Source organism: Mucilaginibacter rubeus (genome assembly GCF_003286415.2).
In the GTDB taxonomy this organism is placed as follows: domain Bacteria; phylum Bacteroidota; class Bacteroidia; order Sphingobacteriales; family Sphingobacteriaceae; genus Mucilaginibacter; species Mucilaginibacter rubeus_A.
The window spans coordinates 3,517,959-3,633,301 of the sequence record NZ_CP043450.1 but is presented as its reverse complement, the minus strand read 5'-3'; the positions used below and the strand labels follow the sequence as shown (position 1 = coordinate 3,633,301).

Annotated in this window: 112 protein-coding genes (2 of these 112 cut by a window edge); 56 read left to right on the top strand and 56 right to left on the bottom strand. The window is 42.6% G+C overall.

Translation table 11 applies throughout. The features are described 5' to 3' along the window. Nucleotides 1-403, top strand: partial view of a hypothetical protein gene (locus DEO27_RS14295; RefSeq protein ID WP_112573670.1) — the 3' end only. 2,138 nt of this gene lie to the left of the window's left edge; the window shows 403 of its 2,541 coding nt (coding positions 2,139-2,541); the start codon falls outside the window, past its left edge; the stop codon is at nt 401-403. Nucleotides 404-606: 203 nt separating this feature from the next. Here the strand turns inward: DEO27_RS14295 and DEO27_RS14290 are convergent, their stop codons facing one another. The 3 genes from DEO27_RS14290 to DEO27_RS14280 all read right to left on the bottom strand — a co-directional run bounded on the left by DEO27_RS14290 (nt 607) and on the right by DEO27_RS14280 (nt 3,047). Then, entirely contained in the window at nt 607-1,356 is a 750-nt protein-coding gene (locus tag DEO27_RS14290) for a copper homeostasis protein CutC (protein WP_112573668.1), read from the bottom strand. A 114-nt stretch (nt 1,357-1,470) separates the two neighbouring features. After that, on the bottom strand, nt 1,471-2,481 hold the full coding sequence (locus DEO27_RS14285; protein ID WP_112573666.1) for a N(4)-(beta-N-acetylglucosaminyl)-L-asparaginase: 1,011 nt from the start codon (nt 2,479-2,481) through the stop codon (nt 1,471-1,473). A 125-nt stretch (nt 2,482-2,606) separates the two neighbouring features. After that, nucleotides 2,607-3,047, bottom strand: coding sequence for a DUF2007 domain-containing protein (locus DEO27_RS14280; RefSeq protein WP_112573664.1), 441 nt, complete (start codon nt 3,045-3,047; stop codon nt 2,607-2,609). A 54-nt stretch (nt 3,048-3,101) separates the two neighbouring features. On the opposite strand from DEO27_RS14280, the gene DEO27_RS14275 reads away from it, so the two are divergent. The 4 genes from DEO27_RS14275 to DEO27_RS14260 all read left to right on the top strand — a co-directional run bounded on the left by DEO27_RS14275 (nt 3,102) and on the right by DEO27_RS14260 (nt 5,588). Continuing rightward, the gene (locus tag DEO27_RS14275; RefSeq protein WP_112573662.1) at nt 3,102-4,049 is read left to right on the top strand and encodes a helix-turn-helix transcriptional regulator; all 948 of its coding nucleotides are present in this window, start codon (nt 3,102-3,104) and stop codon (nt 4,047-4,049) included. Between the two features lie 122 nt (nt 4,050-4,171). After that, entirely contained in the window at nt 4,172-4,627 is a 456-nt protein-coding gene (locus tag DEO27_RS14270; RefSeq protein WP_112573660.1) for an EVE domain-containing protein, read from the top strand. After that, nucleotides 4,615-5,037: an SRPBCC family protein gene (locus DEO27_RS14265; protein ID WP_112573658.1), complete on the top strand. Its 423-nt coding sequence runs from the start codon at nt 4,615-4,617 to the stop codon at nt 5,035-5,037. The genes DEO27_RS14270 and DEO27_RS14265 overlap by 13 nt, the downstream gene beginning before the upstream one ends. Nucleotides 5,038-5,120: 83 nt before the next feature. Beyond that, nucleotides 5,121-5,588, top strand: coding sequence for a GyrI-like domain-containing protein (locus DEO27_RS14260; RefSeq protein ID WP_223818251.1), 468 nt, complete (start codon nt 5,121-5,123; stop codon nt 5,586-5,588). A 128-nt stretch (nt 5,589-5,716) separates the two neighbouring features. Here the strand turns inward: DEO27_RS14260 and DEO27_RS14255 are convergent, their stop codons facing one another. Then, nucleotides 5,717-7,051 (bottom strand): dihydroorotase, encoded by a 1,335-nt coding sequence (locus tag DEO27_RS14255; RefSeq protein WP_112573654.1) that lies wholly within the window; start codon nt 7,049-7,051, stop codon nt 5,717-5,719. Nucleotides 7,052-7,154: 103 nt separating this feature from the next. After that, on the bottom strand, nt 7,155-7,571 hold the full coding sequence (locus DEO27_RS14250) for a winged helix-turn-helix transcriptional regulator (RefSeq protein WP_112573652.1): 417 nt from the start codon (nt 7,569-7,571) through the stop codon (nt 7,155-7,157). An 81-nt stretch (nt 7,572-7,652) separates the two neighbouring features. Here DEO27_RS14250 and DEO27_RS14245 point away from each other — a divergent pair, with 81 nt between their 5' ends. The 9 genes from DEO27_RS14245 to DEO27_RS14205 all read left to right on the top strand — a co-directional run bounded on the left by DEO27_RS14245 (nt 7,653) and on the right by DEO27_RS14205 (nt 18,131). Then, entirely contained in the window at nt 7,653-8,537 is an 885-nt protein-coding gene (locus tag DEO27_RS14245) for an NmrA family NAD(P)-binding protein (protein ID WP_112573650.1), read from the top strand. Nucleotides 8,538-8,805: 268 nt separating this feature from the next. Further along, nucleotides 8,806-10,158, top strand: coding sequence for a DEAD/DEAH box helicase (locus tag DEO27_RS14240; protein ID WP_112573647.1), 1,353 nt, complete (start codon nt 8,806-8,808; stop codon nt 10,156-10,158). A gap of 8 nt (nt 10,159-10,166) precedes the next feature. Beyond that, nucleotides 10,167-10,433: a hypothetical protein gene (locus tag DEO27_RS14235; RefSeq protein ID WP_112573645.1), complete on the top strand. Its 267-nt coding sequence runs from the start codon at nt 10,167-10,169 to the stop codon at nt 10,431-10,433. A gap of 8 nt (nt 10,434-10,441) precedes the next feature. Further along, nucleotides 10,442-10,774 (top strand): gliding motility protein GldC, encoded by a 333-nt coding sequence (gldC, locus tag DEO27_RS14230; protein WP_090524371.1) that lies wholly within the window; start codon nt 10,442-10,444, stop codon nt 10,772-10,774. A gap of 10 nt (nt 10,775-10,784) precedes the next feature. Beyond that, nucleotides 10,785-11,222: a hypothetical protein gene (locus tag DEO27_RS14225; RefSeq protein WP_112573643.1), complete on the top strand. Its 438-nt coding sequence runs from the start codon at nt 10,785-10,787 to the stop codon at nt 11,220-11,222. 87 nt (nt 11,223-11,309) lie between these two features. Continuing rightward, a complete protein-coding gene (locus DEO27_RS14220; protein ID WP_112573641.1) occupies nt 11,310-14,765 on the top strand; it encodes a response regulator in 3,456 nt (1,151 codons plus the stop codon). A 2-nt stretch (nt 14,766-14,767) separates the two neighbouring features. Further along, the gene (locus DEO27_RS14215) at nt 14,768-15,598 is read left to right on the top strand and encodes a CheR family methyltransferase (protein ID WP_190295416.1); all 831 of its coding nucleotides are present in this window, start codon (nt 14,768-14,770) and stop codon (nt 15,596-15,598) included. After that, entirely contained in the window at nt 15,588-16,175 is a 588-nt protein-coding gene (locus DEO27_RS14210) for a chemotaxis protein CheB (RefSeq protein ID WP_162996836.1), read from the top strand. Before DEO27_RS14215 ends, DEO27_RS14210 begins: the two co-directional genes overlap by 11 nt. A gap of 27 nt (nt 16,176-16,202) precedes the next feature. Beyond that, nucleotides 16,203-18,131 carry a response regulator gene (locus tag DEO27_RS14205; RefSeq protein ID WP_112573637.1) on the top strand — a complete coding sequence of 643 codons (1,929 nt, stop codon included), beginning with the start codon at nt 16,203-16,205 and terminating at the stop codon, nt 18,129-18,131. Here DEO27_RS14205 and DEO27_RS14200 read toward each other — a convergent pair. Next, nucleotides 18,128-18,613: a methylated-DNA--[protein]-cysteine S-methyltransferase gene (locus tag DEO27_RS14200; RefSeq protein WP_112573635.1), complete on the bottom strand. Its 486-nt coding sequence runs from the start codon at nt 18,611-18,613 to the stop codon at nt 18,128-18,130. The genes DEO27_RS14205 and DEO27_RS14200 overlap by 4 nt on opposite strands. Before the next feature lie 94 nt (nt 18,614-18,707). Here DEO27_RS14200 and DEO27_RS14195 point away from each other — a divergent pair, with 94 nt between their 5' ends. The 13 genes from DEO27_RS14195 (at nt 18,708) to DEO27_RS14135 (ending at nt 32,534) form a co-directional block, all read left to right on the top strand. After that, nucleotides 18,708-19,391: a heme exporter protein CcmB gene (locus tag DEO27_RS14195; protein WP_112573633.1), complete on the top strand. Its 684-nt coding sequence runs from the start codon at nt 18,708-18,710 to the stop codon at nt 19,389-19,391. Between the two features lie 198 nt (nt 19,392-19,589). Next, complete coding sequence (locus tag DEO27_RS14190; protein WP_112573631.1) at nt 19,590-20,831, top strand: hypothetical protein; 1,242 nt, start codon at nt 19,590-19,592, stop codon at nt 20,829-20,831. An 11-nt stretch (nt 20,832-20,842) separates the two neighbouring features. Beyond that, nucleotides 20,843-21,268 carry a ubiquinol-cytochrome c reductase iron-sulfur subunit gene (locus DEO27_RS14185; protein WP_112573629.1) on the top strand — a complete coding sequence of 142 codons (426 nt, stop codon included), beginning with the start codon at nt 20,843-20,845 and terminating at the stop codon, nt 21,266-21,268. Nucleotides 21,269-21,277: 9 nt separating this feature from the next. Then, nucleotides 21,278-22,354, top strand: coding sequence for an imelysin family protein (locus DEO27_RS14180; protein WP_112573627.1), 1,077 nt, complete (start codon nt 21,278-21,280; stop codon nt 22,352-22,354). A 7-nt stretch (nt 22,355-22,361) separates the two neighbouring features. Then, nucleotides 22,362-23,735, top strand: coding sequence for a di-heme oxidoredictase family protein (locus DEO27_RS14175; RefSeq protein ID WP_223818250.1), 1,374 nt, complete (start codon nt 22,362-22,364; stop codon nt 23,733-23,735). Between the two features lie 511 nt (nt 23,736-24,246). Then, the gene (locus DEO27_RS14170) at nt 24,247-25,431 is read left to right on the top strand and encodes a carboxypeptidase-like regulatory domain-containing protein (RefSeq protein WP_112573625.1); all 1,185 of its coding nucleotides are present in this window, start codon (nt 24,247-24,249) and stop codon (nt 25,429-25,431) included. Nucleotides 25,432-25,547: 116 nt separating this feature from the next. Then, a complete protein-coding gene (gene ccsA / locus DEO27_RS14165; protein ID WP_112573623.1) occupies nt 25,548-26,222 on the top strand; it encodes a cytochrome c biogenesis protein in 675 nt (224 codons plus the stop codon). A gap of 1 nt (nt 26,223) precedes the next feature. After that, nucleotides 26,224-26,433, top strand: a complete 210-nt coding sequence (locus DEO27_RS14160) for a CcmD family protein (RefSeq protein WP_112573621.1) — start codon at nt 26,224-26,226, stop codon at nt 26,431-26,433. Nucleotides 26,434-26,585: 152 nt separating this feature from the next. Continuing rightward, a complete protein-coding gene (locus tag DEO27_RS14155) occupies nt 26,586-28,022 on the top strand; it encodes a Glu/Leu/Phe/Val family dehydrogenase (RefSeq protein WP_112573619.1) in 1,437 nt (478 codons plus the stop codon). A gap of 194 nt (nt 28,023-28,216) precedes the next feature. Continuing rightward, nucleotides 28,217-28,669: a hypothetical protein gene (locus tag DEO27_RS14150; protein ID WP_146750068.1), complete on the top strand. Its 453-nt coding sequence runs from the start codon at nt 28,217-28,219 to the stop codon at nt 28,667-28,669. Between the two features lie 327 nt (nt 28,670-28,996). Further along, the gene (locus DEO27_RS14145) at nt 28,997-29,407 is read left to right on the top strand and encodes a cytochrome c maturation protein CcmE (RefSeq protein WP_112573615.1); all 411 of its coding nucleotides are present in this window, start codon (nt 28,997-28,999) and stop codon (nt 29,405-29,407) included. Between the two features lie 9 nt (nt 29,408-29,416). Continuing rightward, nucleotides 29,417-31,879: a cytochrome c biogenesis protein CcsA gene (gene ccsA, locus DEO27_RS14140; protein ID WP_112573613.1), complete on the top strand. Its 2,463-nt coding sequence runs from the start codon at nt 29,417-29,419 to the stop codon at nt 31,877-31,879. A 10-nt stretch (nt 31,880-31,889) separates the two neighbouring features. Further along, entirely contained in the window at nt 31,890-32,534 is a 645-nt protein-coding gene (locus DEO27_RS14135; RefSeq protein ID WP_223818249.1) for a phytanoyl-CoA dioxygenase family protein, read from the top strand. 58 nt (nt 32,535-32,592) lie between these two features. Here DEO27_RS14135 and DEO27_RS14130 read toward each other — a convergent pair whose 3' ends face one another. Together DEO27_RS14130 and DEO27_RS14125 are read right to left on the bottom strand one after the other, a co-directional pair. After that, entirely contained in the window at nt 32,593-33,300 is a 708-nt protein-coding gene (locus DEO27_RS14130) for a hypothetical protein (RefSeq protein WP_112573611.1), read from the bottom strand. Nucleotides 33,301-33,329: 29 nt separating this feature from the next. After that, nucleotides 33,330-34,250 (bottom strand): alpha/beta fold hydrolase, encoded by a 921-nt coding sequence (locus tag DEO27_RS14125; RefSeq protein WP_112573608.1) that lies wholly within the window; start codon nt 34,248-34,250, stop codon nt 33,330-33,332. 81 nt (nt 34,251-34,331) lie between these two features. Between DEO27_RS14125 and DEO27_RS14120 the strand changes: the two genes are divergently transcribed. The 6 genes from DEO27_RS14120 (at nt 34,332) to DEO27_RS14095 (ending at nt 38,031) form a co-directional block, all read left to right on the top strand. After that, on the top strand, nt 34,332-35,114 hold the full coding sequence (locus DEO27_RS14120; protein ID WP_112573606.1) for a Rossmann-like and DUF2520 domain-containing protein: 783 nt from the start codon (nt 34,332-34,334) through the stop codon (nt 35,112-35,114). A 19-nt stretch (nt 35,115-35,133) separates the two neighbouring features. Beyond that, nucleotides 35,134-35,466 (top strand): 2Fe-2S iron-sulfur cluster-binding protein, encoded by a 333-nt coding sequence (locus DEO27_RS14115; RefSeq protein WP_091211301.1) that lies wholly within the window; start codon nt 35,134-35,136, stop codon nt 35,464-35,466. Between the two features lie 90 nt (nt 35,467-35,556). After that, entirely contained in the window at nt 35,557-35,799 is a 243-nt protein-coding gene (iscX, locus tag DEO27_RS14110; protein WP_091171429.1) for a Fe-S cluster assembly protein IscX, read from the top strand. A gap of 97 nt (nt 35,800-35,896) precedes the next feature. Next, entirely contained in the window at nt 35,897-36,418 is a 522-nt protein-coding gene (locus tag DEO27_RS14105) for a KdsC family phosphatase (RefSeq protein WP_112573603.1), read from the top strand. Between the two features lie 159 nt (nt 36,419-36,577). Next, nucleotides 36,578-37,150 carry a Maf family protein gene (locus DEO27_RS14100; protein WP_112573601.1) on the top strand — a complete coding sequence of 191 codons (573 nt, stop codon included), beginning with the start codon at nt 36,578-36,580 and terminating at the stop codon, nt 37,148-37,150. A 206-nt stretch (nt 37,151-37,356) separates the two neighbouring features. Next, nucleotides 37,357-38,031: a DUF4136 domain-containing protein gene (locus DEO27_RS14095; protein WP_112573599.1), complete on the top strand. Its 675-nt coding sequence runs from the start codon at nt 37,357-37,359 to the stop codon at nt 38,029-38,031. A 174-nt stretch (nt 38,032-38,205) separates the two neighbouring features. Here DEO27_RS14095 and DEO27_RS14090 read toward each other — a convergent pair whose 3' ends face one another. From DEO27_RS14090 to DEO27_RS14080, 3 genes are all read right to left on the bottom strand, one after another. Then, nucleotides 38,206-38,406 (bottom strand): hypothetical protein, encoded by a 201-nt coding sequence (locus DEO27_RS14090; RefSeq protein ID WP_112573597.1) that lies wholly within the window; start codon nt 38,404-38,406, stop codon nt 38,206-38,208. Between the two features lie 17 nt (nt 38,407-38,423). Further along, nucleotides 38,424-44,798 carry a LamG-like jellyroll fold domain-containing protein gene (locus tag DEO27_RS14085; RefSeq protein WP_146750067.1) on the bottom strand — a complete coding sequence of 2,125 codons (6,375 nt, stop codon included), beginning with the start codon at nt 44,796-44,798 and terminating at the stop codon, nt 38,424-38,426. Nucleotides 44,799-45,241: 443 nt separating this feature from the next. After that, nucleotides 45,242-47,227 carry a M1 family metallopeptidase gene (locus DEO27_RS14080; RefSeq protein WP_112573593.1) on the bottom strand — a complete coding sequence of 662 codons (1,986 nt, stop codon included), beginning with the start codon at nt 47,225-47,227 and terminating at the stop codon, nt 45,242-45,244. A gap of 240 nt (nt 47,228-47,467) precedes the next feature. Here DEO27_RS14080 and DEO27_RS14075 point away from each other — a divergent pair, with 240 nt between their 5' ends. From DEO27_RS14075 to DEO27_RS14060, 4 genes are read left to right on the top strand one after another with little or no spacing between them, the layout of a single operon-like run. Next, a complete protein-coding gene (locus DEO27_RS14075) occupies nt 47,468-48,052 on the top strand; it encodes a carboxypeptidase-like regulatory domain-containing protein (protein WP_223818248.1) in 585 nt (194 codons plus the stop codon). An 18-nt stretch (nt 48,053-48,070) separates the two neighbouring features. Beyond that, nucleotides 48,071-48,823, top strand: a complete 753-nt coding sequence (locus DEO27_RS14070; protein WP_112573589.1) for a prolipoprotein diacylglyceryl transferase — start codon at nt 48,071-48,073, stop codon at nt 48,821-48,823. Beyond that, entirely contained in the window at nt 48,816-50,213 is a 1,398-nt protein-coding gene (locus DEO27_RS14065) for a radical SAM protein (RefSeq protein WP_112573587.1), read from the top strand. Before DEO27_RS14070 ends, DEO27_RS14065 begins: the two co-directional genes overlap by 8 nt. Next, nucleotides 50,213-50,527, top strand: coding sequence for a hypothetical protein (locus DEO27_RS14060; RefSeq protein WP_112573585.1), 315 nt, complete (start codon nt 50,213-50,215; stop codon nt 50,525-50,527). The genes DEO27_RS14065 and DEO27_RS14060 overlap by 1 nt, the downstream gene beginning before the upstream one ends. Here the strand turns inward: DEO27_RS14060 and DEO27_RS14055 are convergent. The 10 genes from DEO27_RS14055 to DEO27_RS14010 form a co-directional block, all read right to left on the bottom strand. Next, nucleotides 50,524-51,459, bottom strand: a complete 936-nt coding sequence (locus DEO27_RS14055) for an exopolyphosphatase (RefSeq protein WP_112573583.1) — start codon at nt 51,457-51,459, stop codon at nt 50,524-50,526. The two genes, DEO27_RS14060 and DEO27_RS14055, sit on opposite strands and share 4 nt — an antisense overlap. 94 nt (nt 51,460-51,553) lie before the next feature. Then, entirely contained in the window at nt 51,554-52,807 is a 1,254-nt protein-coding gene (locus DEO27_RS14050; protein WP_112573581.1) for an ABC transporter permease, read from the bottom strand. After that, entirely contained in the window at nt 52,800-53,720 is a 921-nt protein-coding gene (locus tag DEO27_RS14045; RefSeq protein ID WP_112573579.1) for an ABC transporter ATP-binding protein, read from the bottom strand. The genes DEO27_RS14050 and DEO27_RS14045 overlap by 8 nt, the downstream gene beginning before the upstream one ends. Before the next feature lie 54 nt (nt 53,721-53,774). Continuing rightward, the gene (locus DEO27_RS14040; protein WP_112573577.1) at nt 53,775-54,434 is read right to left on the bottom strand and encodes a hypothetical protein; all 660 of its coding nucleotides are present in this window, start codon (nt 54,432-54,434) and stop codon (nt 53,775-53,777) included. A gap of 137 nt (nt 54,435-54,571) precedes the next feature. Next, on the bottom strand, nt 54,572-55,714 hold the full coding sequence (locus DEO27_RS14035; protein WP_190295414.1) for an exo-alpha-sialidase: 1,143 nt from the start codon (nt 55,712-55,714) through the stop codon (nt 54,572-54,574). A 320-nt stretch (nt 55,715-56,034) separates the two neighbouring features. Further along, nucleotides 56,035-57,198: a molecular chaperone DnaJ gene (dnaJ, locus tag DEO27_RS14030; RefSeq protein WP_112573573.1), complete on the bottom strand. Its 1,164-nt coding sequence runs from the start codon at nt 57,196-57,198 to the stop codon at nt 56,035-56,037. 126 nt (nt 57,199-57,324) lie between these two features. Further along, a complete protein-coding gene (locus tag DEO27_RS14025) occupies nt 57,325-57,927 on the bottom strand; it encodes a nucleotide exchange factor GrpE (RefSeq protein WP_223818247.1) in 603 nt (200 codons plus the stop codon). Nucleotides 57,928-58,123: 196 nt separating this feature from the next. After that, complete coding sequence (locus tag DEO27_RS14020; protein WP_112573569.1) at nt 58,124-58,804, bottom strand: cell division ATP-binding protein FtsE; 681 nt, start codon at nt 58,802-58,804, stop codon at nt 58,124-58,126. A gap of 5 nt (nt 58,805-58,809) precedes the next feature. Continuing rightward, nucleotides 58,810-59,013, bottom strand: coding sequence for a fructose-6-phosphate aldolase (locus DEO27_RS14015; RefSeq protein ID WP_112573567.1), 204 nt, complete (start codon nt 59,011-59,013; stop codon nt 58,810-58,812). A gap of 119 nt (nt 59,014-59,132) precedes the next feature. After that, complete coding sequence (locus DEO27_RS14010; protein WP_112573565.1) at nt 59,133-60,158, bottom strand: acyl-CoA reductase; 1,026 nt, start codon at nt 60,156-60,158, stop codon at nt 59,133-59,135. Nucleotides 60,159-60,259: 101 nt separating this feature from the next. Between DEO27_RS14010 and DEO27_RS14005 the strand changes: the two genes are divergently transcribed. Both DEO27_RS14005 and DEO27_RS14000 read left to right on the top strand, forming a co-directional pair. Then, on the top strand, nt 60,260-60,613 hold the full coding sequence (locus DEO27_RS14005; RefSeq protein WP_091210659.1) for a 4Fe-4S dicluster domain-containing protein: 354 nt from the start codon (nt 60,260-60,262) through the stop codon (nt 60,611-60,613). Between the two features lie 196 nt (nt 60,614-60,809). Next, nucleotides 60,810-61,571: a C40 family peptidase gene (locus DEO27_RS14000; RefSeq protein ID WP_112573563.1), complete on the top strand. Its 762-nt coding sequence runs from the start codon at nt 60,810-60,812 to the stop codon at nt 61,569-61,571. Between the two features lie 12 nt (nt 61,572-61,583). On the opposite strand, the gene DEO27_RS13995 is transcribed toward DEO27_RS14000, so the two are convergent. From DEO27_RS13995 to DEO27_RS13940, 12 genes are all read right to left on the bottom strand, one after another. Continuing rightward, nucleotides 61,584-64,877 carry a T9SS type A sorting domain-containing protein gene (locus tag DEO27_RS13995; protein WP_112573561.1) on the bottom strand — a complete coding sequence of 1,098 codons (3,294 nt, stop codon included), beginning with the start codon at nt 64,875-64,877 and terminating at the stop codon, nt 61,584-61,586. A gap of 385 nt (nt 64,878-65,262) precedes the next feature. Beyond that, nucleotides 65,263-66,174, bottom strand: coding sequence for a WD40 repeat domain-containing protein (locus DEO27_RS13990; RefSeq protein ID WP_112573559.1), 912 nt, complete (start codon nt 66,172-66,174; stop codon nt 65,263-65,265). A 118-nt stretch (nt 66,175-66,292) separates the two neighbouring features. After that, nucleotides 66,293-66,880 carry a bifunctional phosphoribosyl-AMP cyclohydrolase/phosphoribosyl-ATP diphosphatase HisIE gene (hisIE, locus tag DEO27_RS13985; protein ID WP_112573557.1) on the bottom strand — a complete coding sequence of 196 codons (588 nt, stop codon included), beginning with the start codon at nt 66,878-66,880 and terminating at the stop codon, nt 66,293-66,295. Between the two features lie 211 nt (nt 66,881-67,091). Next, complete coding sequence (gene hisF, locus DEO27_RS13980; RefSeq protein ID WP_112573555.1) at nt 67,092-67,847, bottom strand: imidazole glycerol phosphate synthase subunit HisF; 756 nt, start codon at nt 67,845-67,847, stop codon at nt 67,092-67,094. A gap of 135 nt (nt 67,848-67,982) precedes the next feature. Further along, nucleotides 67,983-68,732, bottom strand: coding sequence for a HisA/HisF-related TIM barrel protein (locus DEO27_RS13975; RefSeq protein WP_112573553.1), 750 nt, complete (start codon nt 68,730-68,732; stop codon nt 67,983-67,985). Between the two features lie 5 nt (nt 68,733-68,737). Next, complete coding sequence (gene hisH, locus DEO27_RS13970) at nt 68,738-69,391, bottom strand: imidazole glycerol phosphate synthase subunit HisH (RefSeq protein ID WP_149301875.1); 654 nt, start codon at nt 69,389-69,391, stop codon at nt 68,738-68,740. Nucleotides 69,392-69,427: 36 nt separating this feature from the next. After that, nucleotides 69,428-70,570, bottom strand: coding sequence for a bifunctional histidinol-phosphatase/imidazoleglycerol-phosphate dehydratase HisB (hisB, locus tag DEO27_RS13965; RefSeq protein WP_112573549.1), 1,143 nt, complete (start codon nt 70,568-70,570; stop codon nt 69,428-69,430). A gap of 58 nt (nt 70,571-70,628) precedes the next feature. Continuing rightward, a complete protein-coding gene (hisC, locus tag DEO27_RS13960; RefSeq protein ID WP_112573547.1) occupies nt 70,629-71,675 on the bottom strand; it encodes a histidinol-phosphate transaminase in 1,047 nt (348 codons plus the stop codon). Between the two features lie 159 nt (nt 71,676-71,834). Then, on the bottom strand, nt 71,835-73,130 hold the full coding sequence (gene hisD, locus DEO27_RS13955) for a histidinol dehydrogenase (protein ID WP_112573995.1): 1,296 nt from the start codon (nt 73,128-73,130) through the stop codon (nt 71,835-71,837). An 81-nt stretch (nt 73,131-73,211) separates the two neighbouring features. After that, entirely contained in the window at nt 73,212-74,063 is an 852-nt protein-coding gene (gene hisG / locus DEO27_RS13950) for an ATP phosphoribosyltransferase (protein ID WP_112573545.1), read from the bottom strand. 514 nt (nt 74,064-74,577) lie between these two features. Beyond that, nucleotides 74,578-76,092, bottom strand: a complete 1,515-nt coding sequence (locus tag DEO27_RS13945; RefSeq protein WP_112573543.1) for a hypothetical protein — start codon at nt 76,090-76,092, stop codon at nt 74,578-74,580. A 171-nt stretch (nt 76,093-76,263) separates the two neighbouring features. Then, on the bottom strand, nt 76,264-76,797 hold the full coding sequence (locus tag DEO27_RS13940) for a D-glycero-alpha-D-manno-heptose-1,7-bisphosphate 7-phosphatase (RefSeq protein WP_223818246.1): 534 nt from the start codon (nt 76,795-76,797) through the stop codon (nt 76,264-76,266). A gap of 208 nt (nt 76,798-77,005) precedes the next feature. Here DEO27_RS13940 and DEO27_RS13935 point away from each other — a divergent pair, with 208 nt between their 5' ends. Beyond that, entirely contained in the window at nt 77,006-77,335 is a 330-nt protein-coding gene (locus tag DEO27_RS13935) for a YbjQ family protein (protein ID WP_112573541.1), read from the top strand. A gap of 69 nt (nt 77,336-77,404) precedes the next feature. Here the strand turns inward: DEO27_RS13935 and DEO27_RS13930 are convergent, their stop codons facing one another. The 4 genes from DEO27_RS13930 to DEO27_RS13915 all read right to left on the bottom strand — a co-directional run bounded on the left by DEO27_RS13930 (nt 77,405) and on the right by DEO27_RS13915 (nt 79,605). Next, nucleotides 77,405-78,265: a collagen-like protein gene (locus DEO27_RS13930; protein WP_112573538.1), complete on the bottom strand. Its 861-nt coding sequence runs from the start codon at nt 78,263-78,265 to the stop codon at nt 77,405-77,407. A 310-nt stretch (nt 78,266-78,575) separates the two neighbouring features. Continuing rightward, nucleotides 78,576-78,773, bottom strand: a complete 198-nt coding sequence (locus DEO27_RS13925) for a hypothetical protein (RefSeq protein WP_112574311.1) — start codon at nt 78,771-78,773, stop codon at nt 78,576-78,578. Between the two features lie 44 nt (nt 78,774-78,817). Beyond that, nucleotides 78,818-79,303, bottom strand: a complete 486-nt coding sequence (locus DEO27_RS13920) for a hypothetical protein (RefSeq protein ID WP_112574312.1) — start codon at nt 79,301-79,303, stop codon at nt 78,818-78,820. Between the two features lie 110 nt (nt 79,304-79,413). Continuing rightward, complete coding sequence (locus tag DEO27_RS13915; RefSeq protein ID WP_112574313.1) at nt 79,414-79,605, bottom strand: hypothetical protein; 192 nt, start codon at nt 79,603-79,605, stop codon at nt 79,414-79,416. Between the two features lie 358 nt (nt 79,606-79,963). Here DEO27_RS13915 and DEO27_RS13910 point away from each other — a divergent pair, with 358 nt between their 5' ends. From DEO27_RS13910 to DEO27_RS13895, 4 genes are all read left to right on the top strand, one after another. Further along, nucleotides 79,964-80,908 (top strand): hydroxypyruvate isomerase family protein, encoded by a 945-nt coding sequence (locus DEO27_RS13910; RefSeq protein ID WP_112574315.1) that lies wholly within the window; start codon nt 79,964-79,966, stop codon nt 80,906-80,908. Nucleotides 80,909-80,915: 7 nt separating this feature from the next. After that, nucleotides 80,916-82,067, top strand: coding sequence for a M28 family metallopeptidase (locus DEO27_RS13905; RefSeq protein ID WP_112574316.1), 1,152 nt, complete (start codon nt 80,916-80,918; stop codon nt 82,065-82,067). A 22-nt stretch (nt 82,068-82,089) separates the two neighbouring features. Next, complete coding sequence (locus tag DEO27_RS13900; RefSeq protein ID WP_112574317.1) at nt 82,090-82,641, top strand: GNAT family N-acetyltransferase; 552 nt, start codon at nt 82,090-82,092, stop codon at nt 82,639-82,641. 140 nt (nt 82,642-82,781) lie between these two features. Continuing rightward, nucleotides 82,782-82,997: a hypothetical protein gene (locus DEO27_RS13895; protein WP_112574318.1), complete on the top strand. Its 216-nt coding sequence runs from the start codon at nt 82,782-82,784 to the stop codon at nt 82,995-82,997. A 76-nt stretch (nt 82,998-83,073) separates the two neighbouring features. On the opposite strand, the gene DEO27_RS13890 is transcribed toward DEO27_RS13895, so the two are convergent. Further along, on the bottom strand, nt 83,074-83,733 hold the full coding sequence (locus DEO27_RS13890) for a YdeI/OmpD-associated family protein (protein ID WP_112574319.1): 660 nt from the start codon (nt 83,731-83,733) through the stop codon (nt 83,074-83,076). Between the two features lie 101 nt (nt 83,734-83,834). On the opposite strand from DEO27_RS13890, the gene DEO27_RS13885 reads away from it, so the two are divergent. After that, nucleotides 83,835-84,512, top strand: a complete 678-nt coding sequence (locus tag DEO27_RS13885; protein WP_112574320.1) for a GNAT family N-acetyltransferase — start codon at nt 83,835-83,837, stop codon at nt 84,510-84,512. A 121-nt stretch (nt 84,513-84,633) separates the two neighbouring features. On the opposite strand, the gene DEO27_RS13880 is transcribed toward DEO27_RS13885, so the two are convergent. Together DEO27_RS13880 and DEO27_RS13875 are read right to left on the bottom strand one after the other, a co-directional pair. Beyond that, entirely contained in the window at nt 84,634-85,164 is a 531-nt protein-coding gene (locus DEO27_RS13880; protein ID WP_112574321.1) for an RNA methyltransferase, read from the bottom strand. A gap of 115 nt (nt 85,165-85,279) precedes the next feature. Continuing rightward, the gene (locus tag DEO27_RS13875; RefSeq protein WP_112574322.1) at nt 85,280-86,446 is read right to left on the bottom strand and encodes a galactokinase; all 1,167 of its coding nucleotides are present in this window, start codon (nt 86,444-86,446) and stop codon (nt 85,280-85,282) included. Between the two features lie 149 nt (nt 86,447-86,595). Between DEO27_RS13875 and DEO27_RS13870 the strand changes: the two genes are divergently transcribed. Then, a complete protein-coding gene (locus DEO27_RS13870) occupies nt 86,596-86,886 on the top strand; it encodes a YciI family protein (RefSeq protein WP_112574323.1) in 291 nt (96 codons plus the stop codon). A gap of 201 nt (nt 86,887-87,087) precedes the next feature. On the opposite strand, the gene DEO27_RS13865 is transcribed toward DEO27_RS13870, so the two are convergent. The 7 genes from DEO27_RS13865 to DEO27_RS13835 form a co-directional block, all read right to left on the bottom strand. Continuing rightward, nucleotides 87,088-87,486, bottom strand: a complete 399-nt coding sequence (locus DEO27_RS13865; RefSeq protein ID WP_112574324.1) for a hypothetical protein — start codon at nt 87,484-87,486, stop codon at nt 87,088-87,090. Between the two features lie 103 nt (nt 87,487-87,589). Continuing rightward, on the bottom strand, nt 87,590-88,453 hold the full coding sequence (locus DEO27_RS13860; protein WP_112574325.1) for an aldo/keto reductase: 864 nt from the start codon (nt 88,451-88,453) through the stop codon (nt 87,590-87,592). Between the two features lie 100 nt (nt 88,454-88,553). After that, on the bottom strand, nt 88,554-88,958 hold the full coding sequence (locus DEO27_RS13855) for a DUF1761 domain-containing protein (RefSeq protein WP_112574326.1): 405 nt from the start codon (nt 88,956-88,958) through the stop codon (nt 88,554-88,556). Nucleotides 88,959-89,138: 180 nt separating this feature from the next. Then, complete coding sequence (locus tag DEO27_RS13850; RefSeq protein ID WP_112574327.1) at nt 89,139-91,862, bottom strand: carboxypeptidase regulatory-like domain-containing protein; 2,724 nt, start codon at nt 91,860-91,862, stop codon at nt 89,139-89,141. 160 nt (nt 91,863-92,022) lie between these two features. Then, nucleotides 92,023-92,985, bottom strand: a complete 963-nt coding sequence (locus DEO27_RS13845; RefSeq protein WP_112574328.1) for a hypothetical protein — start codon at nt 92,983-92,985, stop codon at nt 92,023-92,025. Between the two features lie 51 nt (nt 92,986-93,036). After that, nucleotides 93,037-93,381, bottom strand: coding sequence for a hypothetical protein (locus DEO27_RS13840; RefSeq protein WP_146750090.1), 345 nt, complete (start codon nt 93,379-93,381; stop codon nt 93,037-93,039). Continuing rightward, nucleotides 93,345-94,016, bottom strand: a complete 672-nt coding sequence (locus DEO27_RS13835; RefSeq protein WP_112574330.1) for a hypothetical protein — start codon at nt 94,014-94,016, stop codon at nt 93,345-93,347. The genes DEO27_RS13840 and DEO27_RS13835 overlap by 37 nt, the downstream gene beginning before the upstream one ends. 87 nt (nt 94,017-94,103) lie before the next feature. On the opposite strand from DEO27_RS13835, the gene DEO27_RS13830 reads away from it, so the two are divergent. Then, the gene (locus DEO27_RS13830; protein WP_112574331.1) at nt 94,104-94,571 is read left to right on the top strand and encodes a CYTH domain-containing protein; all 468 of its coding nucleotides are present in this window, start codon (nt 94,104-94,106) and stop codon (nt 94,569-94,571) included. Between the two features lie 7 nt (nt 94,572-94,578). On the opposite strand, the gene DEO27_RS13825 is transcribed toward DEO27_RS13830, so the two are convergent. Beyond that, nucleotides 94,579-94,872 carry a DUF3892 domain-containing protein gene (locus DEO27_RS13825; RefSeq protein ID WP_112574332.1) on the bottom strand — a complete coding sequence of 98 codons (294 nt, stop codon included), beginning with the start codon at nt 94,870-94,872 and terminating at the stop codon, nt 94,579-94,581. A 278-nt stretch (nt 94,873-95,150) separates the two neighbouring features. Here DEO27_RS13825 and DEO27_RS13820 point away from each other — a divergent pair, with 278 nt between their 5' ends. Further along, a complete protein-coding gene (locus DEO27_RS13820) occupies nt 95,151-95,489 on the top strand; it encodes an ArsR/SmtB family transcription factor (protein ID WP_112574333.1) in 339 nt (112 codons plus the stop codon). Beyond that, entirely contained in the window at nt 95,486-95,908 is a 423-nt protein-coding gene (locus tag DEO27_RS13815) for an SRPBCC domain-containing protein (RefSeq protein WP_112574334.1), read from the top strand. The genes DEO27_RS13820 and DEO27_RS13815 overlap by 4 nt, the downstream gene beginning before the upstream one ends. A gap of 136 nt (nt 95,909-96,044) precedes the next feature. Here DEO27_RS13815 and DEO27_RS13810 read toward each other — a convergent pair whose 3' ends face one another. The 3 genes from DEO27_RS13810 to DEO27_RS13800 all read right to left on the bottom strand — a co-directional run bounded on the left by DEO27_RS13810 (nt 96,045) and on the right by DEO27_RS13800 (nt 103,024). Then, nucleotides 96,045-97,523, bottom strand: coding sequence for a glutamate synthase subunit beta (locus DEO27_RS13810; RefSeq protein ID WP_112574335.1), 1,479 nt, complete (start codon nt 97,521-97,523; stop codon nt 96,045-96,047). A gap of 3 nt (nt 97,524-97,526) precedes the next feature. Then, complete coding sequence (gene gltB / locus DEO27_RS13805; protein ID WP_112574336.1) at nt 97,527-102,044, bottom strand: glutamate synthase large subunit; 4,518 nt, start codon at nt 102,042-102,044, stop codon at nt 97,527-97,529. A 698-nt stretch (nt 102,045-102,742) separates the two neighbouring features. Then, nucleotides 102,743-103,024, bottom strand: a complete 282-nt coding sequence (locus DEO27_RS13800) for a pyrimidine/purine nucleoside phosphorylase (protein ID WP_112574337.1) — start codon at nt 103,022-103,024, stop codon at nt 102,743-102,745. A 164-nt stretch (nt 103,025-103,188) separates the two neighbouring features. On the opposite strand from DEO27_RS13800, the gene DEO27_RS13795 reads away from it, so the two are divergent. Beyond that, a complete protein-coding gene (locus tag DEO27_RS13795) occupies nt 103,189-103,755 on the top strand; it encodes a DUF6252 family protein (protein ID WP_146750091.1) in 567 nt (188 codons plus the stop codon). Nucleotides 103,756-103,821: 66 nt separating this feature from the next. Here the strand turns inward: DEO27_RS13795 and DEO27_RS31430 are convergent, their stop codons facing one another. Continuing rightward, complete coding sequence (locus tag DEO27_RS31430; protein WP_190295413.1) at nt 103,822-104,280, bottom strand: hypothetical protein; 459 nt, start codon at nt 104,278-104,280, stop codon at nt 103,822-103,824. 210 nt (nt 104,281-104,490) lie between these two features. On the opposite strand from DEO27_RS31430, the gene DEO27_RS13785 reads away from it, so the two are divergent. Continuing rightward, nucleotides 104,491-105,042 (top strand): sugar O-acetyltransferase, encoded by a 552-nt coding sequence (locus DEO27_RS13785; protein ID WP_112574404.1) that lies wholly within the window; start codon nt 104,491-104,493, stop codon nt 105,040-105,042. Nucleotides 105,043-105,053: 11 nt separating this feature from the next. On the opposite strand, the gene DEO27_RS13780 is transcribed toward DEO27_RS13785, so the two are convergent. Further along, nucleotides 105,054-105,824, bottom strand: coding sequence for an oxygenase MpaB family protein (locus DEO27_RS13780; protein ID WP_112574339.1), 771 nt, complete (start codon nt 105,822-105,824; stop codon nt 105,054-105,056). Nucleotide 105,825: 1 nt separating this feature from the next. Beyond that, nucleotides 105,826-106,224, bottom strand: coding sequence for a DUF2809 domain-containing protein (locus DEO27_RS13775; protein ID WP_112574340.1), 399 nt, complete (start codon nt 106,222-106,224; stop codon nt 105,826-105,828). A 198-nt stretch (nt 106,225-106,422) separates the two neighbouring features. On the opposite strand from DEO27_RS13775, the gene DEO27_RS13770 reads away from it, so the two are divergent. The 5 genes from DEO27_RS13770 to DEO27_RS31865 all read left to right on the top strand — a co-directional run bounded on the left by DEO27_RS13770 (nt 106,423) and on the right by DEO27_RS31865 (nt 112,890). Then, nucleotides 106,423-106,986 carry a KilA-N domain-containing protein gene (locus tag DEO27_RS13770; protein WP_112574341.1) on the top strand — a complete coding sequence of 188 codons (564 nt, stop codon included), beginning with the start codon at nt 106,423-106,425 and terminating at the stop codon, nt 106,984-106,986. Nucleotides 106,987-107,218: 232 nt separating this feature from the next. Further along, nucleotides 107,219-109,153: an LTA synthase family protein gene (locus tag DEO27_RS13765; RefSeq protein WP_112574342.1), complete on the top strand. Its 1,935-nt coding sequence runs from the start codon at nt 107,219-107,221 to the stop codon at nt 109,151-109,153. A 153-nt stretch (nt 109,154-109,306) separates the two neighbouring features. Then, nucleotides 109,307-111,883 carry a DNA mismatch repair protein MutS gene (gene mutS / locus DEO27_RS13760; protein ID WP_190295412.1) on the top strand — a complete coding sequence of 859 codons (2,577 nt, stop codon included), beginning with the start codon at nt 109,307-109,309 and terminating at the stop codon, nt 111,881-111,883. A gap of 266 nt (nt 111,884-112,149) precedes the next feature. Then, nucleotides 112,150-112,716: a C40 family peptidase gene (locus DEO27_RS13755; protein WP_112574344.1), complete on the top strand. Its 567-nt coding sequence runs from the start codon at nt 112,150-112,152 to the stop codon at nt 112,714-112,716. Between the two features lie 45 nt (nt 112,717-112,761). Next, nucleotides 112,762-112,890, top strand: coding sequence for a hypothetical protein (locus DEO27_RS31865; RefSeq protein WP_262714169.1), 129 nt, complete (start codon nt 112,762-112,764; stop codon nt 112,888-112,890). On the opposite strand, the gene DEO27_RS13750 is transcribed toward DEO27_RS31865, so the two are convergent. Beyond that, nucleotides 112,877-114,787: a DUF3857 domain-containing protein gene (locus tag DEO27_RS13750; RefSeq protein WP_112574345.1), complete on the bottom strand. Its 1,911-nt coding sequence runs from the start codon at nt 114,785-114,787 to the stop codon at nt 112,877-112,879. The genes DEO27_RS31865 and DEO27_RS13750 overlap by 14 nt on opposite strands. Next, a protein-coding gene (locus tag DEO27_RS13745; protein WP_112574346.1) for a DUF3857 domain-containing protein crosses the window boundary here: on the bottom strand, nt 114,787-115,343 show its 3' portion. The gene runs 1,417 nt beyond the window's last position; 557 of the gene's 1,974 nt are visible here — the last part of the coding sequence; its start codon lies beyond the right edge, outside the window; the stop codon is at nt 114,787-114,789. Before DEO27_RS13745 ends, DEO27_RS13750 begins: the two co-directional genes overlap by 1 nt.

The following is a 115,343-nucleotide window of genomic DNA, read 5'->3' as shown; positions in this document are numbered from 1 at the left end:
ACCGGGTGTAACTTCGGTTGCTAAAGTTGATATTTCCAGACGCTATACGCCGGACCCATCGCGCCCGCATCATCAGGATGAAGAGCGAACACTGATTGTGTCTGTTGCGCCATATTCATGGTATAATAGTATTCTGCGAGGCCGGGAGTTTGCAAATATTTTTAGCCCTAAATCACTCGCCATGGTGGCCGCCGACCTGGTTGAACAAAACCGCTCGCGACATCCCGATATTGGGCTTTCTGCCCGGATCTATTCTGAAACGGCATTGTTCCTTACGTTTAGCGTGCCGTTAACCGATGCGTTGGTTAGGGAGATTGCTGAGCATGCTCAGGTAACTTTTGCCGAGCGGGCGTCGCATTTCAGGGCAGATGATCCTCCTGTGCCGTTGCCAGATCTTATGTAACTACGGATTACTGTTACATCGGACTTTTTTGTTTCTGTCGTCAATGCGGGTATAGCTAATTGACGTAGTTACGCTCTTATTGCGAATAGCCTGTTAATAGTTTATGTATTAACAGGCTATTATAACAACATCTGGTTGGAACTTTTGTATCCTGCTTTGGGCAACGTTTGCTGCCGGAAAATATAAGAGGTGTTGTTTTTTCTTTAGCCGTTCGCCAGTCTTATCAATTCCTTAACCCGGTCAACGCCTGTTACATCAATACTGTATTCATCGCCTGCTTCGGCGCTCATCATAATATGATCGTTGTGGAATTTCATTTTGCTGGGCACTTTGATCCGGGCAGACGAATGAACTTCTTTTGCCCCGGTAAAATGGATCAGATCGGCCACATTGGCTTCACTTACACCGCTGCCCGGCATGATGCTGATCCGGTCTCCGGCTTGTTCAACAAGTCGGTTTAAGTTGCTTGCACCTTCAATAGCTGTACTTTTACCGCCCGATGTCAGGACACGTTCACAGCCCATTTCAATAATCTCTTCAAGGGCTTTATGCTGATCAGCGCACATATCAAAAGCACGATGAAAGGTTACGCCAAGTCCCCATTGACGGGCAAGGCGTACCATTTCGGTGCAGCGTTCTATATCTATGGCGCCATCTTCATTAAGTATACCGATCACAATGCCGTCGCATCCGGCATCAATACAATACCTGATGTCGGCCATCATGAGCTGATACTCCATATCATTGTACAAAAAATCACCTCCACGGGGGCGAATAAGCACATACAACTTAATATGGAGCAGGCTACGGGCCATTAATATGGTACCGTGCGATGGGGTGGTGCCACCTTCCTTTAAATTTTCACAAAGTTCAACACGTACAGCGCCTCCCTCCTGGGCCGCCAGGGCCGATGTAACCGAATTAGCACAAACTTCGAGCGATACGGGTTGCATGTTCTTTTTTCTTTTAGTTCACTGTTTAGTTCATAGTCGATAGATCATGGTTCATAGCAAAATCTATTCTTTATAATTATTTCAACTATGAACCATTAACCATGATCTATGAACTTATTTATAATAACTCTTTCCTGGTATTAACAGGTCTTGTTGTTGTGCATTGCAAACGGCGTATGAAAAACCGCTTTGTATGGCATAAGCACCATATTCGCCTTTTTTATTGATAGCTAAAAAGCCCACCTGGATTTTCTTAGCTATTTCTGGTTTTTTGCGGATAATGCGGTTTACAGCTTCTTTGCAGGCATCTTCAGGTGATAAGCCCTGACGCATTAGTTCGACAACCAAAAAGCTGCCCACATTACGGATCACTTCTTCACCAACCCCGGTTGATGTAGCGCCACCAACTTCATTATCTACATATAAACCCGCACCAATGATAGGGCTGTCACCAACGCGGCCATGTAGTTTAAAGGCCATGCCACTGGTAGTACAACCTCCGGATATATTGCCTTTTGCATCAATAGCCAGCATGCCAATGGTATCGTGGTTGTATTTATTGCCAGGCTTGCCGCCGTTTTCGATATTCATTACGGGGCTGTATTGGGCCTTTTTAAGCCATTCTTTCCAGATCTTTTCAGATTCAGGAGTTAAAAGTTTTTCTTTTTTCATGCCCTGTTCAACGGCAAACTGGGTTGCACCTTCGCCAACCAGCATTACGTGAGGGGTTTTTTCCATCACCAATCGGGCTACCGAAATTGGGTGGGCGATATCTTCCATGGCAGCTACCGAGCCACAGTTCCCGAATTCGTCCATAATACAGGAGTCGAGGGTAACGTGTCCGTCACGGTCTGGTAAACCGGTGCGGCCTACCGTGTGGTTGGTGATGTCTTCGGCTTCTGGGATGCGTGCTCCGGCTTCAATGGCGTCAAGGGCGCGGCCTCCTGTTGATAATACTTTCCATGCCCCTTTATTGGCAATGATACCAAAATCCCAGGTGGAGATAACGATAGGATAACCGCCCTCGGGCTTGGATATGACAGTTTTTGCTATAGCAGATTGAGAAAGCGCTGCAAGTGAAGCACCTGCAGCCGATAATTTGATGAACTTACGGCGGTTGTACATAGCGCTAATATATAAAAAACAGACTTAAGTCTTAAGTCGGAAGTCTTTAGTTCGAAGTCAAGGTTCCATCAGTTATAAAATTGAAGACTTTTGACTCAAGACTTAGAACTTATGACTTAAAGGTGTTATTCAAAATCGCGCTGGCAGTTAAAACAATGCCAGGCCTTGCGGCTGTAAAAGGGGAATATCATCATCAAAAATGATATGATGGCTGTTAGCCAGTGAACCCGTTTTTCGGTTGCGGAACCATAGCGCACGTTGGTTGAGCCGCAGTATGGGCAGATTACGGCATTAAGCGTTTCGTCATCAATTTCTATATGGTCCTGGTCATGCAGATCGCCCTCCGCAGCTAAAATTTCACGGCAGCGTTCCAGGTCGCGCTCAAATATTTTTAGTTTAATGCCACCCACCGCCTGGTTGTAAAGCGGATTTGAACCTATGGTATTTTCATCGGCGATGAAACAGGGGATGCCATAGCCCTCCAGTTTGGTACGAATGATGTGCGCTAACATCACATCGTAATAGGTTTCAAATGTTATGATCTTTTCTTCAGGTTCAGCAGCCATATTGTAGATAAATATTGATCAAAGGTAAATTGTTTTTTATTTAATTTGGACGCCATGAATCGCATCGACCGAATATCAGCTATTTTGATCCAATTACAATCACGCCGGGTAGTAAAGGCCGGCGATATAGCCGAAAGGTTCGAAATAAGTCTCCGCACGGTTTACCGCGATATCAAAACATTGGAGGAAGCAGGGATCCCAATTATAGGCGAAGCTGGTGTTGGTTACTCTATAATGGATGGTTACCGCCTGCCCCCGGTTATGTTTACCCGCGAGGAAGCTACCGCGTTTTTAACCGCCGAAAAGTTTGTTGAAAAGCTTACCGATACATCTACCATGGCGCAATATCAATCTGCCATGTATAAGGTTCGGGCTATTCTGAAATCGTCAGAAAAAGATGCCTTGGAAAACCTTGACGGCAGCATTGAAGTATTGAAAAGCCATAGCCAAAAGCGGGCCGGAAATATTGATCACATCCAAACTATTTTAGATTGCATAGTTTGCAAAAAGATCATGTGTATTGATTACTTTGCCGCCCACTCACAGGAAAATACTAAGCGCGAAGTTGAACCGGTTGGTGTTTTTTTTCTGGATAGTTTTTGGCACCTGATAGCCTATTGCCGCCTGCGTAATGACTATCGCGATTTCAGGATAGACCGCATCAAAAAACTGTTGGTTACTGACAAAAGTTACGTCAACAGCAAACACCCTACATTAAAAGATTACATTGATAAGATGGCCTGCGAAAAGCAACTTGAGCAGGTGGTGATCAAAGTTGATAAAGAAATTCACAGCTATCTTGACCATCAAAAATACTATGGTGGTTTTGTATCTGAAAAAACTATCGGCAACAAAATTGAAATGACATTCCTTACTATTTCTTTGGAAGGTTTTGCCCGGTGGTATATGACATTTGGAGATCGTGCGGAGATCATCAAACCTGATACCCTGCTGCATCGTGTGCGCGAAATCACCTCGACCATCGCCCAAAAAATAAAATAATTTTCATTCTTTTTTTCCTGCTGACATAAGGCTGTCACCAGCGTACTGTTACTTTGTTTCATAATAGCAAGGGCAGGATTTGTATTGGTCATGTTTTTGCTGATAATTTAAACCATACACTTATGAAACATTGGATAGTTGTTGTATCAAAAGATCACATTAGCCGCGGTATTTCCGGGGGCTTTATTCAGGCTAATCATGGCAAGCTTGCACCGCTTAAACGTATGGCAGTTGGTGACTGGGTAGCGGTGTATTCGCCTAAGCAAAAAATGAACGGCGATGAACCCCTACAGGCGTTTACAGCCATTGGCCAGGTGAGGGATGAGGATATCTACCAAAAACAAATGGCCATCGATTTTACTCCATATCGCCGCAACGTAAATTACTACGAATGTGCCGAGGCTCCCATCGCCCCAATGATTGGTGAACTCGATTTTATCACCAATAAAAAAGCCTGGGGCTATAACTTCAGATTTGGGTTTTTTGAAGTTCCCGGCGCGGATTTTGAGAAGATAAAAGAGCAAATGATAACCGAAGATAAACCACTACTAAATAAAGCTACATTATGGAAAAATTAACAGTAAACGTACAGGTGAAGTTTAAAGCACCTATCGACAAAGTTTGGCAGGGATTAACAGATCCGGCTATGGTAAAAGAATACTTTTTTGGTACCAATCTGGAAACGAGCTGGAGGGTAGGGGAGCCCATTAAATTCAGCGGCGAATGGAATGGCCACAAGTACGAAGACCATGGAACGATACTGGATATTGATCCGGGAACTTTTGTGAAATATAGTTACTGGAGCAGCATGAGCGATACGGAGGATAAGCCCGAAAACTACGCTAACATCACTTATAACCTTACCGAAAATAACGGTGAAACAGAGCTTACGGTTACTCAAGATAACGTGAAAAACGAAGAAGCTAAAGCACATTCTGAACAAAACTGGAAAGGGCTTTTCGAAGAATTGAGGAAGTTGATAGAGTAGTTTGCAAAGTTAAATAGATAGTTTATATAATTACTATAATTATTTGACTAAAAATTAATTATAAATAGATATAACAAATAGTAATGACTCCATTTATGGATAAAGCAACAATAAAAGGCTTCTTTTTGGTCGGGATTTCGGTGCGTACCACAAACCAGAACGGGCAGGCGATGAAAGACATTAGTGGGCTTTGGAACTGGTTTATGAGCGAACATGTTTTGCAACAGGTAGTAAACCGCCTTAGTGATGAAATATATTGCGTCTACACCGATTACGAAAGCGACAAAGACGGCTTTTATACCACGGTACTTGGCTGTAGGGTTGCCACAAAAGATAATATTCCCGAAGGTTTGATTTGCATAACGGTACCTCCCGGAAGTTACAACCGGTACGTAGCTAAAGGCGCGCTGCCACAGGCTGTAGGCGAAACCTGGCATCAAATCTGGACAAGCGATATCGACAGACGGTATATGGCCGATTTTGACGTTTATGGCGATAGGTCAAAGGATCCGTCGAATGCAGAGGTTGAAGTGTTTGTTGGGGTGAATTAGATAGGCAACTATCTGAAATACTTTTCTGGCGTAAGTTGAGGAAATCGCAAATAAAAAGGGAAAAGTGCCCACTTTTCCCTTTCCAGAAAATTCTGTAAATTCTAAAATTCTGTGAATTCTGATTCAGATTATCTATTAAAAGTCAACCGCTTGCCGGCTTTACTTTCAATAAGACTTCCGTTGGCGTAAGCAAGATTTCCTGATATCAATGTATAGGCCACCTGCGAACGGAATGTATTGCCTTCAAACGGGCTCCAGTTACATTTATACAGGATATTGTTCTTATTTACATTCCAAGGTTTGTTCAGGTTAACCAGTACCAGGTCGGCCCAGTAGCCTTCACGGATAAAGCCGCGTTTTTCAATTTGGAAAAGCGTGGCCACGTTGTGCGCCATTTTTTCTACTATCTGTTCAAGGCTGATTTTGCCATGGTGATACAGCTCAAGCATGGCCGGTAAAGCATGCTGAACCAGTGGCCCACCAGAGGGTGCCTGCAGGTAAGGTTGCTCTTTTTCTTCAATGGTATGCGGGGCATGGTCGGTAGCAATAACATCAATCCTTCCGTCAAGTACGGCCCGCAAAATTCCGTCGCGATCTGCCTCGGTTTTTACTGCCGGGTTCCATTTAATGTAGTTGCCTTTTGTTTCATAATCGGCATCGGTAAACCATAAGTGATGGATACATGCTTCGGCGGTAATACGCTTATCTTTTAGCGGTATTGTGTTATCAAAAAGATGCGTCTCGCGCTCGGTTGAGATATGTAAAATATGCAGGCGGGTGTTATGTTTTTTTGCCAGCTCAATAGCCATCGATGACGACAAATAACAAGCCTCGGCGCTCCTGATTTTTGGATGCAAACGCACCGGAATATTTTCGCCAAGCAGTTGTTTGTAGTGCGCAAGATTACTCTTAATTGTTGCCTCATCTTCGCAATGTGTAGCGATCAACATTGGTGACTGCGCAAACAGTTTTTCGAGAGTGTGCGGATCGTCAACAAGCATGTTTCCGGTAGAGGATCCCATGAACACTTTAATGCCGCAAACATTGCTGGTATCGGTGCGCAAAACCTCATCTAAATTGTTGTTAGATGCACCCATGAAAAACGAATAATTGGCCAGTGAATTTCGGGAAGCGATCTGGTATTTGTCTTCCAAAAGTTCCTGGGTTAAGGTATTGGGAACCGTGTTTGGCATCTCCATAAATGAAGTAATACCACCGGCTACAGCAGCACGCGATTCGGTATAAATATCGGCTTTGTAAGTCAGGCCCGGCTCACGAAAATGTACCTGGTCATCGATGCAGCCCGGAAGCAAATGTAAGCCTTCGGCATTGATCACTTCGTCGGCTTGCTGATCGATTACTGAGTCGATCCGATCTATCAAACCATCTTTAATCAATACATCGGCAACGTATTGTTTGTGTTCGTTTACTATAGTGGCTGCTTTTATTAAGATTGTAGACATATTATGGATTTCGGATTTGGGGATTTCGATTTCGGATTTATTTTTCAGTAGGTCAAACTTACGAAGTTTTTAAAACTTCGTAAGTTTCGGCTTAAAACAGCAATTACATTTCGGCAAAAGTTTCCTCGCTTGGGAACTCCCCAAGGCTCCGGTAAATGGGGTTGCCGCTCACCTCACTATCTTCAACCGCCCACTTAGACATAGCGTACATAACCGGCCTTAAACCCATGCCTGTTTCACTGAGGCGGTAGGTTACGTAAGGTGGTACAACCGGCTTGGCTTCCCTGATCAAGAGGCCATCGGCTTCCAGTTGTTTCAGGTGCTGGATCAGCATTTTTTCGGTAATGGTCGGGATCGATTTTTTTAACTCGCTATAGCGTTTACTGCCGGTGAGCAAGTGAAATAAAATGATCGGTTTCCAATACCCGCCTATCCGCTCCATCACATAAGTTACCGGGCACTCCTTAAAGGCATTCTGTTTGTTTTCCTGTATGGTCGAGCTTTCTTTTATCGCAGTCATGATGATACATACTTTAGGGTAAGTACTTGTAAAAAAGTAAGTACAAAAATACCTTTGCTTTCAATAAAAACAAAACACATTATGAAAATTATAGTAACAGGTTCAACAGGTAATATAAGCAAACCATTAACACAAACTTTAGTGGCCGCAGGCCATAGCGTAACAGTAATAAGCAGCAGTGCCGATAAAGTAGCAGATATTGAAGCACTGGGCGCAGAAGCCGCAATTGGTTCACTGGCCGATGCCGATTTTTTGACTGAAACTTTTACAGGTGCCGATGCGCTTTACGCCATGGTGCCACCAAGCTTCACCTCCGAAAGTTTAAGGGCATACCAAAATGAAACCGGTAAAAGTTATGCAGAGGCCATCAGGCATTCGGGTATAAAAAAAGTTGTCGTATTAAGCAGTATCGGCGCGCATTTAGATAGTGGCGTTGGCCCGATAAAAGGGATCCATGATGTGGAAGGCATCTTGAGCGAACTGGATGGTATAGCTATCAAATTTATCCGTGCACCATTCTTTTACATCAATTTTTACAGCAACATTCCGCTTATTAAACATCAGGGAATCATCGGCTCAAATTATCCGGCAGATGCAAGACTGATCATGGTACATCCAAAAGATATTGCCGCGGCAGTGGCCGAAGAACTGCAGCAGGACTTTACCGGCAAAAGCGTTCGCTACATTGTAAGTGATGAATCAACACCCGGTGATACAGCATCTGTTTTAGGTGAAGCCATTGGTAACCCCAATTTACCATGGATTGAATTTACCGACGAGCAACTTGCAGATGGCTTACAGCAAGCAGGTGTTCCACCCGAAATGACCCGCAATTTTGTTGAAATGGGCACCGCTGTAAGAAGCGCGAAAATCTGGGAGGATTATGATAAGCACAGACCGGCCGCTAAGGGTAAAGTAAGCTTGCACGATTTTGCAAAGGAATTTGCAGCGGTTTATAATGCTTAATGCTAAAAAGGATTGATGCTACAAGGCTATTGAAGCATTAAAACATAAAACACGCGTCATTGCGAGGTACGAAGCAATCCCCGATTGGCAGAGCCACTCTGTATAGTTTGGGATTGCTTCGTACCTCGCAATGACGCTTTTGTTTATTCTTGCTTACTGACTCTTGATTTCTTGACTCTTCAAAGTCCTCTCTTATAACTAAAAATCCTGACATCGCCGTGTTTTCCGGGCATTGTTCCTACTTCAACAAAAAGCCTATCTTTGCGGCATGGCAGTAACCTTTGAAGATTTTAAATTTAACCGGCAAATTTTAAACGCGATAGCCGACGCCGGTTATACCGAAGCTACGCCTATACAGCAAAAAGCTATTCCGCCGATAATGAACGGGCAGGATGTAATGGGCATAGCACAAACCGGCACCGGAAAAACGGCAGCCTACGTTTTGCCTATTCTCATGAAGTTGAAATACGCCCAGGGCGAACATGCCCGTGCGCTCATCATTTCGCCAACCCGTGAGCTGGCCATGCAAATTGAGGAAAACATCAAAGCGTTTGCGGCTTATACCGACCTGCGGGTTGTTTTACTTTACGGAGGTATCGGCCCCAAAACTCAGATAGAACAGGTTAAAAAAGGCGTTGATATCATTGTGGCTACGCCAGGCAGGTTTATGGATGTTTACCTTGCCGGGCACATCATGACCAAGCCGTTGCAGGTATTGGTACTTGATGAAGCCGATAAGATGATGGATATGGGCTTTATGCCCCAGATTAACCGAATACTTGAGGTAGTGCCCGTAAAAAGGCAAAACCTGCTTTTCTCGGCTACAATGAGCGAGAAGGTACATCAGCTTTCGGCTAACTTCCTGGAGTTTCCGACAGTTATTGAAGTTACCCCGCAGGCCACGCCGGCGCAAACAGTTAACCAGCACTTGTATCATGTGCCCAATATCAAAACCAAAATAAATCTGCTTAAAAGATTACTCGATAACGAAGGTGATATTACCAAGCTTATCGTTTTTTGTAAAACCCGTGCGGTAGCCGAGGATGTTTTTAAATTCCTTACCCGCAAGTTTGGCGAAGAGGAAGTAAAAGTTCTTCACGCCAATAAGGGACAAAATACACGCATCAACTCTATCAACTCGTTTAAAAACGATGATGTGAAGATATTAGTGGCTACTGATGTGGCCTCACGCGGTATTGATGTGAGTGATGTAAGCCACGTGATCAATTTCGATGTACCTGTGGTTTATGAAGATTACGTACACCGGATCGGTCGTACAGGCCGTGCGTTGCAGTCGGGCGAAGCTATTACTTTTGCTACGCCTTCTGAAGAGTACTATATCCGCAAGATTGAAAAGCTCATCAAACAAACTATTCCTGTTGATAATATTCCCGATGATGTGTTCATAGAGGAAACCCCTTATGAAGAGCGTCAGGATCAGGCCCGTGAGATAGATCTGCAAAAACGTAAGGAAGATCCGACTTTTAAAGGAGCTTTCCACGAAAAGAAATCTCTCAACCAGCGCAAAAAGTTTGATGCCAATAAGGATAAAGCTAAATATGGCTCAAAAGCGGCAAGGCAAGGTTCGGGTCGATCATCCAAAAGCAAAAAAAGACACTAAGCCCATCAATGAAATTCAGATTTACCCCTTTAAACTTTTTTACCGCGTTTTTGGTAGCGGTGGCAGCCTATGTTTTTATTTATGGAGCAGGTTTAGCCGGAAAACCGCTTGAACATTGGGGAGGCACCATTGGCTGGATCTTTTTATTGTTTGCCTTTGTGGTTTTTGTGATCGACATCATGTTCCGCAACTTTTTTATCGAAACCAAAAAAATATGGATGGTGGAAACATTCTTCATTGTCCTGGTTATAATTATATTCTTACTTGTTAAATAAAATTTGAAATGAAAACCGCTGAAATAAAGCTTACAGTTACGCTTGATGACAATAACGTTCCTGAACATATCCTTTGGGAATCAACCGATTCAACCAATAAAGAAGCATTGCCTGTAAAGTCAATGATGCTTGCCCTGTGGGATCAGAGCTATAAAAACACTCTGCGTATCGACCTATGGACAAAGGATATGCCTGTTGATGAAATGAAACGCTTTTTCTACGAAACCCTGCAAACCATGGGCGACAGTTTTTTACGCGCAACCGGCGAAAAAAACATCGTAGAGGACCTGCGTGACTATTGTGCCCACTTTGCCGACAAAATGGAAATCACACAAAAATAACAACCTAAATATGCGCCTTAGCTCAATTTTATCATTTGTAGGCTTTGCCCTGCTATTTGCGGCAACCTATTGTCCGCTGTTGCGGGTATTCCATGTAACCAGTTGGAATATTTATAAGCTTAATCAGCCTTATGGCCTGGTGCTTTTACTGGTAGCCGTTATTGGTATCATTGTTTCATTCCTTAACCAGGCTAAGATCATGCGTGTAGCTGCCTGGCTATCAGTAGCACTTGTTGTATTGCTACTTGGCGCAGCTATTATGAAAGTAAATTCGGCTTTTAGTTTTATTCCGTTTAAGGGTATCAACAAGTTTTTAACCAGTCAGCTTAAATTTCAATGGGGTTGGTACGTAATGTTTGCCGGCCCGGTTTTGGCATTAATTGGTGCTTTAAGTGGTAAGCCAAAAACGTTTATACCTGCCGCTGCCGATACTGCTACAGCTAATTAATATTCCCATCCCGTTTAAAAAAAGCTGTAACTTTTACATTACAGCTTTTTTAAACATATTTGTAATTCAGATTAATACGAATACCGAATGTTAAAGTTCTCTTTTCGCCAGCAGGTTTTAGCGGGCTTTGTTGTTTCCATCATCCTTGTATTAGTAGTTGGTGTTTTATCATATACCAGTATCCATCAATTTGAGGAAGACAACGTTTGGGTTGATCATACCCAAAATGTTATACGCTCTTCAAATAACTTGTTGCAGCATTTGATTGATGCGGAAACAGGAGTGCGTGGCTATGGAGCAACTAATAAAAAGGTGTTTCTTGATCCATACAATGAGGCGCTTCCCAGGATTGGTGTTGATCTGCAGGAATTGAGAGACCTCACTAAAGATAATCTGGTACAGCAAACACGTATCGATTCATTAACATCGTTGGTAGCTGCCCAACGGATTATTCTTAAGAATGATATTGATACCCGCGAAGCCAAAAGTTTGGACTTCATGGTGCAGAATAACATGTTTTTGAATGGCAAGGAAAACATGGATATGATCAGGGCTATAGTAGCCCGTATGAAGTATTCGGAGAGCAGCTTTTTACAAAATCGTAAAAACAGCTCCGAAAAAGCTTCAAATTCAGCTATCATTATCATTATTTGCGGTTCCATCATTTTCCTGATCATCATACTGGTATTGTTTTTCTACATTCAAAAAACGTTTGACCAGCAAAAGAAAATTGAAGAAGAGATAAGGGTTGCCAATATTGAACTTGGTAAAGTACTTGCCGATAATGAAGCTAAAAACTGGCTGCTTACCGGCACCGGTCAGCTGAATGAGAAAATGCAGGGTCAGCAGGTTGAAAAGGAATTGTCGAATAATATTTTATCTGAAGTAGCTGCATACACCAATGCTGCGGCGGGTACATTTTACCTGTATAATGAGGCAAATGATAAGCTTGAACTTTATGCTTCGTACGCTTTTCATAATCCTGATTTTGTTAAGAAATCGGTGCAAATGGCCGAAGGCTGGCTTGGTCAGGTAGCTAAAGATGGTAAAGCCGTGGTTGTAAAAGGTAAAGTGAACGACAAGCTGGAACTTTCATCATCGGTATTAAAAACTGAACTGGCCGAATCATTTATCATACCTTTCTTTTTTGATAAAAAGCTTAAAGGTGTAATGGAGGTTGCTTTTAATGAAGGGATCTCGAAAAATAAATCTGAATACCTTTTAGCTATCGCTAATGACATTGGTATAGCAGTTAACACTTCTCAGGCCCGCACCATCATGCACGACCTGTATGAAGAAACCCAACAGCAGGCCGAAGAACTGGAAGCACAACAGGAAGAGCTGCGTGTTACCAACGAAGAACTGGTTCAAAAAACAGAAGAGTTACAAGCCTCGGAAGAGGAACTCCGCGTGCAGCAGGAAGAATTGCGTACCACTAATGCCGAACTGGAAGAAAAAGCCAGCCTATTAGAAGAAAAGAACCAGGCTATTGAAGAAGCCCGCCAGGCTATCAACCTTAAAGTTGATGAGCTTGAAACTACGGGTAAATATAAATCGGAGTTTTTGGCCAACATGAGCCATGAGCTGCGTACACCGCTTAACAGTATCCTGGTATTGGCGCGAATCCTGAAAGATAATAAGCCGGCAAACCTGTCTGAAGATCAGATCAAATACGCCAGCGTGATCTTCAACGCGGGTAACGACCTGTTAACCTTGATCAATGATATCCTCGACCTTTCAAAAATTGAATCGGGCAAACTGGATATGCAGAATGAGGATATTAAGGTAAGCGATATTGTTGGCGATATGGAAATGCTGTTTGCCGAAGTAGCCAGCAACAAAAAGATACATTATACAACTAACATAAGCAAAGAACTGCCGCAAACCATATTTACCGATAAGGTACGTATTGAGCAGGTGATCAAAAACCTGTTGAGCAACGCGTTTAAATTTACCGGCGAGAATGGTTCGATCTCAATTAATGTAAGGCCGGGTGCAAAAGATAAAACTGTGAGCTTTGCTATAAAAGACTCTGGCATCGGGATCCCTGCCGAGAAACAGAAAGTTATTTTCGAAGCATTTCAACAGGCCGACGGTTCAACAAGCCGTAAATATGGCGGCACGGGCTTAGGTTTATCGATAAGCCGTGAACTTGCTTACCTTTTGGGCGGCAGCATAAGCCTGAGCAGTGAACCGGGCATTGGCAGCGAGTTTGTACTTACAGTACCTTACCAGGCTAAGCTGGTAGCTACAGTTGAGGATGTAATATTGCCAACAGCCGAAACCTTTAAAGCCACAGCCGAATTTTTAGCGCCGGTTAAAGCCGCACAACGGGAACCAGGCAGAGAGCCTTTAGTAGTAATTGTTGAGGATGATAAAAACTTTGCCAACATATTACAGGATTATGCCCGCGATCATGGTTATAAATCGGTAATGGTTTATGAAGGTACCCGCGCGGTTGAAATTGTTAAAGAAACAAAACCGGATGCGGTAATACTGGATATCATGCTGCCGGGTAAAGATGGCTGGCAGATTTTGAAGGAGCTAAAGAACGATGAGGATACGATGCACATCCCTGTCCACCTGATGTCGGCGGGAGATGCTGCTGCAAACCGTGTGCGCAGGGAAGGTGCTATTAACTTCATGAAGAAGCCGATCAATACCGAAACACTGGATAAACTTTTTGCCGATATCATGGTACAAAGTGGTACCAGGTTTAAACAGATCCTGCTGGTTGAAGATCACAAGGCCCAGAGCCAGGCCCTGAAAGACCTGATGCAAAGCCAGGGTATCACCGTTGATCAGGCATTTGACGGCGAATCGGCATTCAGGATGCTGCATGAAAATGAGTATCAGTGCGTGATCCTTGATCTTAACCTGCCTGATATTTCAGGTTTGGATTTGCTGGATAAGATCAAAGAGGTTGACCGTTTTGTTTCATTGCCGGTTATTATCAACACTGCTATGGAGCTTGATAAAACATCGGTTAACAGGCTGATGCACTATGCAAATGCCATGGTGGTTAAAACCAACAAATCATCCGATAGGCTGATTGACGAGGTTAACCTGTTCCTGAACAAAATTAGCGAGAGCTCAAATACGCAGCCACAACAAGTATCGTCGGCAGTTCCGGCTAAGCCTAAGATTATAACCAAGAGCAAGGATGCCATTAAAGGCAAAAAAGTGCTTATTGTAGATGATGATATGCGCAATATTTTCGCATTGAGTAGTGCCCTGCAAAGTTATGACCTGAACGTAGAGATTGCGAACGATGGGGAAGAAGCTATAACCAAGCTTGAGGAAATAAAAGATATAGATATTGTGCTTATGGATATCATGATGCCTAAAATGGATGGCTATGAGGCCACAAGGCATATCCGTAAGCAAAACAAATGGGCTAAGTTGCCCGTAATAGCATTAACTGCAAAAGCAATGAAAGACGACCGCGAAAAATGTATAGCGGCCGGCGCCAACGACTATATCACCAAACCGGTTGATATGGACAGGCTGATTTCGTTGATGCAGTTGTGGCTTGAAAGTTAATTATGGATACAGCGCAGGGAATCATATCAAATGCACAGGTCCAGGAACTTATTGATATTGTAAGAAAAGTTCACGGGTTTGATTTTTCGGGTTATACCAAAGCTTCACTAAAAAGGAGGTTAACCCGCATCATGCTGCTTAATAAGTTTGAGTTTTATGACCTTAAGCATGTACTTATTAACGATGCGGATTTTTTTCAGGGCTTTTTGGAAGAGATAACGGTTAATGTAACCGAGATGTTCCGCGATCCCTCGTTTTATAAAGCAGTTAACACGCAGGTTGTGCCATATCTTTCAACCTATCAGCATGTAAAAATTTGGAGTGCGGGTTGTTCAACAGGCGAAGAGGTTTACTCTATGGCCATATTATTAAACGAGGCCGGTTTAGGTAAAAAGTCGTTTATATACGGTACAGATATTAATACCGAGGTTTTACGGGAAGCACGTAAAGGTATTTACAGTTTGCGTAATATAAAAAGCTATGCCGAAAACTATCAGTATACTGGTTTAAAAGGTTCAATCACCGATCATTTTACCATTTTGTATGATGCCGCATCAATACACAATGAATTAAAGCAGAATACGTTGTTTTCGGTACATAACTTGATCTCTGATACCGTATTTAATGAGTTTCAGATGATAAGCTGCCGAAATGTTTTTATTTACTTTGAAACGTTTCTGCAGGAACGGATCCTGGATCTGTTTTATAAAAGCCTTTGTCCGCTGGGGTATTTGTGTCTTGGCAGCAAAGAAACTATCCGGTCCGATTCGTTCAAGAGTAAGTTTAAGGTGATCAACCAAAAGGAAAATATCTATCAAAAAGTTGGGACCTGATAATAAATTACTGGAGAGGTGGCATGACGCCCAAATAGTTTTATTTGGCGGATCGGCGGGCTCGTTCAAAATTTTGTTTCGGATCATAAAAGATCTTCCCGAAAAACTGGGAAAAACCGTAATCCTTATCATACACAGGAAAAAAAATTTTTTCAGCGAAATAGAAAAACTATTTGCCGAGAACAGCCGTATGTACATGCGCGAAATTGAAGATAAGGATATTCTTAAAACGAATACCATGTATATAGCCCCGGCCAATTACCATACGTTAATTGAGGACGGGGGATATTTTAGTTTAGATGTTTCGGAGCCGGTTTGGTATTCAAAGCCATCGATAGATGTTACCTTTGAAAGCGCAGCCGAGGTTTATGGCAATAAATGCGCTGCCATATTACTCTCAGGTGCCAACCAGGACGGCGCAGGTGGTATGCTGAAATTGCGCGAAAGCGGTGCGCTCACTATAGCGCAGGAGCCCGCTGACGCAGAAATGCCTGAAATGCCACGGTCGGCTATTAACCTGGGAGCAGCCGACTATATTTTGACACAGGATGAGATTTTTAAGCTTTTACTATCGTAACAATCACCGACCCCTAATTAATATTAAATGACCCCTGTTAATATTCTTATAGTTGATGACAGAGAAGAGAACATCATCGCTCTTGAGGCTTTGCTTAAGCGGGATGACATCAAAATGTTTTCTACCACATCACCCAATGAAGCCCTCAAGATAGCCTGGGAAACCAATATAGCTATCGCGCTGGTTGATGTTCAAATGCCTGAGATGGATGGTTTTGAGCTGGTTGAAATGCTTAAGTCAAATCCGCGCACCAAAGATATCCTTGTTATTTTTGTTACAGCTATTTCAAAGGAGGCCAAATATGCCGTTAAAGGCTTTGGTGCCGGAGCTGTTGATTATTTATATAAGCCGCTTGATCCCTATATTACATCTGCCAAGGTTGATTCGTTTGTGCAACTGGCCCGCACACAGGCAGAAATCAAGCAGAAAAATGATGAGCTGCAGGATTATGCCATTGTTGTAAAAAACTCGGCCGATATCATTACCTCGGTTGATGCGCAAAGTCTTCGCATCGTAAATATAAACCCAACTGTCGAGAAAATAATGGGGTTCAGGCCCGACGAGCTTGTTGGTAAAAGTATCGTTGACCTGGCTATTGATGATCATCGGGCAGCATTTCGTAAAAAGCTGGGTGAGATTATCAAGGACAACCTGAGTTATGCCATTTTTGAGTTTAAGTTTGAAACTTTTGATAAAAGAGTGATCTGGATAGAATGCCGCGCATCTTACCGGAACAAGATCATTTTTTTGAACATCAGTGATATTTCTCCGCAAAAGAGTTACCAGGAGCAATTGATCAAATCAAAAGAAAATGCCGAGTATAGCAAAAAGGTAAAAGAAACCTTTTTGGCTAATATGAGCCACGAATTGCGCACCCCTGTTAATGGGATTATAGGTATTACCTCTCTTTTACGTAAAACAGGCCTTACCGATCAGCAAAAGGGGATGCTTGATCTGCTGGATACTTCATCTAAATCGTTGTTAGGAGTTATAAACGATGTGTTGGATATCTCGAAGATCGAAGCAGGTAAATTTAGCATTGTTCGTACTGCAAACAACGTTTATGATATCGTAAACTCTGTTTTCAACCTGCTTAAGTTTAAGGCGGATGAGAATAACATCGAGTTTTTGCTTGATATTGAAGAAGAAGTACCGCAATACCTCATGTTGGATTCATTACGTCTGAACCAGATACTGATGAACCTGCTAAGCAATGCCCTTAAGTTTACCGAAAGGGGATATGTGAAGCTTAAGATTACCGTACTTCAAAAACATAATGATAAGGTAAAAATAAAGTTCAGCGTTGAGGATACGGGTATCGGGATACCGGCCGACAGGCTTAACCGGATCTTTGAATCGTTTGAGCAGGCCGAGGAAGACACGGTAAGTAAATATGGCGGTACCGGTTTGGGACTCACCATAGTTAAAAAACTTGCCGAATTAAAAGGGGGCGAACTTACGGTAAGCAGCCAGGTAGGCAGAGGCAGCACTTTTAACTTTGTAAACTGGTATACCATAAGCCTGAAACCTAAAGACAAGCAAACCCCAAAAACTGATAAAGTATTGCCGCCTTTCAATAATGTGCGGGTATTGGTGGCCGAAGATAATATGGTGAATCAGTTTATGCTTTCTAAGATATTGAAGGACTGGAATGTAGAGGTAGAAATGGTGGATAATGGCCGTAAGGTTATTGAAAAGCTTAACAACAAAGATTACGATATTATTTTGATGGATACCCACATGCCCGAAATGAATGGTTATCAGGCAGCCAAAACCATTCGGGTTGATTTTGAGGAGCCTAAACGGAGCATACCCATCATATCGCTATCTGCAGCGAGTTATGATCACGAACAGCAGGAAGCCTTATCTGCAGGAATGAACGATGTGCTTTCAAAACCATTTCAGCCATATCAGCTGCATGAAAAAATATCGAGATTGTTAAGGGTCGACGCTTAAAAATCAAGTTTGGTTTGCCCAACACCTGATACTTTAGCCTCATGTTCAAGCAGCCATTTTTTGCGCCATACGCCACCGGCATACCCGGTAAGGCTGCCATCTGAACCTATTACCCGGTGGCAGGGAACAACCACCCATAGGTGATTGCGGCCATTGGCAGATGCTATTGCCCGTATAGCCAGCGGATTATTCATTTGATTGGATTGCTGCGCGTAAGTAATGGTTGTACCATAAGGAATGCGTAATAACTCGTCCCAAACCTGTTGCTGAAAATCACTGCCTTGCTGTTTTATCGGGAAGGTAAAATCTTTGCGTGTTCCTGCAAAGTATTCGTTCAACTGGTCGATAGCTGTTTGCAGCAATCCGGTAGGAGCAGGCTCAATATCATATTCCTCATCCCTTATGGATACTGATGCAATGAATCCATCTTCTTCGGTAATACGGGCAATGCCAACTGGTGTGCGGAAATAAGCTATGGGCATGGGTAACTGGTATATTCTATATCAAAATTAAGCTAATTTTTTTAGCCTGTCAAATGCCCGCCGTCACTCGCGGGTAATTATTACATTTGCGGTCATGAAACTTGCTAACGAAACCTGGTATCTGCTAAAAAAGGAAATTTTGCTCGAATGGCGATCAAAATATGCTTTTAATGGCGTTTTGCTATATGTGGTTTCAACAGTTTTTGTTTGTTATATCTCCCTTAATTTAAATCCGGGTTTTTCCAATAGCAGCGGCTATCCTATAGTTTGGAACGTATTGTTCTGGATTATTATGCTGTTTGCGTCGGTAAACGCGATTGCCAAAAGCTTTCTGCAGGAGAGTAAAAGCAGGTTGCTTTATTATTATTCCATAGCAAGTCCGCAGGCTATTATCCTATCGAAAACCATCTATAACATTTTGCTGATGGCTTTGTTGAGCACATTGGCTTTAGTGATATACAAGGTGTTTTTCCCTAATACTATTGGTGATCTGCTTTATTACTTCCTGGCGGTGCTGATAGGAAGCGTTAGTTTTTCAACCGTTTTTACTATGATCTCGGCCATTGCGTCTAAAGCGGGTAATAACGGTACGCTTATGGCTATCTTGAGTTTCCCGGTTATTATTCCTGTGATACTGGTGCTTATCAAGTTGAGCAAAAGCGCGATGGATGGGGTAGACCGAAGCTTCTTTTACGGAAACATTGGCGTTTTGTGCGCTATCAATGCTATTGTAATAGCCACCGCATTGCTACTCTTCCCTTATTTGTGGCGCGATTAATTGCCATATTGACAGCTCTTTAATCATTCTGAATTTTTCTGATTCCGTTTTGCGTTAACATTTAGGCCGAAACATGCTTTTGCTTGTTGCGAAACAGCAAATTTTTGCCCTGTTTTTAACATTTTCTTCTAATTTGATTTTAATTTGGATTAAGTCTAAATTAGTAATTACTTTTGTCGCCGACTTAACCAGATAACAATGCATGCTAAAACCCTTACTTTAGTCATACTTTCTTTTCTTATTTCAGGCACAGCGTTGGCGCAGCAGCCCAATAACTCAACTGCCGAAGATTCTTTAAACAACAATACTGTTAAAAGCTCGCTTTTATCAAATACTACTATTGGTGGTTACGGTAATGCTTTTTACCAGTACAACAACAATCACCGTACAGCCAAGGTCGACCTTGAGCGTTTTGTATTGTTTGTTGGTCACAAATTCAGCGATAAGATCTCTTTCTTTTCTGAAACCGAGCTTGAAGACGCCAAAGTAAATGGCGGCGAACCCGGCGGTGAAATTACTATTGAGCAGGCTTACCTGAAGTTTAACCTCAACCCTAATCAATACATTGTTGCGGGTTTGTTTTTACCGCGGATCGGTATCCTGAATGAAAATCACCTGCCAACCACATTCAACGGAAATGAACGTAACTACGTTGAAACGCTGGTAATCCCTGCTACCTGGCGCGAATTGGGTGTTGGCTTTTATGGCCGTTTAAATAACTTCCCTATTAACTATTCAATTGGATTGATGAACGGCTTAAGCGCGGGCGGCTTCACACACGGAACGGGTATTGTTGACGGAAGGTTTGAAGGCCGTAACGCTACCGGCACCAACCTTGCAGTTACAGGTGCGCTTCAGTATTATCAAAGTGGTTTTAAAGCCCAGTTATCAGGCTATTATGGTGGTACCGTGGGTCTTCGTAAAACAGAGGCAGATAGTCTTGGCTTAAACTCGGGCGTATTTGGTACCCCGGTTGCCATGGGTGAGGGCGATATCCAGTATAACGGACAAGGCTTTTCAGTAAAAGTATTGGGCACTATCCTTTCAATTAAAGATGCCGACAAGATCAACAGGGGCTATGCCAGCAATACGCCAAAGGCAGCCTACGGAGCCTATGCTGAAATAGGATACGATCTGCTTTACCGCAGCAACTATGGTAAACTTAACGCTCCGCAATTAATTGTTTTTGTGCGTGATGAAAAGCTTGATCTTAATTACCGCATCCCATCAAACGGTATAACCGATCAAACCCTTAATCAAAATTTTGTGGTAGCCGGTTTAACTTATCTGCCGCTCCGTAACGTGGTAGTGAAGGGCGATGTAAGGTTGGCACATACCGGCGCACAAAACCCAGCGCTGATAGTGAACCCAAGCCCGGTGGCGCTGCCTTACCAAACTAACAATACTTTGATAAACCTGGGTGTTGGATATTCATTTTAAACTTAAACAACATGGATAGAAGAGATTTTGTAAAACAGTCATGCTCGTTATGCCTTGCTGTTGGCGCAGGTATGTTGGTGAGCTCGTTATCGGGTTGTGCTACTTTACCTGTTTATAAAGCGGCTGTGGCCAACAACACAGTAACTGTTCCGGAAACTATTTTCGGCGCAACTAATTTTCAATTGATCCAGCCTAAAAACCAGTATTATAACATCGGTTTAAAAAAGGAGGCTAACGGTACTTATACCGCATTGCTGTTAAAATGCACCCATGCTGATAACCAACTCACGCCTGCTGGCAACAATGGTTATAAATGCGATTTGCATGGCAGCACCTTCAATAATGAGGGCCAGGTAACTACCGGCCCTGCTGAACGGCCGCTTAAGAAGTACGCAACAGAAGTAATATCAAATCAAATCATAATTCATCTAACTTAATTTTTTACCATGAAAAATACCTTACTTGGTCTGTCATGTGCTGCTATCCTCGCTTTAAGCAGCTGTGGAAAAGATAACAACCCAAGCGGAACCCAGACAACTGCTGTTGATGAGCAGGAAGTAATAACCCAGTTTGTTAGCGTTGTTGGTAATCCAAACTACGTTGATATTCAGGCAAAAGCTACTTTATTAAACACATCAATAACTACGTTTTTAGCAACGCCCACCGATGCTAACCTAACCGCTGCCCGTGTAGCCTGGAAAAACACCCGCCAGCCATGGGAGCAGGCCGAGGGCTTTTTGTTTGGTCCGGTTGAAGATGAAAACTATGACCCAACTATGGATAGCTGGCCTTTGAACAGGACGGATGTGGATGCTTTAATAGGAAGTTCAGACGTCATAACATTGTCTTATGTAGACGGTCTTGATGGTTTCTCCAAAGGTTTCCACGGTATCGAGTACATTATATTTGGCCCGGGTGGTACAAGAAAAGCCGCTGATATCACAGCCCGCCAAAAAGATTATCTAAAGTTTACTTCTCAAAGTTTATTAAATACTACCACTGCACTTATGAATAGCTGGGCGGCTTCGGGTGATAATTATGCAGCCAAAATCACTACTGCCGGAAACGGAAGTACAGCCTTCAAAACACGCAAAGAATTGTTTACTACCATTGTTACTCAAATGGCGGGCATTTGCGAAGAAGTAGGTACCGGTAAAATGGCTGAACCTTTCACTGAAAGAGATTCGACTAAAGATGAGTCATCATACTCGCACAATACTACTACCGATTTCATAAATAATATACAAGGTGTACTTAATGTTTATACCGCCACTTATAATGGTACCAAAGGCACAACGAGCTTAAGCGCTTTGGTTGCTTCAAAAAACCTGGCTTTAGATACTAAGATCAAAACACAAATACAAACTGCTTTATCGTCAATGGCTTTGATTACCCCAACTTTTGAAAAGGCCATTTATGATAACCGCGATAAAATATCAAACAGTCAAACAGCCCTTGCAACCCTGCAAGCTACGCTTGAAGGTGATTTGACCACATTTATACAAACTAATATTAAGGACTAATTTTAAGGTGAAGAAGTTAAGCGTAATAGGCGCGTTGGTGCTTTTGGTGCTGCTGCTGGCAAAATGCCAGAAAGCGGCCCAAATCTCAGCAGATAGATATGACGAGCGTTTATCGGGAGGCGATGCCACCGTGTTTGATATTACCTCGCACTCGTTTGGTAATATGTTTCCGGGACTTTCAGGTTACGATGCAGAGGTTCATGGCTTGGGCGACGCGGCATTTAGCAAGATTTTTGTTACTGCGCCCGCACCTATTAATCCGGGTTTGGGGACCATCTTCAATAACAACTCCTGCATTTCGTGTCACCACAACGATGGGATAGGTTTGCCAACAGCCGGCGAATCAAATTCGTCGCTCCTTGTGCGCATCAGCATTCCTGGTACCGACGAACATGGCGGCCCGCTTGCGGCACCAGGTTACGGTTTGCAGCTACAGGATAAAGCTGTTTTTGGTAAAACGCCCGAGTGTAAGGTTAACATTGCATACAATGATGTGATATATAACTTTCCGGATGGTGAAGCCTATGCCTTACGTACGCCTACTTATACTTTAACAAACCTTTACACAGCGCTTTCGGCTGGGTATATGTTATCGCCGCGCCTGGCGCCGCCAATGTATGGCTTGGGATTGCTGGAAGCTATTCCTGAAAGCACCATCGTTGCCATGGCCGATCCGAACGACGCAAACGGCGACGGCATAAAGGGGCATGCCAACTATGTTTGGGATGTAGCTACACAATCGCGCAAGCTGGGGCGTTTTGGCTGGAAAGCTAACACCGCATCGTTGCTTACGCAGGTAGCTGCCGCTTACAACCAGGATATCGGCATTACCAATAAGATATTCCCGGTTGAGAATTCCTTCGGTCAATCTCAATATGATGGCCTAAAGGATGATCCCGAATTGGCCGATAGTACATTAAATGCTGTGAGATTTTATGCCGCTACGCTCGCGGTTCCGGCCCGTCGTGATGTTACCGATGCTACCAATAAAAGAGGCGAGTTATTATTTAAACAAGGCAAGTGCGAAAGTTGCCATCGTCAAACCCTTACAACGGAGATAAACGTAGCTTTCAAGCCACTGTCAAACCAGGTGATCCATCCTTACACGGATATGCTGGTACATGACATGGGGCCTGGCCTTGCCGATAACCGTCCCGACTTTTTAGCTAACGGGCAGGAATGGCGTACAGCTCCACTTTGGGGTTTAGGATTGTTTGAAAAAGTTAATTATCCCGGTTATTATCTTCATGATGGTCGCGCACGTAGTATTACCGAGGCTATTATGTGGCATGGTGGAGAGGCTGAATCGTCAAAGGTTTTCTTCAGTACATTATCAAAAGTAGACAGGGACGCTATGCTGAGCTTTCTGAAAAGCTTGTAATTTTCTCTGATGATATTTTGAAAGCGGCGTGGAATAATTCATGCCGCTTTTTTATTGTTAGCCGGTAAAAATTCATCGAGGAGCGGGAAAGGAACGAGCTGCGGCGCGACGTGGCTATCGCATGCTATACAGGGCGGATATGCATTGGCTACGTGATTGCCGCGCTGCGATCAAAGACATGGTTTTTGTTTGTTTTTCCAAGAAACTTTTATCTTTCCAACTTGCGCTCGTTTCAACGAGTGCTTAACGTGGGTTGGCGATTGTATCGTCTTCGCTTACTTTATAAACGTAAGCCCATTGTAAGCACTCGTTAAAAACGAGCGCAAGAAAAAAAGAATTTATCGAATTACATCCTCCCATTCTGTCTATTCCTTAATTCTTAAAATTCCGGTTCAGATAAATTCAAATCGAGACAAACCCACCGCAACAAAAATTATACAACAACAATTCATTAACCGTTCATAAAAAATGTGTTTTTTAGTAGATTGAAAAAATATCCTAATTTTATTTAATGCGTTTTTATTGGTTTTTGCTTATCGCGTTTATATGCCCGCTCATAGTTTCGGCGCAAACCGGTACTATTACAGGTAAGGTAGTCAGGGCCGATTCTAAAAGCCCGGTAGCCAATGCCAGCGTATTTTTAAATAATGCCACGTACGGCACTTCTACTGCCGAGGACGGTACTTTTACTCTGGCCGGTGTAAAGCCGGGCCAATATCAGTTGGTAGTTACCGGTGTAAGTATTGAAGAGTATTCGACAACTGTATTGGTTGGCCGTGATCCCGCTAAGCTGAGCATAGAGGTTAATCAGAAGGTATTAATGCTGCGCGAGGTTGTGATCAGCAGCAGTGCCGACTGGAAAAAGAACTACGAGTTGTTCCGCAAGGAATTTGTAGGCGATACCGAAAATGGCAAAGAGTGTAAGGTTACCAATCCACATATTCTTAATATTATTTATCACAGGGGTAAACAACAACTGGAAGCATCAGGCGATGAGTTTCTGGTGGTTGAGAACCTGGCGCTGGGCTATCGTACCAAGTTTTTACTGAAAAGCTTTTTGTATGACGCTATAGAGCATACTATATCTTACTCGGGAAGTGCACTGTTTGAGAACCTGCCTGGTAGCGCTGCTCAGAAAAAGCTTTGGAAACAGAAACGAGAGCAGGCTTATTACGGCTCGGCCCAACATTTTTACCGTTCGCTTTATAAAGGGAAATTAAAAGAAGAAGGGTTTGAGGCGCACGACTTTACAAGACAAATTAACCCCGAACGGCCAGAAGAAGCGGTGTTGATGCAGAAGATGAAGAAGTACCGTGACGGCCCGCGTGATTCGGCGATGAGGTATTACAATTTGTCGAAAATGACTAAATGGTACCGGGAAAACCTGGCCAAGCTGCCCTACCAGGAGTTTGAGATTTTGCGCAAAACACCGCAAGATGGGATTTACGCCCTTACTTTTCCGCACTTTTTATACGTAGTATATACCAAGCGTGAGGAGACTACCGAGTTTAAGGATGTTTATCACCCGTTGGATATGCCCAACTACGAAACCAGTATCATGACCAAATATTCGGGCTATGTTGCCTTTGATATGAATGGTATTGTGGTATCAAGCCCAAGCCCGTTATATGAAGGTTCATGGTCAAAAGCCAAGCTCGGCGATTTGTTGCCGGTTGATTACGAGCCGGGGGATTGATTTAGTCATTGTGTCATTGCATCATTAGGTCATTTTTTTATTTGTGTGAATAATGACTCAGTAACCTGATGACTTAATGACAATGAAATTTCACTACCTTTACCGCACAATTTAATATGAAGTTTATTTATCAAACCTGGTGGAAAGTGGCGGCTGTTTTGCTGGTGCTATCTACCTTTTACACCGGCTTGGTTTTCAAAGCGCCAAGGCTACCAATTATTCACGAAACCATCCGTAATTTGTATTTCCACGTACCTATGTGGATGGGGATGCTAACGGTATTTGTTGTATCGGTTTATTTCAGCATAAAGTATTTGCAGGATGGTAAGGAAGAGCATGACCTTGCCGCTGTTGAATGTGTTAATACCGGACTGCTGTTTTACAGCTTAGGCCTTTTAACTGGCATGCTGTGGGCAAAATATACATGGGGCGAATTTTGGAGCGGAGACCCTAAACAAAACAGTGCTGCTATTGCATTTCTGTTGTATTGTGCTTACCTGGTGCTTCGTAACTCTATTGATGAGGAGCAAAAACGTGCCAAGATTTCGGCCATCTACAACATATTCGCGTTTCCGATTATGATTGTATTGATATTTGTTTTGCCTCGTTTAACAGATTCATTGCACCCGGGCAGCGGTGGTAACCCTGCATTTGGTAAATACGACCTTGATAATGGCATGAAGATAGCCTTTTACCCGGCCATGCTGGGCTGGAGCTTTATTGCACTTTGGATAGCTACTATCCGTTACCGCATCCGTTTAATTGAGAATAAGAAGAACGCTATAAATTAAGATGAAGAAATTAACGCTTTTATTGTTACTGCTTACGTTTTGTACCGCTGTTTTTGCACAGCAGGGGCAGCAAGTTGAAATGGCAGATGCCTTGCGCCAGTCGGGAAAAATTTACGTAGTTGTGGTAACTATTTCCATAATTTTTGTTGGTTTGGCCCTTTACCTGTTTTCGATAGACCGCAGATTAAAAAAAGTCGAAAACGAAAAGTAGTTCAAATAATATGTTTAAACAATTTAAACATATTATTCGGGGCGGTGTTTGATGGTGTATAGGGCACACTAACTAAGAAATATTTGCAATATTGATAAAAATTGTACCAAATTTGCTCACTTTTTTAAGAGATTAATATTTATACAATAGTTATGGCTACGAATATTTTGATTGCCGACCAAGAAACACACTTCTTCAGCGACGTGTGTAAAAACTTCGATCACGCTGCACAATTCACCAAACACGATGCAGGCCTGCTTGATCAAATTAAATCATGTAATAGTGTTTACCGCTTCCGTTTCCCTATCCGTAAAGGAAATAGTTTTGAGGTAATTGACGCATGGCGTGTTGAGCATTCGCACCACCAGTCGCCAACCAAAGGCGGTATCCGATACAGCGAAATGGTGAACGAGGATGAGGTGATGGCCCTCGCCGCGCTAATGACTTATAAATGTGCCATTGTTAACGTTCCTTTCGGCGGCGCCAAAGGCGGTATCAAAATAAATCCTAAAAACTACACCGTAAGCGAACTTGAAAACATCACCCGTCGTTACACTGTAGAATTAATTAAAAAGAACTTTATCGGCCCCAGCATTGACGTGCCCGCACCAGACTATGGATCGGGCGAGCGTGAAATGAGCTGGATTGCTGATACCTATGCTACCATGAACCCTGGCCAACTGGATGCTATGGGTGCTGTAACTGGTAAGCCTATTGCCCTGCACGGCATTGCCGGCAGAAGGGAAGCAACCGGTCGTGGTGTGGCTATAGCTACGCGCGAGTGTGTGAGCGTTGGCGAGGATATGCAAAAGATTGGCTTGTTGCCGGGTTTATCTGGCAAAAGAGTAATTGTGCAAGGTCTTGGTAATGTAGGCTATTACTCCGCCAAGTTCCTGTCAGAAATGGGCGCGATAATAGTTGGTTTGTGTGAGTTTGAAGGTGCTATTTATAACGAGAACGGTTTAGATATCGAGGCCGTATTCCAGCACCGTAAAGCAACCGGTTCTATTTTAGGTTACGCAGCTGCAATACAAGAGTTTACCAATACCATGGAAGGCCTTGAGCAGCCATGCGATATCCTGGTGCCCGCTGCTCTGGAAAACCAGATCACCGAAGCTAATATCCGCAATATCCAGGCTAAGATCATTGTTGAGGGCGCAAACGGCCCAACATCACCCGAAGCCGAAGCTATATTTTATGCCAACGGTGGTATTATAGTACCGGATATGTTTGCTAACGCTGGCGGTGTAACTGTATCTTATTTTGAATGGTTGAAGAACCTGAGCCACGTAGCTTTTGGCCGTATGAACCGCAGGTTTGAAGAGAATTCTAATTTGAACCTGGTGAATATGGTTGAAGGTATTACCGGTGTTGCTTTAACTCCAATCCAACGTTCAACTATTATCAAAGGTGCATCTGAATTAGAACTGGTAAATTCAGGATTGGAAGATACCATGATCCGCTCATACCACGAAATCAGGGAGATCTACAAAAGCAATCCTGATATTGGTACCTTGCGTAATGCGGCGATGGTTGGTGCTATCAACAAAATAGCGGTATCTTATCAAAACTTGGGTATCTGGCCATAATTAAGGATTTAATAGTTTTATATATAGCGAGGTGGGTTTGAAAAAGCCCGCCTCGTTTTGTTTAAATAGGTCATAGAACATAAGAATGATGTTTTGAATAGTTTTTGCATCTTTATTGCGTGTATAAGACGACGCTAAAATTTAAAAATCAGCAAAAACAAAAAAATAAAGAGCGCCAGTTAAAAACCAAAAGATTGAAAATAGCAGAATCTGCTTTTTGGGGTGTATCGGTTGTATCCTTTTTTTACGCTCTTAATAAACTTGATGATACGTTTGTTAAGCTTTTACCCGTACTGTTTGTGTGGGGGCTGTCAGGCTTGATAGTATCTGTTTTTCTTGTTAAGGATATGAAAGTTTTTTGGGCAGGCGTTATTTTCTCGGGAGCAATATTCGTAGCTTTACCATTGCTTTTAAATGATTTTTTTTCTGATAAGGAACAACAGGTTTTTAAGGTTAGCATCAGGCATAAACATCATGAGCATTCGAGAAGCCGGGCATCTGCCGAAGTAGAATTTGGAGGAATTGAGAAGAATGTAACCGCTGTAGATAATGAACAGGTTGATACATCTTCATACATTTTGCTTACAGTAAGCAAAGGGTATTTAGGGTATTATCTTATGAAAGACACCAAATTCGTAAAAGATTAACTTATCCGCGATAGGGATTGCAGCGGATACCGGCCCACGAGCGTAATGCCTGCAGGCGTATGAGCGAAAAGCCCGGGCCGAAGGCATCGCCCCCAAAAATACAATAATAAAGAGGCGTCATTGCGAGGAACGAAGCAATCCCCGACTTCACAGAGCGGCTATGTAAATGTCCCTGTACAGTTCGCGATTGCTTCGTTCCTCGCAATGACGCAATTTTTATTTTTCTATCAAGAATGATTCTAAATAATACATATGTCTTGTAATAAACATTATTCGCTTCACGTTTTGTATTTTTGCAAATCGTTATTTTAATTATATAAACCGCGGATGAAAAAAAGTGCAATTTTTGGTCTTGTTGTTATCGCTGTAGCTATAGCGGTTATCATTAGTGTTTATTCAAGCTCAAGCACCTATGCTACCTTTGCCGAAGCGCAGCAAACCAGCAGCGAACTGCATGTAATAGGCCATTTCAGCAAGGGAAAAGAAATGGTTTATGACGCAACTAAGGATGCCAATTATTTTTCATTTTACATGAAAGATAATAAAGGCGAGGAGCGTAAAGTTGTTTTTACGGGTACCAAACCTGAAGATTTTGAGCGTTCGGAACAACTTGTACTTACCGGCCAGATGGTTGGCAGCGAGTTCCACGCCTCAAAAATCCTGATGAAATGTCCATCCAAATACACACAGGATAAGTTAGAAGTTACAGAAGTAAAGGCTAAGCAAGCCAGCATTTAATCATTTTTGATGAATACAGTTTTTAAGGGCGAACACCTTTTACCGGGACAGATCGGCCAGTTTTTTATTGTTCTTTCGTTTGGTGCAGCCCTGCTGTCATTTATAAGCTATTATTTTGCCACTACTGATGATGCCGGTAAGGCTGATAGCAGCTGGCAACGTTTAGGTCGTTTAGGCTTTTATGTAAACTCTGTCGCCATTGTAGGAATGGGTACCTGCCTGTTCTATGTACTTTACAATCACTATTTTGAATATCATTACGCCTGGGCTTATACCTCGCGTTCGTTGCCTGTTTATTACCTGGTATCAGGTTTCTGGAACGGACAAGAGGGAGGCTTTTTACTTTGGGCTTTCTGGCAGGGCGTTTTAGGTAATATCCTTATTGTTAAAGCCAAATCATGGGAGCGCCCGGTGATGACAGTTGTCGCTTTATCGCAGGTGCTGTTAGCTACCATGGTATTGGGTATCGATATTTTTGGCAAACGTATTGGCAGCTCGCCATTTTTATTATTGCGCAATTCGGGCATTGAAGCACCGATATTTTCGCAGCCAAACTACCTGGATTTTATAAAAGACGGACAAGGCATGAACCCATCACTCCAGAATTACTGGATGGTTATTCACCCGCCAACATTGTTCCTTGGTTTTGCTTCTATCATTGTTCCTTTTGCTTACGCGGTTGCGGGGCTTTGGCAAAAACGTTATAAAGAGTGGGTTCAACCTGCTATATCATACGCTTTGTTTGGTTCTATGATATTGGGCACAGGCGTTATCATGGGCTCTTTCTGGGCGTACGAGTCACTAAACTTTGGTGGTTTCTGGGCCTGGGACCCGGTTGAAAACGGTTCTATTTTCCCATGGTTAACTATTGTGGCGGCTTTGCACGTACTCATTGTTTATAAAAACAGCGGTCACTCTTATTTTACAGCTACTTTTTTGGTGCTGATCAGCTTTGTGCTGGTTTGGTATACGTCTTTCCTGTCAAGGAGTGGTATCCTGGGCGAGAGCTCGGTACATGCCTTTACCGATTTAGGGATGTTCTGGCAACTGGTTATAGGTATCCTGATATTCCTTGCGCTGTCAATTTTTGTTTTGGTATGGCGATGGAAGGAATTGCCTATCACTAAAAAAGATGAAGAAACTTACTCACGCGAGTTTTGGATGTTTGTGGGGGCTGTGTTTTTAGGTTTGTCATGTTTCCACCTTATTGTGGTAACGTCGGTACCTGTATGGAACGCTATGTTTGGCACCAAGATAGCACCACCTGCCGATGCTGTTAAGCATTATAACGTGATCCAGGCATCGTTTGCATTTGTGATAACATTGCTAACTGGTTTTACACAATTTTTGAAATACAAAAAGACAGATATTACCAGGTTCTTCATCACCACCGGCGTTTACTTCGTTTTCGCGATATTGGTTACCGCGCTTGTTGTTTACTTAACCGGTGTTTACCGTCTTAACTTTGTATTTAACCTAATGATGTGCGGTTCCGTTTATTCGGTAATTGCTAACGGCAAGGTTTTGGCCGACGCATTTAAAGGTAAATTTAAACTGGCAGGTGCAGCTGTAGCTCACATCGGTTTTGGCCTGCTTTTGGTTGGTTCAATCATAGCGGCGGGTACCAGTAAAATAGTATCTGAAAACGCGAGCGGCGTAGTTAACGTACAGGGCTTTGATGCTAAAGCCGGTAATGCCCGCGAAAATATTATGATCTACAAAAACACTCCGGTTAAAATGGGCGATTATACGGTTACCTACCTTGGCGACTCGATATCATCACCGTACCATTTTTACAGGGTGAATTACAAAAAGGTAGATGCCACCGGTAAGGTAGTTGAGGAGTTTGTATTGAAACCAAAAGTACAGGCCAGCCGTGATGCGGGAATGGCTTCATCGCCGGATACCAAGCATTACCTGTTTAATGATCTTTATACCCATGTTACAGCTATCCCAAGCGAAGGTTTTGCTATGCAGGGCGAAGCTGGGCACGACGAAGGTAACGACGATAAAAACTATGATGAGCCGGTAGCCCATGAGGTAGCCATAGGCGATACCATCAGGTACCGTGATGGCTTCATGATAGTTAAGTCATTAAATAAACAGGCCACGGTTCAGAATATTCCGCTTACTGCCAATGATGTGGCTATCGGTGCTAATATTGAGGTACATGGCCATGATGGTAAAGTTTATAACGCCGAGCCTGTATTCATGATCAGGGGCGGTAATGTTTTTGATTTTGCACGTAAGGTTGATGATGCCGGTTTAAAACTGCGTTTCTCGAGGATCAACCCTGAAAATAAAAAGGTAGAGATCACCGTTTATCAGCAGCCGCAAAATAAACGTCCATGGATAGTGATGCGTGCCATCAGCTTCCCATATATCAACTTCTTCTGGAGCGGTACAATCATTATGGTTATTGGCTTCCTGCTTTCTATCCAAAGACGTAATAAAGAACTTAAAACCGTTTAACTATTGTTAAATGGATATTACCAGGCATCAGTATGAAATTGCTCAACACGGTTTTTCTGTTGTTGAACATATTTATACTGATGCTGAAGTAAACGAAATCATCTCCAGTATTGAGCATGCAAATAAGACTGGTCCGCTGTTCAGGCAAACTGACGATTTGTTTGCCATAAGGCAGTTTTTAAAAGCTGTACCCGAAATATCCCCACTGATTTTTACGGATAAATTAAAGACCTGCTTACGGCAGTTGTTTGGCGACGGATATTTCGCTGTTAAATCCATTTATTTTGATAAACCCGAAGCATCTAACTGGTTTGTGGCCTGGCATCAGGATTTAACCATTTCGGTTGATAAAAGAGTTAACATTGCCGGTTACGGTCCGTGGACGGTTAAGCATAACCAGTTTGCAGTGCAGCCGCCATTAAGTATCCTACAGGATAATTTTACCATCCGCATTCACCTGGATGATACCGACGAAGGCAACGGCGCCTTGAAGGTGTTACCGGGTTCACATCTTAAGGAAGTCTATCGTCCCGAAAATATCGACTGGCAGCAGGAAACTGAAGTAAGCTGCAACGTACAAGCAGGCGGTATCATGGTCATGCGACCGCTGCTTATGCACGCCTCAAACCGTACTACTAAAAAAAAAGAAGGGTAATGCATATTGAATTTAGTAAGGCAAAGCTTGCTGAGGGAATTGATTGGGCGGAAAAGATTTATTGATCGTACTTCCTTGTTCCGTAAGGTACTCCGACATTTATGAAGAACGCTTTCAACATATCGTATTTCTGTTTACAATCTGTTCCTACATTTATTTGTTCTGAACCGGACTCACTCGCCTTGCAAGCAAAGCAAATATCAAGATGGTCAATTACATTATCATTTTTATCAAGAAATACGATCGAATTGCGTGGCTCGAAGCAACCTGGCAGGGCTGTTATCAGGTAGTTTTTCATACCGCTATAGCCATAGTTGAAAATAATATCAGAGAACTTTTCAAGTTGTTCACGCGTTAAGACTTTCGCCTGCTTAACATTGTCGTATCTTAAGTGGCCATTTTCTATAATAATGCCTCCGATGCTATCAGGCTCTTCTGATGTTTTAGGAAAACCTGCCGAATCAATAATTATATTGGGATTTTTTGGCAGGCCAACATATGATATTGCTAAAATTTTAGTTGCAACTGAAAACGGATATTTCTTTAACCGTTGGGCAGCAGTAAATCTGTTTGTATAGAAGCAATTGTCGAATTCAGGCTTATAGCCCTTGATGCTTTCACGCGGATATGTTATATGATATACAATTTTTCGTTGAGCGTGTTTAATCTTTTTATGTATTGTGGAATCAGCTGAATGATAATTGACATTTGCGTAACAGGCAAGGTTTATCAATAATAGTAAACACGTAATCAATCTAAATTTCATCTGCTAAAACTACAGATTAAATTGATTGGCTACCTCTTCAAAAACGAAAGTATCTTAGCATTTACCGTATCGGCTTTTTCAATCATAGGTAAATGTGCCGCGCCATCAACAGGAAAGAAGTCGGTCTTTAGTACGCTGCGGATAGAATCGGCGAAACGCGGTAATACTGTTTTGTCAGCTTTGCCCCATATCAGCAAAACGTTTTTACCCGTGCTGTTTAGGCAGATGTTGCTTTGTTTACCGTTTTGGTTATAGTTATACATGGTTGAAACCAGCGCGTTCCTGAAGCCCTTATAAGTCATTTGGGGTAAGTATAGTTTTGTCCATCCCGGATGAGTTTTTGGATAAAGGAAATCGGAGGTTTGCCCGTTTGCGCGTTCATCAGAATTTACGGCTTCATTATACAATGTAAAATACTGTGGTGCTGTAGGTTTTTTTTGCTCGTATACCGGGTCGACAAGGATTATCTTGTTGATGAGCTCGGGGTGGGCGCAGGTAAAGTTAGTTACTACTGCTCCACCGAACGATACGCCCGCTAAATTTATTTTTCCTGTTAACTTAAGTTGTTTAATTAAATCAAGCAACTGCGTGTTGTAAAATTCCTGGTTGTAAGTGGCATCGGGCCTGTCCGAATAGCCGCGACCATACATATCATATCGTAATACCCGGTAACCTTTTTTTATCAGAAAGTCATAGGTAGGATCCCAGATATAATAAGGCACGCTGAATCCATGGACAAGCATAACTACTTCGGCACTGTCCGGCCCTTCAAGCTGGTAATGAGTTACCCCCTGGCTTAGTTTGATGAAGCTTCCTGAAATGTTTTTGCGCTCGGCATTGGTTAAGGTTTTGGTTTCTTTATTGTTATATCTGTAGAAGCCGTATAGTATTAATGACGCGGCCCCGACAAGAAATATCACAATAATGATGCTTACTTTAAGTATTTTCATGCGGTAGTAGATGTTGGTTTCTAAAGTACAGAAATATTTATACTACAGATAGTTAAATAATTTATTCATTGTAAAGAATATATGAACATTACTATAATTGGCTCCGGCAACGTTGCTACACACATGGCAGCCGCGTTTAAAAATGCCGGGCACCGCATTGTTCAGGTTTATAGCCGCGATATCCAACACGCTGCATTACTGGCTTATCACGTTGGTGCCGAAGCCATAGATAATCTTGCCGATATCAATCCGGACACGGGATTATTTGTTGTTTCGGTTAAGGATGATGCCATAGCAACAATTGCTGAAGCATTGTCGGCGCATCAAAAATTGATAGTACATACCTCCGGTTCAACCGATTTGAGCACTTTACTGGCTTTTACGCCCAATGCAGGCGTTTTTTACCCGCTGCAAACCTTTAGCAAGATAAAGGAGCTTGATTTCAGATCTGTCCCGCTCTGTCTTGAAGCGGACAACGATAGTATTCTCGCAGATTTAAAGCAGCTTGCATTTACCGTTAGTAATAAAGTATACACAGTAAGCTCTGCTCAGCGCAGGATATTACATTTGGCGGCGGTGTTTGCTTGTAATTTCCCTAACTATTTGTATGGAGTAGCCCAGGACTTGCTGGCGCAGAATCAATTGGAATTTGATCTGCTGCGTCCGCTGATTTTGGAAACGGCACAGAAGGTGCTTGAGCAGGAACCGCGCAATGTGCAAACCGGTCCGGCAGTGCGGAATGATGAGGGTACAATGGCCGCTCATATGCAGTTGTTAAGCGATATGCCTATGTTACAGGAAGTTTATACTTTATTAAGTCAGGGCATTATCAAAAACAATAAAGGGCTTACGGCAGACGAGTAATTTTGTTACTTTTGCTTAAATGAACATTTATAAAATAAAGGTCAATTTCGAGGAAAAAGGGCACGAAAGCGTTGAGTTGCCTATTGCCGAGGGTGAATCTGTATTAGACGTATGCCTGGAGAATGGCATAGAACTACAGCACAATTGCGGTGGTGTTTGCGGATGCAGCACCTGCCATGTTTACGTAAACAAAGGGATGGATAACATCCAGGAGATATCCGATAAAGAAGAGGATTTTATTGACAGGGCTGTTAATCCGCGTATCAACTCGCGTTTGGGCTGCCAGTGTGTGATTGTTGATGGCGACATTGAAGTTACCCTGCCTGATCAATCGCAGTTTTTAGGCCACTAATATTTGCTTTGATCCGTTTAAAACAATAAATAAAACGTATAACTTACAGCGTATTAGTGTTACCCCAGTTAGTACGTAAAATCAATAAAAATGAGCGACAATAAATTTGCCTTGCCAATTCATTGGAATGATTATGAAGATATTGCTATTGAACTTTATGAAAAGTTTGGTGACGATTTTGACGAATCAAGAATATACCGGATCCGTTTTACCGAACTGCTGGAGTGGGTATTGAGCCTTCCTAATTTTGCCGGTACACGTGCCGAATCAAACGAAGGCCACCTTGAGCAGATCCAGTCGGCCTGGGTATACGAGTGGCGTGATAATCAGTAATTCAGCTGGCAGTTTTTAGTTGGCAGTTTTCAGTTTACAAATAACGGTTGATCGTAGCTAACAACTCTTGAACCGAAGAATTTTTGTAATTACAACAATGGAATCATTCCTGAATAAATTAAAAGATATTACTACGCTCATTTTTGATGTGGATGGCGTTTTAACCGACGGCTCTGTTTTTGTGACAGATACAGGCGAGCAAAGCCGCGCGTTTAACATTAAAGATGGCTATGCGCTGCAATTGGCTGTTAAATGTGGTTATAATGTTTGTGCCATATCGGGCAGCCGCTCAAAAAGTGCTATGTACCGTTTAAATAGCCTGGGGATACAGGATGTTTATATGGGTACGCATACTAAATCTCAACGGTTTAAGATCTATCTTGAAGAAAAAAGTATCATAGCTACAAATGTACTGTACATGGGCGATGATATTCCTGACCTTGAAGTAATGAAACTTGCCGGCCTGCCGGTTTGCCCTGCCGATGCCGTTGAAGAGATCAAAGCCGTTAGTGCCTACGTATCACCGTATGGTGGTGGTAAAGGTTGCGCCCGCGATATCATCGAAAAAGTGCTCAAAGTCCAGGATAAATGGATGAGCAAGCAGGCCTATAGCTGGTAGATTGTAGTTCATAGTTGATAGATCATGGTTCATGGAATTAGCCCAGCATATCAGGGTGACAAACAGTTTTGCTGCTGCTATGATCTATGAACTATTTGCCATGAACTAATCAATCCTGTTACCATCATCTATGAACCATCAACTATGAACTAAAAACACATGCAAAAAATCCCACACGTAATTCTCGCATCAAAATCACCAAGGCGGCAGGAGCTGCTCAGGCTTATGGATATTGATTTTAGGGTTGTACTTAAAGATGTTGATGAATCCTTTCCCGAAGGATTGACCCCGCCTGAAGTTGCCTTGCATATCGCCCGTAAAAAAGCTGAAGCCTTTGATGAAACGGTAGGGGATGAGGTTGTGCTTACCGCCGATACCATAGTTTGTATTGATGGGTTGATATTGGGCAAGCCCGAAACCCGTGAGCATGCTATTGAAATGCTGCAAAGATTATCTGGCAGGGTGCACCAGGTTATTACCGGTGTATGCTTGCTGTATAAAGGGCGGTATAATAATTTTTACGACCTTACCGAAGTATTCTTCCGCAAGCTTTCGGATGCTGAGATCAGCAATTATGTAGATAAGTATCAGCCGCTCGATAAAGCCGGATCATACGGTATCCAGGAGTTAATTGGCCTGATAGGTATTGAACGCATAGATGGCTCATACACCAATGTTGTTGGTTTGCCTACCGAGAAGGTTTATGCCCAACTGATCGCGTTAAATAAATAATTCCATATCGTGTAAGCAGGCTTTCTGCACATCATTTTTCTTCCTGCTATCTGCATCATTTGGCTTTGTTCGTCGTGACATCTGTGCTAAACATCGTTACTTTTTTATAAGGCGGTTTTTCCAGGCATATTTAAATAAATAATTATTTAAATTAAACCTTTATTTCCGGCACAGTCTAATGATTTAAATAAAGGGAGTAATTTGTCATGAAAAAAACTATTAATACAGGGCTGGTGTTACTGCTGGTGGCCACTCTGTCTGCATGCAGCAGCTACAATTATTACACCGCAGCCCGAAACAAAACAGATTTATCCGCTTACCGTACATTTGCCTGGCTACCTCCTGCAACCATGACCAATAAAGCCGGCGCAGTTGTAAAAAAGGAAGTGGCTGATGAAAGAGTTAAGGATGCGGCTATTTCTGCATTGGAAAACAAAGGATTGAAATTTCAGGAAAGCAACCCCGATTTAATGGTGAGTTATACTACCGTTACCGGCAGGGGAATGAAAACTGAGTTTTATTATCCAGCCTACTATGGCGGCTATCCTGGTTTTGGCTTAGGATTTGGCTGGGGTTGGGGCGGCGGCTGGGGCTATCGTCCGTTTTATGGTTACGGTGGCTGGGGCTGGGGCTATCCTTATGGTTACGGCTATGGCTACGGTGGTGGTGGCTATGCCCGGGTGCCTTACAAAGAAGGTACGCTAATCATTGACATTATGGATGCCAGATCGCGCAAATTAGTATGGCGCGGCTTTGGTGTAGGCGAACTACACAATCCGCAAAGAACCGTAAAGGAATTACCAAAAGTGGTTAACGGTATCATCGAACAACTGAACCTTAACCAGGTACAGCAACCCCAGGTACCAATGAGAAAGGCTTAAAAAATTGCTGATCGATTTATTGAACTAAATGAAAATACCTTCTGGCGTAAAGTCAGAAGGTGTTTTTGTTTATGGGGTTAACGGAATAGAATTATCGAATAGCATGTTCGATTTTATTCAATGGTTATGAGTGTGCTCCCAATGCTCATTCGGCTTGCAGCCGCTCCAAAGTATTTATGCTTGTATTGCTTTCTGTTTGCGGTATAAATGAATAACTGCAAAAACAAATGCCACAATTGCTAAAACAATTACCCAGGTATCGAGCGGGCAGGGAGAATCATTATCCGTAGGTTCACAAGGAGACTCCAACTGGGCAAAGCAACTTAATGCCGCCATTACAAAAACAAGGGTAGCTGAAAATATTTTCCTAATCATACTCACAATATCTTTTATTATAGTTTAACAAATTTACTTACTCCAACTAACTGCTTGGTCTTGTTATTGATAACCTTAACAATGTAGGTTCCTGGAACGAAGCTGCTTACGTTATTTTTCCAGTAAAGTTCAGTAATATTTACTGATTTTAATATTATGCCACTACTGTTAGTTATTTCAATATTATAATTAGATGAGGCGTTTGGTTGCGATATTCTAATGTTAATACTTTCTGCTGTTGGGTTCGGGTAAACAGAAAGCCAGTTATTAGCTATAGTATTACTGATATTAGCATACATCAGCGAAACATCTTTTGAAAAACTAATATCATTGTTAAGATCTGTAAGCTGTAAACGATATTTATTAAGCCCTTTAACCGGGTTAACATCGGTATAGTTGTAGCTGCCGGCGCTGTTTGATTGAATCACATCAATATTTTGCCATGTTGTTCCGTTATCGGTACTTTTTTGCACAACAAAGGTAGTATAGTTGGCTTCGTTTTTTACTGTCCAGGTTACTTTTGCGGCCGCTATAACCTTAACAGCTGTAAAATCAATCAACTTTAAGGCCAACGCCGGATCCTGGCGTAAAACAATTGAAAAACGGTCTTTACCAAATGATGCCGCATTGCCTTTATCAATATTGAAGTTGTAAGTGCGGTTGTTTTTGATATCCAGCGAATCTTTGGTTAATGCATCTTTTAACCAAACTTCATAAATATCCGGTAGATCCGTCAAATCAGATAGTTTTAACTGGTAAGGGCCTGAAGCGGTAGCATCAGCAAATAGAGGAATTACCTCCTGTTGTTTGTGCGGGAAAGGTCTGCGATGGATGGTGGCTTTTAGGCTATCAGCAGAAAATATTGACAAACTTACCAGGGCGCCACTACCTCCAAGATCCTCGGCATCTTTTTCTTTATTAAACAGTGGGCTGATGTCTTTATCAAGCGCAAGTACCACGGCATCAACATTTACCGAATCTTTTATGAGCCTGAAACGGAGCCTTGGTTCTGCATCACTCTCGTTAACTGCCTGAGGTTGCATAGTTGCAAAGCTTGCAAGTTTAGATGTTGAAGCCAAAACCGGTCTGTCCGGGGTACTTAATATAGCATTTAACGAACCGGTGTTTGGTTGTGTATTTGTTTTAGCCGACTCTCTGAAGGTTAATGTCTGTCCGGTAGCAGTTGCGCGTACAAAAAAACCCTGGCCGGTTGCTATCATGTTACTTGCAAAACCATCGCTTGATATGCCGGGATTAACATTTGAAACTGTATCTGCCGAAGCAATTGCTGTTTTCTTTTGCTCGTAAGTAGAGTATTGTTTGGTTACTGGATTGAACACCCATATTTTAAGCGGGCTGCTTAAGGTAGCTCCTGATTCATCCGGGAAGCCCCCTCCATAAATAGAGGATTTAGCCTGTACCGATTGCCTGTTAAATTTCTCAATGTTTATGGTACTTGCATAAGGGTTGCCAACCAGGTTATAACCGGATACTTTACTGCCTGTGGTAGTGCTGTACATTAACGTAGAAGCCTGACTATACCAATGCTTAACGGTGATATTACCGGTATTTAAAGTGCCCGTAGTAGTAAAAGTGGTTCCTGTTGGTACGTAGCTTGCAACAGTTTCGGCTGCTATACTGGCTACAGACCTGTCACCTCTGAAAAAGAATAGAAAACCATTACCTACAGGTAAAGTAAATGTGCCAGATTCTCCATCAAACGCATAGTTTGGTGCGCTGTTTAAATTGTTAAGCCCCCTGTAATTTCCGCTTGTGAAACTTGTATTTGACGATGCAAGGTTTTCCCTGAAGAAATATATAGTTGGGTTGTTGGCATTTGGCGAAAGGTCAAAGCCACCGGAGGTAGTTGTTGTTCCGGTCACATATGCGTTGTTTTTAAAATAGTTAACGGTATAAATACCCGAGCCATTATTTACCGGCGAGGTTAACAGGCGGTAACCTCTTTTTGAGGTGCCACCGGCGATATATCTTTCTACACTAAAGTTACCGGTAATGGTTAATCCAGAAGGTATGGCGGCTACAGTAGCCGATTGTGTTGCTAAGCTTTTTAATGTAACTGTAGCCGGGGAACTAACAATAAGGTTACCGCTGGTCATGGTAAGTACGTTGTACAGATCAAGCTTGCCTGCAGTTATTGTTACATTGCCACCTGTAACTGTGTTGCTTACTGTCATATTACCTAATTGCGATGTGCTTGCGGTACTTGAACCAGTAAATGATTGATTGGTATTTGGTGATACCCCATTCCAGGTAATACCAGAGGCGTTGAAATTGGTCCCGGTACCCATAGTAAGTGTGCCGCCGGCGCTGTTGAATATATTGCAGCCTACATTTAATGTAAATCCACCCAAATCCAGTTTGGCACCGTTATTAACGGTAAGTGTATAGGCGCTCTTATTGGCTGTTAATACCGGATAAAAGTTTGTTGTAGCCACGCCTATAATAATAGCTTCGGTGCCGTCCAGTTTAGGGGCCTGGCCAGCAATACCTGTTGAGGTGTTAGTCCAGTTGTTATCGGTGCCTACCGCTGTGGTTCCCGCCAAGCCAGTCCAGGTATAAGTTTGTAAGGTTGGTGTTACGATGGCTGTGTTCTGGGTACAACCGTTCACCGTTGTGGTAAGCGTGTAGTTAGTAGTTGTGGCTTTGCTAAATGTAGCCGGGTTACCGCTTCCTGTGATACTTGGAGTTGCATTATCAACCCAACTGTAAGTTGGCGTACCAGGCATTGTTTGGGCGGTAATAGTTAAGGGGTTGTTAGCACAGTAACCTGCCGAGAACTTGTACAGGTTCATATCGTTTGATGTGATCTCTGAAGCAGAAAGTTCGTGGTTATAAATAGCCACATCGTCAAGTATACCAACAAAATAATCATTTGACGGACGGCTTGGCCAACCCTGCAGGTTATCACCTCCAATGCGCCAAAACTCATTAATTTGCTGCGGAACTGTATAAGTAGCTGTTGATGCTTGCTGAGTGCCGTCTACATATATACGCATACCATTGGTAGGTCCATCGGTTACAATAACATGGTGCCATAACCCATCGTTGTAAGCAGTGGTTGTGTTGATAGTTACAGTGCCCCCGTTGTAAACACCGTAATATAACAGGCCTGCATCATTCATATACAGGTTACGGTCTTGCGTTGCATTGCTACCTGTTTGATTCCCGCCTATGCCTATTAGCTTGCCGCCCGCAACGGTTGTTTTAAACCATATGCTGTAACTAAAAATTAGCGGAACATACTGTGTTGTTGTTGATATATATTGCGGGCTTGCATTTGTTCCGCTAAAGCTGTAAGCACCATTGGCAAGGCCATTTCTGTCGGCTACTGTAGTAGGCAGCGTAGTGCCTTGCAGGGTGCCGTTGTTACTTAAGCCCGACCAGTCCGTTAAACTGCCACTTTCAAACGGATAGCTTAACATCGGGCTGTTTATAGATGATGATGCTTTTGGATTTACAGTAACCGTAACTGCGGTGCGCAGTGTGGTTGTTGTTCCGGATGTTGCCGAAACATAAAAAGTTGTAGTGCCGCCTACAAATGGCGTATAACTTGCCGAAGTACTGCTCTGCAGGGCGGTGGTTGTTGTATTGTCAATATACCAGTTGTAGGTAACCCCGGCAATTGCTCCGGTTACTGTAAGTGTTGTACTCCCCGCACCGCAAAGAGTTGTGCCACTTACTGTAGGGCCTGCGAGACCGACAACCACGGTTTGGGTTGTTGTGCTTGAACATGAGCCTTTGGTTACAGTCAGGCTTATGGTTTTAGTACCCGAGGTAAGCCATGAAACGCTGTATCCGGCTTGTGTGCTGCCTGTTGCCGTGCCGCTGTCAAATGACCAGGTATACGTTGCGGTAGCATCATAAGTGCTTGTAAGGGTAACAGTAGAAGTGCCCGTAACAACAGTAACCGGAGATGTGGCTGTAAATACACTGCCAGGTAAGCTGGTTACTGTTGGGGTATAAGTCGCAGTTGATGAACAGCTGCCCGGCCCGCCGGTTACTGTTAAAGTATAATTACCCGCTGAGGCACTTGAAAATACCCCCGGGTTCCCCTGATAAGTAGTACCTGATGGGCTTGTCCAGTTATAGGTAGCACCGGTAATGGTTGGAGCATAAATGCTGATAGGACTGCCGGCACAAACGGGAGTATAGCTGCCTATCTGGTTAACATCATTAAGCGCACTAACTGCCGAACTTGTAAGCTCTGTATTGTATATGGCTACATCATCGATACTACCATTAAAATATTTGCTTGTGGGGATTGATGGCCATGAACCACCTAAATCATCGAAGCCAATTTTCCAATAGCCGTTCCGTGTTTCGGCCGCATAATATGCCAATGAACCAACGGAATTATTATCTACATACATCACAATGCCTGATGTAGCCCCGAACGTAACTACCACGTGGTGCCAGTTACCGTCATTATAACTTGAGGCCGAAGTTACAGTGCGCGTGCCGCCGTTATAAACACCAAAAATCAGCTGTCCGCTGTTGGTCATATAAAGGTGACGGTCATAGCCGCCTGAAGCTGATACGTTTTGGCCGTCACTAAAGCTTATAAGCTTTCCTCCCGAAGTTGTTGTGGTATTAAACCACATACTTATAGTAAAAGTTTGCGGACCGGCAATTTGTGTTGTTGATGACATCCACTGTGTGCTGCCATTGAAGCTATAAGCACTATTAGCGAAACCATACCTGTCGGTAGTTAAAGTAGGCGCATTTTCCAATACGCCGTCATTTTGATTACCCGAAACATCTTTTGTATTACCACTGAAGGAATACGAAATCGCGGCATTGGGTACCGGAGAACTAACTATGGGATTAATGGTTGCTGTAACTGCAGTACGGGGGCTTTCTGAGCCGCCCGAAGTATAAGTAACATAAAATGTAGTTGTGGTTGTTATAGTCGGCGAATAACTTGCTGTACTTGCCACTGCAGTACCGCCGGTAGCGGCAGTGTACCATTTATAGGTACCACCCGACGGAGAGCCGCCTGAAGCTGTCAAAGTTACCTGCCCGGCACCGCAGCGTGATACTGAAGATGCAGTAGGAGGGGCCACGTTTGTGAACGATACGATATTATTACCGGTAGTTGAGTTATTGGTATAACCATTATATGTTGGGTTGGTATAATCTGTAGTTCGGATTTGTACAGCACCCGTTTGAGTATAAGTATTATATGGGGCTGGGTTACCATAATTTAACGACGAAAGCACATCTACTACTAAAAAATAATCAGCCACGCGGGTCAATGAGCCATCTGAATTTCCTGAGCTGTAATTTGGATCGCCTGAGCCCGAGTTGATAGATGCGGACTGCATTGTAGGACTGTTTATATTTACTGTGGCCAACAGTGAGTTGTCGCTTGTAGTGGTATAAGTATCATCAATTGATTTATACAAACGCCCGTTAGTGAAAAAAGCATTTATGTTGGTACCTCCGGAAGGAGTTATGCCAAAATTTATATCCGCGATAGTGTAAGTACCCCTTGTGTTTATTTGAATGCCAGATGTTACAACATTGGTTTGCCCGGCATAAAACGATGGCTGGGTAATGCCGTTGCTGGTTGAACTTACACTTGTAACACTCATGCGGCGTGTATACAGTTTCAAGTTATCCCAGTAAAAATTATTACCGGTAGTACGTAAATCGGTAGTAGCTAATATGCTATAGGAGTAAGTATTTAAATTGCTTTGTGTTGATGTGCCGACATATGTTGTTGCTTCATTGCTGGAGCCCGAAACAGGATTGGCCCAAACAGACCATTTACCGGTATTTAGGCGTTGCACTTTTATTGACCAGACAACATTATTGGTAATAGGAAACGTAATTAAAGATTGGATATCATACTGGGTATTTCTGTAACGGAGGATCATGTTTGTTCCTACCTGTGTCATATAAAACCCCTGGATTGTTTGGGAGGTTTGGTCATAGGTACTGGCACTTAACCAATATTGCCATGCAGCATCGCCAGTATTGGCTGGTCCGGACCTTTGCCCGTTATCATAAGGTTCAATGGGTGACGTAGAAGAATTGTTTTTATATAGGAAAGTCCATTCGTAATCGTAGTCGTTAAGATTTCTGTCGAGAGTAGGAGCTATAATTGAGCCGTAAATGTTATTTTTTTGATTAACGCCGGCAACAGATGTTAAAGCAATGGTATTATTGAAAGTTGTACTTGTAGTTGAAGTAAGTACAATGGTTTTGGCTAATGGGTTTAAGTAACCTACGCTGCCAATATTATTATCATCATAAGGATTATAATAAAACTGGTTTGCAGCGGTAAACTGCACTTCCTGCGCCGCAACAGTACTGAACAGGCATAGCAGGTAGCCGGCAAACAAAACGCGGAGTAATTGTGCTTTCAAATTAATAGGTTTTAGGGAGCAATTGCAATAATGATGCTAATTCAATAAAAACGCGACGAAACTACAATATTTCACTCAATAAGGCACTTACGTTGAAAATGATGGCTTGGATTTGAGGTTTTATTATGAAAATGAAAATAAAAGTGTGGTTAATTATTAATTATAATTTACCCACATTGGGGAATAATTTCCACCTTGCTTTTAATCAATAAGCATGTTATTAACTTACTGGTAGAGATTTTAAAATTTCAATAATTGATAGATTTTTTAAGAATATTCCTAAAAAGAGTGTTAATTTTTATTGTTGATGCTAATAATTGAGCACGGTGGCCAAATATTTACAATGTGGCTGTGCTTTTTGAAAGAGAGAGTGTGAAGATATCACTGGAAAATATGCCGGGTATTCCATCTGTAATGCGGAGCACCCGGCATAGGAGAGAAGGTTATTTAACCTTTTGGCTATTATTGCCTCGGTTAAGATCGGGCAGGGCAGCATCGGGATCAATAGTTACCGATTCGGCTTCCTGTGTGGTAGGCAGTGTGTAGTTTATCTGTTTGTATTGCAGCCAGGTTTCAACCGGCAGGTAAAAGCGTTTTTTGTTGCCGTCTTTAAATTTTACCTCTACAGTAAATGGCATTGGCAGTTGTTCTTTGTTCACCACATTTATAGTGATACCCTTAGAAGTATCCTTGCCTGCATATTTAGCATCAATGAGGGCTATATCAACTAACCAGTTATTGTAAAACCATCCTTTCCAGAACCAGGATAGGTCTTCACCGGCACCATTCTCCATCGACCTGAAGAAATCATCGGGTTGCGGATGTTTAAAAGCCCATTGATTAATATAGTTTTTAAATGCGTAATCAAACCTGTCTTTCCCTAAAATCTGTTCACGTAATAAAACCAGGCCAAAAGCAGGTTTATAGTAGGTGAGCGGATGGCGGTATTTTTCAGGAATAGCGTCAGGTGCTGTCATAATACTTGGCGACTGCGGGTCAAGCATGGCCGGTATGATCTCATCGGCTGGATTACCACCTCCCGGAGCGTATTCGCTATCGCGTTTCGGAGCGTATTCGCCTTTGTTAAACGCGTCGGAAGCGTAGATATCTATAAAGGTGTTCAGGCCTTCGTCCATCCAGCCGTAGCGGCGCTCGTTTGATCCTACGATCATAGGGAACCAGTTGTGGCCAATCTCGTGCGCAGTAACCCAATACAGTACGCTGCCTTTATCGGTAATGCCGTCAAACACGATACCGGGGTATTCCATACCGCCGGCAATACCAGCCTCATTAATGGCAACAGGGTAAGGGTATTCAAACCATTTTTCCGAAAAATATTCTATTGATTTTTTAAGGTATTCGGTAGCCCGGCCCCAGGCGTCGTTGCCGTAACTTTCGGCTGGGTAAACGCTCATTGCCAATGACTTTTTGCCGCTGGGCAGGTTCACCCTTGCCGCATCCCATATATAAGCCTTTGATGCGCCAAAGGCAACATCACGCGTATTAAGCATTTTAAAATGCCAGGTAAGTGTTCCCTTATTAACCGGGCGACTGGCATGATCGTTAACCTCTGCCAAATCGCGGATCATGATGGTTTTATCGCTATTTCGCGCCTGATCTAATCGGGCAATCTGTTTAGCGGTAAGCACTTCTTTAGGGTTAAGCAATTCGCCCGATCCGGCTACGATCATATCCCATGGTACAGTAACAGCATAATCTATATCTCCGTAATCAAGATAAAATTCGCCGCTGCCTAAAAACGGGAGGGTATCCCAGCCATGACTGTCGTCATAAACGCACATCCGCGGAAACCACTGGGCAATTTCATAGATCTTGCCATTTTTGGTATCGCAATAATCGGTACGGCCGCCAAAAGCGCCAGGAATGGTATAATGATAATTAATACGCAGTTTGATGGCCCCTTTTTGCAGCGGGTGTGCAAGGCGGACCTGCATACGGGCGTCAGAAATTACGAAGGGCACAGGTTTAACCACATCGCCATAATCAACTGATACGGATTCTATCTGGTAACCACTGGTATGCTGATCAGCAGCCGGTGAATGATCTGTGAAAAAATTAGAGCGGGCATCTTGTTTGTATGTGTTTTGATCAAGTTGCAGCCAAAGGTATGGCAGGGCATCCGGACTGTTATTGGTGTAATTGATCACAACAGTACCGCTTATGGTTTTGCTTGTGGTATCAAGTTTAACTTTAAGGGTATAGTCGGCCCGGTTTTGCCAGTATTTTGGGCCGGGAGCACCGTTTGGCGAATGAAAATTGTTACCTTTTTCGGTATAAAACATAGGCCTGAAAGCCTCTGCCGGATTGTAGTTTGATGAAGTATCGTTAGGATTGAGTTTCCTTTTTTGCGCCGATGCGCCGAGTGCTAAAACCGACATTAAGCCAATGCCGATAGATCTTAATTTCATGCTGCTTATTTAAGCACCCAATATACAAAGGATGCCTGTAAAAAATAATCTTATAAAAAAGTTAAAACGGTTTATGGAATTATGCTGACAACTGCATCCTATAGGTAAATTAGTAAAATGGGCCCTATTCCACATGTCAGCATACCTAAACCTTGTCATGAACAGTGGCAACAGATGACAACCGTTAGCAATGGCCGTTATTGCGGTCATTGCTGCAAAACGGTGATTGATTTTACTGGTATGAGTAATCAGGATGTAATCAACTACCTGGCAAAAAGTGGTAATGTTTGTGGCCGTTTAAATACGGGGCAGCTAAGTACCATCAATCATGAATTGTTGAGCGCCCCCAAGCAAAATTGGAAAACATGGTTAACTGCCATGTCGCTTTTGCTTTTAACGCCGATAACCAAAGTTGAAGCAAAAACTCAAAATAGAACCGAACAGGTTCCACGGCAGTTAAAGGATAAGCTTTTACATCAGGATACGGCAAGGTTGTATATTATCAAAGGAAGTGTTAAAGATGTGTATTCCCTTATACCGGGAGCTACTATTTCCATAAAAGGAGAATATGAAAGAGTGATATCAGATGCCGAAGGCCGGTTTAAACTTGCTGCGGCATCACTAAATGATACGCTCAGGGTATCGTATATCGGTTATGTACCACAGGAATTCAAAATCGCAGATATCATTAACAAGCCGAATTTTGTGGTAACCATGGCTGAGGACCTAACAAATACCCGTTGGCAAACTGTTGTAGCCGGCGGGATTTGTGTACGGGCTTCTTTACCAAAAAGGATCTGGCGTAAAATAAAAAGCATATTTTAGTGCATATAAAAGCTAAACTTGCACTTTCCAGTAAATATCCCTTTAGGCCGGTCATCAATTCCGGTACATTTTGTTTGCGAAACGTTATCGTATTTTTTAGGCTATCAATACTATGCCTGGCTGCGTAAACACACCACTGATAAGATCTCTGCGCATCACCGGTTAATTATTTTTATTGGCGCGGCGACGGGTGCATTCATTGGCTCACACCTTATAGGGATTTTTGAAAATCCGACTTTGCTATCCTCACAGTTCAGTATTATCTACTTTATGAGTAACAAAACTATAGTGGGCGGCATGCTTGGTGGCTTGATAGGCGTTGAGCTTACCAAAAAGCAATTGGGTGTAACGGCTTCGTCCGGCGATCTGATGGTTTATCCTCTTATCCTGGCTATGGTTATCGGGCGTACGGGATGCTTTTTGGCAGGGCTGGAGGACGGCACCTATGGAGTAGCATCAAACTTGCCATGGGCTATCGATTTTGGCGACGGTATCCGCAGGCACCCTACCAATCTTTATGAAATTATATTTTGGCTGATGCTTTGGGTTGTGCTGAAGCTTATAGAGCGAAAACGGCAGTTTGCCGATGGCGCAAGGTTTAAAGTATTTATGACAAGCTATCTTATTTTCAGGCTTCTGGTAGAGTTTATCAAACCCGATTATTTTTTCAGTTTCGGTTTGTCGGTAATTCAGTTAGTTTCTATTGCCGGTATTTTGTATTATTATAAAGTATTTCTACATCCTAAAAAACTGTTTATAAACCATGCCTGAACGCCCGTATATTTATTATGATTTTACGCTGAGCATTTGCTCTACCTGTTTGCGCCGGGTTGATGCTAAAATTGTTTTTGAAGATGATAAGGTTTACATGCTTAAAAACTGCCGTGAGCATGGTTTTGAAAAGGTACTGATTGCCACGGATATTGAATATTATAAAAACTGCCGCAACTATGCTAAGCGAAGTGAAATGCCGCTAAAGTTCAATACTAAAACACATTACGGATGCCCTTATGATTGCGGTCTTTGCCAGGATCATGAACAACATTCATGCTTAACAGTTGTAGAAGTAACAGACAGGTGCAATTTAAGCTGCCCAACGTGCTACGCCATGTCATCGCCTACTTATGGCAGGCACCGTACTTTAGCCGAAATTGAGCAGATGCTGGATGTTGTTGTTGCTAATGAAGGTCAGCCGGATGTGGTGCAGATTAGCGGAGGAGAGCCTACTGTGCATCCTCAGTTTTTTGAGATCTTGGATATCGCCAAAACTAAGCCCATTAAACATTTAATGGTAAATACCAACGGTATTCGTATAGCTAAGGATGAGGCTTTTGTGAAACGGTTGGCCAGTTATATGCCCGATTTTGAGATCTACCTGCAATTTGATTCGTTTAAAAAAGAAGCACTCGAACAGTTGAGGGGCGAAGATTTGCGCGAGGTAAGACAAAAGGCCATTGAAAATCTTAATAAATATAATCTCTCAACTACTTTAGTTGTTACCCTTCAAAAAGGCCTTAATACCGATGAGATAGGTCAGATTATTGAATATGCGCTGAAGCAGCCATGTGTGCGTGGTGTAACTTTGCAGCCAACACAAGAAGCCGGCCGGTTAGAGAATTTCAGCAGCCAAACGGATAGGTACACCATGACCGAGGTTCGGAATGCCATATTGGAACAAACTAATGTGTTCAACAAAAACGACCTGATCCCGGTACCGTGTAATCCGGATGCTTTGGTGATGGGCTATGCCCTTAAACTGGGCGGCGAGGTGATTCCGCTAACCCGGATGATTAACCCGGATGATCTGCTGGATAATTCAAAAAATACCATAGTATACGAAAATGATGAACGCCTGAAAGGGCATCTTCTTAATATGTTCAGTACGGGTAACTCGGTAGATAAGGCTAAAGAGCACCTGCATTCGCTGCTATGTTGTTTGCCCGAAATAGATGCACCTAACCTGGGCTATGATAACCTGTTTAGGGTGATCATTATGCAATTTATTGACGCGCATAACTTTGATGTGCGGGCCATCAAAAAATCCTGTGTGCATATCGTAAACAAGGATATGCAGATTATCCCCTTTGAAACCATGAACATTTTTTACCGTGACGATAAGCGGGAATACCTGGAACAATTAAGAACAGAAATTTTGGTGTGATGGAAGCTGACAACAATAACGTAACATCGCAAGGCGGCAATAATGCCCCTGGTAATCATGAAGAAAAGAAGCCATCAGCAATGAAAATAGTGGGGTATAACCTGCTGGTGTTTGCTGCTTACACTGTTATTTGTGCGGTTACAAGTAAAGGTGGTGGATTTATTTTTGATATGTTTTTTATCGGCATTCATTTTTTTGCCTGTATCATATTTGCCATCATAAACAGAAGCCTGGTGTGGCTATTAAGCGCGATAATGATTTTAATTATTGGCTTCTCGACATGCGTAGGCTTGATAAACGTAAGCGGACTTTAATTGGCTATTGTTAACATCTCCGCCAAAACGCCTTCTTTTAATGAGTTTGTACACAAACTTACATTATGGATGTCCAACGCGTGCATGATAAAACGGGTAACTAATGATGCCGCCACAATCATATCAACCCGAATCGGGATAATGCCCGGATTGCCCGCCCGTTCTTTATGGCTCGAAAAAATGAGTTTGTTGGTTATGGTCAACAATTCATCTTCCTCAAAATCATAGTGCTTAATATTCTTTAAATCAAATGATTTTGCCTTTTCGGTTTCTATCAACCCGGCGAACGTTTCAAATGAGCCTGATGAGCCAACAAGAGTACCGATTTCGATGCCGGATGTGGCGATGAATAAATCACCCAATTTATCCTGAAGGTATAAATTTAAAGCTTCGATGGATGCCGGAGGGATAGGATCGGTGTGATGAAATTGGTCCATGAGCCGGGCGGCGCCTACTTCAAAACTTTGTTTCCACAAAATTTTATCGGTATTACCTAATATGAACTCCACACTGCCGCCACCAATATCCATGATCAATGAGTTTTTTGCTGATAAGCAACCGCTTAACTTTACTCCATTGTAAATGAAACCGGCTTCCTGCTCACCATCGATAATTTCAATGGCAATGCCTGTTTTTGATTCTACCTCTTTAATGAAATCTTTTCCGTTGGAGGCACTCCGCAAGGCGGAAGTAGCTATAGCCCTCACGTCGGTAACATGATTGGCTTCAATGAGCTCATGGAAACGCTGCATGGTATTTACACCACGCTGAAAAGCCTCAGGTACAATATACCCTTTGTTAATACCGCCTTCGCCAATTTTTACGGCTTCGGTAATATGTACAATTTCGCGGTAGTTGTTTATATCTCCTTCGGCAATCAACAAATGGAAGGTATTTGTACCCAAGTCCATTACAGCAACGCGTTTAGTCATGCAGCTAAAATAAATAATCCCCGAAATTGTTTAATTATTCCCGGGGATTTTATTCTGTAAATCCGAAATCGAACATCCGATCTCCGAAATCAAACTATTCTTTATAAAAAAACCATTTAACCAGTTCTTTATAACTTGCTTTTTTGCCGTACATCAACACGCCCACACGATAAATTCTTGCGGCGACATAGGTGGTAAACAAAAAGCCTATCACCATCATACACATCGATATGGCTACCTGCCAGTCTGGTGGACCAAACGGAATGCGCACCATCATGGCTACCGGGGCTGTAAAAGGTATCATAGATAACCATACAGCCAGCGGGCTATCGGGTGCCCTAAACAGTACCGATACCGATAATATATAAGTAAACAACAGTGGCATAGTAATCGGAAACATGAATTGTTGGGTTTCTGTCTCACTATCTACTGCTGAGCCTACTGCTGCAAACAATGCCGCATAAAATAGATACCCACTTAAAAAGTAAAATATAAAGCAGCCCATAATGTAGCCAAACGGGATAGTTTGCAATACAGCTAACGCATTGGTCATGGGGCTGGCCGGCGAGCTAAAAGCATGACCGGCTATTTTAGTGGATATGACAGACAAAATTATCCAGACGCTAAATTGTGTTAAGCCAACTAAACCAACACCAATGATTTTACCCAGCATTAGTTGAAATGGCTTTACTGATGATATTACCACTTCTATGATACGGTTGGTTTTTTCTTCAATCACCCCGCGCATTACCTGCCCGCCGTATATGAATAGCGACAAGTAAATAAGTATGGCACAGGCTATACCAATTAAGATATTGGGGCCGATGTTGGCATTTTTATCGCCTTGGTCTGAAATTTCAATAGCATTCACTGATATGTTAGTCCGCTTTATGCTACTTAAAAGGGCCGTATCTATGTGATGGCTGATCAGGTTGTTTGAGAAAGCGATATCGCTCATCTGCTTTTCAATTTCTTCGGATAGAGGAATAGACGCTTTCTTTTTTGAAAAGATCTGTACCGAATCTTTTTGCATATAATTTACCGGTATATACAAAATAGAGATCCCCTCGCTATCCTTCAGTAATAGCTTCGATGATTTTAAATCGGTTAAGGCATAGGTAAACTTCACGTTAGTTACATCGTGGAATTTATTGGCGAAGCTGCCGCTTTTATCAATTACGTTAACCGTTTGTAGTGAGGATAGTTTATCACTGTTTTCGGCAACCATTTTTATTACCACGCCCATTACAAATATCAATGCCGGTACTACAAACAGCATAATGATAAATGATTTTTTGCGTACCCGGGTCAGGTATTCACGTTGTATAATGAGTAATACTTTATTCATGGCCGGCCGAGTTTAGGTTAACTTTTTCTATAAATATTTCATGCATGCTTGGTATCACCTCCTGCAGCATATTTACCCTGGCTTTAGGGATCAGGTATTGCAAAACATCGTTTGAGTTGTTTTGCCCCCTAAGTTTTATTTTGATGGTATGGCTATCATCCTCACTATGGGTTTCCTCAAGCAGTTCAAAAGGCTGGGTGCCATCAAATACTATCCGCGAGCCTTCATATTCAACAAAATAAGTTTCGTTGCGGTACGAGTTGCGGATGTGTTTAACCTTGCCATCCAGTATCTTGTGCGATTTATTGATAAGCGCTATGGCATCACAAAGCTCTTCTACCGATTCCATACGGTGGGTGGAGAACAGGATGGTTGCACCTTTTTTGTTGAGTTCCAGAATCTCGTCCTTAATCAGTTCGGCATTTACAGGGTCGAAGCCGCTAAAAGGTTCGTCCAAGATGATCAGATCGGGCTCATGCAACACTGTGGCTACAAACTGGGCTTTTTGCTGCATCCCTTTTGATAGTTCTTCTATCTTCTTTTTCCACCAGGTTTCCATTTCCAGTTTTTCGAACCAGAATTTCAGGCGCTTTTGGGCTTCGGCACGGCTCAGGCCTTTTAGGCGGGCAAGGTAGATCATTTGTTCGCCTATCTCCATTTTTTTATAAAGACCGCGTTCTTCCGGCAGGTAACCTATACGCTCAATATGCGATTGATTGAGTTTTTCGCCGTTGAAATAAACTTCGCCCGAATCGGGTGCGGTTATTTGGTTAACAATACGGATAAGTGAAGTTTTACCTGCGCCATTAGGCCCCAGCAGACCAAATATCTGTCCGCTTTCAACTTCCAAACTTACATCGCTTAAGGCCCGGTGACCGGCGTATTGTTTAACAATATTGCGGATGCTTAGCATTTGTTAAGGTTTATGTATCTGTTTTTGCTTTTAGATGAAGGTAAGCAAAAAAAGTTACAGGCCGGGTTTATCATATGGCGGCCAGTCCGGTTTATTCATTTCATAAAATGGTTTTTGCCATTGCTGTTTGTTAATAACATTTAAAGCGGTTACCGCTATGTAAATGCCCGCTGCCGGGATGATGAGATTTATAAGGGCCAAATATCTTATATACCCGACATAATTGCTACCTCCTGTTAAAGTAAGCAGTGGTGGCATTGCAATATAAAATAACATAATAAATAACTCGCTCAGTGCAAAAAAACGAAGAGGCGACCTGAATTGAGTAGGATTTAAGTTAAATGTAGCAACAATAAAGCCTATTACAATCAGCAGTTTAATGATAGCTGTAACTTGATAAAACATGAGCATTGACTGTACCGGTACATGGAAAAAGTTCATTGTAATACTGACGGCACCGTGGAGCGAGCTGAAAATTGAGTAAATGATAAAGGTGTTAAATACAAAAGGTTTTTCATTGGTGTATTTTACGATACCTATCATAAATATCACTAACCAAATGAAGCATAACAAAGGGATGAAATATATCAGGTACTTGAAATTATCAGGAAATTTAAAAAGTAGATTTTGCATTGGTAGCATTAGTATTTGTATTAACGCACCGATAATTGATGTAGCAATGGTGAGATAAGCGGTATCACGTGTTGGTTTCATGAGCAGGTAGGTTTAAATTATGCGTATAAATATACCCAAAACCCAATTATGGTTTAGGTTGTTTATTGAAGTAAAAAAATGGCGTATTTGTTTTTATTCAAATACGCCATTTTTAATATCTCTACTTTGCAGCCTATCTATTTGAGTTGCTTTAGATCGAACTTTAGTGCTTCGATAGATTCCTTTTGACGGGATATAATCACGTACATGACCCCGTTATAAACGATTGTATGCGGATAGCCATATTGTCCGCCTTTCCAAAGTCCTTCTTTCTTAAGATGATAAAGCTCGTCGGCAATGATGTAGTTTTTATCGAATGATTTACCAGCCTTTGAAAGCGATAACACCAATGGATTCCGGTCGTAATGGTGTAAGGTATCCGGGATACCTACGTAATAAAACTTTTTGTCGGGCAACCGGCCGAAATGAAATTTGCTGTCATTATCAGAAAATGGCGCTTGCACAGGGCGCGACCAAGTTTTGCCATTGTCTTTACTTTCGGTAAGCCACAAATGCCCTTTCCAGCCTTTACCCGTTACCCTTAAGAGCATGTGCAAAACGTTATCATCGGTTTGGAAAAAAGATCCTTCGCAAAGCGGCGGTAAGCCCGATTTTGCTGCAGGGGCGTAAAACATAGCCGGATTATCTTGTTTATAAAGTGAATCCGGATAAAAACTGCTGAGCTTCCAGCCCGAAAGCCCACGTGGATCATCGGTATAAGGAAAAGTGAAATTGTCGCTGATGATCAACCGTCTGCTGTTGGTCATTTCCGGGCCGTGATTGGGTACAACAGGTAGGTGCATGTCAATTGGCCCGCTCCAACGCTCACCATCGGTACTGGTTTTAGCCCACAGATGCGTATTTTGACGATGTTTGTCATAATCGCCGTAATAGACCACTAAAGTACCCTTGTATTGATAAAATCCGGCAGCGGTGAGCACGGAAAGTGTATCATTGATTTTGCCCGGAGAAGCCAATACCCTCAATGGCGACCAGTGTTTAAAATCAGTTGAAGTAGCATAAACCACCCTTTGGCCCGGCGAATCCTCATCAATCATCCCGTTACTCCATATGGCCACGAAGCGGTCTTTAAAATGAATAATAGACGCATGGTGGTTGTACAACCATTCCTTATCAGGCGAGTAGATCATAGCTCGGTCGATGTTTAGCTTGGCTACGCCGGCTTCGGTTTGGTAGTTGTTGCTGACGGATGGGGTTTGGGCACGAGTATTAAGAATGGATAAAAAGAGACAGGTAAAGAAGAGTAATTTGAATTTCACGGGCATAGCCCTAATTAACGCAAATTATCCGGTTAGTAAAAATTGAATTGCCGGCTCAAATGCTTTTGTAAAGTTTTAGCGCTGGTTCAAGTGTCTTTTTACGCAGGTTCAAGCGTCCTTCGCTTGAACCTGATTTTAAAGTAAGCGTCCACGCTTACTTTAAAAGAACCTCTGTCGGCATCGTGAGCGTGGACGCTCAAATGAATAACAGTTCAAGCGCGGACGCTTGAACTTGCAAAAACAAAAACGCCCGAAGTAATGGTACTCCGGGCGTTGCATATACCTTTCAGCTTTCGCCTTTATCCTTTCACCTTAAAAGACTATTCAAAATATTCCTTCATCCGTTCAAAGAAACTTTTCTCGTTTTTGCCCGGATTTGGTTTGAAGTTAGGTGAACTTTGTAATTTTTCCAGGATCTCGCGCTCTTCGCGGCTTAACGCTTTTGGAGTCCAGATGTTGATGTGCACCAACTGATCGCCACGGTGGTATGAGTTCACTTCCGGCAAACCTTTGCCTTTCAGGCGCAGAATTTTGCCACCTTGTGTTCCCGGATCGATTTTTATTTTGGCCTTACCATCTATGGTTGGCACTTCAACAGATGTACCTAAAGTAGCATCAACAAAGTTTACATGCAGATCATAGATCACATTGTTGCCATCGCGTTTCAAGGTTTCATGAGGCACTTCCTCAATCAGGATAATCAGATCACCCGGAACACCACCACGAGGGGCAGCGTTACCTTTGCCGCTCATGCTCAGTTGCATCCCTTCGCTAACGCCTGCGGGCACCTGGATAGTGATCAGTTCTTCGCCGCGAACAACGCCATCACCATGACAAACATTACATTTTGACAGGATGGTTGAACCTTCGCCGTTACAGGTAGGGCAGGTGCTGGTAGTTTGCATCTGACCTAAAATAGTATTGGTCACCCTGCGCACAGCACCTGAGCCGCCGCAAGTTTTACAAGTTTGGAATGATGATTTATCTTTAGCACCAGAGCCGTCGCAGGTTTTACAGATGATCTGTTTGTTAACTTTGATCTTCTTTTCGGCTCCGTTGGCAATTTCTTCAAGTGTTAAACGCACTTTAATACGCAGGTTGCTGCCGCGTGCTACACGCCTGCCACCGCCACCGCTTTGACGACCACCGCCAAAGAACCCTTCAAACGGACTGCCGCCGCCAAAAATATCGCCAAACTGGCTAAATATGTCATCCATATTCATGCCGCCACCACCGTAACCACCGCCATTGGCCGATGACGCGTTGGCAGCATGACCAAACTGGTCATAACGCTGACGTTTTTCGGGAGTACTTAGCACTTCGTAAGCTTCGGCAGCTTCCTTAAACTTTTCTTCCGCTTCTTTATCGCCCTGGTTTTTATCAGGGTGATATTTAATAGCCATTTTACGATATGCTTTTTTTATGTCATCAGCACTTGCACCTTTTGCAACTCCAAGCACATCGTAATAATCTCTCTTAGCCATAATTTTAAAAATTTCGGATTCCGAAATTCAGATTTCGGATTTATTATAATTTAATATTGTGTAAGATCAGGATAGACTATCACATCCGGACAAATCCGAAATTGAAAGTCCCAAATCCGAAATCAGTTACGCTCCAACTACCACTTTAGCAAAGCGGATCACTTTATCATTCAAAGTATAGCCTTTTTCCATTTCGTCCATTACCTTGCCTTTAAGGTCATCAGTAGGAGCCGGAATGTTGGTGATAGCTTCATGCAGATCGGCATCAAAGGCATTGCCTATCGATGTCATTTCTTTCAGGCCTTTTTGGCCTAAAATATTTTTCAGCTTGTTTTGGATCAAAGTAACACCCTCTTTAACAGGGGCTACTTCGGTAGCCTTATCCATGGCACGCTGCGCGCGTTCAAAGTCGTCAAGTACAGGTAATAAAGCCACAATAACGTCTTTACCTTCAGTTTTGCGGGCTTCCTCGCGTTCTTTAATGGTACGCCTTCTAAAGTTATCAAATTCGGCATATAAACGCAAGTACTTGTCATTAGCCTGTGCCAGTTCGTCTTTCAGTTTTTCTTCGGCAGTAGGGGCTGCTGTAGTTTCTGTAGCCGTAGCTTCTGTTTCCTGGGCGTTATCCTGCCCTTCGTTTTGTAATTGCTCGTTATCCACTTCGTTTATATTTTCTGTATTATCCGTATTTTCTTTCTTCTTTTTCTTCAACATATCGTTAAATTTCATAGCGAGTAGTGCCAATCAAGTATCCTGCCATAGCTGCAAAGCAGTCAAGCTGTCAGTGGCATGATGTAATTTTAAGTAAGGGTGACAGGCGAACCGCCAAATGGGCAAACCAAAACCATGATTCGCATGATTTAAAGATGGCCTTGAGTTTTGTACATCAGGGCTATCTTTAAATCCTAAAAATCATGGTTCAGTTTTATATCTCCACATCTTCCAAAACTTTGCCATTTTCGCATTTGATAATGCGAGATGGAAAAGCGCGGATAATGTGATAGTCATGAGTGGCTACCAATACAGCAGTGCCCGACTGGCTGATCTGTTTAAGCAGCATAACAATTTCTTCAGATGTTTCAGGGTCGAGGTTACCTGTTGGCTCATCCGCCAATATTATTTCGGGGTCATTCAGCAAAGCACGTGCTATAACCACACGCTGCTGCTCACCACCCGAAAGCTCATGAGGCATTTTCTTTAACTTTGAACGCAGGCCAACTTTCTCAAGTACATCAAGTGCTTTGTCGGCAATCAGCTTTTTGTCGTTCCAACCGGTTGCACGCATCACAAAGTTCAGGTTTTGCTCAATGGTGCGGTCGGTAAGTAACTGGAAATCCTGGAAAACTATACCCAATTTACGGCGCAGGTAAGGAATATCGCGGCTTGGCAGCTTGCTTAGCTCATAACCACAGGCATGGCCGGTGCCGGCTTTAATTCCTAAATCGCCGTAAATTACCTTCAGCAGACTACTTTTTCCTGATCCTGTCTGGCCAATCAGCCATACAAAATCGCCTTTGTCAACATGTAAATTTACGTTTGAAAGTACCAGGTGTGTCTGTTGAAAGATATCAACGTTGTTTAGTTTTATTATAGAATTTCCTATCATCGTTTTTATAGCTCTAATTTTAAGATCTGCCCGAACGGCAGGTCTTTGATAATATTCATGATCTCTTCGGCCTTGTCGGCTAATCCAACCTTGTCAAGCGATTTATCCGGCCTGTCAACCCTGAAATAAGCCAACAGCGTAAACTTATCATCCCGCAGTTGTACATAATCGGGTATTTTGGCAACACCTTTAACTTTTATGATATACATCGTATTGTGTCATTGGGTCATTTGCTTTGCTCATTAAGTCATTTTTTTGCTTTGCAAATAGTTCAATGACTTAATGACCTAATGAAATGATGACCGTCCTTCCCAAAGGTATTATTTATTTAAAGACTTGACAAAAATTCCATCGTATCTACACCATCGGCATAATCCCATAATTTGGGTTGCTGGCTTCGGCCAAAACCAACCACCTGGTTGTCTACCTGCAAAGGTAGCGTGCTTACAATGCACTGGATGTTTTCGGCATTTTCGTTAATGATATTTTCGGCGTTTGCCACATTGTGGTAATAGTTAAAAAACAATACTGACAGCGGGGATGTCAGCCTGTCATCTTCTTTCACCATTAAAAAACCATTGTCAAGATGCTTGTCTCCGTTTACCAGGTAAATAGATTTGTTGTAATCGTAGTTGTTGTTGTATTTATGATGATTAATAATTGCCTTGTGAGCTTCTATCGATTCAAAAAAGAAAGTGAAGTCGTAGTCCTCTGGTACCAATATTTTAGATACGTTTCGGCAGCCAAGTCCATAATAATCTAAAATATCATGGCCCAGGTTAAACAGGTCTTCGGCGCTTTCATTGCCGCTTAGTACAGCAATACTGTTGCGGTTTTTGCGGATGATATTAGGCACCTTACCAAAGTAATAATCAAAGTAACGTGAACTGTTGTTGCTGCCCGTAGCTATGATGGCATCAAAGCCTTCCAGCCTGTCAACAAAGCTAAAGCTATCTGCAAAAGTGGGATCAATAGCTGCCAGTTTTTCCAATACAGCTTTGATAAGCCTGGCATCCTGCGATGAGGCTTTAATCAGCGCTTTATTACCTGAAGCTATAACACAAAGCACATCATGGAAACCCACCAGCGGGATATTGCCCGCCAGGATAAGTCCAACTTTTTTTGGGGCCTTGTCCGTTTCAAGGTTATATTTTGAAAGCCAGGTGTTCAGATCAGCTTCGTTAAGCATATTACCAATGGCTGTTACAGCTTCCGAAACGCTCGCCGGAGTAAACCAGGCATTGTGGTATTGCTCGTTTTCAATAAGGGCACTTAACGCAGCATCTGGAGTTCGCAATTGCCTGCCCAACTCCGAAAATGAATTTATTGAGGTTTTTAGATTAATTTTTGACATATATATGTTAGGGGAATAAACCCTTAAAGCCTTTTTTTGTTATATTTGTACGCTTGCAATTTGCAGGCAAAGTTAATTGAGATTATTAGATATTTAGAAATATGGCGATTAAAATCACCGACGAATGCATAAACTGCGGGGCCTGCGAACCGGAATGCCCTAATAATGCTATTTATGATGCAGGAGCTGCCTGGCGTTTTAGCGACGGGACAGGCCTTAAAGGGATTATTGATTTTGGCGATGGTAATACCCTGAATGCTGAAGAAACACAAGCTGCATTATCTGACGATATATATTATATAGTACCTGATAAGTGTACCGAATGTGTGGGTTTCCATGATGAGCCTCAGTGTGCTGCCGTTTGTCCGGTTGATTGCTGTGTTGATGATGAAGATATCCGCGAAACGGAAGAAGAACTGCTTGCCAAAAAAGATTGGCTGCACATGAACGAATAGTATAAGCCTTACAAAATATTAAAGGGGATGTGCATTGCATATCCCTTTTTTGTTTAGCGTTTTTTTTGTATTATCGTAAAGCTTTTACCCCAGAGCAGCAAATACCAATTATAAAAGTAACATCATATTTAAATGTTAACTGCGTATAGTTTAAAAATACGCGCGAAATTTTTGTTTATTTGACATTTACAGAACTATGGAGTACGGGATATGTAACCTGGCTGTAATTCCGCTCAGGGCCGAGCCCAATGAACGGAGTGAGCAGGTGTCGCAATTATTATTTGGCGAGGCATTTGAAATAACCGAGTGGCAAACTAACTGGGTTAAGATCATTGCCGAAAGTGATGGGTATGTGGGATGGATAGGCCGTTTACAATTTGCTATGCTTGGTCATTTAGCATATAAGCATATAAAAAGCCATCCTTCGCAACTTACTTACCAGGCCGTTACCCAAGCCTGGAAAATAAGCGATAACAGTATTGTTTATTTACCAGCAGGCAGCTCGCTCGCTTTTTTGGAAGGCACATCTTGTAGGATTGGCAATGATCGTTTTGAAATTATTGGTAAGGTTGGCGAACCCGAAGATATTGCCGCTACTGCCAAAACATTTCTGAACTCGCCCTATTTGTGGGGAGGGCGGACTCATTTTGGGATCGACTGCTCGGGCTTTACACAGGTAGTTTATAAACTTAAAGGCCTCAGGATTAAGCGTGACGCCAGCATGCAGGTAAAAGAGGGCACAAAGGTTGAAGCAATAAAGGATGCAAAGCTTGGCGATTTGGCATTTTTTGATAATGCCGAAGGGCGTGTAACACATGTAGGCATCATGCTCAATAATGAGCATATTATTCACGCTTCAGGTAAAGTTAAAATTGATACCATCAATGAAGATGGCATATACTCGCTTGAGTTGAAGAAGCATACCCACAATCTTTGCGGGATCAGGCGCTTTTTTTAGTGATCTCCGGATTTATTTCTTAATGAATTTTTTAAACCCGACAACAGTATTGTCATTGCTGTTAACAACCTGCATAATATAAGTTCCGGGTACATAGCTTGCTACATTATTTTGCCAGTTGGCCTGTGATGATGTAGCAGTAGCCATTAATTTGCCCTCGCTGTTAGTGATGTTTATTTTATACTTAACAGTACTGCCATTGTTAAATTGCATTTCGGCATGAATAACATCAGTAGCCGGATTAGGGTAGAGGTTCATGTTGGCGCTCAGCGCATTCTGCGGCTTACTGGTAAACATTACCGGAGCAATTTTTGAGTAAGTAGCGTCGCCGTTTAAATCAATTTGTTTTAAGCGGTACTGATTAAGGCCCTGGGCCGGCGTTTTATCATTAAGCGAATAGCTTTTTGCCCCGGTTGAATTCAGCGTGCCTATCGGGTCAAATGTTTTGCCATTGTCAGTACTTCTTTCAACAACATAGGTGGTATAATTAGCCTCGTTTTCGGCAAACCAGGTAACCTGGGCGCTTTCATTTACTCTCTTAGCGTCAAAGCTAAGTAAACGTACCATAAGGGCCTGGTTTTGGCGTACAACAAGCTGCAACCTGTCGGTGCCGAAGGTAGCGCTGTTACCTTTATCTATGTTGAAGTTATATTCCGGCTGTGTTTTGATATTTACCGAATCTTTTAAAAAACTATCCTTTAACCAAACGTCATACAGGTCGGGAAGATCTTTTAAATCGGTTAATTTAAGTTTATAAGGGCCGGACGCGGTGGCATCGGCAAGCAGGCGGATTGTTTCCTGAGTTTTACCCGGCAGAGGACGACGATGGATAGCAACCTGTACGCTGTCACTTGATAATGCCGATAAGCTTTCGAGAGCGCCGCTGCCCCCCAGATCTTCGGTATCTTTGTTTTTATCAAAGGCGGGAGAAATATCCTTGACAAGGACAATAGCTATCCCGTCCATGTTTAAAGAGTCTTTGATAAGCTGTAATCTGATCAGCGGCAATATAGGTTGGTTTGAGGGGGCTGGCTCCGAGGCAGCAAAACTGCTTTGTTTAGTGCTCATCAGGGCCAATGGGGTTTTCCCACCAGGTATGCTTAATATTTTGTTGAGTGTAGCTGATAAAGGAGGTTGTGTATTTGTTTTGGCCGACTCGCTGAAAACCATAGTTTGCCCTGTTGCCGTAGCTCTGATAAAAAAACCCTGTCCACTGGCAATCATGTTACTGGCCGCTCCGCCGCTTATGCTTTGGATCCCTGGATTAATTGTGGTTGTGGTATCAGCAACTGCTGTTATTTGGTTGGCATTTTGCTGATAACTTTCATATTGTTTGTTGATAGGATTATAGACCCACATCGACAAAACCGGGGGGATATTAGCTGTTACAGTAGTATAGACCTGCGCTTTTTGTCCGGAAATATAGATTGATGAAGAAGGATCGGCGTTGCCACCAGATACCCCTTTGCGATTCAGTTTTTCAAAATTGATGGTACTTGCATATGGGTTACCAACCAGGTTATAGCCTTGTACCCTGCTCCCGGTAGTATTGGTATATAGTAACGATGTAGTGCCTGTATACCAGTGTTTAACCGTAATATTTCCCTGGTTTAAAGAGCCTGTAGCGGTAAATGTGGTGTTTTCCGGGATATGAGATACCACCGTGGCCTGTGCTATGGTTGTTGACCTGTCTCCCCTGAAAAAGAATAAAAAGCCATTGCCCGAGTATAACGTAAAAGTCCCTGATTCGCTATCAAATGAATATGGTGAAGAGTTTATATTATTTACTCCCCGGTAATTACCACTTGTAAAACTCGAAATTGAGCGGGCTGTGTTTTCTCTGAAAAAATATATGGTTGGATTGTTAGCATTAGGTGAAGGATCAAAACCACCTGCAGCCAAAGTTGTACCTGTTACATAAGCGTTGGCTTTAAGGTAAGCCAGCGTAAACGCTCCCGATCCGTTATTTATTGACGATGCAAGTAACCGGTATCCACGGTGACCTGAGCCGCCATTTATGTAGCGTTGTGCATTTACGTTGCCGGTAATGGCTGTGCCCGACGGAATGCTTGCTACAGTTGCCGAACCCGATGCGTCGGAGATTAAAGTCAATATTCCCCCGGTGGCAAGAGTTGCAGTACCTGCCATGGTTAATATGCCTAATGATGACACGGAAAACTTACCGGCCCCCGACATGGTTTTAGTGCCGCTATTCTGAACAAATACATTTTTGAACACCACACCATTGCCTCCGTCAGATCCGGCATCGGTAAGCGACTCGGTGACACCTTTAAAATAAACGTTAGGGTTATTGGTTATCGCGTCAACCTTACCCGACGTGGATGCTGAGTTCCAGTCGCCGTAAATGGTTAGGTCGCCGGAGTTTATGGTTTTGGTGCCAGTTGCCGAAAAGTTTATATTTTGATAGGCAGTGGGGCTAATATCAAGTTGGCTGGTACTTTCGGTATACACGGTTTGCCCGCTGCCGGCATATTCAACCGTACAGGTTCCTGATCCACCTCCGTTGCTATAAAAGTCTATTGATGCTGCGTTGCTTCCCGATTTAATAGGAGTTGCATTAGTTAATTTAAGTACCGGGTTAAGCGAAGAGCCCGAAGGTACATCGACATAGATATTGGCAGTTGCTGCCGTTCCAAGTGTTAAGGAGATACCCGATGGCGAAACGGAGGTATTGGTATATAATTGTCCGCCAACTGTTGTTGTGCCACCACGTACATAAAAGGCAGAGTTGTTATTTTGTAAAACGCCCACGCCTAAAACAGCATTGGTTGTCCCGTAGATATTCACATCGCCCGATATTTGTAAACTGTTAACGGTGGATATTAAAGATACCTGGTTGCTTGTAAGCGCCCCTACACTTAAAAAGTTGGTATTGCCAACTTGTAGTGACGAGCATGTTACGGTACCTGTACCGGTAATTGTATTAACAACTGTGCCGCCAAGACCAAGCAAAGATATCGTTGGAGGGTTTTGGGTGATTATACCGGCTCCTGTTCCGGAAACAGTTAAGGTGCCATTAACTGTAAGCGATAAGCCATTAACCGCATTAAATGTAAGTGACTTACATACAGCCGCGGTACCATTGGCGATTACCGGTTGAGAGGCATTTAGTAACGCGAGATTAATTACAACATCCTCGCTTGCCAGAGGAAAGTGGCCCGCGCTCCAATTGCTGTTATTTGTCCAGCTTGTTGATCCTCCAATAAGTGGAGGGTTCCAGGTATTTTGCGCTGACACAGCCGAGCTAAGAAATAAAAATAGAATCAGGATGATTTTATTTTTCATAAGTATACATTTTGATACTATTTTTTATATTCCTATAGGCTATATGGCTGGCTGGTAATAGCTTTTATGAATAGGGGAGTATCAACGTATAGTTACGATTAATGCGCTATAAATGTTATTGATTTTAGCGAATGAATAAAATGAATAAACAAAATAGGAATGAACGAAGCGGCTGTTTTAAGTATTTAAAATTGCGTTTTTAACTGTAAAATATGTTATTTAATACTATTATTGAGCGTTTGAACATGGATTTTAATAACAAAAACCCTTAATGAATTTAAGTTGTGGTTTGATAGAGAAATAGGGAGGCCAGGCGGTAATGATATTTACAGCAGAAATAAAAATGTATCATTTAACAGCTTGCTAAAAGCCGCGTTGCGAAGGGTTATTCAAATTTAATTTCCCAGTTGATGATGGCTTTGTCGTCGCTAACGGAAAGCAATTGATCGGGAGCGGCCCAGGATAATTTATTGATGGAAAGTACATGGCCTGGATAGCCTTTTTCCCTGCTGATGTTTTTATAAAGTTTAAAATCATCTGATCCCCAAATCTTGATGCTTTTGTCCATACTGGCAGTAGCAAAATAAGGCAGGGTAGGGTGGAATAGGATATGGTTTACGGCAAAAAGATGGGCGGGGATATTCTTTATTTCATGATAGGTGTTGCTATCCCAAATCTTAACCTGGGCGTCACGTGCACCTGAAGCGATGTAAGTTCCATCGGGACTGTAGGCTATCGAAAAAACAGCCATAGTATGTCCGTGGAGTGCTTTTATTATTGTATAATCTTCCAGATCATAAACGCCAATATGGTTATCGCGACAGCCAAATGCTACCTGTTTTTGGTCCGGAGAAACAGCAATACACCGTACAGTGTCTTTAGACACGGTGATGCTATGCACCATCTCAAGCGTTTTAAGGCTCCATACGGATACCGTGCCATCTTCTGAGGCTATTAACAGTTCATCCTTTTTAACAGCCGATTTGATGTCGAAAATGGCTTTGCGATGATGCCTTAAGGGCTTAAGTAATTTTTGCTGGATGAAATCGAACACCAAAACTTCACCGCTACGTAAGCCGGCAAACATTAAGGGATAACCCTCCGGACAATGGATAGCGTAAATAGACGCGTTAACAGGAAACATCACCTTAATGAAAGAGAAATCTTTCAGACTCCATTCAACCAATCCCTTATCGTTGCCACCCGTAAACAATATTCCAGGCTTTTGCGAAAGCTCAAGCGTGAATATAGGGTTGGTATGTCCGGTAAGCTCGGCTGTTTTTTGTACGGTGATCATTCTTTAGTTTGCAGTTTCCTGTTGGCAGTTTGCTTGTTCAGTTTGCAGTTTCCGGTTAGCGGTTTGCTGCGATTGATTTTATCAACAGCCCACTGCAAACTAAAAACTGCCCACTGATTTATTTATGTCTCGATTCTAAATTTTTAGCGATAGTTTCTAAGGTCAAACCTTTTTCGCGTAGTAGCACCAATAAATGGAAAACAAGATCTGATGATTCATTGATCAGGTCGGTTTCAGTTTCGGCAAGGGCTGCTATAACAGTTTCAACACCTTCTTCACCAACTTTTTGGGCTATTTTATTGAGGCCTTTATTGCGGAGCTTGTTCACGTACGAACCTTCTACCGGGTTTTCATACCTGTCGGCGATGATATTTTCCAGCTCCAGGATAAAGTTTTGATTAAACTCGGTGTTGAAACAACTGCGTGAGCCTGTGTGGCAGGTAGGGCCATCCGCTTTAACTTTGATCAACAGGGTATCGTTATCGCAATCAATGCTGATGCTTTTTACATGCAGGAAATTATTGCTGGTTTCGCCTTTAGTCCACAGGCGGTTTTTTGAACGTGAATAGAAAGTGACGATATTTTCCTGTACAGTTTTATCGTAAGCTTCCTGGTTCATATAACCCAGCATCAATACCTCAAGGGTTTGCTCATCCTGTATAATTACGGGGACAAGTCCGCCGGTTTTTTCAAAGTCTATGTTCATTTTGTCCTAATTCAAATTAATTTTGCCGCTTTGCTATAGTCTGGAGTTTCACATGCTGTTCGAAGTCTCTGACTTCGAATTAGCTATGTATGTAGTTTGTAACTACATACAGTTTTTCGCTTTAACAGGTGCTTTACTGTAGTCTGAAGACTACAAAAATAGTCGTCTGAAGTCAGAGACTTCAGACAGCAACTGCAAAGTTATCAGTTTATCAGATCCGTACTTCTATTTTATTACCCTGCAGGGTTCGCTTCAAATCAGGGATCAATATCTCACCATAGTGAAACACTGAAGCTGCTAATGCCGCGTCGACGTTGGTTTTTTCAAAAACATCAACAAAGTGTTCAACTTTACCGGCGCCGCCCGAAGCAATCACCGGAATGTGAACCGCATCATTCACGATTTTTAACAAGCCATTATCAAAACCGCCTTTAGTACCATCATGATCCATAGAGGTCAGCAAAATTTCACCTGCTCCACGGCTTTCGGCTTCCAGGATCCACTCAAGTGTCTGGCGTTCCGTAGGCAACCTGCCGCCATTTAAGTGAACTACATTTTTATCGCCTATGCTGCGGGTATCAACGGCTATCACTACAAACTGAACACCAAAAGCGGCAGCCAGTTCATCTATCAGTTTGGGGTTACGTACAGCCGCCGAATTGATGGATATTTTATCTGCTCCCGCATTCAGCAAGGCGTCTGCATCGGCAATTTCATTGATGCCGCCGCCTATAGTAAACGGTATATTAATTTGCCGGGCTACGGCCTTTACCAGCTCAACCATAGTTTTGCGGCGTTCAACGGTAGCTGTAATATCCAGAAATACCAACTCGTCGGCTCCCTGGTTCGAGTAGTTCCAGGCAAGCTCTACCGGGTCGCCGGCATCGCGCAGATCAACAAAGTTTACGCCTTTTACAGTCCGCCCGTCCTTAACGTCAAGACAGGGGATAATTCTTTTTGCAAGCATGCTTATTAAAATATGTCATTGCGAGGAACGAAGCAATCGCGAACTATACAAGTCCGACCTGTATGGTGTGCGATTGCCACGCTATCGCTCGCAATGACATGAGGTGTACAGGTTTTTAAAGAGGGGGCCGGGGGGCTATATCGAAATCAGCGCGTCCAGGTTCCAGTGTTTCACATCTTCAATAGTGATGTGACCCTCATATATGGCTTTGCCAACCACTACCGACTCAACTTTTAAGCGGTTTAGCTTTTCGATATCGCCCATAGAGCTTACGCCACCAGATGCGATAAGTTTGATGAAAGGTGAATGATCAAGCAGTTTTTCGTACAGTTCGATACCCGCGCCGCCAAGTTTACCGTCTTTGTTAATGTCGGTGCAAAGGAAACGGAAGAAACCTAAGTTCAGGCATTTATCAACGTAGTCCATTAGCTTGATCGGTGAGCTTTCCATCCAGCCTGAATATTTAATAACTTCGTCAAGTACGTCGATAGCAACAACCACCTGGTCGGAGCATTTATCTTTACCGCAAATTTCTTTGCTCAAATCGGGCAGGAAGCTTGGGTTAGTAAGTGCTTGCGTACCAACAATTACGCGGTGAACGCCGGCATCTATCAGCTCTTTTACTTTTTCGATGCTGCGGATGCCGCCGCCATATTGCACCTTCATGTCCGTTTTACGGATCACATCAAACAGGTATTGCTGATTGCTGAAATCGTTTTTGGCACCGTTAAGGTCAATGATGTGGATGAAATTGGTGCCGTTGCTCTGGTAGCGCTCAATCATTTCTTCAAGGGTAACATCGTATTCGGTTACCTGTGCGTAGTCGCCTTCACGAAGACGGACTACCTTCTTGTTCAAAATGTCAATGGCAGGAATAATGTACATATCCTTTATATTTTTGAGAAATTAGTTAACAATGTTTCGCCAAACTCACCCGACTTTTCCGGGTGGAATTGTACGCCATAAAAATTATCAAGCCAAATTGATGCCGAAAATTGATTTCCATAGTCAGCGGCCAGTAAAGTGTATGCTTTATCATGCTCAATAAAGTATGAATGTACAAAGTAAAAGTGTGAACCTGACGGTATATTTTCAAATAATGGATTTTCCTTTTCGGGGTAAACCCTGTTCCAACCGGTGTGCGGTACTTTGTGTTCTGCACTATCTGCAAACCTTAAAGTTTTAACCGGAATGATATCCAATAAGTTAGAATCGCCCTCTTCTGAATAAGAGGTAAGCAGCTGCATCCCTACGCAAATACCCAGGGTTGGTTTCTTTAACGCCTTAATGGCTGGTACCAGTCCGGTAGCCTTAAGCTTATTCATGGCCGCACCGGCATGCCCAACCCCCGGAATGATATAGCGGTCGTATTTATCAAAATCCTCTTCGCTGTTGATAAAGCCATAAGGGATACCTAAGCGCTCTAAAGCAGCAGTAAGGGAAAATATGTTTCCGGCTCCGTATAGGATAATGCCGATGCCCCCCCGCCCCTGAAGGGGTGCCTCTGCGAGGCTTTTTTTATTATTTTGATCTGGTGTTTTCATGTTAATTAGTTGCTCCCCTTTAGGGGCTGGGGGCTCTTAAAGCAGTCCTTTAGTGCTTGGTAAAACCATCTTATCTACATCACGTTTTACGGCCATTTTTATTGCCTTGGCAAAGGCTTTAAATATAGCTTCAATTTTGTGATGTTCGTTTTGTCCTTCGGCTTTGATATTCAGGTTGCTTTTTGAGGCATCGCTGAACGATTTGAAGAAGTGGTAAAACATTTCGGTTGGCACATCACCCACTTTTTCGCGTTTAAAATCGGCATCCCAAACTATCCAGTTACGGCCACCAAAGTCGATAGCTGCCTGGGCCAGGCAATCATCCATTGGCAGGCAGAAACCATAACGTTCGATGCCCATTTTGTTACCCAAAGCAGCGGCGAATACTTCGCCTAAAGCGATACCTGTATCTTCAATGGTGTGATGTTCGTCGATATGGAGATCGCCTTTCGCGGTAATTTCCAGATCGATACTGCCGTGACGGGCAATTTGATCAAGCATGTGGTCAAAAAAGTGCAGGCCGGTTGATATTTTGGCATCCCCTTTACCATCAAGGTTTATTTTGATGTGGATATCGGTTTCCTTAGTAGCACGACGATGCTCAAATACCCGCTGGCCGAGTTTTAAAAACTCGTATACCTTTTGCCAGTCGGTAGTTTCGAGCGCAATAACATCATCGATATGATCGGCCTCAGAAAATTCGTTTCCGCCGAGATTGCTGTTATTGTTAAGCCAGATGGCCTTTGCGCCAAGGTTTTTTGCCAGCAGTACGTCGTTTTTACGGTCGCCGATGGTGAATGAGTTTTTAAGATCGTATTTGTCCGCATCAAGATATTGCGTAAGCAGCGCGGTGCCCGGCTTGCGGGTGGGGGCATTGTCACGGGCAAAAGTACGGTCGATGATCTGGTTGGCAAATTTTACGCCTTCGCCCTCAAATGCCTGCAATACAAAGTTATGAACAGGCCAAAAGGTATCCTCGGGGTAAACCGAAGTGCCTAATCCGTCCTGGTTGGTAACCATTACAAGTTCAAAATCAAGCTCTTTAGCTATTTTAGGCAGATAGGTTAATGCGCCTGGATAAAATTCCAGCTTGGCAAATGAATCAATTTGCTCATCGGCCGGTTCTTTGATCAGGGTGCCGTCGCGGTCAACGAACAATATTTTCTGTAAATTACTCATCCAGGATTAATTATTGATTTAGCGAATTATTGAATTAGTGATTTCACCTTTTACTGTTTTATTTGAAGTTTTGTAGGGTGTCCAACAAAACAGTATTTTCATCCGGAGTACCAACGGTTATGCGAAGACAGCCTTCACAAAGCTCAACTTTTGAGCGATTGCGCACAATGATGCCCTGTTTTACCAGGTAATCATAAATGCCGTTGGCATCTGTAGTTTTTACAAGGATAAAGTTGGCGTCAGACGGATATATATCCAGCACAAATTCGAGGTCTTTCAATTTCAATACTAACCTGTCGCGTTGTGCAAGGGTTTCTTTGATCCATTCGTTTACCTGACCTACATTAGCCAAGGCTGCCAAAGCCAGTTGCTGCGATGATTCATTAACGTTGTAAGGTGGCTTTACTTTGTTCATCACCTCAATGATTTCTTCGCTGGCAAAAGCCATACCTACGCGTAAACCTGCTAAACCCCATGCTTTTGACAGTGTTTGCATTACCACAAGGTTAGCACACTCAGTAAGTTCCTGGATAAAGGACTTTTGCCTGCTGAAGTTGATGTAAGCTTCATCAACTACGACAATGCCGTTGAAATTAGCCAACAGGGTTTGAATATCGTCGCGGTTAATAGAGTTGCCGGTAGGGTTGTTTGGCGAGCAAATAAAGATCAGTTTGGTGTTTTTATTTACAGCCTCGGCAATGCCTTCTAAATTAAGCTGATAATCTTCAGTTAGGCTTACTTTACGGGCTTCAATATCATTGATGTTTGCTGATACCTCATACATGCCGTAAGTAGGCGGTACCAGGATCACATTATCAACTCCCGGGTTACAAAAACTGCGGAACAGGATATCGATAGCCTCATCGCTACCGTTGCCAACAAAAATATTGCGTGGTGGCACCCCTTTTATTTCGGTGATACGTTTTTTTAGGTCGTACTGTAAAGGATCAGGATAGCGGTTAAACTGCTGATCTAATGGTGACCCGAAAGCGTTTTCATTTGCATCCAGAAAGATGCTTGCTTCGCCCTGGTACTCATCACGTGCGGATGAATAAGGCACAAGGCGTTTTATATTTTCTCTGAGTATATTATTAATGTCGAACATTGTTAATCTTTTTTACGTCCGTCATTGCGAGGTACGAAGCAATCCCCGATTAGCAGAGGTACTTTGCAAATCCGCTCTGTAAAATTGGGGATTGCTTCGTACCTCGCAATGACGTTTTGGTATATCATTTTCTTTGTAACCCTATCGGTACATTCCCCTTTAGGGGGTTGGGGGGCTTAGCCTCACACTTACCGCGTTCCTATGCGCATGTAAGCCTTCCAGCTCGGCCAAAACTTCAACTGTGTGGCCAATGTTGTTGATTCCCTCGCGGGTAATGTGCTGAAACGTGATCTTCTTCACAAACGAATCAACCGATACGCCTGAATAAGCCCTTGCATAACTACTGGTTGGCAGGGTGTGGTTAGTTCCCGAGGCATAGTCGCCAGCGCTTTCCGGTGTCAGGTTACCCAAAAATACCGAACCTGCATTGATGATACTTCCGGTGATCTGTTCCCAGCTCCCGGTAGCAAGTATCAGGTGCTCCGGCGCGTACTGATTGCTGAAAGTTATGGCTTCGCTCAGACTGCTGGTAATCACCACATACGAGTTATCGATGGCAAGCTTCGCTATCTCCGCGCGAGGCAATACAGGTAATTGCTTTTCTACTTCCGCAATAGCTTTTTGGGCAATATCGGCAGAGGTGCAAACCAACACTGCCTGGCTATCAATACCGTGCTCGGCTTGTGCCAGCAGGTCGGCAGCGATATATGAAGGAATTGCGGTTTCATCGGCGATAACCAAAACTTCTGACGGCCCCGCGGGCATATCAATAGCGGTTGTGGTAGTTGACTGGATAATGGTTTTAGCTTTGGTTACAAACTGGTTACCCGGACCGAAGATCTTATCAACTTTAGGGATACTTGCAGTTCCGTAAGCCATAGCTGCTACAGCTTGCGAACCACCAACCAGGTAGATCTTATCTATTCCCAGCATCAGTGCTACATAAGCGATAAAGGCATTGACCTTGCCGTTTTTTTGCGGAGGCGAACAAACCACAATTTCATGACAACCTGCTATCCTTGCCGGGATACCAAGCATCAAAAAAGTACTTGGCAATACTGCCGAACCGCCGGGGATGTACAAGCCAACTTTTTCAATTGGTCGTAATTCGCGCCAGCAGGTTACGCCGGGCATAGTTTCAACCTTGTCTTCGGTTTTTAACTGCGTTTGGTGAAATTTATAGATGTTGCTGTAAGCCGTTTCCAGGGCAGCTTTCTGATCTGCGGATATCGCTTTGGCAATCTCTTCCAGTTCTGCTTTTTCAAGATAAAGCTTGCTCAGTTCCACCTTGTCAAATTTCAATGCATAGTCAAACAAAGCGCTATCGCCATGCTGCTGCACATTAGTGATCACGTCCTCAACAATGGTCCTGATCTCATTGGCCGGGTCAACATTGCGTTGAACCAACTTCTGGATATCGGCGGATGAAAGTTCTGAATAGTTGTATGTCTTCATACCAGTTTCAGTTATCAGTTTGCAGTTTACAACAGTTAGCAATTTACCATAGCGCAAACTGCTAACTGCCACTGCCAACTACTATAAAATGATCTTCTCAATAGGCATCACCACAATGCCTTGTGCGCCGGCTTGTTTAAGCTGACTTATGCGGTCCCAGAAATCACGCTCCGGGATTACGGTGTGTACGGCTACCCAATCTTCTTCGGCCAATGGTACTACTGATGGGCTTTTTACGCCGGGTAGTAAGGCAATAACAGCCGGAAGGTTCTGTTTCTCAACGTTTAGTACCACATATTTAGTCTCCTTAGCGCGTAAAACAGATTGTACACGCTGGATCAGTTCTTGTACCAGGTCGCTTTCTGCGATAGATTTGCTTCCAATCAGTACAGCTTCTGACGACATTACATCGGCAAAAGGTTTCAGTCCGTTGCTTTTTAGCGTACCACCGGTTGAAACCAGGTCGCAAATGGCATCACTAAGACCTAAGCCCGGTGAAATTTCTACCGAACCGGAAATGGTACGGATATCTGAAGTAATATTTTGTTCTTTTAAAAATTTGCCTAAAATGGCAGGGTAGGTAGTAGCAATTGCTTTGCCGTGTAAGTCGGCCAGCGAGTTAATATCGCTGTTATTTGGTACCGCTATTTTAAGTGAGCATTTACCAAATCCAAGGCGTTGCAGGTAGCTTACTTCAACTTCGGTTTCCTGGATCACGTTTTCGCCAACAATTCCTAAATCGGCAATACCATCCTGCACGTATTCAGGAATATCATCATCACGAAGGAAAAGAATTTCTAAAGGGAAATTAGATACCGGAGAGATCAGCGAGCTTTTGTAGTTTTCGAAGTTTAAGCCGCAATTTTTTAATAATTCAACAGATTTTTCGTTGAGCCTGCCAGATTTCTGGATAGCTATTTTAAGTGTTTTCACAAAATAAGTTTTAAGAAACTATAATAAAAAAGAGTATAAACGGGGTTGTTATTTCGCGTAGAAACATACATTATCTTATCACCACAGAGTGGTGATGGTGGAGATGAAGATGATGTAGTGCGAGACCGTTCATTTTTTGTATAGTAAAACTATAGATTAGTTGCGCAAATATAGAGAGATGTTTTTTAAATCAAAATTTAATGTGAAAAAGTGCAGCGATACTTGAAATTTTAGGGAAGCTTTCTGCCGGATTAAGTGCGCTTTTAGAATTTAATTTTGTTGAAAGGCTTACCATTGTTAATACAAGTGTTCGAGAGATGAAATTATATTCCCGCCGTTGTTGGTGTTGTCACCAACAATTTATTCCCGTATCTTATCAAGAATCAACAAAGCCTTTATACGCAGCGCATAGTTGTTGGTGACAACACCAACAACGGCGGGAGAGTTAAAGAATTAGCAGCATTGATTATATACGACTCTGAAAATCCTAAAATTCTGTAAATTCTGATTCTGACTACTCCTCATACTCATAAATACCACCCTCTTCGCCAAAATCTTTGATCAGTTTTAGTTTTTTAACTTTCTGAATATCTTTTAGATTGATAAGCTCGGGGTTTTCGAGCACATTGAACCAGATAAGGTAATAGTGTTTCGCCTTGTAAAACTTATCAATATCCTTGGTAAAAAAGCGGTGAGGTACCAGGTACGATGACATGCCCGAGAAAAAGTAAACGGCCTCGTGCGCATCGGTATAAATTTTTATGCCGGGTTTAAACAGGCTTTGATCCCCGCCGCGCAAATAGGTAGCAAACTCCGAATCGATCCAGCTTTCGTCGGTAAATCCGGGATTGCCGTATTCATCTGCAACCTGGTCTTGATAACGGGCTTTGTCTATCAAAAACTCGCTGGTAATGAAGCCCTGCATCAGTATAATCATTATAGCGCCGATGATGCGTCGGGTATTGATGTTACTTATCTTTTTAAGCAGGAGCAGGGCCCAACTGGTATATCCCCATAATGCAGATATATATAAGGGCGATAACAGGCGATGGTTAATTCGCTCGTATCTCGAGAAGGTAGATGATAATACGATAAATGCCCCATAAACAAACGCGAAAGTAATTGCCAGGTTCTCGAAGCTGTCAATTTTACGACGGAAGTAATTGAAAGCGAGTGCAGCGATAAATCCCAGGAAAATGATGATGGCCAGAGGTGTGGCGGCCCAATATTGATTAGGTGTTAGCCCCATCCAATCGCACATTACTGTGCCGAAGTAATATAGGTTTTTGCTGAAAGGCGTAATAGATGGTTCGCGCGGGCCTGTTGTTGTGCCTGTTACAAAGGCATTGAAAACGAGGTTGCTTACCAATAATGATATACAGATTGCTCCGTAAACAAGGATATGAACAATTTTCTTTTTTAAAGGTAATACCCTGTCCAGCAATAAAAGAAGCCCGCCGGTACCCACAATAGTTACAGCCGCATACCGGGTGATACAGCTTACGGCCGCTATAACAGCAGCCACTATAAGTGCCTTAAGGGTATGTTTTAACAGATACTCGCGGAAGGCAACGATGAAAAACAGGATCTCGAGAATAAACAAAGTCTCCGACCATAAATAGGAATAAACCTGCAACAATGGCGGGCTCAGGATAATGGCCGCCATCATTAACCATTTATAAATTCTTGATGACGGTACAAAGTGTTCCATGATCCATCCGCTGGTGAAAATGAGGGTAGCGAACATGATACCGTTCATTACCGCGCCAAACTTGACCGGATCTATCTGCGTGATAAATGATATTATACCAAGAAAAATCGGATAAAAAACAGGGAAGTCGACAATGGGTACATGATTAAACGTAAGTAAGTTACCATGGGTTTTAAAGCTCCTGGCCGCGCTGGTGTACATGATACTATCCGGCGAAACGCCTACACCGCTATACCTGAAAAACAAGCTCAAAATAAACCAGCCAACAAGGGCGGCTATAACAGCGTCAAGATTTTTTAGGTAGCGGCTTTTTTGCATAGTATGATATAAATATTGGTAAAAAGCAGGAGAGAAGAAAATGTTTTAAGGAAGAGGAGTAATTTTTATGTCATTGCGAGGAGGGACGACGAAGCAATCGCATGCTATACGGGGCGGTTATGCCTCCGTGCGGTTGACGCGCTGCGCTCGCAATGACATATTTATAGGTTCTTACGCTATCTGATCAAGCACAGTGCTTATCGGCTGGTCGCTGTCAATCAGGATACCTTTTATGCCTGCGGCAGTGCCGGCTTCAACATCGCGTTCGCGGTCGCCTATAAAGTATGATTGTGACGGCTCAATATTATATTTGGCTATGCCTTGCAGTAATAGTCCCGGTTTTGGTTTGCGGCAATCGCAATCGCCGGTAAAATTGGGGTGATGCGGGCAGTAAAAAAAGTCGGTAATTTCAACGCCGTGATCCTGGTAAACCTGTTTCAGATGTAAGTGCATTTTACCAAGCTCTTCTTCGGTATACCAGCCTTTGGCAATACCCCCCTGGTTGGTAGCTACAAGCAGCATATAGCCACGATCCTGCAGGGTTTTAAGGGCATCAAAATTATCAAGCACCTGGAAATCCTCAAAACGACGTATATAGTCGCCCATTTCGTGGTTCAAAACACCATCACGATCAAAAAAAACAGCTTTAACTTTATCTGGCATCGATTTTAAATTTTCGGCAAAGGTAGTGTTTTTTGAGTTCATAGTTGATGGTTCATAGTTCATGGTTTTGTCTGAACCAGGATTAAGGAGATTGCCGGATTTATGGGATTTGCTGTTGTCTGAACCCGAATTAAACGTTTGCAACCAATCTCAAAAAATAAAAACACAAAACCTCGTAATATCGTTAAGAATACTGCATCTAAATAAAAATTGGTCAGGTTAAACGCCTGTCCCACAAACTTAAACTAAAATGGATACATCACTTATTACAACAAGCACATCTTTAGAAGGGTACAAAGTTACCAGGCATTTAGGCGTTGTACGCGGCATTACGGTTAGGAGCCGGAGCGCCCTGGGTAATATCGCAGGCGGTTTTCAGTCGCTATTTGGCGGCAGGCTTTCCATTTATGTCGAGCTATGCGAAAACGCACGTGAAGAAGCTTATCAACTGCTAATCCAACATGCTCAGGCTATTGGTGCTAATGGCATTATTAACATGCGTTACGATGCGAATGAAGTAATGCAGGGTATTACCGAAGTACTGGCTTACGGAACAGCGGTAGTAGTTGAAAAGATTTAAAATATAAAAACCGGGAGCGACAATCGCTCCCGGTTGGTTTAGTGAGGGTTAAGGTTATTGAAAGTATTATTAATTGTTGATGCGCAGGTATCTGCGTACCGACTCATAATCATTGATATCGATATTTTTGGCTACTGATGCCGCCACACCACCCGGAATGATCACATAACGATATTGTAATACGGTGCTAAGGTTTACCGAATTTGAATTATCAAGTGTATAGCGGGTAATATTAAAATGCTTAAACCGGGGTGCAAAGTTGATGACGCTGGCCTTGTTGCCTGCATAGGTTAGGTGAGGCAGTGGAAATACGCCACCACCGTAGGTAAAGTAAACTTGTATAAGGGCGTGCGACAAATTTTCGGTTGTAAGATCGTTGGCCGGGATATCCGCAACGTGCATCAAACTGTTATCGATGGTACTATCACGAAAGTTTTTGGCATATACCCAATCCGAATAAATGACATTGGCCGTACCGGCAGGCCCGCGCAAACTAAATGCAGTTCCCCATGTTGAGCCAACCTTAGGGCCATATAACGAATAATTGTTTTTATCCAGGTAATAATCACCGGCTTTACCCAACGTAGCTGCGGGAGCACCTGTGCCGCTTAATACGGTATTACCGTCGGTGCCCGCCGTACCTGTAGGGCCTTTTAAAGAGAAATTAGTTCCCCAGCCTGCTGTTGTTTTAGGGCCGTATAACAAGCCGTTTGAGGTATTGAGGTAGAAATCGCCTTCTTTACCAATAGTGGCAGTAGGGGCGGTTGTACCGCTATAGATAACGCTGCCGTCACTTCCCGCAGGACCTACAGCGCCGGTTGCACCGGTATCACCTTTTGCTCCGGCGGGGCCAACATCGCCTTTTTTACAGGCTTGCACAAATACAAAAAGTACAATAAATGAGATTAACAGGTAATTGATTTTTTTCATGTGGATGTAGATAAAATGGTTTTGAATATTCAACTTTCGGCAGCTTGATTAATTCTGCTCCCTGTAGCATAATCCAAAATTGTTTACCTAATCCCCGAAAACAAATAGGAGAGTTACGCTATCATAAACGCACATTTACCCAATTAAACCGCGTAATTTAACGTTACTGGTTTTCGGTATCAACGCGCAGTTTATTAGTGGTTTTTATGGTAACAGCAGATAAAAAAACTATCTAAACCCATCGCTATAAAGAAGAAAAGCACGCTGAAGATAATTTCAGCGTGCTTTTCTTCTTTATACTTAAAATACTTTATTTGAAGTATGAAAGCGGAATGGTTTTCCACATGCCATGAGCAAGGTGACCGATCAGTAATTCGTATATAAGATAAACCGGCCAAAACACGTAATGGATAATAAGTAAAATTACGCTGTGGTTGTAGTACCAGCTTATCATTAAAGTATATAAACCCAATACAAGGTATAGTATGCTGGTTTCGCGCTTTTCCATTTTGAACCTTTTATTTTTGAGCTAATTTATAAATAGCGTTTAAATTAACGACAATTTTTCATGTTGTAAATTACCGAATAATCGGCGGCGTTGTTGGTTTGCTGCTTGCCGGTTTTAGTATCGTATTTATAAGGCTTTTGCGCAAGGTTGGTGCCCCTGAGCTGAAATTCAACACTCAGCGTATCTGTGCTGCCTTCCTGGCCGTAGGTCCACAACGCTTTGATAACATTACCGGTTAAATTGCCCATTAATGTACCTTTCCGGGCATCTTTTTCTTTAGGCAGCCAATCCATATCGCCGGTAACTTTGTTGCCGTTTATGTGCAGATTAACTTTTGTAGTGTCCTGGTTGGCGCTACCTTCAGTGGCATAAAAACAATACTCCATATTTACTGCCGGAGCATCGGGGGCATTGGCCATGGCCGTGTCTTCCTTTTTAATGGTAGTATCGTTATCGTTGGTGGCATGATTGCCTGAGCAAGAGGCAATGGTTAGGGCGATAAAGGAAACAAAGCCTAATTGAAATTTCATAACTGTGGGTGATTTTTTGTTATGACAATTAAAATAATAAAAGGTTCAATCACTCAAGCAATAGCCACTAAATAGTTACAATACCCGAATCTGGTAAGTTTAAAAGTGCGCTAAGCCTGTTTCTTTTCGGGAGGCGATGATACAATTTCGCCAAATTCATTTACATAGGCAAGCATGTTTTCGAGATCGCCTCCGCCGGCGTTTTGTTTGCGTTCCTGTTTGCGTTGTTCTTTATCTTCCTTTTTTTTCTGGCGATTTTTTTCCAGTTGTTTTTTCATGAATGTTGCTTGCGATTTAGCCATAATTATGATTAATTAAGTTAAATAATAGCTATTCCGTGTAGCAATAAAAAGGCCGGGCCAGATAATAAATACCTGTTTCAGTGAGCGTAAAAATGATCTTTAAGTTAAGTTCCGGGCAGCAACGGTATCAGCAGGGAATAAAACAGATCAGCATCAAAATAGCTGGGCGCTGTAAGCTGGAATAGCTTTAAAAATTTGCCGTTTATACACAAAGATAATAAAAATAGGCGAATTTTTAACCGTGGTGCTTTAACCGGTTGTAATGAATTGGTTGAAAAATCTGATAAAACAGCAACCTCCATCGTCTAAAATAAACCATAGGTGCTATATTTAGGCCGCAAACCAATACATAACCCTCATGAAACGCAGAAATTTTGTTCAAAGCTCGGTATTAGCCGGTGCCTCGTTATTTACTACAGGTGTTTTAAAAGCCGCCACGCTTACGGGGTGTACCGAACCTAATAGCGAAGCAGGGATAATAGCCGGAGATAAAACTTTTAATCTTAACTATGGCATTCATGATGGCATGTTTAAAAACCATGCCGGCGATGATTTTATTGAACAGATAAAATTTGCCTACGATAAAGGTTTCCGCGCTATTGAGGATAACGGTATGAGTGGCCGGCCGGTTGATCAACAGAAAAAGATAGGCGATACGCTGGCAAAACTGGGTATGGCTATGGGAGTTTTTGTACAGCCGGGCTTGGGTAATGACAGCAATATGCTGGCAACAGGCGCTGCCGACCAGGTTGAAAAGTTTATTGCCTCATGCAAGGAAGCTGTTGAGGTAGCTAAACGTATAGGCAGTAAGCTGGTTACCGTTGTTCCAGGCGATTTTGCACGTAAATTGCCTATTGGCGTGCAAACCGGTAATGTTATTGAAGCCATTAAAAAGGGGACGGCTATACTGGAGCCGCACGGCATTATTATGGTGCTTGAACCCTTAAGTGATAATCCCGACCTGTTTTTGCGCACGCCCGATCAGGCTTATGCCATTTGTAAAGCTGTAGGAAGCCCATCATGCAAGATCTTGTATGATATGTACCATGTTCAGCGCAACCAGGGAAACATTATCCCAACGCTTGACCTGGTTTATGATGAGATAGGCTATTACCAGATAGGAGATAATCCCGGTCGTAAAGAGCCTGGAACCGGCGAGGTTAATTATAAAAACATCTTTAAACACATCTATAACAAAGGCTATAAAGGTGTAATGGGCATGGAGCACGGCACGGCCGGAGCGGAAAAAGAAGGAGAGCTTGCATTGATTAAAGCTTACCGCGAGGCTGATAGCTTTATTTAGAAAGCTGATGAAATTTAAACTTGCCCTTGTATTTCTTTTTATTTCGAACACGCTTTTTGCCCAGGATACCGTTTTTGTCCGCAAAATGGTTGATACATTAACCTCGCCCTATTTCTGGGGCAGGGGGTATACAAAGGATGGCGTTCATAAAGCAGCAGATTTTTTATCGGCCCAACTAAAGCACTACGGCGTAAAGCCTATGGATGGTAAAAATTACCTGCAGGAGTTTAGTTACCCGGTTAATACCTTCCCCGGTAAAATGGAAGTTGCGGTAAATGGTGTACAACTGAGGCCCGGCAAAGATTTTATTATTTCGCCTGATAGCCGTGGTGTGATGGGGGCAGGGCAACTGATTAAAAAAGACAGTACCCATTTTGTTGATCAGCAAAACAGGATTGTTTTATCGCTGGAAGATAAGCTTACATGGTCGGTTGAGGGGCGGACTCTTGACTATACAATAATCCAAATTGATAAAAAAGCAATAAAGGAAACTCCTCTAACGCTTAATGTTACTATAGAAAACAAGCTGATAACAGATTTCAAAACAGCCAATATTTGCGGTATTGTAATGGGGACGTCCAAACCTGATTCGGTTATCATGATCACCGCGCATTACGATCATTTAGGGGGAATGGGCGATAAAACTTATTTTCCTGGTGCTAATGATAATGCAAGCGGTATTTCTGAGCTGATGGGGCTTGCCAGATATTATGCCAAGCATCCTTTGCCGTATAGTGTAGCCTTCGTTTGTTTTTCGGGAGAAGAGGCCGGTTTGCTGGGTTCAAAGTATTTTACGCACAATCCGCTTATTCCGCTTACAAATATTCGTTTCCTGATTAACCTTGATCTTAACGGAACTGGTGTTGACGGCATAACTGTGGTAAATGCCAGCGTTTATCCAAAAGAGTTTGCTGTGATGCAGCAAATCAATAAGGAAAATAATTACTTTGTTAAAGTGGCATCACGTGGCAAGGCTGCCAACAGCGATCATTATTTTTTTACCGAACAAGGCGTACCTGCATTTTTTATTTACACTTTGGGTGGTATAAAGGCTTATCATGATGTTTTTGACATCAGCCCCACACTACCGCTCAATAAATACACCGAACTTTTTAACCTGATAGTTAAATTTAACAGTAGACTTGCCGGTGGCCGTTAGCCCTTACCAATAGTATTCATTTATGCTTAACCCAAACTTTAACCCGTTTCCGGTTTTAACAACCGAGCGCCTTGTGCTGAGGCGTTTTACTTACGATGATGCGGCAGACCTGTTTGAAATGCGATCAAACGAAACGGTGATGCAGTACATTAGCCGTCCGTTAAATAAAACTATCGGTGATGCTGTTGGGTTGATAGATGTGATAGAAGACTTATTGAGCAAAAATGATGGTATCACCTGGTGTATCTGCCTGAAAAACAGTAATAAATATATAGGTAGTATAGGCTTCTGGCGGATAGAGAAAAACAACCACCGTGCCGAAATTGGCTATCTTTTGAACCCGGTGTACCAGGGGCGGGGCATCATGCAGGAAGCTGTAACAGCAGCTCTTGATTATGGTTTTAGTGTACTCAAGCTACATTCGGTAGAGGCTCGTGTTAGCCCCGGTAATGTCGCCTCAATTAAATTGTTGCTTAAAAATAAATTTGTTCAGGAAGCCTATTTTAAAGAGGATCACTTGTTTAACGGTCGTTTCAACGATACCATGATTTATTCGTTATTAACACAAACTTAAATCTGTTAACAAATTATTTATGCCAGCTATTTTTAATTAAAAAAAAATGATGCATGTTTACGCATAGAAACCAATTATACCTGTGCTGAAAACAATTCAGTTTAAATGGGGTTAACATTAAAAAACAAAAGAAACTTATCATGGCAACAGAAAAAGGAAGTGGTATTACCGCTTATTCAGTGAAAACAAAGACTAAAAATGTACCGATGATCAATCCAGTTATCGATGTAAAATCGGGTAGATACATTGCGACAGGAACTGACAGTGCAGGTAACAAGATGGCTGCCATTATGGGTAAAGCTACTGCCGAAGAGCATATCAAAAATGGTAACGCTAAAAAAGGCTCAGGCTGGTAAATAAAAGTAAAACATAAAATCGCCCTGTATTTGTTGAAAGTGCGGGGCGATTTATGTTATGATCTGCTAAGTATTTCTATTTATCAGAAGGATTTTTCTTTTTATTCTGCAGCATCTCCACCATCTTCACTAAACGGTACTGCCGGGTTTTCTCCTGTTTAGCAGTCAGGATCCAGAGCACATATTCTTTTTTGTGACTATAAGCCAGCGATTGAAAGTAATCAAGTACGCCTGGATGTTGTTCTAATGTTTCCTTTACATAATCAGGCAGGGTAACTATTTTATTGTCTACGTCAATATAAGCGCTGTGCTCGTTATTGCGAACGGCTTCATTACGCCCTTCAGAAACCTTTACAGCTTCAACAGGGCGAAAGCGTAATGCCGTCCACACTTCGTTAACAGCCGCTGAGGCCACAGGCCTAAGTCCGTATTGAGCGGGAGCATCCCAGCTGCTCATCATTTCCAGATCGGTTTGGATCCCCGAATTTTTTTTGGGATAAATGATCCAGAAAACCGTGTCGGCTTTTAGCAATGGAGTTATTACTTTAAGCTCAGATATTAGCTCTTCGCTGTTTTTTACAAATAGCTGGATGCCATTAAACTCGCCCTCGGCACTAAAAACAAGATTGGCATTATCGGGTAGGGTATTAAGGCTATCCAGGTAACCAGCGGGCGCGTTTTGGATCAGCCAGCGTGAATTTGGTTTGATCAGGAATTTTTTAGCGAGGGCGTTCATAATAAGCTTTTAGTAATGGATAAAGCTAATGTAAGCATTAAATTAAAATTGAATGACAGGCCTAAACCCTGTAGCAGGGTATTTTTAATAGCTTTGCCCTAATGGAACATGTACTTGATAATCCCGCCTGGAACGCGCTTAACACGGGTAACAGATTGCTTGCAGGCGGAAACGATATAGCTAAATATTTCCCTAAGGAGATCTCTCCCTTTGTTGGAATACCTGAAGTATCTGCCGAAAATTTTAATACCCTTTACGGTACTATCCCTTTTGAAAGCTATTTTATTTTTATTGCCCCTCATGATATTGTAATCCCCGAGCAGTGGACGATAGTAAACTATCTGAAATGTCTTCAGATGGTTTTTGAAGGAGAAATACCCGCGGATTTTTCCGATAAAGGCCTGTTACCACTTACAGAACAGCATGTGCCGCAAATGATTGAACTTACGCAGCTAACAAACCCAGGTCCTTTTATTGAAAGAACAATAGAGTTTGGACACTACCATGGCATTTTTGATGGGGATAAGTTAGTAGCGATGGCCGGTCAGCGGTTAAATCCCACACCTTATGCCGAGATCAGCGCTGTTTGTACCCATCCAGATTACCTCGGTCGCGGTTACGCCGGGAAGCTGTTATTAAATCAGGCTAAGCGGATTAAAGCAGCTTCTGGAATCCCTTTTCTGCATGTTAAATCTGAAAATGAAAGAGCGATTAAAGTATACGAAAAGCTCGGTTTTGTAACCAGGAAGGAAATGTCGTTTTATGTGTTGAAGAAGTAACCTCTTTTTATAGTTTACAACGTCATTGCAAGGCACGAAGCAATCCCCGATTTGCAGGTCCGCCCTGTATAGTTTGGGATTGCTTCGTGCCTCGCAATGACGGGGGAGAGCGAATTGTTATCTATATCGCCATCTTGGCGAAAAAATCCCAAAGTACAATACCTGCCGATACTACGATGTTAAAAGAATGCTTGGTGCCAAACTGGGGGATCTCGATACATCCGTCGATGACCTGCATTACCTCATCACTTACTCCGTTTACCTCGTTGCCGAAAATAAGGGCGTATTTGCCATCTTCGGCAGGTTTAAATTCGTGAAGCATGGTGCTGTTTTCGGCTTGTTCAATGGCTATGATCTGGTAACCATCTTTGCGTAATTGTTCAACAGCCTGCAAAGGGGTTTCGTAGTAAGTCCAGTTAACAGATTGGGTTGCGCCGAGGGCGGTTTTTTCAATTTCGCGGTGGGGAGGCTGAGCGGTGATGCCACAAAGGCAAATCTGTTCTACCGCAAAACCATCAGAAGTACGGAAGATGGAGCCAATATTGTGCATGCTGCGCACGTTATCCAATACCACGGCAACCGGCAATTTATCCTGTGCTTTAAATTCATCAACCGTAGCCCGGTTCAGCTCATCTAATTTTAATTTGCGCATACTTTTTTAGTTCATGGTTCATAGATCATAGTTCATAGCCAACCTGTGTTTAATAACAGGCCATGAACCATGATCTATTAACTATGAACCAATGGCAAAAATACTAAAAAAGCGTTTAGTTAAGTTCCGAAACCAGTTCGCCTACGCCATCGCCAATTAGCGAGCTGTAAACAGATGGGGCGTAGCCTATTTTCTGCGTATAATATTCGGTTACTTCTTTGCTGAATTTATCAAAAGCATCGCCTTTTACCAGGGCGATGGCGCAACCGCCAAAACCTGCACCCGTCATACGCGCACCGGCCACGTCAGGATTGGTTTTGCTGTATTCGGCAACGGTATCTAATTCAACACCGCTTACTTCGTATAAGTCGCGCAGAGAATCATGAGAAGCGTACATTAGCTTGCCAAATTCGGCTACATCATTGGCGGCAAGGGCTGTCGCAGCCAATTTTACGCGGTCGTTTTCTTCAATTACGTGTTTGGCACGTTTTAATACTACCGGATCGGTGATCAGGTGTTTATATTGCTCAAAAGTAGCGCTGTCAATTTCGCAAAGGTATTTGATATCCAGTTGCTGTTGCAGGGCTATCAGGGCAGCCTGGCACTCCTGTACACGTTCGTTATATTTTGATTCGGCCAGTTTACGTGGCTTGTTGGTATTGATGATGGCTAAAACATAATCGCCGAGGTTACTATCAACCGCCTGGTAATCCAGGGTATCGCAGTTAAGCATCAGGGCTTTATTTTTTTCGCCGAAGGCAACTGCAAACTGGTCCATAATACCGCAGTTAACACCAATAAAGTTGTTTTCTACATCTTTAGAGAGTTTTACCAGGTCAAGCTTATCATAGCCGCTGTTAAACAGATCGTTTAAAGCATAAGAAGTCACCACCTCGATAGAGGCTGATGATGACAATCCGGAACCGATTGGAATATCGCCATAAAATAGCATATCCAGGCCTTTTAATGGGTGGCCATCCTTAACAAAACGGTTAATTACACCGATAGGGAAGTTAAACCAGTTTTCACCGGTTTTTTCATAATGAAGTTGCAGCGGAATATCTTGTTGTTCACTGAAATTTAAACTTCTGAAGCGAAAAATACCGTCCTCATTAGGCGAGGTTAGCAAATAGGTGCCAAAAGTAATAGCGCATGGCATAACCAAACCGCCGTTATAATCAATATGTTCGCCAATAAGGTTTACACGGCCCGGCGAAAAGTACGCGTTGTCTGCTTCTTTGTTAAAGATCTTAATAAATTCCTGGTGCAAATTATTCTTCATTATTCAGGTTGGTTTTTCGGAAAACAAATATTGTAAAAATTGTCAAGTTTACAGTTATAAATTAAATTTAATTTTTAATTTATTTTAATGGGATAGTTTTGCAGATATTCGGCCTTGATAAAACCTGTTTAACCAGTTAAAAAGTACATATGAAACAATACCTTGTAACCGCATATGATTATACAGATGCTGAAGCATTTGACCGCCGCATGGCCGCTCGTCCGCATCACGTTGATGGCGCGAAAGCACTTAAAGCAAGTGGTAACTTAATTGTGGCCGGGGCCATGCTTAATGAAGAAGGGAAAATGGTGGGCTCAACTATGATAGTACAGTTTGAATCATTGGAAGAGCTGGAGGCCTGGAAACAAAACGACCCTTACATCACACAACGGGTTTGGGAAAGCGTTGATGTAAAGCCGTTTAAAGTGGCTGATTTGTAAGTTGGTGGCAGTAGCAGTTGCAGTTGGCAGTTTCCCTCGTGTAGTATTCAGTCGCCAGTTTGCAGTTGACAGTTTCCTATAGTCGGTATACGTTATTCACAAATGAGTTTGCAGCGTATAATTGTAATTCACCTTATGTCGCTGCTAACTGTAAACTGCCCACTGCAACTGCCACTATTGACTGCAACTGCCCACTCAAAACTACTCCGCCCAGCGGCTCATCTTCCAGTATCCCTGGTCATCTTTGGTGTAGAAGGCCGTGTAGCCCTTTCCCTGTAGGGTGAAGTTAAAGTCAAATTCGGTTACCGATTCATCATCAGGCAAAAAGTTGGTAACAATGCTATCGGCTACGGCGGCCAGGGTTATACCAAATTCATCCACCTGTTTTGTGTCTTTCTCTATATTGGCGATAAATTCGGCGTAATTGTTGAATGTATAATTACCTGAAGCATCCTGCTGTCGTGCTGCTGCAAAAGCTGCTTCGGCCCATTCTTGTTTGTAAGCTTCCATAGCATTAAGCAGGTCTCCAGCTGATATTTCAGGTAATCCATCTGTGCCGGTGGTATTGTAACTATTTAGTATCTCTTCTTTGCTTTTCATTCGATATTCATAGGCAATGACGCCTTTTGATATTTATTTCAAAAATTAAAAGGATGCCAAATTACTGACATCCTTTTAATTTTTCATTCTTCAGGCGTTTATATTATGCGTCGGCCAAGGTGTTCAATATGTCTATATCATCTTCAGATAACTGAATATCGGCGGTCTTCATGTTTTCTTCCAAATGCTTAACGCTCGAGGTGCCCGGGATCAGTAAAATATTTGGTGAATGGTGCAACAGCCAGCTCAAAGCAATCTGATGCAGGGTAGCGTCATGTTTGGCAGCAATCCGGTTTAATATCGCTTCGCCCTGTACATTGCCGCCACCAAGCGGGAACCAGGGGATAAATGCGATGTTATGATCGCGGGTATACTCCAGTTCTGCCTCCCATTTACGGTTATCAACGCTGTACATATTCTGTATAGATACCACTTCAAAAAATTGCTGGGCAAGTTTAATATCCGCAACGCTTACTTCTGATAAGCCTATGTGCCTGATTTTGCCCTCTTGCTGCGCTTTTTGTAAAAATTCAAATGATTTTTCGGCAGGTACTTTAGGATCAATACGGTGTAATTGGTATAAATCGATACGGTCAACTTTCAGGCGTTTCAAGCTGCCTTGCAGGGCTTCTTTCAAATGCTCGGGCGATGAATCTACAGGCCATTCATTAGGTCCGGTACGCAGCAAGCCGCCTTTGGTGCCTATTAACAAGTCGGCAGGGTATGGGTGCAGCGCTTCGGCAATTAATTCTTCCGATACGTTTGGCCCATAGCTGTCGGCTGTGTCAATAAAATTAACACCCAGCTCAACAGCACGCTTTAATACACGGATGCTTTCTTCCTTGTCTTTAGGCGGTCCCCAAATGCCCGGTCCGGTAATGCGCATTGCGCCGTAACCCAAACGATTGATAGTAATGTCGCCACCAATGGTGAATGTTTTTTCAAATGAACTTGTTGTGCTTGCCATGGTAATGTGTTTTGGTTTACTACTGTAAAGTTCAACTAAAAAACACCGGTATTGTTCATGGAATGTATAACATAAATGTCATTTCATTTATGTTTGGCGGCTATCTCCAGGCACCTAATATCAATCCCATCAGGGTTAATGATACTACGCTGTAACCGCCGTTTATAAATATTAACCGCCAGCTTTTAAGCTCAAACAAACTGTGAATGGCTATAGCGCAAAACGTCCAGATACCGGCAAGAAAACCGGCCGCGGTTCCCCAGGCCAGATCGGTTTTAGCACCGGCTAAAAACATGGCAAGGTTTATCGCCATTATAATGGAGAAAAAGGCGGTAAAGCCAAATGCCCGGCCTTTGTTTGATGCTTGCAGTTCTGCGGTGGTCAGTTTGTTATCGGCCATCCAGGCATTGGCAAACAGGGCAGGGGAATACCAGATCCCGCCAACTAAAAATGCGGATAATGCTGCAACCAAAACGGCCAGCCAGTTGATAAGTTGAAAATTCATGATCAGATAATTTAAGTTAATTGGTTGTACTAATATAAACTATTAGAAACTAAAAGCGGAATGCTGAAGGCCAAAGCTTTGTATTGTCAAAACTTTCGCATATATGTTAAATGAAAAAGCCCCGATTGCTGTTTAAGCAATCAGGGCTTTCGGAAATCTGTTTACGAAATTTATGTTGTATTATTTTACGTTGTAGTGTATCACGCTGCGGCCTATATTGCCTTCAGCATCAATACCTTCAATTATAGCGCGGTATGAGCCACGCTGATCGCTGTTGAAGAAATTGATAGTGGCGGTACCGGTTGCTTTATCAGTAATTACGTTTGGTTTCCAGTAAATAGTATTACGTAAATCGCCGCCAAGGGTGCCTTGTTTGGTGACGTCATATTTAGGCGAATAAAACTCTTTGGCTTTGGTATATCCCTGTACCGCAAAAGTGATCACATTTTGTTTCGGGATCAATTCCTGTAGTTGAGCCAATGTTATCTTTTCTTTTTTAACAACCTTTTTGTTAATCACCATCACACCTTTGGTTTGGGTTGTGCGGTTAATACCGCTTACACCGTCATTTAAAAAGATCTCAACAGACTCTACTTCACTTGAGGCCATGCTTGATAAAAAGTTGGCGTCAACAGGTAAGCTACCTACGTATACCTGTACCGGTGTTCTGCTGCCTGAATTATAATCGCGGGTGATATAAAAATTGTTGTCGATATAAGTAAGGCCCATTGCCATGGTTGATAAACAGTTAAGCAATAAAGGACAGCCTTGTAATTGTTGTGCTGATACCTCGTGATCGGCCTGCATTGCTAAGCCGGCAAATGTACCATAATCGGCATGGCTTGCTTTTTTCACAATTTTGGTCGATTTTACTACGATCTCCTTGATGGTACGTGAGCTTTGATATTGTTTATAGCTGTTTTGCAGATAAGGGCGGAAGGTGCTGTCAATGTTCAGGATCTCTTCCGGGATATTATTGTTTTTGCTTAGTTTTTGATAAGCCTCGCCATTAACAGATATTACCATGTTACGCCCATTAGGGTTGTTACGTGCGCTCAGAGTGATTTTTGAAGTGTCCGGGACATTAACATTCGAGAATTTGAAATTGCCCGACATGTCGGTTATCGTTTCTGCCGAGAAGTTTTTATCCGGGATCAATAAACGTAGACTTCCCTTTGCAACCGGCAGGCCCGTATTGGTCCTCAAGGTTCCTGTTACATCAATGCCTTGCTCCGGCATCAGGTAAATAGGAGGGTTTTTATCGGCCAGGATATCTTCATAATCAAAACGGCGGTAGCCTTGGGTAAGCATTAAAATATCAAGGTTAGCCAGTTTTTCGTCATCCGGTTTGTTGAAGTAGTAATTTGGTTTTTCGATATAGCCTTTCAGATCGGAAGTGAGCAGCATATTACTTAATATGGTCGATTCCGCGTCTTCATTTGATGGTACAGTGCCATCGTCAACAACCGCTACCGAAAAGCTGCCTTCAACCGGTGTGGTATTGTTTTTTGCCGATACAGTGATTTTTACATTACCCCTGGTACTGTACGAAGGTTTATCTGTTTTCAGGGCCAGGTTCATCTGATCGTTATGCTGAATAAATACTATTCGCTCGCATAAAGCGTATCCGCCAGAAGAAAACAGCGTTACCTGCACAATACCTGTAGGGAACTTACTTTTAGGGATATTAGCCGAATAAACTGTGCTTTGCAACACTGTTTGCGCGGCATAATAAATAACACCTCCGCTTTGTGCTACCAGGTAAAAGCTTTTGTTTTGCTTACGCTGAAAAAACAGGTCGTTAGCCGATATTTTCACAGTTAAGTTAGCCGGATCGTTGCTGTATACCGCAACGTTTATCCCCATAGATTGCACACGTGGCAGGTTATAACTTGCCTGTGAGCCATCGGGAAAAGTGATGTTGGCTTTGTATGATCTTTCGATGTCAGGGGTTAAGGCAAATACGCCCATACCTAAGTGTGCGCTGCTGATCTGGGCAATTTCGGTACCTTTATCGTCAACAATATTTCCTTTAATATCAACTCCCAAACCGCTTGAGGCAATAGCCTTAAAGGCAACTTTGGTACGGATACCGTTGGTTAACTGACCGCCCTCCGGGAAAAACTGCACATCATAACTCTTAACTGCTGTACGCATAGAAAAGCTGCTGTTGATGGTTTTACGGTCGCCGACATCAATAGAGGTAACCAGGATACCGCCGGTAATCACGTCGGCCTGGCTTTCGGGCAGGTCTACCAATAATACCCCTTTATCATCGGTAGTGCCACGGCCTTTGCTTACCGGGTCGCCATTTTTCATGAGTTGCCAGCTTACCTTTTTGTTGGCATAAGGCGTATTATCTGATCCTTTATAAAGAATGGTTGCGTCAACCTTTACGCCTGTTCTTTTTGTTGAACTTTTATACGAGATGTTGGTACGCACCTGGTTATCTATGGCGTTACCAACGTTGAAAGTGTGGTCGTAAAAATAATCGGGGTCGAAATTACGCATCCAGTTGGTGTAGCTGCGCAGACGATAGGCCCCCTGCTTATAAGTATCGCCATTAAGCACTATGTTGCCGCTTGCAAAACCATTATTAACTGCGATACGCTGACTTTCAACTACCGAATCGCGGTTATTGATCAAATCGACATATACGATACGGCTCAGCGCCGAAGGCTGGTGTTTTTCAATAGTTACATAGGCTTTAAACCAAATGGTATCGCCAACAGCATAGTAAGGTTTATCGGTATGCAGATAAACCTTTTCGATAGGGTAGCTGCTGCTAAACTTGCTTGTTTTTTCGATTATGGTAGTTAGTGGGATGCTATCCTGCTGGGCAAAAACAGATGCGCCAAAGGCAGTTAACAGGCATAATAGGAGTAAAAATCGACGTATGATCATCAATATAAGTTAAAGGAGTAACAGGGGCTAATATAAACATTTAGCCGTATTGCATTTTTGGCCGCGGTTTATTTAACACTTTTTTACAAATGTGTTTTTATAACGGATTGGCGAAAGTTAAACGCTAAAACCTATATGCCTATACAAAATAGCACAATTGTTACTTAGTGTGGTTTTTAGCTTTGCCTTCAACATGTATTGAAACCATGCTGGAGTGAATTATTCCTAAGGTTTTGCCCGGTTTTACGTTAAGATAAAACTTAAAGTAGCTTTCCATAACAGCCTTGGATGTGTGGATGTAGTCAGCCTCTCTTTCCTGGTCGCCGTTAAACCCAACAAGGGGAGCGCCGTAGTACAAATTGCCTTTATCATCAATATACATGGTGAAGGAAAAATAGAAATCCTTATAGGCATTTTTGATCACGATATCATAATTGGGGTCGAGGTAATCGTCGGAGTTATCGAAATTGTTGAGAATATCGGGTTTAGTAGTGCGGCGCGAAACTGTAACCAACGGACTTTTACTGGTTATTTCGGCCGGTTGCCTCGCTGAGAAAGCCTTGGTGTAATCTGCCGTAGCTTTTGCGGCCAGCGAGTGGATAAATAAAGTATCGGCACGGCTTGGCTTTCTAAGTGTAGTAGTATCGGTGTGCAAAACGTTTTTTACATAGTTATCAGCAAAAAATCGCATGAATACTTTGGTGCCTTTAACGTCAAGGGAATCGCCTTTTTGGATCAGGATCTCCATGGTTATACTGTCCTTGTTGATCTGCCTTATTTTTAACCATGAACGGGCTGCATTAAAGATAGAATCGTAGCCACGGGTAAGCGGGAAATTGATAAACGCGTTTTTAGTAGGACTGAAAATGCTTACAGAATCGTCTGAAACAAACTTCAGTTTCCACTGCGGCTCCAACTGGTAACCGTATTCATTAAATGAAAGCCCGTTACGTTGTCGCCTTGATACTTCAGAATAATTGATGCCGTTGTAGGGCCTGAAAGAAATAAGCTCTCTTTTCTTTTGCCCCGGTTGGTTGCCACCGCAGCCAAAAGTAAATACAGATAATATGATGAGCAGCCCGAATACTGCTGTTTTTAACGTTTTCAGATTGATGAGTAGCATTGCCGCTAAAGATATAGATAATTCAATAAACGGTTAAAAAAAGCAGGGAAATTAGGGCAACGATGATAGTAATGAACTTTTTTGAAGCTTTTCAGATGCTACTCTCCCGGTAACATGAACAGCTATCTCGCTTGTGTGTGTTATGCCAAGCGTTTTACCGGGGATCAAATTAAGGTAATATTTAAGATAACTCTCCATGACAGCTTTTGACAGATGGGTATAACTAATTCGGCGGCTCTCTTCTAAAAATACAGTTAGCGGTTTACCGTAATGCATTTGTCCGGCGGGATCAACAAATATGGAAAATGAATAGTAGAAATTTGAGTAGGCGTTATTGACAGTAATGTCAAATTCGGGGTTCATGTAATCATAAGAAGTGTCGAAGTTATTGAGCATGGTTGGCTCTGTATGGCGTTTGCTGATAGTAATTGATGCGCTTTGCTTCTAAGTTCAACTGGTTGCCTGGCTGCAAAGCCTTTTTCAAAGTCTTTATCAGCTGCAGTGGTCAGCCGCTGTATATACACGCTATCTCTCCGGCTGGGACTTTTGCATAGGCTTATATCGCCACGAAGTATATTTTTGATATAATCATCTGCATAAAACACCATGTAAACTTTGGCACCCCGGGTATCAACTGAGTCTGCATAGGCGTTAAGTAACTCGATGATCATGCTGTCTTTTGTCATGGTTTTAACTTTGAGCCAGGTACGGGCTGTATTAAAAATGGAGTCGTAACCACGGGTAAGCGGGAATTTAATGAACTGCTTTTTTGTTGGGCTATAAATGCTGGTTGAATCATTGGAAACAAATTGCATTTTCCATTGCGGTTCTAACTGGTATCCAAAGTGATTGAATGAAAGCCCGTTTTGAGTGCGCCGGGCTATTTCGGTATAGCTGATACCAAAGACTGGTTTGAATGAGATTAAGTCTTTTTCGCCGTTGTGCTTAACAATGTTGCGGTGTTTGCAGCCAAGGCAAAACAAAGTCAATACAATGCAGGTTAGTTTTGTAATAGGTTTAGCGGTAAGCATATAGGTTTGATATAATATAAATATACAATATATAGCTACTCCTAAATGTTAAATTATGCTAAAATTGCAGACTGAAAAATCAATCTGATGGCAATTGAAATAGAACGTAAGTTTTTGGTAGATCACGAAAAATGGCAGCAGTTAGCAAAGCCGGAAGCAATACATTTCAGGCAGGGCTATATTTTTAGCGATGAAAAGAAAACCATCCGGATCCGGGTTACTGATACCGAGGCATATATCACCATAAAAGGAAGCTCGGCCGGTTTTAGCCGTAGCGAATTTGAATATACCATCCCGGCGGCAGATGGCGTACAGTTGCTGGATAATTTTGCAGCCTCTGAATTAGAGAAATATCGCTTTAACATCAACTACGCTGATAAGCTTTGGGAAGTTGATGAGTTTTTAGGCGATAACCAGGGCCTGCTTATGGCCGAGATCGAACTCGATAGCGAGGATGAAAAATTTGAACTACCTCCCTGGGTTACTACCGAAGTAACCGGTGATAAGCGATATTATAACTCCTTTTTAAGCGTAAATCCCTTCAAAAACTGGTAACAGGCTTTCAGGCACATTCGGGCAGGCCCAATAGGTAGTCGGGTTCTGATTCGTCGGTAACCGTTTTAACATATTTGTTACCATCGGGGCAAACTGCCGGAATCAGGCTGGTTTTATTGCCGTTGCTATCTATGATATAAGCGTCGCCGTCTTCATTTTTTATCCAGTCGTAAAGTTTTGCCCGTTCGGTAAGGCCCTTTACGTTGATCCTTTCATTAATCCACTCAAGCGAATCTATGGCCACATAAGGGTTATGATGTGGTTTGGTATCTGTTTTTATACATATTATACGTACTGCCATTGCGTTATTTGCATTAAATGTTCAGGTGCGATAAAAATATAGCAAAAAACAAAGCGGAGAAATAGGTGTTATCACCCAATTTTCACTACGTAAAATTACCTATTGCATAGGTGCTGATACCTTTATAACGAGATGAAATATTAAAATGTAATGGTTTAAAATGCAGATTATCAATAAGGTATTCTCTGTATCGCTAAAAAGATGAGAAAACTATTGTGTAACCAAAAGGTTTCATTTAAATTTGTAACCGAACGGTTTCATATGGCCGCTTGCTCATTATGCGAAGAGACGTTTTCCAGGCGATTGCCGATCCTACCCGGCGCGAGATCATTAATTTGATTGCTTACCGGCAAATGAACCTTAATGCCGTTGCTGATAATTTCGATATCAGCAGGCCGGCTGTATCTAAACACATCAAAATATTAACTGAATGCGGTTTGCTTGTTATTAAGCAGCAGGGGAGGGAGCGCTACTGCCACGCCGACCTGAAACAGCTAAAACAAGTTACCGACTGGGCCGAACAATATCGCCAGTTTTGGACTCAGAAACTGGACGCCCTTGACGTTTTTTTAACCAATGAACAAAATACAGATAACCAAAAAAACAATAAATTATGAGCACACAACCATTTGTTATTGAAAGGATTTATGCGGCACCTATACAAAAAGTATGGGAGGCAATTACCGTTAAGGAAAAAATGAAAGAGTGGTATTTTGACCTGGCTGAATTTAAACCTGAAGTAGGTTTTGAGTTTCAGTTTACCGGCGGTGACGGTATTAAGGAATATCTTCACCTTTGCCGTGTAACCAAAGTTGTTGAAGGCAAAACCATAGCCTATACCTGGCGATACGATGGCTACGAAGGTAATTCGGAAGTTACCTGGGAACTTTCCCCTGAAGGTGAGGGTACAAAATTAGTGCTCACCCACCGCGGGCTCGAAACTTTCCCTCCGTTAGACGCCTTCAAAAAAGAAAACTTTGTTGCCGGTTGGACACATATCACCGGTATCTCGCTTAAAGAGTATCTGGAGAAGTAGTATCTACAATAGCAGGGTGCTATTTAAAATAGAAGCTAAACAATAAAGCCGGGCAAAAGCCCGGCTTTATAATTAAAACAATATGATAAGGAGGCAGGCCAGCTAATCGCTTATTGCCAACCTCCAGACTTTGGCATTAAAACACCTGGTCAAACTGGTTAACGGCATCTTTGCTTTCCAGTAAAGAGTGTCCCATTAAAAACTCGTCAACCTTGCGGGCTGCTTCGCGGCCCTCAGATATAGCCCAAACCACCAGTGATTGTCCGCGGCGCATATCGCCTGCTGTAAACACTTTGCTCACGTTGGTACGGTAAACACCTTCTTTGGCTTTAACATTTTTACGGTCATCAATTTCAACACCAAGCTGACTGATGAAGGTATCATGCTGCGGGTGTAAAAAGCCCATTGCCAGGAATACCCGTTGACAAGGGATTTCACGCTCAGAGCCTTCAACTACATGGAATTTTACCGGGCGGCCCATGAAGTCCTGTTCCCATTCAACGTCAACTACTCTCAATGCACGCAGATTGCCTTCTTCGTCACCTAAAAACTCTAAGGTATTAACACCCCAGAAACGGTCGGCGCCTTCTTCGTGCGAACTGGTAGTTTTCAGTACCATTGGGTAAGTAGGCCATGGCATATGCTGTGTACGCTGAGCCGGTGGCTGGAACATCACTTCAAATTGCTTGATAGATGCTGCACCCTGACGGTTTGAAGTACCCACACAATCAGATCCGGTGTCACCACCACCAATTACTACAACATCTTTACCGGTAGCTATAATCTCTTCGGCAGTAACATTAATATTGCTTACGCGCTTGTTTTGCTGTTTCAGGAAGTCCATTGCAAAATGGATCCCTTTTAGTTCGCGGCCCGGAATATTCAGGTTACGTGGAATGGTTGAACCACCTGCTAAAATTACGGCATCGTTGTTACGTATCAGTTCATCGGCAGCTACGTTCACGCCAACCTCGCTGTTGTATTTAAATACAACGCCATCTTTTTCCATTACTTCAACACGGCGCTCAACAACCCATTTCTCTAATTTAAAGTCAGGGATACCGTAGCGTAACAATCCACCTGCACGGTCGTCACGTTCGTAAACGGTAACGGTGTGACCAACTTTCACCAGCTGGGCTGCAGCTGCAAGACCTGCCGGCCCCGAACCTACAACCGCTACTTTTTTACCTGTTTTAACAAGCGGAGCAGTTGGTTTTACCAGGTTTTTCTCGTAAGCGATCTCGATGATATGGCGCTCAATTTCCTCAATAGCAACAGGCGGCTTGTTGATGCCTAACACACATGCAGATTCGCAAGGAGCAGGGCAGATACGGCCTGTAAACTCAGGGAAGTTATTAGTTGATGATAATATGTGGTAAGCTTCTTCCCAGTTTTTACGATACACTGCATCGTTAAACTCAGGGATGATGTTACCCAGGGGGCATCCCGAATGGCAGAAAGGGATACCGCAATTCATGCACCGCGCCGATTGCTGGTTAAGTTTCTCTTCGGTGTATAAATTAACAAATTCGTTATAGTTCTTAACGCGTTCAGTAGCCGGAACTTTTGATGGAAGTTCGCGATTAAACTCCTGAAATCCTGTAGGTTTTCCCATTTCTTAGCCTATAGTTTGATATTGTGATTTCTCTAATACTTTTTTATACTCTCTTGGATACACTTTCACGAACTGGGTTGATGCTTCGTTCCAGTTGTTCAGGATCTTTTGTGCAAGCTTACTGCCTGTTAAAGAGATGTGTTTACGCAACAGTGTAAGGATCTGCTCTTCATCCTGCGCGGTTAGCGGGTCAAGGTCAACCATTTCGGTATTACAGTTTTCTGCAAAAGTACCTTCAGGATTATAAACCCATGCTATACCACCGCTCATACCAGCCGCAAAGTTGCGGCCTGTATTACCGAGGATGAGTGCACGGCCACCGGTCATGTACTCGCAACCATGGTCGCCAATACCTTCAACAACTGTGGTAGCACCTGAGTTACGTACCGCGAAACGTTCGCCGGCCATACCGCCTACAAACAACTCGCCCGATGTAGCACCGTAAAGGGCTACGTTACCGATGATGATGTTGTCTTCAGGAACAAAGGTTGCATTAGCTGCCGGATATACGGCTATCTGTGCGCCCGAAAGGCCTTTACCTACGTAGTCATTAGCTTCGCCTTCCAACTCAAAAGAAACGCCTTTAGTAGTGAAAGCAGCAAAGCTTTGACCTGCCGAACCTTTGAATTTGAAGTTAACAGTATTGTCAGGTAAACCTGCCGAACCATAAATCTTCGAAATTTCGTTTGATAACATGGTACCTATAGTACGGTCAACGTTAATTACATCGAAAGATGCAAATACCGGTGTTTTATCTTCCAAAGCAGGTTTAGCGGCTTCAACAAGTTTCCAGTCAAGGATATTGGCCATGCCATGATCCTGTGATTCGCTGTTGTACAAGGTCATGCCTTTGGTGTTGGTAACCGGGTGCAGGATGCCACTAAGATCAATCTTTTTGGCTTTCCAGCTTTGCAGGTTATCTTTTACTTTCAGGAATTGTACGCGGCCAACCATTTCATGAATGGTACGGAAACCAAGCTCGGCCATGATCTCGCGTAACTCCTCAGCCATAAAGCGGAACAGGTTAACGATATGCTCAGGTTTGCCCGAGAATAGCTTACGTAATTCAGGATCCTGTGTGGCAACACCTACAGGGCAGGTGTTTAAGTGGCATTTACGCATCATGATACAGCCGCCCGCAACAAGGGCAGCTGTTGCTACACCCCATTCTTCGGCACCCATTAGCGCGGCGATAGCCAAATCGCGACCGGTTTTCAACTGACCATCTGTTTGTAATACCACACGGCTGCGCAGTTTGTTGCGTACCAATGTTTGGTGTGCTTCGGTTAAACCAAGCTCCCATGGTAAACCAGCGTGTTTAATAGAGCTTATTGGAGATGCACCTGTACCACCGTCATAACCGGCAATCAGGATAACATCGGCATGTGCTTTGGCAACACCGGCAGCAATAGTACCTACGCCTGCTTTTGATACCAACTTAACGTTGATACGTGCAGCACGGTTAGCATTTTTAAGGTCGAAGATAAGTTGTGCCAAATCTTCGATAGAGTAAATATCGTGGTGCGGCGGAGGCGAGATCAAACCTACACCCGGAGTAGAGTGACGGGTTTTAGCGATCCAGTCGTCAACCTTGTGGCCTGGCAGCTGACCGCCTTCGCCTGGTTTAGCGCCCTGCGCCATTTTTATCTGTAATTCATCGGCGTTGGTAAGGTAGTTTGAAGTTACCCCGAAACGTCCTGACGCTACTTGTTTAATAGCCGAACGTAATGAATCGCCGTTTGGCAATTTATCGTAACGCATTTCGTCCTCGCCACCTTCACCGGTATTGCTTTTACCACCAATGCGGTTCATGGCAATAGCCATAGTGCTGTGCGCTTCGTGGGAGATAGAGCCGAATGACATGGCGCCTGTAGCAAAACGCTTCATGATGCTTTCAGCAGGTTCAACCTCATCAATGCTGATCGATTCGCGATGGTGCGCGAAGTCAAGCAGGCCACGGATGGTGAAATGCTTTTCAGTTTGCTCATTAACTACCTTAGCATAGTTTTTATATACCTCGTAGCTGTTGCTGCGTGTTGCATGCTGCAACAAGTGAACAGTGGTTGGGTTAAACAAGTGGGCTTCACCACGGCGTTTCCACTGGTAAATCCCCCCTTCTGGTAACAGGTTATCAGCACCTTTAGCTTCAAAGCCCATTTTGTGTTTGCAAAGTGCTTCGCGGGCAATTTCGTCAAGGCCTAAACCGCCTATACGGGTTACTGCACCGTGGAAGTATTTATCAACTACAGTCTTGTTCAAACCAAGGATCTCGAATACCTGAGCGCCATGGTATGACTGCAATGTTGAGATACCCATTTTTGAGAAGATCTTCAACAAACCATCGTTAATAGATTTAACGTAGTTATTACGCAGTTTTTTGATATCGTAGGTGGTTTCAAGGCTACCATTGTCCTTAAGCGTTTCAATGGTTGAAAGCGCCAGGTACGGGTTGATGGCAGTAGCACCAAAGGCCAGTAAGCAGGCAAAGTGGTGTACCTCCCATGCATCGCCGGTTTCAACAACCAGGCCCACAGCGCCACGGCGACCTTTGCGGATCAGGTGGTGGTGTACGGCTGAAACAGCCAATAAGGTAGGGATAGGAGCATGCTCAGAATCAACCGCGCGATCCGAAAGGATCAATACCTCGAAGCCGTCATCAACAGCATCCTCGGCATAGCGGCAAAGACGGGCGATACCTTTTTCCAGTGAACCTGGCAGGCCATCAGCTTTAAAGTATGTTTGCAGTGTTTTAGCGTGGAACAGACCGGTATCGATACTACGCAGTTTTTCTAACTGGTGGTTTTTTAATATCGGGTGTTTTAATACCACGCAATGGCAATGCATTTTGTCTTCATCCAGCAGGTTGCCATTGTTACCGATGAAGGTAGCAAGGCTCATCACCAAACGCTCGCGGATTGGGTCGATTGGTGGGTTGGTTACCTGGGCGAAGAATTGTTTGAAATAACTTGACAGGTGTTGTGGTTTATCTGATAGGATAGCCAACGGAACATCGGTACCCATTGAACCTACTGGTTCTTTGCCATCAAGCGCCATTGGCTTAATGATGGTGTCGATATCCTCGCGGCTGTAACCAAATACCTGCTGGTAACGGTATACAGAAGCTTCAGACAGGTTGGCGAAAGCCAAACGTGGTTCTGAAAGCTCACTCAGGTTAATTTTATAATTTTCAAGCCAGCGGCCGTAAGGCTGTTGTGATGCAACCTGTTTCTTGATCTCCTCATCGGTGATGATGCGGCCTTTTTCGGTATCGATCAATAGCATTTTACCTGGCTGTAAACGGCCTTTACGTAAAACAGTGCTTTCGTCGATAGTTAAAGTACCTGCTTCAGAAGCAGCTATAACCCTACCATCATTAGTTACCACAAAACGCAACGGACGTAAGCCGTTACGGTCAAGCAACGCGCCTACCAGTTTACCATCGGTAAAGGTGATGGCAGCAGGGCCATCCCATGGCTCCATCAAGGTAGCGTGGAACTCATAGAATGCCTTTTTAAGCGGATCCATTGCTTCGTTGCCATCCCACGCTTCAGGTACCAGCATCATCATTACGTGTGGTAATGAACGGCCTGAATGCAATAGCACTTCAATAATATTATCCAAACAAGCAGAGTCAGACTGGTTGTTATCAATCACCGGTAATAACATCTCCATCTCTTCGGCAGTGAAGTATGATGAAGCGTAAGATTTTAAGCCGGCGTAAAACCAGTTTAAGTTACCTGTTAAGGTGTTGATCTCGCCGTTATGCGCAATTAAGCGGAATGGCTGAGCCAGTTTCCATGATGGGAAAGTATTGGTTGAGAAACGCGAGTGGATCATGGCAAAGCCAGATGCAATACGCGGATCAGAAAGATCTGAATAGTATTTACGTAGCTGGTAAGTAGTAAGCTGGCCTTTGTAAATAATTGTTTTACAGCTTAATGATGTAAAATAGAAATTTTCAGAAGCACCGGCTACGGTTTCGGTAATGGTTTTGTTGATATACCTTCTGAGCACGAATAACTTACGCTCAAAATCATCGGCATTGGTAATATGATGCGGACGGGCAATATAAATTTGCTCAACATCGGGCTCGGCCTGACGGGCTGTTTCGCCAATAACCGACGAATCAACTACAAGTTTACGCTCGCCCAGTTTTTGCAAGCCTAATTTTTCAATTGCATTGTTAATAATGGTACGGCAGGCCTTTTTCTGGGCCGAATCCTTGGGTAAGAAAATCATACCTACACCATACTCACCGGGTTCCGGCAGGCTGATCTCAAGGTTTGAGCATTCTTCCATTAAAAACTCATGGGGTAATTGTATCAATATACCCGCTCCGTCCCCGCTTTCGGGGTCGCATCCGCACGCACCACGGTGCTCCATGTTTTCAAGCATGGTCAACGCGTTATCGATGATTTCGTTGGTTTTATGACCGTTGATGTTGGCTATAAATCCCGTTCCGCACGAATCGTGTTCAAATTCCGGTCTGTAAAGACCCTGGTGGCTATCAGTTTGATCCATTGTTTAAATTAAACCGTTTATAATATTTATAAGGGGTGTAACCACGAAGTTACCAAAACTCAAATAAATTATAAAATTTACGGTAATTTTTAAAGATTTCTAAAAAATCAATTATTTAAATCATAATTATTTAACATTATCTCAACAAAAAGAGATAAATATTATGATGTACAAAATGAAAGTACGAAAAAAATTATTTAGAATCAATATAAAGTTATACCAAACTTGTGCAATACATTTATTAAAGCTGACTTTTTAGCTATAACCAAATTAAATTTTGTGGTGTTTTTCTATATGGTTAGTAGGAATTGTGAGGTCGGTTCGTAGTTAGCGGTTCACGAATGATGGTTGTTGATTGGATTAATTGAGGGATTTAGTGTTATCGGAGCAATAAACGGCTGAAAGCAACTGAGATACAAAAGCCTTGTGAAATATGCTCGAAGAATTTTTTGTGCCGAAGGTACACATCACATTTTGCAAGGTAAATAAAGGAATGGTTTAATTGTCTGAACCTGAATTTATAGAATTAAGGAATTAATGGAATTTTAGTTACTAAAAGACTTACGAAGTTTGAAAGCTTCGTAAGTCTGAATATCAATTGGATAAGTTTTCCTTATAAGCTCTATTGTGGAGTAATTACCTTTAGTTAACAATGAGCATCAACTATGAACTATGATCCATGAACCATACGCCACAACCTACCTATAAGTACACAAATAAGAACTCTGTACCTCTGTTTTTACTTTAAATGAGGTGTTGGCCTCAATTTCAAATGTTTGTCCGCCTGTAAATGTTTGCCATTTGTCCTGGCCTGGTAGCTGGGCTTCAAGGCTGCCTTCAATTACTGTCATGGTTTCATGGCTTGATGTGCCAAATTCGTATTCGCCGGGTTCAATAACACCAATGGTTGAGCGCCCCTGAGGGGTAGTATACGCCAATGATTTCACGGCACCTTCAAAATATTCGTTTACGTTGATCATGTTTAAAAATTTCGGCCTAATATGGTTAAATAAAATGATTTGTATTATAATTGGGGCTTAACTATTGAAAGCCGCCACATTGGCGAATGTTAAAATATGTGAAAAAAGTAATTTCGGTTGTGATTATTACTTCTTAAACATCGTTATTTGCATAAAATTTATATATGAGGAAAATCCAACTATTAATGCTGTTCGTTTTATCAGCTATAATATTCCAGGGCTGTAAAAAGGATGTTGTTACTTCTGCTTCTACTACTTCCGATCAAATACTTGCTGCTACTATAAACGGTACATCGTGGATTCCGGATGATGTTACCGCTACGATAACTTATGATACCGACGCTAAAACAAAATCATTTAATGTTGTTGGTACTGCCGACCTGAAAAGGGTAAAATGGACTATTACATTAAGTGATGCCACTGCTACCAATGTTAACACTTTTCCACTCGCCACTTATAAGGTTGATGCTACCAACAGGGTACAGATGGCTTATTTTACTTCGGCAGGTGGGGTGGAATATGACCAGGTTGGTGTTGTTGAATCGGGATCTGGATCTATTATAATTACCGCTATTGATCCAACCAAAAACTTGATAACAGGTACATATAGCATGACCACTAAGAAAGTGAATTATAATCAGGATGGTTCTATTGAATCTATTGAAACGTCTCAGATTGCAAGTGGAACGTTCACTAATTTACCTTATACATTTGGTCAAAGCGCTCAATAAGATATCAAATAATAAAATAAAAAGCCCTGAAGTATTTATGCTTCAGGGCTTTTTATTTTGATCTCCTTATTGATAATGATTGGGGTTTGTTGGGGTTGAGGGATTAGGTGTTGGACTTGGTGTAGTCGGGCTCGACGGATTAGGTGTAGGGCTTGGTGTTGGCGCCGGCGTTGGCATATTAGGTGTGCTTGGCTGAGGCACCGGGTTTGGTGTATTAGGTGTTGGTGATGGGTTTGGCGTAGGCGTTGGTGTAGGAGCAGGTGTCGGTGTTGGCACCGGCATCGGCACACGGTTTGGATCCGTAGGTGTTGGTGTAGGTGCAGGATTTGGCGCCGGATCTGTTGGTTTTGGGGTTGGATCCGGTGTTTTTGGTTTCTTTTTATTTTTACCTGGTACGGTATCGGTTGCCATGCTGTACTTCGCTATTGAAACGCCGTTATTTTGAGACCTGTGGCCGTTGGCTAATGCAAATGAGCCGGCTAATGACAGGGCGATAGCTGCTGCTGCAATTCTTAGATTTTTCATATTTTTTTTCTTTTTATTTATGAAAAGTTAACTAATAATATAACACAGTAAAAGGGGAAGGGTTTTAAAAAGTTGAAATCAATGCGACCGTCGTGGCCGGTATCGTTGATTCGCCGTTTGTTATATTATTGCGAAATTCGTAAATGATTAATGTATTGCCAGTTTAAACCGCAAGCATTTATATTTGCAATACACCTGCAAACATTACCTATGACCGAACTTGAAAAAATGATAGCCGGCGAACTTTATAACGCCGGCGATGTTGAGCTTGTAGCCGCTCGTTCAAAAGCGCGACAACTATTTACACAATATAATGCTGCCAGTTATGACGACAAGGAAACTAAAACTGCCATGCTAAAACAATTGCTTGGAAATTTTAAAGGTAATATAGATATCCAGTCGCCATTTTACTGCGATTATGGTTTTAATATCACGGCCGGCGATAACCTGTTCCTGAATTTCAATTGTATCATACTGGACTGTGCCCGTGTTACCTTTGGTGATAATGTTTTCCTTGCGCCTAATGTACAGCTTTATACAGCGTATCACCCTCTAATAGCTGCTGAACGAATTAAAGGACCGGAATATGCTGCGCCCATTACCATTGGCGATAATGTGTGGCTGGGCGGTGGCGTAATTGTATGCCCGGGTGTTACTATCGGCGACAATACTACCATAGGTGCCGGAAGTGTAGTAACCAAAGATATCCCCGCAAATGTAGTAGCCGTCGGAAACCCTTGCCGGGTAATCAGGTCGCTTTGATTTGGTTAGGATTAGCCAAAAGCATAAGGTTGATCCATTCCCTGGATCTGGATTTTGTATTGTGCAGGGAGAAGAGCATCCCTTAAAAACTTTCCTGGTTTAAGGTTTTTTGTAACCTTATATATTTTTAATACGGGCCAAAGCCAGGCGGTTTTGCCCAACGGTAGTTGTTGGCTAACTTGTGTTGGTACGGTTAGTAATTGCGCCTGTTTTAGGATCTGATAACGAATAAAACCAAGATGCTTTTTGTATTGATGATACAAATCAATAGTAAAAGCGCTATTGATGAGGTCGGTTTCAAGATGTTCCCCGCGCATTTGCAGGTATTGCTGATAATCGGCAGGCAAACCTGTTAAACGCATCCGTTCACCAACCTGATTAAATACGTTAAACACTTCAGTCTTTTCGGCTACACTTAAGGGATTTTCCAACAATTCATATGAGCGGATGGATAGGTCTATGAGTAAGAATAATACATCGCGATAGGCCCAGTCCGGTATTTGTGAGCCACGAGATGTTTCCACACGTTTATGAATTGCAGTTATTTTATCGATAGCCTTTAAAGCTGCTTCGCGTTCCGAAAATAGGATTTGCCTGGAATATGCCACGGTGCTGAACAGACGACCCAAAGGGTCTGCCGGGAGCTTGCCTGTAAAATAAAGCCAGTCGACAGCTTTATTTAAAGCAAACTCGGCTGCAGCGCCTGCAAAAATAAAAAGGATGGTATCTGCCTTGCCCCAAATCCTGCGCACTATCGAATGTTCATCCACAAAAAGTTCCATACTATATAATGTTAGCTTTTGATACTATGTTTTGGGCTTGATTGTAAAATAGTTCGGCTATTATTACCATAAATATGCCTGCGGTATAACAAAGTATATCTCCCCATGAAAATGATCGTCCAAGTAGTATGGCAGCCAATTTTGAGTTTTGTAAACCAAGGTGCTTAAGTAAGTTAAAGTACTGGGAAATTTCAACTATGTAAGAAAAGAACAACGCACCGATTGCCGCTTTAATCCAGGACATATCGATCACGCTTTTTACAAAGCAATAAATAAGGATAACCACTAAAAGATCGCCACCAAAAGGGCGGATAATATCATCATGTATATATACACCGATAAACACTTCGATTATGAAAAGAAGTAGAGTTAAAATGGCGTATGTTTTGTTTAATTTCATTTAATAAAAGTACTTTGTATTTCAAAGTTAATAAATGTTTTTATATCCGCAATAGGCGAACATAACTTTATCACATTGGGAGTGAGGAAGTTTTTATTTGTGTTGCTAACTTTTATGGGTGTTTGAAAATTGAATGCTAATTTTTATAGTTTTTTTAGATTGCAACTGGTATACTTGTATTTTAATTTAAGCAGAGATATGGTAAATGCAGTTTTTGAGTTTGAATTTAATAATCAGGTTATTGAGTTTGATATAAGCGATAAAGATTTGATGATAAATGCCACAGAGATGGGTAAAATATTCGGAAAAAATCCGGCCGAGTTTTTAAAGTTGAAGCAAACCAAAGATTTTATAGAAGAACTGAAAAATTTGCCCTTACCTTTTAATGAAGCAAACGAAGAGCGTAGCTATGCCGATAGTCAGGCCGATCTGGAATCGATGATATTTGTAAACAAGATAGATGGTTTGTGGATGTGCGAGATCCTGGCCTTGAAATTTGCCGGCTGGCTAAATCCTAAATTTGAGGTTTGGGTTTACAGTACCATACGGGAATTTTTACCCAATTTGCGGGATAATAATGAAGCCTACAAGCAAATTGTAAAGTTTGAAGATCAACTGGAAAAGCTGGTAAAAAAACTGCAGGGCAATGCAGATTTCCAATCATATATGCTTTTGCAGGAAAAACTGAAAAAGCTGCCTTACAGGATCAAGCGAAATAATCAGGCTACTTTAAGGCAGTATAGGCAGTTAAAGGCAATCTAATAATTTTTTGCAGAGAAGGCATGTCGCCTTCTCCGCTTTACTTTCCTCTTTCGACAATATTGCCAAACCCTGTTTTGCCAACTTAATGTCATTAAATCGCTGTTGATTTAGTATTAAATAATTGTAATCCTATTTTTTTTACTTTCGCTTTTTATTAGCTCCCGGCGCAAACCAGGTTTGATCATCTCCTGCCGATCAGTCCCTGGGGGAAACTAAAAGCAACGTGTTTTTCATGGAAAGTAAATTAAGGTTGGCCGAATATAAAGTGCTTTTATACAGGCTGTTTTTGGGGTATTTGTTTTATTTTATTGCGAGGGTGCTATTCTTTGCATTTAATACACACCTGTTTGCTGTTGATAGCTCCTGGGCATTGCTTAGGTTATGTTATTACGGTATGGCCTTTGATACTACCGCGCTGCTTTACATCAATAGCCTGTTTATTTTGCTTAGCGTTTTGCCGCTAACAATTAATACCCAGCCGAAGTTTCAAAAGGGGATGGCGATCCTGTACTTTGTTACCAATTTGCTCGCGTACGCAACCAACTTTGTTGATATTATTTACTACCGCTTTAGCCAGGTGCGTTCAACCAAAGCTACACTTGATGTACTTGCCGACGAGAATAACAAGAAACTATTGTTCACTCATTTTTCTGAAGCCTATTGGTATGTAGTATTCATATTTATATTATGCGCTGTTTGCTGGATCTGGCTGTATGGACGTGTAAAATTGAAACCTGCAAAGGTGACTGATAAGAAAGTATATTTCTCATCATCTGTAGTTTCTTTTCTGCTGATCCTTGCATTGGTTATTGGTGGGATTCGTGGCGATTTTGCACATAGCACCAGGCCGATTAATATGGTTGATGCCTATAAACATATCACGGTACCTAACCAGGGCGATATCGTGTTAAATACACCATTCGCTATTTTCCGCACACTGGGTACCAACAATTATAAGCTTCAGCATTGGGCAGATGAAGCCTACATTAACACAAACATAAAGCCCATAAAGCAGTATAGTACAAAACCTGTTAATAAACCCAATGTGGTGATCATTATATTGGAAAGTATGGCCCGCGAATATTGGGGCAGCATGAACCGCGATGTTAATATACCGGGCTTTAAATCATATACACCGTTTTTAGATTCATTATCCAATAGCAGCCTGATATTTACCAACGCTTATGCAACGGGCAGGCAATCTATTCATGCGGTGTCGTCGGTAATAGCGGGTATTCCTTCGTTTCAGAATGCGTTTACATCATCACCTTACGCCAAGCAAAAAATCCAGTCGGTGGTATCCATTTGTGATAGTATGGGGTATGAAACCTCTTTCTTCCATGGTGCCGCTAACGGTTCGATGGGTTTTCAGGGTTTTGGCAGTATTTTAGGATACCAGCATTATTACGGCCGTACCGAGTATAATGATGACAAAGACTTTGACGGTATCTGGGGTATTTGGGACGAGCACTTTTTGCCGTTTATGGGCCGCACGCTTAGCACGCAACAGCAGCCCTTTATGGCCACACTTTTCACCCTGTCGTCGCATGATCCTTACCAGTTGCCCGAAAAGTATAAAGCAAGGTTTAAAGGAGGGCCGCTGGCTATCGACAAATGTGTTCAGTATACGGATAATGCTTTGCGAATCTTTTTTAACTATGCCAAAATACAGCCATGGTTCAATAATACCATTTTTGTGATCACTGCTGATCATACCAGTCAGACATATTATCCCGAATACAGTAAGCAGGTTAACCGCTTTGCCGTGCCTATCCTTTTTTATAGTGCCAATAACGCCTATAACTTAAAAGGTGTACGTACCGATCTGGCTTCGCAAATGGATATTTACCCAACAGTTGTTGACCTCATAGGTTATAACAAACCCTTCAGGTCATGGGGTAGGAGCCTTGTAAGTAATTTGCCCGATGAACAGCCCAAAGTGATCAATTCAACGGGTAATATTTACCAGTTTATGCAGGGGAATTATACTTACTTGTTCGACGGTAAAAACTTCACCGGCATTTTTGATGTGAGCGATAAAGGGTTGGAAAAAAACCTGATGACCGCACAACCTAACGCCGAAATGCAAAAAGGTATGCAGGACTGCAAAGCCCTGATCCAGGATTATGCAGACAGGATTGTGAACGGGAAGTTGGTGGCGAAATAGTAATTAATAGGTATATTCTTCGATTTACCTGCATATTCCACACCAGCCCAACTTTTCAACAATGCCCTAAAACACCTGGCAATGCATTAACTTTACCCGATTAACAGAAGGAGTAACCGCTTGGCTAAAGATACTACCAAAGAAACCCCCTTAATGCAGCAATATAATGCTATCAAAGTAAAGTACCCTGGTGCTTTGCTGCTGTTTAGGGTGGGCGATTTTTATGAAACATTTGGCGAAGACGCCGTAAAGGCTGCCGGCATTTTGGGCATAGTACTAACCCGCCGGGCAAACGGCGCCGCTACACATATTGAGCTTGCCGGTTTTCCGCACCATTCACTGGATACGTATCTACCTAAACTGGTAAGGGCAGGACAGCGTGTGGCCATCTGCGATCAGCTGGAAGATCCTAAAACTACCAAAACCATTGTTAAGCGTGGCGTAACCGAGTTGGTTACACCCGGTGTAGCTACTAACGATAATATCCTGCAGCAAAAGAGCAATAACTACCTGGCCTCGCTGCATTTTGAAAAAAACAGCATCGGCATTGCCCTCATAGATATTTCGACCGGCGAGTTCATGACCGCGCAGGGTAACAGCGATTATATTGACAAGCTGCTGCAAAGCTTTTCGCCAAGTGAGGTAATCTATCCTAAAAGTCGTACCCGCGATTTTAAGGATACCTATGGCGACCGCTTTTATACTTATGCCCTTGATGAATGGCCGTACAGCGGCGATTACGCTAATGAAACGTTGCTTAAGCATTTCGGCGTTAAATCGCTAAAGGGTTTTGGTATCGATAAACTGAATTTAGGCATTATTGCTGCCGGTGTTGCCATACATTATCTTAATGAAACCGAACACCGTAATCTTGGGCACATTTCTGCAATCAGCAGGATAGAGGAAGACAGGTACCTTTGGCTCGACAGGTTCAGCATCCGTAACCTGGAATTAGTAGGTTCGGCCAATGAAAATGCCATGACCCTGGTTGATGTGCTTGATCATACCTGTTCACCAATGGGAGCGCGTTTGCTGCGCCGCTGGATTGTGATGCCATTAAAGCAGATCAAAGCCATTAATGATCGTTTGGGCGTGGTTGAATACCTGATTGCAAACGAAGATTTAAGGGAAGAGTTATTGCAATACCTGCGCCAGATAGGTGATCTGGAAAGGCTTATTTCAAAAATAGGTTTGCAAAAAGCCAATCCGCGTGAGGTTTGCCAATTGAAGAAAGCCTTAACAGCCATATCGTACATCAAGCGCATAGCCGAATCATCGGAAAGTGCACCGTTGCGTGCCATAGGTGAGCAGTTAAATCCATGCACGCTGATCTGTGAGAAGATAGAGCGCGAATTGAATCCCGAGCCGCCGGTAATGCTGGTAAAAGGTTCGGTGATGAACGAGGGGATTAATGAAGAGCTTGACCGGTTGCGCAAGATCGCTTTTGGGGGCAAAGGCTACCTGCTGGAGATTCAGAAACGCGAAGCCGAGTTAACCGGAATTCCATCACTTAAAGTATCGTTTAACAACGTATTTGGCTACTACCTGGAGGTTACACATAGTCACCGCGATAAGGTACCCACCGAATGGATCCGTAAGCAAACCCTGGTTAACGCCGAGCGTTATATAACTCCCGAGCTTAAAGAATACGAAGAGCAGATTTTAGGCGCCGAAGAAAAGATCCTGGCACTTGAAACGCAATTGTATAACGATTTGCTGTATTCGCTTGCCGAATATATCAAACCTATCCAGCTTAATGCCCAGCTTATAGCCCGTTTGGATGTATTGCTCAACTTCGCCACCATTTCCATTAAAAACTACTACGTAAAACCGGAGATAAACGAAAGTAAAGTACTTGATATTGCCGGCGGCCGCCACCCGGTTATTGAGAAGAACCTGCCGATAGGCGAGGAATACATTACCAACAGCGTATACCTCGATTCGGAAACCCAGCAGATCATCATTATTACAGGTCCCAACATGGCAGGTAAATCGGCCCTGTTAAGGCAAACCGGTTTAATTGTACTGATGGCCCAGATGGGCTGTTTTGTACCTGCTAAGGCTGCAACAATTGGGTTGGTGGACAAGATCTTTACAAGGGTAGGCGCATCGGATAACCTTTCATCCGGCGAATCGACGTTCATGGTGGAGATGAACGAAACAGCCAGTATCCTCAATAACCTGAGCGACAGGAGCCTGATCCTGCTTGATGAGATTGGTCGTGGTACATCAACCTATGATGGTATCTCTATTGCCTGGTCAATTGCCGAGTATTTGCATAATCATCCGGCCGCGAGGGCTAAAACGCTTTTTGCTACGCATTATCATGAGTTGAACGAACTCAGTAATTCGTTTAACCGCATTAAAAACTTTAATGTGTCGGTAAAAGAGGTTGGTCAGCAGATCATCTTTTTGCGTAAACTGGTACCCGGCGGCAGCGAGCATAGCTTTGGTATTCACGTAGCTAAATTAGCCGGCATGCCATCAAAAGTACTTTCCCGTGCTAATGAAATCTTAAAGAAACTGGAAAACGAGCGCACCGGTGGCGAACATATCAAAGAAAGTATCCGCAAGGTGCAGAAACAAGCTGTACAAATGCAGATGTTTTCGATAGATGACCCTGTACTGGTAAAAATCCGCGATACCCTGAATAACCTCGATGTTAACACACTTACCCCGGTTGAAGCGCTGATGAAACTGGATGAGATACAGCGTGTGGTGAAGAGCTGATGGTTTGTGCAGATTTCAGATGTGCAAATGTGCAGACGAAAAAGCGTCATTGCGAGGCACGAAGCAATCCCGAACTATACAGAGAAACTTGCATGGCTGCTCTGCTTTTCGGGATTGCTTCGTGCCTCGCAATGACGAACAGGGGAAGAGAAGATTTGTTTCCAACATATGCACATCTGAAATCTACATATCTGCGCATCCACATCATGTTGATATGTTAAAAACATCTGTATCACAGCAATAAACTTTAAAGCTAATTTTACTTCATGAGCATATACCTGCGCCGTAGTTTTTATTTGTTTATATTTTTCCTTTCCCCATTTATATTAAGTTCATGTCACTCGCGTAAGGCCGCAATGCGCGGCCAGCCGGGTGAGGTGGTCAATCCTTCACCTGATGTCGCCTCAAAATATTCCGAAATTATGGGGGTAAGCAGGGGGGATATTCAAAATGGCCGCCTTTATGCCTTTATTGATCAGTGGATGGGTACGCCTTATAAGTTCGGCGGTCTTGATAAAGACGGAGTTGATTGTTCCGGGTTAACTTTTTTACTGGAGCAACAAGTTTATGGTATCACCATTCCCCGTATGACCAGCAAGCAGATCACCGTAATAAAACGCAAATACGAGGATGAGTTAAAGGAAGGCGACCTGGTATTTTTTGATTTCGACGGTAAGCAGTTCAGCCATGTAGGCGTATACCTTCAGAATGGCTATGTGGTACACGCCAGTTCACGCCGTGGGGTGATCATTGTAAAACTTCGCGATCCCTCGTTGTATAAATACTTCTCAAGGGCCGGTTCAATAGAAAATGTTACCACCAGCATGAACTAAATACTCCCGGAAATTATACCGCAATTTCAATAATTTTGCGCCATCATGGCCGATAAAAAAGACGATTACTCATTCTGGACTAAATACAAACGCTTTGCCGGTACCGAGATCATGCTTTACGTGATTATGGTGTTGGGCATTATCCTTGGCATTGTAATATTTAGTTACCTTTAATAAGGGTTACATTATCATGATCAGCATCGGCTATTGATTGATAAAAATCTACAAGTGCCTGGTAGGTATCTTTGCTATAGGTGCCATCAATAAGCTGCATTTTGCGGCTATAAATCAATTTATTCCCGTTTACCGTTGTGCTTGATTCAAATTTGCCGAACGATTTTTCAATGCTAACCTTTTTTGGCCTGGTATCAACTTTATAGCCCGCAGGCAGGGTATAGGTGATCTCATCCTCGTCGGTGTACCCTCTGTTAATGTAAACATCATTACGGCGGTTACGGACCTCACGCAGCGGGGTATTTAACCTATTGACAGGATTGGCCAGAAAAATGATCTTTCCGTCGGCTACAGACCCATAATCACTTGCCGAGATCTTCAGATTTTCGGTGGTATATGGTTGTGCGGTTTTAAACTGTTTCAGATCAGCGCTTTCAATTTCGAGGTTGTTTATCGGGTAAATCTTTTTGAGGTCCTTTACCTGCTCTTTTGCCGATTCATAAATTACATGGTCACGGTCTTCATAATTGGCTCCTTTAAAGTTAGTGGTGATTGAACCTTTAAGGCCGCCGTCGTCGGCAATAGTAAATGCGGCGGTGCGCTGCTCCATGTTAGCCTGGGCGGTATACTTTGGTGTATGTATCAGTTTGCCCCCTTCCGGCGTACAGGCAAATACGAGACGATCATCGGTAAAGTCGCCTAAAAAGCCAAAAGGCATGTTTTGATTGGTACACTCTAAAAATGTGGTATCGCTTTTAAAAGGCAGGCACAAAATAACATGGTTACCCTGATCCATACTGGCAAAGTCAGGAAACATACCCACCTTGGCGCTGCCCGCCTCAACCACACAGTAATATGAATCGATACCTACCGCCTTAAATAGCGCCTGGGTATAATTAACTAAAGCCTTGCAATCGCCATAATTTTGTTGATCAACATCTGATGCAGGAAAAGGCTGATAACCGCCAATACCAATAGAAATATTGATATAGTGCGTTTTGCTTTGCATGTACTCATATATTTTACGGGCCTTTTGCTTTGGATCGGCAATATCACCGGTAAGCTCTTTCATACGGCTTACGGTTTGTGGGGATAAAACCTGCCTGCCTGCGTTAAGCTTTTCGTATTGCCACATGCCCAGCTCTTTCCAGTTGGTAAAGGAGCCCGGGATGCCGCCATAGCTAAATTTCTCCGGAGCTATTTTAACGTAGCTTAGGTTTGCTATGCGAAGCGGGCTAAACGGTTCGTACTTTATAGCTTTTAAATTAGCTGCCAGCCATGTGTAAGTCTTGAGCCCGTCTTTATTGCTACCTATGACTACTTTGGAGGGGATATTTACTTCTTTATACCTGATCTTAAAATCGGGTTTGGAAATAAATGTATACGAACTTTTTTCAACAGCAACTCCGGTTGATGGATTAGGTTGCCAGTCCTGAAATTCCAGTGTTTGCTTGGATTTTACATCGTATTCATAGCTAACTGTGTAAGGATAATCGGTTACCAACGGGCGATAATGTTTGATTTTGACGTCGGTAAAAAGAGAAAAGCCGTCATGGCTGTTATCATCATCAAAATCGCTTTCACTGAATTTACTAACCGGCTTTCCGTACTGGTTATAAATTATCCCTTTAACATCTTTTATAATACGGCTTTTATTATGCCAGATGCCAATTTCAACATCCTCGTCTCCGTTTTTATTAAAAACAGTTATAGCCCTTTTTACGTGGAGCAACACATTGTCAAGGTCACGGACCTCTGTTGTTATTTCTTCATTGCGTACAACCGAACTGGCATAAGGCAAAAGGTCTTTCGAAATAAGTGATACATCATAGTTGTCCTGCGCTTTTACACAGGTTATTGCCGAAAGTAAAAACAACGTACTTAAAAATGCTTTCATTATTTTTTCTTGAAGATCATATCACCTTTTTCGGTAAGGATGATCTTATTAAACAACTCCTTCAAGTAAGGATATTCCGCCGGATCATAAACCGACTTATTAAACTGTGTAATGTTTGAAAATGTAAAGGTGTTATTGTCCTGGTTTTCAAACGTTGTGGCAAACATGCCTCCCTTATTTGGTAAAGAATAGGCTACAACCTGCGGCGGGGTTTCAACAGTGTACTGAGCCGGCAGGTGCATTATCAAAACCAGGCGTTTATCAGAAGCGTAAGCCCAGTCTACAGGGTAATCGCGCTCGGCAAGTTTGAACGGATTGGTAGTGCGCTTTTCCCAGAAATAAGGGTTAAATGCAAGCTTGTCGTGATTAGTGTTATCAAATGCGTCAATCTCCACTTCAAAAGTTTCTCTTAAAGGGCTTTCAAGACTGTCGAGATTGGTGATGTCTGATTTAAGTACTTTTAACTTAGGTTGTTTCTCGTCAAAGTCCTCAACATATTCATCAATGCTATTGAATTTTTTAATGGCTTTACGTTTCTCATAAGCATCGTAACCTT

Bases quoted from the DNA above. Each gene is read 5' to 3' on its own strand.
- DEO27_RS14290 (WP_112573668.1), bottom strand. From the start codon at position 1,356: ATGCAACCCGTATCGCTCGAAGTTTGTGCTAATTCGGTTACATCGGCC.
- DEO27_RS14285 (WP_112573666.1), bottom strand. From the start codon at position 2,481: ATGTACAACCGCCGTAAGTTCATCAAATTATCGGCTGCAGGTGCTTCA.
- DEO27_RS14280 (WP_112573664.1), bottom strand. From the start codon at position 3,047: ATGGCTGCTGAACCTGAAGAAAAGATCATAACATTTGAAACCTATTAC.
- DEO27_RS14275 (WP_112573662.1), top strand. From the start codon at position 3,102: ATGAATCGCATCGACCGAATATCAGCTATTTTGATCCAATTACAATCA.
- DEO27_RS14270 (WP_112573660.1), top strand. From the start codon at position 4,172: ATGAAACATTGGATAGTTGTTGTATCAAAAGATCACATTAGCCGCGGT.
- DEO27_RS14265 (WP_112573658.1), top strand. From the start codon at position 4,615: ATGGAAAAATTAACAGTAAACGTACAGGTGAAGTTTAAAGCACCTATC.
- DEO27_RS14260 (WP_223818251.1), top strand. From the start codon at position 5,121: ATGACTCCATTTATGGATAAAGCAACAATAAAAGGCTTCTTTTTGGTC.
- DEO27_RS14255 (WP_112573654.1), bottom strand. From the start codon at position 7,051: ATGTCTACAATCTTAATAAAAGCAGCCACTATAGTAAACGAACACAAA.
- DEO27_RS14250 (WP_112573652.1), bottom strand. From the start codon at position 7,571: ATGACTGCGATAAAAGAAAGCTCGACCATACAGGAAAACAAACAGAAT.
- DEO27_RS14245 (WP_112573650.1), top strand. From the start codon at position 7,653: ATGAAAATTATAGTAACAGGTTCAACAGGTAATATAAGCAAACCATTA.
- DEO27_RS14240 (WP_112573647.1), top strand. From the start codon at position 8,806: ATGGCAGTAACCTTTGAAGATTTTAAATTTAACCGGCAAATTTTAAAC.
- DEO27_RS14235 (WP_112573645.1), top strand. From the start codon at position 10,167: ATGAAATTCAGATTTACCCCTTTAAACTTTTTTACCGCGTTTTTGGTA.
- gldC (WP_090524371.1), top strand. From the start codon at position 10,442: ATGAAAACCGCTGAAATAAAGCTTACAGTTACGCTTGATGACAATAAC.
- DEO27_RS14225 (WP_112573643.1), top strand. From the start codon at position 10,785: ATGCGCCTTAGCTCAATTTTATCATTTGTAGGCTTTGCCCTGCTATTT.
- DEO27_RS14220 (WP_112573641.1), top strand. From the start codon at position 11,310: ATGTTAAAGTTCTCTTTTCGCCAGCAGGTTTTAGCGGGCTTTGTTGTT.
- DEO27_RS14215 (WP_190295416.1), top strand. From the start codon at position 14,768: ATGGATACAGCGCAGGGAATCATATCAAATGCACAGGTCCAGGAACTT.
- DEO27_RS14205 (WP_112573637.1), top strand. From the start codon at position 16,203: ATGACCCCTGTTAATATTCTTATAGTTGATGACAGAGAAGAGAACATC.
- DEO27_RS14200 (WP_112573635.1), bottom strand. From the start codon at position 18,613: ATGCCCATAGCTTATTTCCGCACACCAGTTGGCATTGCCCGTATTACC.
- DEO27_RS14195 (WP_112573633.1), top strand. From the start codon at position 18,708: ATGAAACTTGCTAACGAAACCTGGTATCTGCTAAAAAAGGAAATTTTG.
- DEO27_RS14190 (WP_112573631.1), top strand. From the start codon at position 19,590: ATGCATGCTAAAACCCTTACTTTAGTCATACTTTCTTTTCTTATTTCA.
- DEO27_RS14185 (WP_112573629.1), top strand. From the start codon at position 20,843: ATGGATAGAAGAGATTTTGTAAAACAGTCATGCTCGTTATGCCTTGCT.
- DEO27_RS14180 (WP_112573627.1), top strand. From the start codon at position 21,278: ATGAAAAATACCTTACTTGGTCTGTCATGTGCTGCTATCCTCGCTTTA.
- DEO27_RS14170 (WP_112573625.1), top strand. From the start codon at position 24,247: ATGCGTTTTTATTGGTTTTTGCTTATCGCGTTTATATGCCCGCTCATA.
- ccsA (WP_112573623.1), top strand. From the start codon at position 25,548: ATGAAGTTTATTTATCAAACCTGGTGGAAAGTGGCGGCTGTTTTGCTG.
- DEO27_RS14160 (WP_112573621.1), top strand. From the start codon at position 26,224: ATGAAGAAATTAACGCTTTTATTGTTACTGCTTACGTTTTGTACCGCT.
- DEO27_RS14155 (WP_112573619.1), top strand. From the start codon at position 26,586: ATGGCTACGAATATTTTGATTGCCGACCAAGAAACACACTTCTTCAGC.
- DEO27_RS14145 (WP_112573615.1), top strand. From the start codon at position 28,997: ATGAAAAAAAGTGCAATTTTTGGTCTTGTTGTTATCGCTGTAGCTATA.
- ccsA (WP_112573613.1), top strand. From the start codon at position 29,417: ATGAATACAGTTTTTAAGGGCGAACACCTTTTACCGGGACAGATCGGC.
- DEO27_RS14135 (WP_223818249.1), top strand. From the start codon at position 31,890: ATGGATATTACCAGGCATCAGTATGAAATTGCTCAACACGGTTTTTCT.
- DEO27_RS14130 (WP_112573611.1), bottom strand. From the start codon at position 33,300: ATGAAATTTAGATTGATTACGTGTTTACTATTATTGATAAACCTTGCC.
- DEO27_RS14125 (WP_112573608.1), bottom strand. From the start codon at position 34,250: ATGAAAATACTTAAAGTAAGCATCATTATTGTGATATTTCTTGTCGGG.
- DEO27_RS14120 (WP_112573606.1), top strand. From the start codon at position 34,332: ATGAACATTACTATAATTGGCTCCGGCAACGTTGCTACACACATGGCA.
- DEO27_RS14115 (WP_091211301.1), top strand. From the start codon at position 35,134: ATGAACATTTATAAAATAAAGGTCAATTTCGAGGAAAAAGGGCACGAA.
- iscX (WP_091171429.1), top strand. From the start codon at position 35,557: ATGAGCGACAATAAATTTGCCTTGCCAATTCATTGGAATGATTATGAA.
- DEO27_RS14105 (WP_112573603.1), top strand. From the start codon at position 35,897: ATGGAATCATTCCTGAATAAATTAAAAGATATTACTACGCTCATTTTT.
- DEO27_RS14100 (WP_112573601.1), top strand. From the start codon at position 36,578: ATGCAAAAAATCCCACACGTAATTCTCGCATCAAAATCACCAAGGCGG.
- DEO27_RS14095 (WP_112573599.1), top strand. From the start codon at position 37,357: ATGAAAAAAACTATTAATACAGGGCTGGTGTTACTGCTGGTGGCCACT.
- DEO27_RS14090 (WP_112573597.1), bottom strand. From the start codon at position 38,406: ATGATTAGGAAAATATTTTCAGCTACCCTTGTTTTTGTAATGGCGGCA.
- DEO27_RS14080 (WP_112573593.1), bottom strand. From the start codon at position 47,227: ATGAAATTAAGATCTATCGGCATTGGCTTAATGTCGGTTTTAGCACTC.
- DEO27_RS14075 (WP_223818248.1), top strand. From the start codon at position 47,468: ATGAGTAATCAGGATGTAATCAACTACCTGGCAAAAAGTGGTAATGTT.
- DEO27_RS14065 (WP_112573587.1), top strand. From the start codon at position 48,816: ATGCCTGAACGCCCGTATATTTATTATGATTTTACGCTGAGCATTTGC.
- DEO27_RS14060 (WP_112573585.1), top strand. From the start codon at position 50,213: ATGGAAGCTGACAACAATAACGTAACATCGCAAGGCGGCAATAATGCC.
- DEO27_RS14055 (WP_112573583.1), bottom strand. From the start codon at position 51,459: ATGACTAAACGCGTTGCTGTAATGGACTTGGGTACAAATACCTTCCAT.
- DEO27_RS14050 (WP_112573581.1), bottom strand. From the start codon at position 52,807: ATGAATAAAGTATTACTCATTATACAACGTGAATACCTGACCCGGGTA.
- DEO27_RS14045 (WP_112573579.1), bottom strand. From the start codon at position 53,720: ATGCTAAGCATCCGCAATATTGTTAAACAATACGCCGGTCACCGGGCC.
- DEO27_RS14040 (WP_112573577.1), bottom strand. From the start codon at position 54,434: ATGAAACCAACACGTGATACCGCTTATCTCACCATTGCTACATCAATT.
- dnaJ (WP_112573573.1), bottom strand. From the start codon at position 57,198: ATGGCTAAGAGAGATTATTACGATGTGCTTGGAGTTGCAAAAGGTGCA.
- DEO27_RS14025 (WP_223818247.1), bottom strand. From the start codon at position 57,927: ATGAAATTTAACGATATGTTGAAGAAAAAGAAGAAAGAAAATACGGAT.
- DEO27_RS14020 (WP_112573569.1), bottom strand. From the start codon at position 58,804: ATGATAGGAAATTCTATAATAAAACTAAACAACGTTGATATCTTTCAA.
- DEO27_RS14015 (WP_112573567.1), bottom strand. From the start codon at position 59,013: ATGTATATCATAAAAGTTAAAGGTGTTGCCAAAATACCCGATTATGTA.
- DEO27_RS14010 (WP_112573565.1), bottom strand. From the start codon at position 60,158: ATGTCAAAAATTAATCTAAAAACCTCAATAAATTCATTTTCGGAGTTG.
- DEO27_RS14005 (WP_091210659.1), top strand. From the start codon at position 60,260: ATGGCGATTAAAATCACCGACGAATGCATAAACTGCGGGGCCTGCGAA.
- DEO27_RS14000 (WP_112573563.1), top strand. From the start codon at position 60,810: ATGGAGTACGGGATATGTAACCTGGCTGTAATTCCGCTCAGGGCCGAG.
- DEO27_RS13995 (WP_112573561.1), bottom strand. From the start codon at position 64,877: ATGAAAAATAAAATCATCCTGATTCTATTTTTATTTCTTAGCTCGGCT.
- DEO27_RS13990 (WP_112573559.1), bottom strand. From the start codon at position 66,174: ATGATCACCGTACAAAAAACAGCCGAGCTTACCGGACATACCAACCCT.
- hisIE (WP_112573557.1), bottom strand. From the start codon at position 66,880: ATGAACATAGACTTTGAAAAAACCGGCGGACTTGTCCCCGTAATTATA.
- hisF (WP_112573555.1), bottom strand. From the start codon at position 67,847: ATGCTTGCAAAAAGAATTATCCCCTGTCTTGACGTTAAGGACGGGCGG.
- DEO27_RS13975 (WP_112573553.1), bottom strand. From the start codon at position 68,732: ATGTACATTATTCCTGCCATTGACATTTTGAACAAGAAGGTAGTCCGT.
- hisH (WP_149301875.1), bottom strand. From the start codon at position 69,391: ATGAAAACACCAGATCAAAATAATAAAAAAAGCCTCGCAGAGGCACCC.
- hisB (WP_112573549.1), bottom strand. From the start codon at position 70,570: ATGAGTAATTTACAGAAAATATTGTTCGTTGACCGCGACGGCACCCTG.
- hisC (WP_112573547.1), bottom strand. From the start codon at position 71,675: ATGTTCGACATTAATAATATACTCAGAGAAAATATAAAACGCCTTGTG.
- hisD (WP_112573995.1), bottom strand. From the start codon at position 73,130: ATGAAGACATACAACTATTCAGAACTTTCATCCGCCGATATCCAGAAG.
- DEO27_RS13945 (WP_112573543.1), bottom strand. From the start codon at position 76,092: ATGCAAAAAAGCCGCTACCTAAAAAATCTTGACGCTGTTATAGCCGCC.
- DEO27_RS13940 (WP_223818246.1), bottom strand. From the start codon at position 76,797: ATGAACTCAAAAAACACTACCTTTGCCGAAAATTTAAAATCGATGCCA.
- DEO27_RS13935 (WP_112573541.1), top strand. From the start codon at position 77,006: ATGGATACATCACTTATTACAACAAGCACATCTTTAGAAGGGTACAAA.
- DEO27_RS13930 (WP_112573538.1), bottom strand. From the start codon at position 78,265: ATGAAAAAAATCAATTACCTGTTAATCTCATTTATTGTACTTTTTGTA.
- DEO27_RS13925 (WP_112574311.1), bottom strand. From the start codon at position 78,773: ATGGAAAAGCGCGAAACCAGCATACTATACCTTGTATTGGGTTTATAT.
- DEO27_RS13920 (WP_112574312.1), bottom strand. From the start codon at position 79,303: ATGAAATTTCAATTAGGCTTTGTTTCCTTTATCGCCCTAACCATTGCC.
- DEO27_RS13915 (WP_112574313.1), bottom strand. From the start codon at position 79,605: ATGGCTAAATCGCAAGCAACATTCATGAAAAAACAACTGGAAAAAAAT.
- DEO27_RS13910 (WP_112574315.1), top strand. From the start codon at position 79,964: ATGAAACGCAGAAATTTTGTTCAAAGCTCGGTATTAGCCGGTGCCTCG.
- DEO27_RS13905 (WP_112574316.1), top strand. From the start codon at position 80,916: ATGAAATTTAAACTTGCCCTTGTATTTCTTTTTATTTCGAACACGCTT.
- DEO27_RS13900 (WP_112574317.1), top strand. From the start codon at position 82,090: ATGCTTAACCCAAACTTTAACCCGTTTCCGGTTTTAACAACCGAGCGC.
- DEO27_RS13895 (WP_112574318.1), top strand. From the start codon at position 82,782: ATGGCAACAGAAAAAGGAAGTGGTATTACCGCTTATTCAGTGAAAACA.
- DEO27_RS13890 (WP_112574319.1), bottom strand. From the start codon at position 83,733: ATGAACGCCCTCGCTAAAAAATTCCTGATCAAACCAAATTCACGCTGG.
- DEO27_RS13885 (WP_112574320.1), top strand. From the start codon at position 83,835: ATGGAACATGTACTTGATAATCCCGCCTGGAACGCGCTTAACACGGGT.
- DEO27_RS13880 (WP_112574321.1), bottom strand. From the start codon at position 85,164: ATGCGCAAATTAAAATTAGATGAGCTGAACCGGGCTACGGTTGATGAA.
- DEO27_RS13875 (WP_112574322.1), bottom strand. From the start codon at position 86,446: ATGAAGAATAATTTGCACCAGGAATTTATTAAGATCTTTAACAAAGAA.
- DEO27_RS13870 (WP_112574323.1), top strand. From the start codon at position 86,596: ATGAAACAATACCTTGTAACCGCATATGATTATACAGATGCTGAAGCA.
- DEO27_RS13865 (WP_112574324.1), bottom strand. From the start codon at position 87,486: ATGAAAAGCAAAGAAGAGATACTAAATAGTTACAATACCACCGGCACA.
- DEO27_RS13860 (WP_112574325.1), bottom strand. From the start codon at position 88,453: ATGGCAAGCACAACAAGTTCATTTGAAAAAACATTCACCATTGGTGGC.
- DEO27_RS13855 (WP_112574326.1), bottom strand. From the start codon at position 88,958: ATGAATTTTCAACTTATCAACTGGCTGGCCGTTTTGGTTGCAGCATTA.
- DEO27_RS13850 (WP_112574327.1), bottom strand. From the start codon at position 91,862: ATGATCATACGTCGATTTTTACTCCTATTATGCCTGTTAACTGCCTTT.
- DEO27_RS13845 (WP_112574328.1), bottom strand. From the start codon at position 92,985: ATGCTACTCATCAATCTGAAAACGTTAAAAACAGCAGTATTCGGGCTG.
- DEO27_RS13840 (WP_146750090.1), bottom strand. From the start codon at position 93,381: ATGCTCAATAACTTCGACACTTCTTATGATTACATGAACCCCGAATTT.
- DEO27_RS13835 (WP_112574330.1), bottom strand. From the start codon at position 94,016: ATGCTTACCGCTAAACCTATTACAAAACTAACCTGCATTGTATTGACT.
- DEO27_RS13830 (WP_112574331.1), top strand. From the start codon at position 94,104: ATGGCAATTGAAATAGAACGTAAGTTTTTGGTAGATCACGAAAAATGG.
- DEO27_RS13825 (WP_112574332.1), bottom strand. From the start codon at position 94,872: ATGGCAGTACGTATAATATGTATAAAAACAGATACCAAACCACATCAT.
- DEO27_RS13820 (WP_112574333.1), top strand. From the start codon at position 95,151: ATGCGAAGAGACGTTTTCCAGGCGATTGCCGATCCTACCCGGCGCGAG.
- DEO27_RS13815 (WP_112574334.1), top strand. From the start codon at position 95,486: ATGAGCACACAACCATTTGTTATTGAAAGGATTTATGCGGCACCTATA.
- DEO27_RS13810 (WP_112574335.1), bottom strand. From the start codon at position 97,523: ATGGGAAAACCTACAGGATTTCAGGAGTTTAATCGCGAACTTCCATCA.
- gltB (WP_112574336.1), bottom strand. From the start codon at position 102,044: ATGGATCAAACTGATAGCCACCAGGGTCTTTACAGACCGGAATTTGAA.
- DEO27_RS13800 (WP_112574337.1), bottom strand. From the start codon at position 103,024: ATGATCAACGTAAACGAATATTTTGAAGGTGCCGTGAAATCATTGGCG.
- DEO27_RS13795 (WP_146750091.1), top strand. From the start codon at position 103,189: ATGAGGAAAATCCAACTATTAATGCTGTTCGTTTTATCAGCTATAATA.
- DEO27_RS31430 (WP_190295413.1), bottom strand. From the start codon at position 104,280: ATGAAAAATCTAAGAATTGCAGCAGCAGCTATCGCCCTGTCATTAGCC.
- DEO27_RS13785 (WP_112574404.1), top strand. From the start codon at position 104,491: ATGACCGAACTTGAAAAAATGATAGCCGGCGAACTTTATAACGCCGGC.
- DEO27_RS13780 (WP_112574339.1), bottom strand. From the start codon at position 105,824: ATGGAACTTTTTGTGGATGAACATTCGATAGTGCGCAGGATTTGGGGC.
- DEO27_RS13775 (WP_112574340.1), bottom strand. From the start codon at position 106,224: ATGAAATTAAACAAAACATACGCCATTTTAACTCTACTTCTTTTCATA.
- DEO27_RS13770 (WP_112574341.1), top strand. From the start codon at position 106,423: ATGGTAAATGCAGTTTTTGAGTTTGAATTTAATAATCAGGTTATTGAG.
- DEO27_RS13765 (WP_112574342.1), top strand. From the start codon at position 107,219: ATGGAAAGTAAATTAAGGTTGGCCGAATATAAAGTGCTTTTATACAGG.
- mutS (WP_190295412.1), top strand. From the start codon at position 109,307: ATGCAGCAATATAATGCTATCAAAGTAAAGTACCCTGGTGCTTTGCTG.
- DEO27_RS13755 (WP_112574344.1), top strand. From the start codon at position 112,150: ATGAGCATATACCTGCGCCGTAGTTTTTATTTGTTTATATTTTTCCTT.
- DEO27_RS31865 (WP_262714169.1), top strand. From the start codon at position 112,762: ATGGCCGATAAAAAAGACGATTACTCATTCTGGACTAAATACAAACGC.
- DEO27_RS13750 (WP_112574345.1), bottom strand. From the start codon at position 114,787: ATGAAAGCATTTTTAAGTACGTTGTTTTTACTTTCGGCAATAACCTGT.